This window comes from Actinoallomurus liliacearum, assembly GCF_039542035.1.
In the GTDB taxonomy this organism is placed as follows: domain Bacteria; phylum Actinomycetota; class Actinomycetes; order Streptosporangiales; family Streptosporangiaceae; genus Actinoallomurus; species Actinoallomurus liliacearum.
Window position 1 is genome coordinate 112,754 of record NZ_BAABHJ010000017.1, and the last position, 115,343, is coordinate 228,096.

The following is a 115,343-nucleotide window of genomic DNA, read 5'->3' on the forward strand; positions in this document are numbered from 1 at the left end:
GGATCGTCGTGGTGCAGCACGATGCCGGAGATGGTGCCGTTGATGATGTCGGACGCCTTCGACCCGTCCTTGGTGTACTCCACCGGCGGCACGGTCCTCTCCAGGTCGGCGAACGTCTTGAAGACCGGCCGGCCGCCGTAGTAGTCCTGCGGCGCGCTGACGTACGGGTCGTTCAGCGCGGGCAGGAAGGCCGGGAAGAGCCCTTCGGTCTTCAGCATGGACGCCTGGTTGGCGGCGTCGGCCAGCGCGAACTCGACGAACGCCCACGCGGCCTGCGGGTTCTTGGTCTGGCCGGCGACTGCGAGGGTCGAGCCGCCGTCGTTGGACGTGCGCACGCCACCGGCGTCGAAGGCGGGCAGCGGGACGACGCCGAACTTCCCCTTCAGCTCCTTCATCTCGTCGGTGAGCGTGCCGGACCACCAGACGGCGTACGGGGTGGTGGCGACCTTGCCCGCCTTGGTGGCGGCGACCAGGCCGTCCCAGCCCTTCTCGAAGTCGACCAGTCCCTTGTCGGCGAGCGTCTTCAGCAGCGTCGCGGCACGGACGGCCTGCCGGCCGGCGACGGCGACCTTGCCGTCCTTGAAATACCGCTGGCCCTGCTGCTGGAGCATCATCGGGAACATGCTGTCCTCGGCGGGGTCCATGACGAGCAGCTTCTTGCCGGTCTTGGCCTTGATCTGCTCGCCGGCGCGCACGTAGTCGTCCCACGTGTGGATCGAGGCCGGGTCGACGCCGGCCTGCTGGAACAGGTCCGTGCGGTAGAACAGCGCGCACGGGCCGCTGTCCCACGGCAGCGCGAACACCCGGCCCCGTTCATCGGTGACGTTCGCCCAGGTCGCGGGGGCGAAACTCGACTTGTAGCGACCGGCCAGGGACGTCAGGTCGTACAGCCCGCGCGGGAAGTTGCCGATGTAGCTCGGCAGCTTGCTGCCCTCGACGGTGAGGACGTCGGGCAGGCCCTGCCCGGACCGCATGCCGACGGTGATCTTGTCGTACGCGTTGTCGTAGCCGACGTCGACGACCTTGACCTTCACGCCGGGGTGCTGCTGTTCGAAGGCGGGCGCGAGCCGCTTGAGCGCCTTGGCGGCGACGTCCCACGACCACACGGTGACGTCGCCCTTGAGCGCGACGGCCGAGCCGGACTTCAGCGCGGGGCCGGGCCTGCGGGCCGTCCCTCCGGTGGCGCAGCCGCTCACCGCGAGCAGTACCGACATCACGCCGGCGAACCCGGCGGTCAACGCTGACCGCCGTTTCAGGCTCGTCGCCATCTTGCCTCCCAGGACTGGTATGAAGAATGCTGTATACAGCACACTGCATCATGTGCTTTCGTCAAGAGGGTGCGACGAGAAACTCGAAAGCGAGGACGCGTGTGAGCGTTCATCCGTACATCCCCAACTCCGTACCGGCCATCAAAGAGCAGATGCTGGCGGCCGTCGGGGCGGCGAGCACCGAGGAGTTCTACGCCGACGTGCCGGAGAGCATCCGGCTGCGCCGGCCCCTGGACCTGCCCGCCCCGCTGCGCTCGGAGGCGGAGCTGGTCCGGCACGTCGGCGCCCTGCTGACCCGCAACACCGGGACCCACGAGGCGCTCAGCTTCCTCGGCGCCGGCTGCTACCAGCACCACGTGCCGGCGGTGGTCGACGAGGTGATCAACCGCAGTGAGTTCCTCACCGCCTACGCGGGCGAGCCGTACGAGGACCACGGCCGCTTCCAGGCACTGTGGGAGTACCAGTCGCTGATGGGCGAGCTGCTGGAGATGGACGTCGTCAACGTGCCGACCTACGACGGCTTCCAGGCGTCCGCGACCGCGCTGCGGATGGCCGGCCGGATCACCGGGCGCCGCCGTCTGCTGCTGGTCACCGCCCTCGACCCGGACAAGCTGTCGAAGATCGACGACTACGTGCGTCCCGTCCACGACGTGGTCGTCGTCCCCATCGGCGCGGACGGCCGGGCCGACCTGGACGCCGTACGGGCGGAGCTGACCGCCGGCGACGTCGCGGCCGTCTACGCCGAGGCGCCCTCCTACCTGGGCATCGTCGACCCCGCGCTGCCGGAGCTGGGCCGCCTGGCGCACGAGGCCGGCGCGCTGTACGTCGTCGGCTGCAACCCGATCTCCCTCGGCGTGGTCGCGCCGCCCGCCGCCTACGGCGCGGACATCGTCTGCGGCGAGATCCAGCCGCTCGGGCTCCACCTGGCGTACGGCGGGCTGAACGGCGGGTTCGTCGCGACGCGCGACGAGGAGCGGTTCGTCGCCGAGTTCCCCTTCCGGCTGTTCGGCGTGGCGCCCACCGAGGTCGAGGGCGAGTACGGCTTCGGCGACGTCGCCTACGAGCGGACGTCCTTCGCGCTCCGCGAGGAGGGCAAGGAGTGGGTGGGCACCGCCGCCGCGCTGAACGGCATCACCGCCGGGGTGTACCTCGCGCTGATGGGCCCGCAGGGCATGCGCGAGATCGGTCAGACGATCATGGCGAACACGCGGTACGCGATCCGCCGGCTGGCCGAGGTGCCCGGCGTCGAGGTGCCGTACGCCGACGCGCCGCACTTCGCCGACTTCACCGTGCGCTTCACCGGCGCGCGGACGGCGGCCGAGGTGGGCGACGCGCTGCTGGACCGCGGCATCTTCGGTGGCCGCGTGCTGTCCGAGACCGACGCCCTGTACTGCGTCACCGAGGTCCACGGCAAGGACGACATCGACCGCCTGGCCACCGCCCTGCAGGAGATCGCGAAGTGAACACCGAACACGCCACCGTGACGCCCGCCGACGCGAAGATCGGCCCGAAGCCGCCGCTGCGCCGCTTCCACCAGGCCCGCTGGGACGAACCGCTGCTGTTCGAGCTGAGCAGCCCCGGCGAGCGGGGCGTGCTGGTCCCCGAGCCGGAGGTGCCGCTCGACGACAGCCTGCCCGAGGGGCTGCGGCGCGCGGCCCCGCCCGCCCTGCCGGAGCTGTCCCAGCTGCACGTCCTACGGCACTACCTGCGGCTGTCGCAGGAGAACCTCGGCGTCGACCTGAACGTCGACGTCGGCCAGGGCACGTGCACGATGAAGTACAGCCCGAAGGTCAACGACCGGTTCGTCCGCGACCCGAAGATCGCCGAACTGCACCCGCTGCAGGACGAGCGGACCGTACAGGGCGTGCTGGAGATCGTCTACCGGCTGGAGCGGCTGCTGCGGGAGATCTCCGGCATGGACCGGGTGTCCCTGCAGCCGGGCGCCGGTTCGGCGGCGATCTACACGAACGTGGCGATGATCCGGGCGTACTTCGCCGCGCGCGGCGAGCTGGAGCAGCGGGACGAGGTGATCACCACCATCTTCTCGCACCCGTCCAACGCCGCCTGTGCCAAGACGGCCGGGTTCAAGGTGATCACGCTGTACCCGGACGCCGACGGCTACCCCGACATCGAGGCGCTCAAGGCCGCGGTCGGCCCCCGCACGGCGGCCCTGCTGATCACCAACCCGGAGGACACCGGGATCTTCAACCCGCGGATCGAGGAGTTCGTCAAGATCGTCCACGACGCGGGCGGCCTGTGCTCCTACGACCAGGCGAACGCCAACGGCATCCTCGGCATCACCCGGGCCCGCGACGCCGGCTTCGACCTGTGCCATTTCAACCTGCACAAGACCTTCTCGACGCCGCACGCCTGCGGCGGCCCCGCGGCGGGCGCCTCCGGCGTGACCGAGGCGCTGGCGCCGTTCCTGCCCAGGCCGACCGTGGAGTTCGACGGCACCCGCTACCGCCTCGACGACGACCGGCCCGAATCGGTCGGCAAGATCCGGCCGTTCTACGGCGTGGTCCCGAACCTGGTCCGCGCCTACGCCTGGATCATGGCGCTCGGCGCGGAGGGCCTGCGGGAGGCCGCCGAGGTCGCCGTGCTCAACAACAACTACCTGATGAAGAAGGTCCTGGAGATCCGGGGCACGTCCGCCCCGTACGCGGAGGGGCGGCGGCGGATCGAGCAGGTCCGCTACAGCTGGGCGAAGCTGGCCGAGGAGACCGGCGTGCACACCGAGGACATCGGCTACCGCGCCGCCGACTTCGGCACGCACTACTGGACCAGCCATCACCCGTTCCTGGTGCCGGAGCCGATGACGCTCGAACCCACCGAGTCGTACTCCAGGGCCGACCTGGACGAGTACGCCGCGATCCTGGCCGAGGTCGCGCGCGAGGCGTACGAGGAGCCGGAGACGGTGCGGACCGCGCCGCACCGCTCGACCGTGCACCGCATCCGTCAGGACACCCTGGAGGACCCGCAGACCTGGGCGGTCACCTGGCGCGCCTACCGGCGGAAGATCCTGGGCGAATGAGGTTCGGGCTCGTCGTCAACCCGGTCGCCGGCCTCGGCGGCCGGGTCGGCCTCAAGGGCAGCGACGGCGCGGACGTGCAGCGGCGGGCCCGCGCGCTCGGCGCGGAGCCCAGAGCGGCCGAGCGTGCCGCGCTCGCGCTGGCCGAGCTGCGCTCGCGGCTCGGCGCCGGACTGACCGTGCGGACCGCCGCGGGCGCGATGGGCGCCGACGCGGTCGCCGCCGCCGGGCTGCGGCCCGCCGTCGTCCACGAACCGGGCCGCCCCACCACGCCCGCCGACACCAGGGCCGCGGCCGTCGCACTGGCCGCCGAGGTCGACCTGCTGCTGTTCGCGGGCGGGGACGGCACCGCCCGCGACGTCCTCGACGCGGTCGGCCTGTCGGTGCCGGTGCTCGGCGTGCCGACCGGCGTGAAGATGCACTCGGCGGTGTTCGGCGTCAGCCCGCGCGCCGCCGGGGAGGCGGCCGCGCTGATGGCGGCCGGCGGCACGACGCTCCGCGACGCCGAGGTGATGGACCTCGACGAGGACGCGGTGCGCGAGGGACGGGTCTCGGCCCGGCTGTACGGCCACCTGCGGGTGCCGGACGTCCCGGTCCGGATCCAGCAGCGCAAGGTGGGCGGTTCGGTCACCTCGCCGTCGTCCGTCGGCGGGATCGCCGCCGAACTGCGCCGGCGGCTCGGTCCCGGCGAGGCGCTCGTCCTGGGCCCGGGCGGCACGATGCGCGCCGTCGCCGCCGCGCTCGGCGCCGACGTCCCCGTCATGGGCGTGAACGTGCTGGACCGGGACGGGCGGCTCGTCGCCGCGGACGTCGCCGCGGCGAGACTCGAGGAGACCGTCCGGGAGACGCCCGCGTGGGTGGCCGTCACCCCGATCGGCGGGCAGGGCTTCCTGCTGGGCCGGGGCAACCAGCAGATCTCCCCGGCCGTGCTGCGCGCCGTCGGCGCGGACCGCCTGCTGGTCGTGGCGACCGAGACCAAGCTCGCCGCCCTGGGCGGGCGGCCCCTGCTCGTCGACACCGGCGACGAGGACCTGGACCGCGAGCTCACGGGCCACCGGCCCGTGCTGACGGGGCACGGGCGCACCGCCATGTACCCCATCCGTTGAAGGAAGGACCGGAAGAATGATCTCTCTTGCGGGCAAGCGGGCCGTCGTGACCGGCGCCGCGTCCGGCATCGGCCGGGCCACGGCCGAGCTGCTGGCCGAGCTCGGCGCCGCCGTCGTGCTGGCCGACGTCGACGAGACGGGCGGGGCGGAGGCCGAGAAGGCCGTCATCGCCGCCGGTGGCCGGGCGGTGTTCGTCCGCTGCGACGTGTCCGGCGCCGCCGACTGTGAGCGCGTCATCGCGACCGCCCGGGAGGCCTTCGGCGGCGTCGACGTGCTGTTCAACAACGCCGGGATCATCCGGCGGTCCACCGTGTGCGGGATCGCCGAGGACGACTGGGACCGGGTGATGGCCGTCAACGTCAAGTCGATCATGTTGTTGAGCCGGCACGCGATACCGCTGATGCGGGCCGCCGGCGGCGGAAGCATCATCAACACGGGGTCCGGTTGGGGCATCAAGGGCGGCGCGGACGCCGTATCGTACTGCGCGTCCAAAGGCGCGGTCGTGAACATGACGCGTGCGATGGCCATCGACCACGGGCCTGACGGCATCCGGGTCAACTGCGTCTGCCCGGGCGACACGGCCACCGGCATGCTCGCCGAGGAGGCGCGGCAGCTCGGCGGATCGGTGGAGGCCTTCTACGAGGAGGCCGCCGACCGTCCGCTCGGCCGGATCGGCACGCCTGGGGACATCGCGCGGACCGTGGCCTTCCTGGCGAGTGACGCCGCGTCGTTCGTCAGCGGCGCGGTCATCGCCGTCGACGGCGCCGGCACCGCCTGAACGACCTGATCGCCGCCGGAGAAGGGAAGACTGCCAGATGCCGATCGAGCGCCGCCCGTTGCGTGAGCAGATCAAGGACGAGATCCTCGACCGGCTGGGCCGGGGCGAGTTCGACCCCGACCAGCCGATCAACGAGACCGTCCTGGCGACCGATCTGGGGGTGAGCCGCACTCCCCTGCGGGAGGCGCTGATCGGCCTGGAGCGCGAGGGCATCATCGTCAGCGAGCGCGGCCGGGGTTTCCGGTTCGCGCCGATGAGCGCGCAGGAGTTCCGCGACCTGACCACGATCGTGGCCCACATGGAATCACTGGCGCTGGAGGTGTCCGAACCGGAGTACCTCATCTCGATCGCGCCACGCCTGCTCGAGGAGGCGCGGGCGTTCTCGGCGCCGGAGGCGGAGTACGCCGTGCTCGAACGCTACGACGACGCCTGGCACGACCTGCTCCTGTCCGGCTGCCCCAACGAGCGCCTGATGGACCTGATCACCTCGCTCAAGCTCACCATGCGGCGGTACGAACGCGTCATCATCGGCGACCAGCAGGTACTGGAGCGTTCGGCCGAGGAGCACGAACGGATCGCCGAGTGCGTCCAGGCCGGCGACATCGACGGCGCGGTGGCCGCCTTGAAGGTCAACTGGAACAGCGGCATGGAACGCATCCTCGAACGCCTCGACGACTGACGCGCCCCCAGTCGGCAGGCTCGTTCAACCCGCATTTGAGGGTTCTGTCGCTAGACGCGGTGGTCGCAGTGCCGTCCTGCACAAAAAGTCGCTAATAGCACTTCAATGGAAAACTTGAAGGGAGGAAACAGCACGAGATCGGGACGAAAGGACCTCATGACCGAGGACGAGATCATCCAGTTCGCCGCCGGCCTGCCGGGGACCGTCGCCGTCACGGCGGGCGAGGACACCGGTGCTCCGGAGGCGGCCTGGGGCGACACCTTCATCTCCTACGACCCGCGCGGTGACGCGCCCGCCGATCGATGGCAGCCCTTCGCGACGATCGTCACCAAGGACTACGAGGGATTCGACACGGCGTCCGACCTGAACCGCCCCGGCGTGTTCCGGTTGAACATCGCCGTCGGGCGCAAGCGGTTCGAGGAGTTGCTCGGTCACCCGCCCGCCGCGGCCGCGGAGCACCGCGCCGGGATCGACTTCACGGTGACCGACCGGTTCCTCCCTCACCCCGCGTACGCCGTCCAGGGCTGGGTCTGCGTCCTGAACCCCGGCGAGGCGACCGCCCCGCTCGCGCGGGCCCTGCTGGAGGAGGCCCGCGACCGGGCGGCCGAACGATTCGAGCGGACCCGGCCGAACCCGGCCTGACCCGCCCCGTCCGGCCGCCCACGGCGGCCGGACGGGACCCGGAGCCCCGCCGCTCCGGGCCCCGCGTCCATCAGGCGGCCGCGACGGCCGGTGTGTAGTGATGGGCCTCATCGCCCTCGATGACGTGGCTCTCCGCCCCGTCGACGCCCACCGGAACGTCGCCCGCCACGGTCACCCGGTGCAGCCTGCGCGGCTGGTCCCCGTAGTCGTCCGGGGCGTAGTGCTGGGTGATCCGGTTGTCGAACACCACGAGGTCGCCGGGGTTCCACTGCACCCGCAGGATGTTCTCCGGCCGGATGACGTACTCCTGCAGGATGCGCAGGATGTCGCGCGACTCGGTGCTGTTCAACCCGACGATCCGCTGGGCGAACCCGCCGATGAACAGCCCGCGTTCGCCGGTCCGCGGATGCACCCGCACGACCGGGTGCCCGGTCTGGTAGCGCGTGGAGACGAACGTCTCCCGGTACTTCACCGCGTTCTCCGTGTTCGTACGCGGCAGGACGTAGTCGTAGTCGTTGGTGTGCACGGCCCAGAGCCGGTCGGCGAACTCCCGCAACTGCTCCGGCAGGTCCCGGTAGGCCGCCGCGGCGTTCGCGATCAGCGTGTTGCCCCCGTACGGCGGCACGACCAGGGCGCGCAGCGTACTGACCTTGGGCGGCGTGCGCACGAACGTCACGTCCGTGTGCCAGTGGTTGGACCGGATGCCCTCCTCGCCGTCGACCGGCAGGATGTTGGGGCTTCCGTCCACGGACGGCACGGTGGGATGGGCGGCGGTCAGCTCGCCGAACCGCGCGGCGAAGCGGATCTGGCCCTCGTCGTCGAGGCCGGTGTTGCGGAAGACCAGGGCCTTGTGCTCCAGCAGCGCCGCGTCGACCTCGCGGAACTGCTCGTCGTCGAGCCGGCCGAGGTCGGCGCCGGTGACCTCCGCGCCGATGCGCCCGCCGACCTTGCGGATGTCGATGATGGACATGGGGAACTCCTTCTCTCGCAGAGATGTCACGAGTGGCGGACGGTGGGGTCGGCGGCGCGCAGCAGCAGACGCAGCAGGCCGTCGAACGCGAAGCCGAGGACGGCGATGACGATGATCCCGCTGAAGATCAACGGGGTCTGGAGGTAGTTGCCGGCCTGCAGGATCAGGAAGCCGACTCCCCCGGTGGCCGCGATCATCTCGGCCGCGATGATGCTCGTCCAGGCGCCGCCCATGGCGATCCGCATCCCCGTGATCACGCCCGGGACGGCGGCGCGGAGCCGTACGTGCACCATCGTGTGGAAGTGCGAGGCTCCCAGGCTCCGGCTGGCGTGCACCAGCTCGACCGGTACGGCGTCGAGGGCGCCGAGGGTCGCGATCGTGATGACCGGGACCACGCCGAAGAAGAGCAGCGCCACCTTCGACGTCTCGCCGATGCCGAACCAGACGACGAGCAGCGGGATGAACGCGATCGGCGGCAGCGGCCGTACGACCGCGATGAGGGGGTCGGCCAGCTCGCGGATCACGCGGACGCCCGCCATCGCCGCGCCCAGGACGAGGCCCACGACCGTGCCGAGGCCGAACCCGGCGAGGATCCGGCCCGTGCTGATCAGGGCGTCCTCGACCAGGGTCCTGCCCTGGACCTCCGGATACGGATGGGTGACGTAGTGCAGGAACTCACGGACGGTCTGGACGACCGTCGGCAGCGTCACCGGGTCGTCGATGACGACCGCCGCGACCTGCCAGCCGCCGAGGGCCAGCAGCAGCCCGGCGCCGCCGTACGCCACCCGCCGCCACGAACGCCGCCTCCGCCGTCCCCGCGTGCCGCCCGTCCCGGGCGTCTCCGGGGACGGCTCCTTCCCGTCGGGGACCTCGCATACGGCGGTCGCCGACGGGCGCGGATCGGCGTCGAGGGACTTCTCGGTCATGCGGCCTCCTTCGCCGGAGGAGTGACCAGCGGCACTGTGCTCGTGATTCGCTCGCTCCACTCGGTCATTGCTCCAGCACCTCCCTGATGCGCCGCTTGGCGGTGACGAACTCGAGCGTCTCGTTGTCCTCGTAGACCCGGGGGCGCTTGAGGGGGATGTCGACGACCGCCTTCGTCCGGCCGGGCCGCCCGGACAGCACCGCGACCCGGTCGCCCAGGAGCGTCGCCTCCTCGACGTCATGGGTGACGAACACGATCGTCATGCGGTGCCGCTGCCAGAGCTCCAGCAGGAACCGCTGCATCCCGGCGCGGGTGATGGCGTCGAGCGCCCCGAACGGCTCGTCCATGAGGAGCACGCTCGGGTGGTTGATCAGCACGCGGGCGAACGCCGCCCGGTGGCGCATCCCGCCGGAGAGTTCGTGGGGGTAGGCGTCCCGGAAGTCCGCCAGCCCGACCGTCTCCAGGAGCGCGTCGGCCTCCTCCGCCACCTCCGGGGTGAGCGCGCCTCGGGCCTTCGGCCCGTACAGGACGTTCTGGCGGGTGGTGAGCCAGGGGAACAGCGTCGGCGTCTGGAACAGCACACCCCGGTCGGGGCCCGGCCCGGCCACCGGCCGCCCGCCCACGAGCACCTCGCCGGCGTCGGCGGGGACGAACCCGGCGAGGATGCCGAGCAGCGTGGACTTGCCGCATCCGGAGGGGCCGAGCAGGCAGAGGAACTCCCCCGCCTCGATGTCGAGGCTCACGCCTTCCAGCGCCGGGGTCCGTCTGCGTCGTCCGCGGAACGTCTTGCCGACGTCCCGGAGCCGTACGGCGGACGGCCGTTCGGTGATCGGGCGTTCTTCGACGACCGCGTTCATCGGCGGGCCTCCCGGGGTCGCCGGGACGGGAGGCGTGTCACGGTGGGCCGGCTCACGCGCAGCCTCCCGCCTGTGCCTTGTCCCAGAAGCTCGGGTCGATGTGCGCGGCGGCCTGGGCGACGGACGGAGCCGTCTTCGCCCGGCCCTGCGTCACCAGGAACTCCCCGGTGCGCTGGAAGTTCGCGGCCAGCCTGCCGGAGGACGCCTTGCCGTCCGCGCCCTTGAGCCAGCCGGTCTCCTCGGCGGGCGGGATGTAGGGGTAGCTCTTCGTCGCCTCGACGGCGTCGTCGGGCCGCACGCCGAGGAACCGAGCGGCCGGGCGGACGTACTTGGCGGCCTGGTCGCCGTGGACCAGCGTCTGGGCCTTGGAGATCTGGCAGACCAGTCGCTGGACCACGTCGCGGTTCTTCGCCGCGTACGGCCGGCTGACGGCCAGCATGTTGACCGCGGCGTACCCCAGCTTCGCGACGTCCGCCGCCGTCGTGAGCACCCGTCCGCCGTGCTTCTTCAGCTCGAGCAGGAAGGCCTGGCTGATGTACACCGCGTCGATCTTGTGGGCCTTCCAGGCGGCGGCCTCGGCGGCCTCGCTCGCGAAGCTGGCGATCTGCACCCTGCCGGTGAGCCCCTGGCTCTTCAGCCAGCCCCGGAGCTGGAAGTCGAGTGTGGAGCCGACGAGCACGCCGACCTTTCCCAGGTCGGCGTTCGACCTGACCGCGTTGCTCACCACCAGCCCGGACTCGTCGAGGCTCTCGGCGAAGACCACCTCCACGTCCGTGCCGGAGGTGAAGGCGCCCACGAAGGGCGGGTTGCCGACGCCGGAGATCACCGGGAAGGCGCCGGCGCGCAGTTGGGCCATGCCGGCGACGCCGCTGTCGATCGGGCGGAGCTCGATCTTCGCCTTGACGCGGGAGGCCAGGCCGGGGTCGGCGGCCACGACGGCCTCGGGGCCGGCGACGGCCCCCTGGAAGTATCCGATCTTCAGGGTCGGCGAGTCCGAGCGCGCCTGTGCGGCGCAGCCGGTTCCGGCCAGGGTCAGGGCCAGGACGGCCGAAAGGGATCTGTAGGGCATGAGGGAGTGCGCTCCTGTACGGGGGCGGCGCCGCCTTTGGGCACGGAGCACTCGTCGGAGGAGTGCCGTGGGACCCCGTGACGGGTGAACGGGCTGCGGGGATGTGAGGGGACGCGGTCGGGAGAAGGGCCGCGGGAGACGGTGATCGGCGAGGTCGTCAGCCGCGACAGCGGGCTGCGGCGACACGGACCAGGTCGACGTGCCACCGGCGGGTGAGGGCGGGCCGGACGCGCATGCCCTGAATGAAACACGACGAACCGGATGCGGTCAACCTTTCCTACCTGATAACCATGGAATTGATCGTCTCAACTCTGGGTAAAGATCGGCTGGGAGCGACCGACCGGACTAAGGACCGCACATGGGCATCCCCCTGCTCGGCGACATCCGTGACCAGGCCGGTGGCCTGGATCGAGACCAGCGCAACGCCTTCCTCGCCGCGTTCCTCGGCTGGACGATGGACGCGTTCGACTACTTCCTTCTCGTCTTCGTGATCACCGAGGTCGCCAAGGACTTCGGCACGTCGGCCGAGAAGGTCACCGTCGCGACCACGCTGACGCTGATCGCCCGGCCGCTCGGCGCGTACCTGTTCGGACTCTGGGCGGACAAGGTCGGCCGGCGGATCCCGCTCATGGTCGACGTGCTGTTCTACTCCGTCATCGAGATGATCTCCGGCTTCTCGACCTCGCTGACCATGCTGCTCGCGCTGCGGTTCCTGTACGGCCTCGGCATGGGCGGCGAGTGGGGCCTGGGCGTCTCCCTGGCGATGGAGAAGATCCCGCCGGCCAAGCGCGGGTTCTACTCCGGCATGCTCCAGGTCGGCTATCCGGCGGGCTACCTGGTGGCCGCGCTCGCCTACTTCGCCATCACGCCGATCTTCGGCTGGCGGGGCCTGTTCGTCTTCGGGGCGGTGCCCGCGCTTCTGGCGCTGTACGTGCGGTACCGCGTAGGCGAGTCGGAGGTCTGGGAGCGCACGAACGCGCGGCTGCAGATGACGCGCACCCCGCTGCGCAAGGTCTTCTTCGACCGGAAGGTCCTGGTCCGGTTCTTCTACCTCGTGCTGCTCATGACCGCCTTCAACTTCATGAGCCACGGCACGCAGGACGTTTATCCAACCTTCGTGAAGAAGGGCCTGGGGCACTCCCCCCACTACGCGGTCGGCATCGCCGTGATCTACAACGTCGGCGCGATCCTCGGCGGCGTCCTGGTCGGCACGCTGTCGCAGCGCTTCGGCCGGCGGCGCGCCATCGTCGGCGCGTCCCTGCTGGCCCTACTCGTCGTGCCGCTGTTCGCCTACTCCAAGAGCACGGCCATGCTCGCGATCAGTGCGTTCCTCATGCAGTTCTTCGTCCAAGGCGCCTGGGGCGTCATTCCCGCACACCTGACGGAGATGTCACCCGACGCCATCCGCGGCTTCTACCCCGGCGTGACCTACCAGCTCGGCAACCTCCTCGCCGCGGTCAACCTGCCCTTGCAAGAACGCCTCGCGGACGCGCACGGCTACTCGTTCGCGTTCGCAGTCGTGGTGGCACCGACTCTTCTCGCCGTGATCCTGCTGACCGCGTTCGGCCGCGAGGCCCACAGCGTCGAGTTCGGCGGCGCTCCGACAACCCCGCCCGGCCCGGAGGAGCCGGAGCGGACCACCCCGTCTCAGCCCGGCGAGGCGACCGCATGACCCTCGCGGCGGCATGCTCAGCGGAGCTTCCAGAGCCGGAGAGCGCCGTTGTCGTACCCGACGGCCAGTGTCATGGCGTCGGGGCTGAAGGCCTGGGCCTGAACGGCACCGGGCTGGGGCGCGAGGTCGTTCTCGCGGGTGGCATAACGGTGGGTCGTGTCGCTGATCCATACGTGCAGCGTTCCGCCGCAGCCGTCCCCGGTCACCGGGCACTTCAGGCTGGCGAGGGTGGCGCCATCGGTGCTGAAGGCGATCCATTCGCCGCCGTACCCGGGTGACGGGGTGATGGCCTGGCGGGTCGTGGTGTCCCAGAGGCGCACACCGTTCTTCGTGGCGGTGCCGTCACAGCCGCCGGCCAGGGTCTTGCCGTCCACGCTGAAGGACAGTGAGCGTACGCCCTGGTCGCAGGGGCCGCCGTCGGAGCCGGTGTTGATGACGCCGTTGGCGCGGCCGCTGGTGACGTCCCAGAGGCGGATGACCCGCGTGCCGGGTGCCCCGGAGTTGTTGTCGCTGGTGGCAAGGGTCCTGCCGTCGGGGCTGAAGGCCATGCTGAGGATATGGGCGGGCAGGGAGAAACTCGCCGTGACCCGGCCGCTGGTCGTATCCCACAGCTGAACGATGTCCTGGTAGATGTCCTTGGCGTGGGCGTCGTTGGTGGCGCTGGCCAGGGTGCTCCCATCGGGACTGAACAGCAGGGCCGGGAGGGTGATGTACGCCCCGAGGAGTCCGCTGCGGGGGAGGGTGTCGATCAACTTGTCGTTGAACAGGCTCCACAGTTGGATGCGGGTGGCGTAGCCACCGCGGGCATCGGTGGCAGCGGCCAGGGTCGTGCCGCCGGAGCCGAACGCGAGGGCGAAGACGTTCCCCGGAGCGGTGAGCGTGGTCCTGAGCTCGCCGGTGGGCACATCCCACAGCCGGATGACGCGCTGCCGGCGGCTCGCGCTGGCCAGGACCTTGCCGTCCGGGCTGAACACGGTGAAATCGACGCTCGCCCCTTTCGCCATGAGCGTGGCAGGGGACAGCGTGGGGACCGCGCTGCTGCGTATCGCGGTGCTGGTCCGCGACTGTGCCTTTCCCCGTGCGGGCGACGAGAAGTAGCTGAAGGCCCCGACGGTGCCGAGCGTCAACGCCAGGGCCGCGGCGGAGGCCAGTACGGCGCGGGCGCGTCGCGTCAGTCGAGGGGACGAGCGAGGTGGGGCCCAGCCGGGCGGCGGCGGTGCCTGACTCATGGCGGAACCGGCCGGGCCCGGGGGCTCGCCGCCGGGGATCGTCCTGCGTTCGGCGGTCATCGCCGTGACGGCCGGCGGCAGCCACTGGGCCGGCAGGTCGGGCGCCGTGCCGAGACGGTCGAGGATGGCGGCCAGAGTGGGCCGGTCGGCGGGGTTCTTGGCCAGGCACGCGGTGATCAGATCGGCGAGTCGCGCCGGCAGACCGGCCAGACGCGTGAGGTCGGGCCGGTCGTGGACGACGCGGTAGATGATGGCGTGGGCCGCACCGGTCCCGAAAGGGCTGTCGCCGGTGGCGGCGAAGGCCAGCACCGACCCGAGGGAGAACACGTCGCTCTCCGGCCCGAGCGGGTCGCCTCGTCCCTGTTCGGGTGACATGAAGGCCGGGGTCCCGAGGATCGAGGTCGTGTGATGGGTGGCGTCCAGGGCCCGGGCGATACCGAAGTCGATCACGCGAGGCCCGTCGTCGGCCAGGATCACGTTGGCGGGCTTGAGGTCGCGATGCACCAGGCCGCACCCGTGGATCGCGACCAGCCCCTCGGCCAGACCGGCCCCCAGAACGGCCACCGCCGTCGCGGGCAGCGGCCCGTGTGATCGCACCGCCTCGTGCAGGGACGGGCCCGGGACGTAAGCGGTGACCAGCCACGGCGGATCGGCCCGCACGTCGGCGTCGACGACCTGCGCGGTGTAGAAGCCGCCCACCCGGCGGGCCGCCTCCACCTCGACGGCGAACCGCTCCCGGAACCGCTCGTCACCCGCCAGTTCCGGCCGGACCACCTTCACCGCCACCGGCCGGCCGCCCGGCGAACGCCCCAGGAACACCTGGCCCATCCCGCCGCCGCCCAACCGCCCCTCCAGGCGGTACGGCCCCACCTGCCGTGGATCGGCCGCGTCAAGCGGAACCATCGACACCTATCCTCGATTCAGAGGAACACTTCTGTTCATTCGTGACGAATCCTTCCACGAAGCGACTCTCCCGAGAACCGGCCGGACCGTCCTGGCGCCGACCTTTCCTGACCTCACATAGAGTGCATCCCTGGCGAAACGGGAGAAAGCCCTGGTCACCGGCGTGGCCGGCGCCGTCCGCGCGAGTTCCGGGCGCCGATTCCCGGCCGTTCCCGGCCGCGCCATTCGCGTCTTCGGCGAGGTGCGGCAACAATTCGATGAGGCATGTCCGTGGACACCGAGGAGAGCGATGCAGGAGGTCTGGCCCGGCACCCCGTACCCGTTGGGCGCCACTTGGGACGGGACCGGTACGAACTTCGCGCTGTTCTCGGAGGTGGCGCAGCGGGTCGAGCTGTGCCTGTTCGACGAGGACGGTACCGAGACCCGCTACGCCCTGCCCGAGACGGACGGCTTCGTCTGGCACGGCTACCTGCCCGGCGTGGGCCCCGGGCAGCGGTACGGCTACCGGGTGCACGGGCCGTACGCCCCGGAACGGGGACACCGGTGCAACCCCGCCAAGCTGCTGCTGGACCCGTACGGCAAGGCCGTCGACGGTGACGTGCGCTGGCACGAGTCCCTGTTCTCGTACCGGTTCGCGGCGCCGGCGGAGCTCAACACCGAGGACAGCGCGCCGTACATGCCGAAGAACGTCGTGATCAATCCGTTCTTCGACTGGGGTGACGACCGGTCGCCGCGGACGCCGTACCACGAGACGGTGATCTACGAGGCGCACGTCAAGGGGCTGACGCGGCTGCACCCGGCGATCCCGGAAAGCCAGCGCGGCACCTACGCGGGGCTCGCCCATCCGGCGATGATCGAGCACCTCCAGGAGCTCGGCGTCACGGCGATCGAGCTGATGCCGGTGCACCACTTCGTCTCCGAGCACGCCCCGGTGGCGCGCGGGCTGACCAACTACTGGGGCTACAACACGATCGGGTTCCTCGCGCCGCACAACGCCTATTCCTCGTCCGGGCAGCTCGGCGAGCAGGTCCTGGAGTTCAAGGCGATGGTGCGGACCCTGCACGAGGCGGGCATCGAGGTGATCCTCGACGTGGTCTACAACCACACCGCCGAGGGCGACCACCTGGGCCCGACGCTCAGTTTCCGCGGGATCGACAACGCCGCCTACTACCGGCTCCGGGACACCGACAAGCGGTACAACCTGGACTACACCGGCTGCGGCAACAGCCTCAACGCCCGGCACCCCCACGCGCTGCAGCTGATGATGGACTCGCTGCGGTACTGGGTGACCGAGATGCACGTGGACGGGTTCCGGTTCGACCTCGCCTCGGCACTGGCCCGGGAATTCCACGACGTGGACCGGCTGTCGGCGTTCTTCGACCTGGTCCAGCAGGACCCGATCGTCTCGCAGGTCAAGCTGATCGCCGAGCCCTGGGACGTCGGCGAGGGCGGCTACCAGGTCGGCAACTTCCCCCCGCTGTGGACGGAGTGGAACGGCAAGTACCGCGACTCGGTCCGGGACTTCTGGCGCGGCCAGCCGGCGCTGCAGGAGTTCGCCTCCCGCCTGACCGGCTCCAGCGACCTGTACGCCGACGACGGCCGGCGCCCGCTGGCCTCGATCAACTTCGTCACCTGCCACGACGGGTTCACACTGCACGACCTCGTCTCCTACGACCGCAAGCACAACGAGGCCAACGGCGAGAACAACCGCGACGGTACCGACGACAACCGCTCCTGGAACCACGGCGTCGAGGGCGAGACCGACGACCCGGAGATCAACGCGCTGCGCGCCCGCCAGCAACGCAACCTGATCGCCACGCTGTTCCTGTCCCAGGGCGTGCCGATGCTGTCGCACGGCGACGAGCTGAACCGGACGCAGCACGGCAACAACAACGCCTACTGCCAGGACAACGAGCTGGCCTGGGCGTCCTGGGACGGCGACCAGGACCTCGTCGACTTCGTCCGTACGGTGTCGGAGCTGCGCCGGGACCACCCGGTCTTCCGGCGGCGGCGGTTCTTCCAGGGGCGCACGCACGGCGACGAACTGGACGGCGAGCGCGACATCTGCTGGCTCACGCCGTCGGGCACGGAGATGACCGAGGCGGACTGGAACATCGGCTACGCCAAGGCCGTCGCGGTGTACCTCAACGGTGACGCGATCACCGAGCCGGACCCGCGGGGGCGGCGGGTCCGCGACGACTCGTTCCTGCTGCTGTTCAACGCGCACTCCGACGGCATCGTCTTCCGTATCCCGGACGCGCGGTTCGGCGAGCGGTGGGAGGTCGTCCTCGACACGGCGACGCCGAAACCGGCCGACCGCGAGCCGGTCAAGGCCGACGACGACCTGGCGGTCGCCGACCGGGCCCTGGTCCTGCTGCGCCGCGTCCTTCCCGCCTGATCAGGGCTGGCCACGGCTGACCCTGATCGCGGTGAACAGCACGAGCACGAACGTCAGGATGGCGACCGTGCCGTGGGCGAGCACGCCGAGCAGCGGGAAATGCTGCTCGGCCCCGCGCGCGTGCTTTCCGCCGCGTCCGGTCAGCCACCGCGTCAGCAGGGTGAACCCCAGCAGCGCCACGATCACCAGCACCCCGAATGAGCTCCACGCGTACGCGATCCGCGCCGTCAGCAGGAACGCCACCCAGGCCGCCAGCGCCACCACGGCGAGGGCGGGATGGCCGAGGACGACCGTCGCCGGAAAACGGGTGACCTTCGTGCCCTGCCGTCGCAGGCCGCCGTTGGCCAGCCAGACGATCAGCAGGTAGGCGCCCACGGCCGCGGCCAGGACCCACATCACTAATGCGGCGAAGCCCATTCTTTGCCCCCTCTTACCCGTTGTCTCACCACAAGTGTTACTTAGGCAACCTCGCGACAAGAGCGCAATAAAGTCACGAACCGACTGCTGTGCCACCCTGGGTGTCATGCGACGACTCGAACCAGCCGGCCTCGCGGACCTCGCCGAGGCGTACGCCTATCCGGACACCACCCCCTGGCTCCGGGGCAACATGGTCGCCAGCGCGGACGGCGCCGCGACGTTCGAGGGGAAGGCCGGGGGCCTGGGGAACGAGGCCGACCGGCGGCTGCTGTCCCTCCTGCGCGGGCTGGCCGACGTCGTCGTCGTGGGCGCGGCTACGGTCCGCGTCGAGGGGTACGGACCGGTCCACGCCCGCGAGTGGTGGGGGGACATCCGTACGGGCCGGCCGCCGACGCCGCCGCTGGCCATCGTGTCGCGCTCGCTGGAGCTCGACTTCGACGCCCCCGTCTTCACCGAGGCGGCCGACCGCACGATCGTCATCACCTGCGCGTCGGCTCCGGAGGATCGCCGCAGCGGCGCCGAGAAGCACGCCGACGTGATCGTGGCCGGTGAGGAGGCGGTCGACGTGGCCGTCGCACTGGACGCCCTCGCCGAGCGGGGCCTCACCCGGCAGCTGACCGAGGGCGGCCCGCGGCTGCTCGCCCAGTTCGTCGCGGCGGGACGGCTCGACGAGCTGTGCCTCACCGTCAGCCCGCAGCTCACGGCGGGCGACGCGGCCCGGATCATCAACGGCCCGGGACCGGCGTCGACCCCGCTGCGCCTCGGGCACGTCCTGGAGGAGGAGGACTTCCTGTTCCTCCGCTACACCCGCCGCGTGGACGACGGAAGACCGTCGTAGGCGTGTTCTAGTGTGAGGTCATGGACCTGCCTGTGAGCCCGCCTCTGGCGCCGATGCTGGCCAAGGCCGTCAAGGAGCTGCCCCGGGGGGACGTGCTCTACGAGCCGAAGTGGGACGGGTTCCGGGCGGTCGTGTTCCGGGACCGCGACGAGGTGGCGATCTACGGGCGGAACGGCAAGCCGCTCGACCGCTACTTCCCCGAGCTGGTCGAGGGCTTCCGCCGCGAGCTGCCCGAGCGGTCCGTCCTCGACGGGGAGATCGTCCTGCGGAAGGGCCACGTCCTCGACTTCGACGCGCTGCAGCAGCGCATCCACCCCGCCGCGTCCCGGATCAAGCTGCTCTCCGCGGAGACCCCGGCGGGCTTCGTCGCCTTCGACCTGCTCGCGCTCGGCGACGAGTCGCTGCTGGAGACCCCCTTCGGCGACCGGCGCGCCCGGCTCACCGAGGCGCTCGCCGGCGCGAAGGCGCCCGTCCACGTCACGCCCGCCACCGACGCGTACGACGAGGCCCTGCGCTGGTTCGACGAGTTCGAGGGCGCCGGGCTGGACGGCGTGGTCGTCAAGCCGGTGGCCGGCGCGTACGAGCCGGACAAGCGGGCGATGTTCAAGGTCAAGCACGAGCGCACCGCCGACTGTGTGATCGCCGGGTTCCGCTGGCACAAGTCCGGGCCGGTCGTGGGATCGCTGCTGCTCGGCCTGTACGACGGAGACCGGCTGCAGCACGTGGGAGTCTCGGCGTCCTTCCCGATGAAGCGCCGCGAGGAGCTGGTCGCGGAGCTGGAGCCGTACCGGGTCACGGATCTCACCGGGCACCCGTGGGCCGGGTGGGCCGAGCAGACCGAGGCCACGGTGGACCGCATGCCCGGGGCGATCAGCCGGTGGACCGGCAAGAAGGACCTGTCGTGGGTGCCGCTCCGTCCGGAGCTGGTGTGCGAGGTCGCCTACGACCACATGGAGGGCCGCCGGTTCCGGCACACCGCCCGGTTCCGCCGCTGGCGGCCGGACCGCACGCCGGAGTCGTGCGGGTACGACCAGCTCGAGGTGCCCGTCGCCTACGACCTGGACGACATCCTCGGCGGCTGATCCCCTGACCCGGTCCGCACGGCTCGGTGTGGGGGCTCTTCTCTCGACACCCCAACCAAGCGTACGCTTGGCGGAATGCTGAGCGGACGCGGACGGCTCCGTCACGCGTGGGGAGAAGGGATCGCGATGCGGGAGTTCTCCAACCTGATCGGCGGCGAACTGCGCCCCGCCGATCGCATGCTCGACTCGGTCGACCCGGCGACCGGGAAGGTCTGGGCGAGGATCCCCCGCAGCTCCGCCGATGACGCGGACGCGGCCGTCGCGGCGGCCCGCGCGGCGTTCCCCGCCTGGTCCGCGATGCCGGCGGCCGGCCGGGCGCACCTGCTCCGTAAGGTCGCCGGGGTCTTCGCCGCCAACGCGCGGGAACTGGCCGAGATGGAGACCCGCGACAACGGCCGCGTCATCGCCGAGACCGCCAAGCGCGATCTGCCCGGCATGACGTACCTGTGGCAACTGGCCGCCGCCGAGTGCGGTGCCGCCGTCGAGGGCAAGACCGTCATCCTCGGACCGGGCAGCCTGGGATTCACCCGGCGGGTCCCCTACGGGGTGGTCGTCGGGATCATCCCGTGGAACTCCCCGATCTCCACCTTCTCGGCGAAGGCGGCCTTCGCGCTGGCCGCCGGCAACACCGTCGTCATCAAGCCGGCCGAACAGGCGACCGCGTCGACGTTGCGCCTGGGCGAGCTGCTGCGCGAGGTCCTGCCGCCCGGTGTGCTCAACATCGTCTCCGGGCTGGGCGAGGAGGTCGGCGACGCCCTCGTCCGCCACCCCGGTGTGAACCGGATCAGTCTCACCGGCTCCACCGAGACGGCGCGGATCATCACCCGGGCCAGCACGGACGCGCTGAAACCCCTCGCCTTCGAGCTCGGCGGCAAGTCGCCCAACATCGTCTTCGCCGACGCCGACCTGGACCGCGCGGCCCTCGGCGTGTCGACCCAGAGCGTCTTCACCGCCAACGCGGGCCAGGTGTGCGTGGCCGGTTCGCGGATCCTCATCGAGCGGCCGATCTACGCCGAGATGATCGACCGGATCACCGCGATCGCCCGGGAGATCCGGCTCGGTGACCCCCTGTCGGAGGAGACGACGATGGGGCCGATCGTCTCGCAGGAGCAGTTCCAGCGCGTCACGGGCTACCTGGAGATCGGCGCCAAGGAGGGCGCGGAGCTGGTCTTCGGCGGCCGCTCCGGCGGCGAGATCGTGGATGAGGCGTACGCGGGCGGCTACTGGGTCGAGCCGACGCTGTTCGCCACCGAGGACAACGCGCTGCGCGTCTGCCAGGAGGAGATCTTCGGGCCGGTCGCCGTCGCGCTGCCCTTCGACACCGAGGAGGAGGCGGTCGCGATCGCCAACGACTCGGCGTACGGCCTGGCGGCGGGCGTGTGGACGCGGGACCTCGGCCGCGCGCACCGCATGTGCCGGGACGTCGAGGCCGGCACGGTCTGGGTGAACACCTACCGGAAGATGCCGCCGGGCCTGCCCTTCGAGGGCCTCAAGGACAGCGGCTACGGCCACGACTCCGTGCTGGCCAACACCCGGGAGAAGTCCTGCCTGATCGAGACGTGAGGCGCCGGGGGCTCAGTCGCGGCGGGCCTTGCTCGGCTGGACGCGCTTGGGCTCCCCCGCCATCTTCGGGTAGTTCGGCGGGTAGGGCATGTCGCCCAGGCCGCGGTCGCGCTCGTCGCGGTCGGCCCACTCCAGCAGCGTCTCCAGGGAGAACGCCCGCTCATCGATCGCGGCGTGCGGGTCGCCGACCTTGGCGAAGCGCTCCGGCATCGTCGCGATCGTGAAGTCCGCCGGGTCGGCGTCGGGCACCTCCTCCCAGGTCAGCGGCGCGGACACCGGGGCGTACGGCTTCGGGCGGACGCTGTAGGCGGAGGCGATGGTGCGGTCACGGGCGTTCTGGTTGAAGTCGATGAAGACCTTCTCGCCGCGCTCCTCCTTCCACCAGTTGGTGGTCACCAGGTCGGGCATCCGGCGCTCGATCTCCCGTCCGAAGGCCAGCGCGCAGCGGCGGACCTCGGTGAAGGTCCAGCGGGGCTCGATCCGCACGTAGACGTGGAGGCCGCGTCCGCCGGAGGTCTTCGGGAAGCCGACGAACCCCAGCTCGTCCAGGATGTCGCGGACCGCCTCCAGAGCGACCTTCCTCGCCTCCGCGAAGCCGGTGCCGGGCTGAGGGTCGAGGTCGATGCGCAGCTCGTCGGGATGGTCGACGTCCGTGCAGCGCACCGGCCACGGGTGGAAGGTGACGGTGCCGAGGTTGGCGCACCAGGCGACGGCCGCGAGCTCGGTGGGGCAGATCTCGTCGGCGTGGCGCCCGCTGGGGAAGCCGATCCGGGCCGTCTCGAGCCAGTCCGGGGCGTTCTTCGGCACCCGCTTCTGGTAGAACGCGTCGCCCCGGTTGTCGGCGCGCGTGGCGATCTTCGCGCCCTCGAACACTCCGCCCGGCCAGCGCTCCAGCGTCGTCGGCCGGCGGCCCAGCGCGCGCAGGATGCCGTCACCGACGGCCAGGTAATAGTTGACCAGGTCCAGCTTGGTCTCCCCGCGTGCGGGGAAGTAGACCTTGTCCGGATTGGTGATCTTGACGACACGATCTCCGACCTGGATCTCCACGAACGGCGATGCCATAACCGCACCGTACAACCGCGCACCGACAGATCACCGGAATGGCCGCTCCCGCTCCCGGGTTATGCGGGACATGACAGTCATTCGCAAGAGCGAGGAAGAGTGGAAGGTCCAGCTGTCGCCGGAGGAGTACCGCGTCCTGCGTGAGGCGGGCACCGAGGCGCCGTGGTCCGGGGAGTACGTCTCCACCAAGACCGAAGGGGTCTACCGCTGCCGGGCGTGCGGCGCGGAGCTGTTCCGCTCGGACACCAAGTTCGACTCGCACTGCGGCTGGCCGAGCTTCTACCAGCCGACCGAGTCGGACGCGGTCACGCTGCTGCGGGACACCTCGCACGGCATGGTCCGCACCGAGGTCCGCTGCGCCCGGTGCGACTCGCACCTGGGCCACGTCTTCGAGGGCGAGGGCTACCCCACCCCGACCGACCAGCGCTACTGCATCAACAGTGTCTCACTGAACCTCGAACCCGTCGAGTAGACCGCCGCCGTTCCCGGCGCCCGCCGGGGCGGACTCGCGCCGCGCGCGATCACGAATGCGCCGGCACGTCGCGTGCCGGCGCACCTCAGTGGGCCTCATCGGTAGGCGCTGAAGCATGGGTCTGACCCCCGAGATCAACGATCTTGTGCGTCCATGGCGGCCGTGTGATACTCCGCCGAGTGACGGCGTGCACACCGCGGCCGCACGGACCATCGAGGCGAGGGGAAAGAACCAGCATGACGCCCACCTTCTCCACGTCACCGAGAACCGACGCGTTCTTCGCCGGAGCAGCCACGGCGAAGATTCGCGACTGCGAACAGGACCTCGTCGACCACGCACGGCGGTACCCCGGCCTGTTTCCCGACAAGCCGTTCGCCACGGTCCATGGAGAGGTCGCGAAGACCATGGTGTTCAGCGCTCCGTGGTGCGCGCCCGACGATCTGGCGATCAGCTGCCGGACGATTCTGTGGATCTTCGCGCTCGACTGGCTTGTCGATCACGTGGCGGAGTCACGCCACAAGGTGGCCGACCTCACAACCGATTGTCTGGCCGTTCGCGACGGCCGGTCTCCTGGCTCGTCGTTGTCCCGGATGCTGTTCGACATCCGGCAGGACCTACGCGCCGAGCCCATGTTCGCCCATCTGGGCCGCGCCTGGGACCAAGAGCTGACGAAGATGATCGACGCCATGTCCAGAGAATGGGACTGGAAAAGATCATTCAGGGAAGCGAGCCCTTCTGCGGTCCGGCCGACGCTGGAGGAGTACCTGGCGAACTCCGCCAACTTCGGCTGCACATTCACGAACGTCACGTTCTGGATCAGCTCCGGCGACCCCCAGGCGGCCGCCTGCATCGAGGAGCTGAAGGGCGCCAGTGACACCGCGCAGCGGGCGTTGCGCCTCGTGAACGATCTGGCATCGTCTGACCGGGAGAAGGCGTGGGGGGACATCAACGTCTTCGCGCTGGGTCTCGACAGAACCCAAGTGGTCGAGCGAATCGCGCAGGTACGCCGGACCTTCGAGGAGGCGCTGCTCTCGCTGGAACGCTCCAGCCCGGTCCAGGCGGATTTCCTGCGCAGGCAACTCGAATACAGCGCGACCTACTACAGCGACGGCGCGGACTACTGGTACGCGGACTGACCGTCCCCCCGTTTCCCTGCCCGCCCGCTCTCCAGGCGGCTGGTGATGCGGGTGCAGGGGTCGTCCGCCCGGTCGTCGACCGGGCGAGAACACGAATGCGCCGGCACGTCCCGTGCCGGCGCATTCCAGTGAACCTCAGCGGCCTTTCTTCTGAACCTGCCGAAGGTTCTTCACCGGGACCCAGCCGATCCTGCCGTTGCTCGCCTTCACCTCGACGTAGCCGTGGGACGACCTGCCGGTGCCGGTGGTCGTCGCCCCCGCCTTGAGATGGCCGACGGTCCGCGCCGTCGAGCTCGCCGACGCCCGAACCGCGAGCTCACGCCCCTTCCTCACCCCGACGACCTGGTAGGCGATGGTCTTCGCACTCGGGACGTGCGCGGCGGGCGCGGCGACGGGCCGTATGGCGGCGCCGGCCGCCGTCCCCGTGGCCAGGACACCGCCTCCGGCGATGGTCGCGGCCGCAACGGCGGCGATGACCCGATTGCGCAGCTTCATTACTACCCCCTGGTGTTCGTCGTCTTTCAGGTGTTGAACACCGTAGGCGCGCCGGCTGGGAGCCCGGTGAAACGCCATTAGGAGCACCCTAAGATCGGCTTGAGAGCTGGATTAACCGGATTAAGGCGTTCTGAGTACCAGCGGCGACTCGCCGGATCCCAGGCCGTGCGGAATGCTCGGAAACCGTGCCCCGAAAAGGCGACCGAAGCCCACAGACCATCGCCGCAGGCGGGGCTTTCCCGAGCATTCGGTACGGCGCAGGACCACGGTAGGCACTCAGGGAACCCGGCCCAGCCGACAGCTGTCGTTCGGGTCCATCTTGTTGGCGAGGACGGGGTACCCGTCACGTTCGCGCGCGTGCACGAACACCACCGGCGCCCGACCCCGGACCTGAAGGTACGCGGCGCCCGTCTGGCACAGGGCCAGAGCGGCCGGGGAGTTCGCGTCGCTGCCGGGCAGGTCGGTGTAGACGCGCAGGATCGGCGCCGTCCAGATCACCTCGCGCACGTGGCCGGCGACCTCGGGCACCGCGCTGCGGTAGTACGTCACCGCGGCCGCGTCCCGGGCGTCGTCATGCCACCCCGGCGCGGTCGGCGTCGTGCTCGGCGTCGCGACCGGGGTCGGCCGTTCCACCTCGACCACCGGCCGGCCCGGCCGCCGGTGCGGGGCGGCCGGGATGAGCGCGACGGCCACCAGTACGAGACCGGTCGCCCCGCCGAGCAGCAGGCACACCGGGCGTACGGCCGAGGCCGGCAGCAGCCGGACGATCATGTAGGCCACGTCGGCGCGCGGCCGCACGTGTCTGCCCCTCCGGCGCCCTGATCGAGTCACGCGTGGAATACTCCGCCGCGGCACGCCGACCGACCCGCCCGATGGCCAAGTCTTCGACCGCACTTGACCCGCCGATGAGAGACCGACGCCCTGGCAGCGGCGTGAGCCGCTTCCCGATCCCGAGGCATCGTCTCAGCGACCACCGGACCGAAAGTCCTGAACAGCTCGGCAGCCTTGGATCAGAGCCCCACGACAAGCCGCCCTTAGCAAGCTATTTGTCCAAATCCCCGAAATTTCAGTCGACTACCGCCCATATAGCGGACTCAGAAGCGCGCTCACCACGACCGTCCTCCTGCTCACCCGGGAGGCCCGGCTGTCGACGTCGGCAAGCGGCCAGGAACGCCGATTCCACGAAATCCTCGACGAGGAGTACAAGCGGGCACAGCCGACGATCACCACGCGACTCGCCCCCTCTCCCACCGTCAACCGCACGACGGTGACGAGGGAACACCTGTTGTGGATGGGCCTTGGCGCCGTCGTCGCAATGCTCTATCGGATGTCTCGTCGGCGAGGTGATTCGAATGGCGGCCCACGGCGCAGGTGGCGGACCTGGTCTGGCTTCTGCGCCGACTTTCAGCATCGCGCGCCGGGATCGCGCCTCGTTCTCGCAGGGTGTCCCCTCAGACGGACCGTAGGTGTCTTGGACCGGCTGAGGGGACGCGATGGTGGCCGGCGGACGGCCGGTCTGGGATCAGGGCAGGGCGGCGACGAGTTCGGAGACCGGCTTGCGGGCGCCGGTGTAGAACGGGATCTCCTCGCGGACGTGTCGCCGGGCCGCCGCGCCGCGCAGGTGGCGCATCAGGTCGACGATGCGGTGCAGCTCGTCCGCCTCGAAGGCCAGGATCCACTCGTAGTCGCCGAGCGAGAACGACGAGACCGTGTTGGCGCGCACGTCCGGGTAGCCGCGCGCCATCATCCCGTGCTCGGCGAGCATCGCGCGGCGCTCCTCGTCGGGCAGGAGGTACCACTCGTAGGATCGGACGAACGGGTAGACGGAGACGTAGGCGCGCGGCTCCTCGTCGGCGAGGAACGCCGGGACGTGGCTCTTGTTGAACTCCGCCGGGCGGTGCAGGGCCATCACCGACCACACCGGCTCGGAGGCGCGGCCGAGCGCCGTCCGGCGGAAGCGGTGGTAGATCTCCTGCAGGTCGTCGGAGCTCGGCGCGTGCCACCAGAACATGTAGTCGGCGTCGGCGCGCAGCCCGGCGACGTCGTACAGGCCGCGGGTCGTGACGTCCTTGGCCGCCGCCTGCTCGAGCAGGTCCTCGACCTCACGGGCGACCGCCGCGCGGTCGGCCTCGGCGAGGTCGCGAGCCCGGAACACCGACCACATGGTGTACCGGATGACCTGGTTGAGCTCCCGTGCCTTCGGTCGGCCCGTCTCTGCGGCACTCACGGTCGCACTCCTCATCGTTGTTCGGGGGACGCCTGCGGGGGTCACTCGGGCCGGCCGCCACGGTCGCCGACCGGCTCGGCGCCCCGGTTCGATTCTCCCCGACCCTTCAGGTGGTCGAGCACCCGGGCCGCCGCGACCCGGGCGGACGCGACGCACGCGGGGACGCCTACGCCGTCGTAGGCCGCGCCGCACACCGCCACGCCGGGCAGCCCGGCGACCGCCGCGCGGATTCGCGCCACCCGTTCGAGGTGCCCGACGGTGTACTGCGGCAGCCCGCCGCCCCATCGGGTGACCCGCGAGTCGATCGGCAGCTCGTTGACGTCGGCGGTACGGGCCAGCTCCGTCATCGCCGCGGCCTTCAGCTCCTCGTCGGAACGCTGGAGCGCCTGCTCGTCGCCGTACCGGCCGATGGAACAACGGGCGACCACCAGGTCGGGCGAACCGTCGGTGAGGTGCGGCCACTTGGTCGTGCTGAACGTGACGGCCTTGACGTCCCGCGTCTCGATGGCGGGCACCAGGTAGCCGCTGCGGTGTGGCCGCTCGGGGAAGGCCGTGACCGAGTACGCGAGTGTGATGATCGCCATGCTCGCGTACTCGACGCGGTCGAGTTCGGCGGCCGCGACCGGGGACGCGTCCTTCAGGAGGCGTCCAGTGGGCCGGGCGGGCACCGCCAGGACGACGGCGTCGACGTCGAGGGACTCGGGCGCGCGGGTGGGTCCGATCGTGAGGCGCCAGCCATCGGGCGTACGGGCCAGCTCGCGGACCATCGCCTCGGTGCGCACGGTGCCGCCGAGCTCGGCGACCTTGGCGGCCAGCGCGCCCGGCAGCGCGCCCATGCCGTCGATGAGCGTGGTGAACACCGGCCCGGGGTTGGCGGGCGCCGCCTCGACGACGGCGCGGGCGGCGTTGATCAGGGACCGGCGGCTCCGGGAGGCGGCGGCCAGCCCGCCCATCGTCGCCTCGAAGGAGAGCTCCTCGACCCGTCCGGCGTACACCCCGCCGAGCAGCGGCTCGACCAGGCGGTCCACCACCTCGCGGCCGACGCGCGCGCCGACGTAGTCGGCGACCGACACATCCTCGCCCCGGGGGGTCTCGGGGCGGACGAGGTCGAGCGGTACCCGGGCCAGGCCGGCGGGTGAGAGCACCTGGGAGCGGGCGAGGGCGGTCAGGTCGGCGGGCACGCCCATCACCTGTCCGGCGGGCATCGGGTGCAGGGCGCCCCGGCTCCAGATCGCCGACGACGTGGTGCCGGGGTGGACGAGCCGGTCGCCGAGCCCGAGCTCGCGGACGAGATCCAGGCCCTCGGGGCGCCGGGCGAGCATCGCCTCGGCGCCCTCGTCCACGGCGACACCGGCGATCTCGCTCGCCCTCAGCTTCCCCCCGACGTCCGTCGTCCCCTCCAGGAGGGTGACGCGGGCGCCCTGCTTCGCCAGCTCGTACGCGGCGGTCAGCCCGGCGACTCCCCCGCCGACGACGGCGACGTGGCCACGGTGCGACTGATCGGTCATCGAGCTTCCTCCGTCGGCTCCATGACCAAGGTGCTGTGTCGAATGACTCCCTCGCTTCGCTCGGTCATGGGTCCACGATGGCAGACGTTCCGGGCGGCCGGCGTTCAGGGTCGCGGCGCGTCCGTGATCCCGGAGCGCCGGGAACGTGACGGGATCGCGACCACGCCCCGCGAACCGTGACTCACGTCACGACGTCCTCTTTACATGAGGGCTTTTCTCTGGACGTTAGTGACCGTGCTGCTCATCGGAGGCTGCGCCGGCTCGGGCGGTTCGAGCGGCGCCAACGGTGCGGCCCGCTCGGGCGCGGCGGGGGCCGCGGCGCTGCGGGGACCGGGGGGCGGCGGTGCCGCGAAGACCGCCGAGGCGGCGAACCTGGCGCCCGCCCAGGCCATCGTGTACACCGCCTCCGTGACCGTGCGGGCCGGGGACGTCACCGCCGCGGCGTCGCGGGCGAAACAGATCGTCACCGGCGCGGGCGGCTACGTCGGCAGCGAGGACGCCGAAGAGACGTCCTCCGGCTCCCGGCCGGGGACGACGATCACGTTCAAGGTCCCGGCGGCACGGTACACGGAGGTCCTCGACCGGCTGGGATCCGCGCAGATCGGCCGGCGGACGTCGCTGCAGCAGCACGCCGAGGACGTGACGCAGGAGGTCGCGGACGTCGACAGCCGGGTCGCCTCGGCCAAGGCCACGCTTGCCTCGTTCCGCGCTCTCCTGGCCAAGGCGACGACCGTGAGCGAGGTGATCCGGGTGGAGCAGGAGATCTCCCAGCGGGAGGCGGACCTGGAGTCGCTGCAGGCGCGTCAGCGGACGCTGGCCCGGCAGACCGCGTACGCGACCGTGACCCTGCGCGTCGACGGCGGCGGCGCGCCGGCGAAGCGGCGGACGCACGGCTTCACCGGCGGGCTCGCGGCCGGCTGGCGGGCGTTCACCGCGTTCGTCGGCACGCTCACGCTGGCGCTGGGGTGGGCACTGCCGTTCCTCGTCGTCGCCGCGGTGATCGGCCTGCCGGTCTACGGGCTACGGAGGCGCCGGCGTCTCTCGCGGCCCGGAGCCGAACCGCAGGGTCCGGCCTGACCCGCGACGCCGCTCATCCGGCCCGGCGCCCCCTCGAGCCCGCGACGTCGCTCAGCGGGCCGACTCCTCGTGGACGAGGTCGACGAGGCGGGCGAGCTTGTCGGGGTCGGTCGTGGGCAGCACGCCGTGGCCCAGGTTGAAGACGTGCCCCTCGGCGGTACGGCCGCGGGCGAGCACGTCGCGGGTGCGGTCCGCGATGACGTCCCAGGGGGCGAACAGGATCGCCGGGTCGAGGTTGCCCTGCAGCGCCTTGCCGGGGCCGACGCGCAGGACCGCCTCGTCGAGCGGCACCCGCCAGTCGACGCCGACGACGTCGGCGCCGGCCTCGCCCATCAGGCCGAGGAGCTCGCCGGTCCCGACGCCGAAGTGGATGCGCGGCACGTCGTACGGCGCCAGCGCTTCGAAGATCTTGCGGCTGTGCGGCAGCACCGACGTCCGGTAGTCCTCCGGGCCGACGCCGCCCACCCACGAGTCGAACAGCTGGATCGCGCGCGCCCCGGCCTCGACCTGGATCTTCAGGTAGGCCGCGGCGATGTCGGCCAGCCGGTCGAGCAGGCGGGCCCACAGCTCGGGCTCGCCGTACATCATCGCCTTCGTCCGGTCGTGGGTCTTGGACGGGCCGCCCTCGATGAGGTACGACGCGAGCGTGAACGGACCGCCGGCGAACCCGATCAGCGGGGTGCCGCCGAGTTCGCCGGTGAGCGCCTGGACCGCCTCGGTGGCGAAGGGGACGTCGCCGGGCTCCAGCGGGCGCAGCCGGTCGACCGCGGCGGCGTCGCGGATGGGGTCGGCGATCACCGGGCCGACGCCGGGCTTGATGTCGAGGTCGATGCCGATCGCCTTGAGCGGCACGACGATGTCGCTGAAGAAGATCGCCGCGTCGACGGCGTAGCGCCGGACGGGCTGCATCGTGATCTCGACGACGAGGTCGGGCCGGGCGCAGGCCTCGAGCATGGGGATGCCCGCACGCGCCTCGCGGTACTCCGGCAGCGAGCGGCCCGCCTGGCGCATGAACCACACAGGCGTGTGCGGAACCGGCCTGCGGCGGCAGGCGAGCAGGAAGGCGCTCTCCTCGCCCGGCCCGGAGGCGGCCGTGGCGCTGTCTTGCGGCATGACAGTGCTCTCCTGTCTGGCTTCCCGCGAAACGTTGTGGGCTTGAGGCACGCTCTGGATCGTCCCACGAATCGGCGCGCCGGTACGCACCACCCCGCGGACCGGCCGACGGCGACCCCGCTCCGGGACACGCACGGTCGAACGGCCCCGACGGCGACCCCGCTCCGGGACACCCGCGGTCGAACGGCCCCGACGGTGGGCCCCCGCTCCGGACGCGCGCGTTGGAACGGTCCCGCGACGGTTCCGGGTCCCGTACGATGTGGTCCCGACGCGGGCGGGCGGGAACGTCGCCAGGCGCATGGCCCTACGTCCGTTATGAGAATCTTCAGGACACGCCGAGCGATGTCCTGCGATCACGGCGGGGCACATGCGACCGTGTGAACGCTCCCCTGCCGAATCGAGGGAGGTCACCGAGATGGCCCTCACACGTCATTGTTCCGCCTGTGGCGGCGAACGCCGCTTCGAGCAGCCGCCGTGCGCGGACGGCCACGGCGTGGACTGCCCCGAGTGGGCGTGTGTGGACTGCGGCATGGCGATCCTGATCGGCGACACGCCGGAGATCTTGATCACCGTTCGATCCAAGGCCGCCTGAGGCCTCCTGTACTGATGTGTCCGTCAACGCGTTCCGAGGTGTGCCCGGTGGATCGGCCGTACGCCCGATGACCGCCCGGAGTGACCCCGCTCCGGGACCGTTCCAACGCGCGCTCGAGACGTTGCGCGCCGTGGTCGACGCCGAACCGGCGCGACCGGAGCTCCTGATCGAGGACATGCCGGCCCCGCAGCGGCTGGCGCCGTACGCCGCCGCGATCATGGCGACGGTGTACCGCGAGGACGACACCGAGCTCGCCGTCGGCCGCCTGATCGTGCTGTACGACCCCGAGGGGCAGCGCGGCTGGGACGGGGACTTTCGGCTGGTCGCCTACGTACGGGCCGAGCTGGAGCCGGAGATCGCGGCCGACCCGCTGATCGGCCCGGTCGGGTGGAGCTGGCTGACGGAGTCCCTGGAGGGCCATCGGGCCGGCTACAAGGCCGCGTCGGGCACGATCACCCGCGCGGTCTCGGAGAGCTTCGGGGACAAGGGTGCCGATCCGGCCACGACCGAGTTGGAGCTTCGCGCCTCCTGGTCACCGATAAGTGATGATATTGCTGGGCATATCAGTGCGTGGTGCGATGTTCTATGTCAGGCGGCCGGCTTGCCGCCGGCGGGAGTCACCTCACTGCCAAGTCCAGGAGCTTGAACACATACGGTAGGCGCGTGGAAGTGTCGGAAGCAGAAGTCGTACCCCTACTTGAACCACGGGAGGGCATTCCTCCGGTCATCGAGACTCCGGAGGTGCTCCAAGAGGCCATCGAGCGCCTGGCCGCCGGGGACGGCCCGGTCGCGGTGGACGCCGAACGCGCGTCCGGCTACCGCTATGGCCAGCGGGCCTACCTCGTACAGGTGCGCCGCCGCGGCGCCGGAACGTTCCTGATCGACCCGGTCCCCTGCTCCGACCTGACCGCGCTGGACGCCGCGCTCGCCGACGCCGAGATGGTGCTGCACGCGGCCAGCCAGGACCTGCCGTGCCTGTCCGAGCTCGGGCTGGCGCCACGGAGCCTGTTCGACACCGAACTGGCCGGTCGGCTGCTCGGCTACCCGCGCGTCGGCCTCGGCACGATGGTCGAGACCATCCTCGGCTTCACCCTGGAGAAGGGCCACTCCGCGGCCGACTGGTCCAGCCGTCCATTGCCCGCCGACTGGCTCCGCTACGCCGCGCTCGACGTCGAGCTCCTGGTCGAGCTGCGCGACGCGCTGCAGCTGGAGCTGGAGGAGGCGGGCAAGCTCGACTGGGCCATGGAGGAGTTCGCCGCGATCCTGGCCACGCCGCCGAAGGAGCCCCGGCAGGACCCCTGGCGCCGCACCTCCGGCATCCACCGGCTGCGCAGCCGCCGGAGCCTCGCCGTCGTCCGCGAGCTGTGGACGACCCGCGACCGGATCGCTCGCGACCGCGACCTGTCCCCCGGCCGGGTCCTGCCCGACGCCGCGATCGTCGAGGCCGCGCTCGAACTCCCCCGTACCCCGGACGACCTGGCGGCGCTGTCGACGTTCCGCGGGCGCAACACCCGGCGGCACGCGCCGGCGTGGTTCCGCGCGGTGCAGCGGGGGCGCACGCTCCCGGACACCTCGCTGCCCGAGCACAGCGTTCCCGGCGACGGGCCGCCGCCCGCGCACCGCTGGGCCGAACGCGACCCGGCGGCGGCCGAGCGTCTCAGCACTCTGCGGTCCGTGGTCGCCGCCCTGGCCGACGAGCACACGCTGCCCACGGAGAACCTCCTGCAGCCCGATTCCGTACGCCGGCTCGCCTGGTCCCCGCCCGAGGAGGCCACGCCGGAGGCGGTGGGCGCCGCGCTCAGCGGCCTCGGGGCGCGTACCTGGCAGGTCACGCTGACGGCCAAGCCTCTCGCCAAGGCGCTGTTCCGGCTGGCCGCCAAGCGTGAGTCCTGATCGGCGGGCCTCCGGCGCCGACCGGATCGTCACGCGGCGCCTGGTCCTGGACCGGCTGGAGCCTCGCTCCGCCCACGCACTCTCCCAGGGCGACTGCTCGGGGATGGTCCCCGCGCGCGGGTGGCCGACGGACGCGACCGCGATCGTCGCCCACCGGGCGGCCGCGGACGCCGAGGCGCTCACCTGGCTGATCCACCGGGAGGGCGCCGTGATCGGGGAGTGCGGGATCAAGCACGGCCCGGGCGCCGACGGGATGGTCGAGATCGGCTACGGGCTCGGCGCGCCCTGGCGGTCGCAGGGGTACGGCACGGAGGCGATCCGCGGGCTGCTGGGCCGGCTCGAGGAGCTCCCGGCCTGCCGCCGGGTCACCGCCGAGGTCCACGAGGGGAACCTGCCGTCCCGGCGGCTCCTGGAGCGGCTCGGCTTCTCCGTCGACGCCCTCACACCCCCGTACGTCTGGTACGCCCGCACCCTCGGATGAGCGCGGCCGCCCGCCGGCCCGGCGCCTGGACGGACGCGGTGGGCGCGGCGGCGCGGTTTCCGCGCGCCTCGTCAGAGCTGGACGAATGACAGGCCGCGGGCCTGGAGCTTCGGGAGGACCTGCCGTAGCGCCTTGATCGTCTCGGAGCGGTCGCCGCCACCGTCGTGGCACAGGAGGATGTCGCCGCCCTTGGCGGCCAGCATGCTCCGCTTGATGTGCCCGGTGCCCGGGCGGGACCAGTCCCTCGGGTCGATGTCCCAGTCGATCGGCACCATCCCGTGCCGGGCGGCCGAGCCGAAGACCGCGCGCGACCAGGCCCCGCCGGGCGAGCGGAAGAACTTCGGGGCGACTCCGGTGGCGTCGGCGATCCGGTGGTGCGCCTCGGTGATCTCCTTGTCGACCTTGTGGGAGGACATCTCGGCGATCCACAGCGGATGGTTCATCGTGTGGTTGCAGAGCTGGTGGCCCGCCTCGACGATCCGCCGCGCGAGCTTCGGGTACTGCTTCACCTGGATGCCGATCAGCGAGAACGTCGCCTTCACATCGTGCTCGGCGAGCACGTCGAGCATCTTCGGCGTCCACTCCGGATGCGGGCCGTCGTCGATGGTCAGCGCGATCGCGTTGGGCGGCGCCTCCGGAAGGAGGTCATGGACCCGGTGCACGGCCTCCTTGCGGCGCGGCACGGGCGGCAGCGGAGGAGGAGGCACGGGCTTCGGCGTGGGCGACGGGCTGGTGTTCGCGGGCGGGATGACCGCGCGGCCCCGCGCGAGCGGAGGCCGGGGCCCGGCCGGTGCGCCCTTGACTCTGTCTCCGGCAAGGAGAAGAGCGGCGCTCGCGGCGCCGAGGGTCAGCATCCGACGGCGAGTCATCACGTCCCGAAACTCCACATGTCAAACGCTATGCCCTGACGGCGGGCCCCGTGGACGTATTTGATCGGATCGAAACAGATCGGGAACGTGACCCATCAGACACGGAAACCGGCATCTGGGTGATATTCCGGGCTTGCGATCGCGCAGACCCTCCCCCACACTCGGGTTAGGTTAGGTATGCCTAATGTGACCTGACATCTGATTCGTTCGAAGGAGCGCGTCCCTTGTTGCTCGGCAACTTCCTCATCGGCCTGCGCGAAGGGCTGGAAGCCTCGCTCGTCGTCAGCATCCTCATCGCGTACCTGGTCAAGTCGGGCAACCGCCGGGCACTCACTCCCGTCTGGGCCGGCATCGGCGCCGCGATCGCGATCAGCGTGGCGTTCTGCGTGCTGCTCAGCGTCGCCTCGGGCGAGATGCAGTTCAAGACCCAGGAGACGTTCGGCGGGACGCTGTCGATCATCGCCGTCGGACTGGTGACGTGGATGGTGTTCTGGATGCGCCGGGCCGCGCGGTCGATGAAGTCCGAGCTCGAGGGCAAGCTGGAGGGCGCGCTGTCCCTGGGGACCGGGGCGCTCTTCGCCGTCGCGATCCTGGCGGTCGGCCGGGAGGGCCTGGAGACGGCCCTGTTCCTGTGGACCAACATCAACGCCGCCCAGAGCAACAGCGTCCAGCCGATCGTCGGCGCCGTGCTCGGCCTGCTCACCGCCGCCCTGCTGGGATACCTCCTCTACCGCGGCGGGCTCCGGCTCAACCTCAAGCGCTTCTTCACGATCACCGGCGCCGCGCTGATCGTGGTGGCCGCCGGGGTCTTCGGCTACGGCTTCCACGACCTGCAGGAGGCCGGCATCCTGCCCGGACTCAGGTCCTGGGCGTTCGAGCCGAGCACCTGGTTCGACGGCATGGGAACGCCGGGACAGTGGCTGCAGACCGCCCTCCAGGGCGTCTTCAACCTGACGCCCCAGGTGACCACGGTCCAGGCCGTGATGTGGGTCCTCTACGTGGTGCCGGTCATGGCCCTGTTCCTGCGCCCGGCCAAGCCGTCCGCCCCCAAGCCACAGCGGCAGACCGCCACCGCGCAGAGCTGATCACGCGGCCCGTACGGGCACGGTTCCCACCTCGCCGAGCCGGCGGCGCGGCCCCGGGTTACCCGCCAGTCGTTACTGATGAGTAACCTATGGGTAGGAGTACCAGGAGTGCTCCGCAGGCTCTGTCAGAAGGAGAACCGACCGTGCCCCGTACCGCACGTGACGTGGTCTTCGTCGACGGCGTTCGCACGCCGTTCGGCAAGGCGGGCCCCAAGGGGCTCTACGCCGAGACCCGCGCAGATGATCTGGTCGTCCGCGTGATCCGCGAGTTGCGGAGGCGCAACCCCTCCCTGCCTGCCGACCGCATCGACGAGGTCGCGATCGCCGCGACCACCCAGATCGGCGACCAGGGCCTCACCATCGGCCGCTCGGCCGCCGTACTCGCCGGACTGCCCAAGAGCGTCCCCGGATACGCCATCGACCGCATGTGCGCCGGCGCGATGACGGCCGTCACGACCGTGGCCGGCGGCATCGCGTTCGGCGCCTACGACGTCGCGATCGCCGGCGGCGTCGAGCACATGGGCCGGCACCCGATGGGCGAGGGCGTCGACCCGAACCCGCGGTTCCTCGCCGAGAAGCTCGTCGACCCCTCCGCGCTGGTGATGGGGTCGACGGCGGAGAACCTGCACGACCGGTACCCGCACATCACCCGCGAGCGCGCCGACGCGTACGCCCTGCGCAGCCAGCAGAAGGTCGCCGCGGCGTACGAGGCCGGCAAGATCCAGCCGGACCTGGTGCCGATGGCGATCCGCTCGCAGGAGAAGGGCTACGGCCTGGCCACCCGCGACGAGCCGCCGCGTCCCGACACGACGCTGGAAGGCCTGGCCGGCCTGAAGACGCCGTTCCGGCCGCACGGCCACGTCACCGCGGGCAACGCCGCCGGCCTCAACGACGGCGCCACCGGCTGCATCGTCGCGGCCGAGGACGTCGCCGCCGAGCTGGGCCTGCCGGCCAGGATGCGGCTCGTCGACTACTCCTTCGCGGGCGTCGAGCCCGAGGTCATGGGCGTCGGCCCGGTCCCGGCCACCGAGAAGCTCCTGGCCCGCAACTCGATCACGGCGGACGACATCGGCCTGATCGAGATCAACGAGGCGTTCGCCGTCCAGGTCATCGCCTTCCTCGACCACTTCAAGATCGCCGATGACGACCCGCGGGTGAACCCCTGGGGCGGCGCGATCGCGCTCGGCCACCCGCTCGCGTCCTCCGGAGTGCGGCTGATGATGCAGCTGGCCCGCCAGTTCGCCGAGCGGCCCGACGTCCGCTTCGGCCTGACGACGATGTGCGTCGGGATGGGCATGGGCGGCACGGTTCTGTGGGAGAACCCGAGCTTCGAGGGGGGCAAGTGAGCACGGTGCAGACCTGGCGATCGCTGCTGGACGGCGACGGCCCGAGCCACGACGAGGTCGTGACCCACGTGCGCGTCCGCGACGTCGAGCTGCCGTACGGCGCGGGCACCATGGCGCTGATCACGCTCGACAACGGGTTCGACCACACCAAGCCGAACACCTTCGGCCCGCGCGGCCTGCTCGAGCTGAACGACGTCCTCGACCAGGTGGCCGCGCGCGACGACCTCGCGGCCGTCGGCGTGACCGGCAAGCCGTTCATCTTCGCGGTCGGCGCGGACCTCAAGGGCGTCTCGGCGCTGGAGGGCCGCGAGCAGGCCGAGCTGGTCGCCCGGCTCGGGCACGACGTGTTCCGGCGGCTCGGCGAGCTGACCGTCCCGTCGTTCGCGTTCGTGAACGGCGCGGCCATGGGCGGCGGCGTCGAGGTGGCGCTGCACTGCGCGTACCGGACCATCTCCTCGGGCGTGCCGGCCCTGGCGCTGCCCGAGTGCTTCCTGGGCCTGGTGCCCGGCTGGGGCGGGACGTACCTGCTGCCGCGGCTGATCGGCGCGGCGAACGCCCTCAAGGTCATCATCGAGAACCCGCTGAACCAGAACAAGATGCTCCGCGGGCCGCAGGCGTACGAGCTGGGCATCGCGGACGCCATGTTCGAGCCGGCCGACTTCCTGGAGGAGTCGCTGCGCTGGGCCGCCCGGGTGCTGACCGGCGAGACGACGGTCGAGCGCGCCGAGGTCGACACCGGCAAGGCGTGGGACGACGCCGTCGCGCAGGCCCGGTGGTTCGCCGAGGGCAAGCTGCACGGCGCGGCCCCCGCGCCGCTGCGGGCGCTGGACCTCGTGGCCGCGGCCAAGGACCACAGCCGTGACGAGGGGTTCGCCGCCGAGGACGAGGCCCTCGCCGACCTCATCATGAGCCCGGAGTTCCGGTCCGGTCTGTACTCCTTCGACCTGGTGCAGAAGCGCGCGAAGCGGCCCGCCGGCGCCCCTGACAAGGCCCTCGCGCGGCCGGTGACGAAGGTGGGCGTGGTCGGCGCCGGGCTGATGGCCTCGCAGCTGGCCCTGCTGTTCGCCCGGCGGCTGAACGTCCCGGTCGTGCTCACCGACCTGGACCAGGAGCGCCTGGACAAGGGTGTCGGGTACGTCCACGGCGAGGTCGACAAGCTGCTCGGCAGGGGCCGCGTCTCGGCGGACGAGGCGTCGCGGCTCAAGGGCCTCGTCACCGGCTCGCTGACCAAGGACGCGTTCGCCGACGCCGACTTCGTCATCGAGGCCGTCTTCGAGGAGATGGGCGTCAAGCAGAAGGTCTTCGCCGAGGTCGAGGCGGTCGTCTCGCCCGAGTGCGTGCTGGCCACCAACACCTCCTCGCTGTCGGTGTCCGAGATGGCCGCGAAGCTCAAGCACCCCGAGCGGGTCGTCGGCTTCCACTTCTTCAACCCGGTCGCGGTCCTGCCGCTGCTGGAGATCGTCCGTGGCGAGCGGACCGACGACGCCGCGCTGGCGACGGCGTTCGCCACCGGCAAGGCGCTGAAGAAATCCTGCGTGCTGGTCAAGGACGCCCCCGCGTTCGTGGTCAACCGCATCCTGCTGCGGCTGCAGGCGGAGATCCTCAAGACGGTGGAGGAGGGCACGCCGATCGAGGTCGTCGAGCGCTCCACCAACCCGCTCGGCCTGCCGATGTCGCCCTTCGTGCTCATGGGGCTGGTCGGCCCGGCAATCGCGCTGCACGTCGGCGAGACGCTGCACGCGGCGTTCCCCGAGCGCTTCCCGCTCTCGGACGGCCTGGCCAAGCTGGTCGCGGCGGGCAAGCCCGGCGTCTACCGACCGGACTTCAGCCTCGACCCCGAGGCCGTCGCGCTGTTCGAGGGCGGCACGTCCCCGTCCACGGAGGAGCAGGTCCTCGCCCGGGCACTGAACGGGCTCGCCGAGGAGATCAAGATCATGCTGGACGAGGGCGTCGTCGCCGCCCCCGAGGACATCGACCTGTGCCTGATCCTGGGCGCGGGCTGGCCGTTCCACCTGGGCGGCATCACGCCCTACCTCGACCGCACCGGCATCGCGGAGAAGGTCAACGGAGCGCGCTTCCACTCCTGACGCCTGCTCCGCCACGCCGCTTCACCACGCCGCTTCACCACGCCGCTTCACCCCGGGCGCCCCGGCACGTCGTGCCGGGGCGCCCGGTCCCGCTCAGGCCTTGTACATCTTGATCCAGTCGACCTGCATGGTGGCGCCGCTGCCGGCGCCGTCACCGGGGAACCAGTCGAGCTGGATCGTCGGCGCCAGCGTCCCACGCGGGACCGCGGCGCTCCTGGTGGTGTGGAACCACCGCTTGCCGTCGAGGTACCCGTTCACCCGCGTGGACGTGACCTCGACCGCGAACGTGTGCCATTTGGTCAGGTCGACCTTGACGTTCGACTGCAGCTGACTGTCGTTCCCGTAGTGCAGGAAGAAGTTGGCGTTGTTCCGCTTCGGACTCTTGATGACCTCCATGTAGTCGACCTCGGCGGGCCGGCTCTCCCCCCACAGCAGCAGCACCGGGTGGTAGCAGCCGCAGCCCCGGGTCGAACGTACGCGGGTCTCCCAGCGGCCGTACTTGCGGATGCCCTTGTGCCAGGCCATGCCCTCGGACCAGCCGTTCGCCAGGCCGGTGATCGTCAGCACGCCGTTCTTCACGGTCGCCTGCTTCGGACGCCGCTTGGTCTTCTCTCCGCCCGGCTTGTTCTTGCCCGGGTCCTCGTAGAGCTCCCAGTCCTTCTTGTTGACGGCCTTGCCGGAGAAGTTCTCGACCCGGAGCGGCTCGCCCCACTTGTACCGGGCGGCGGCGGTGCCGTCGGCCGCCTGCCCGGTGACGGTCGTGGCCGGGCGCGCGGCGGTGTCCGCGTAGCCGACCCGGGACGCCTTCGGCGAGGACGAGCCGTCCGAGGCCACGACGCCGGTGAGGACCGCTCCGACGGCGACGGCGGTCCCGGCCGCGCAGGCCAGGAGACGACGAGACGGGTGCATGGGGGACTCCTTCTAAGGGGTTCAGGACATGGCGAGGGCCGTACGGCCGCCTCCCCCCGGCGCCGTCGAAGATCATATGGACGATCTCCGGCGGGTGGCCGGGCTTTCGGGATGGGTCGAACCCCTGGCGCGCCGGATTGAGCCCCCGGTCCCCATGCGGGGAGGTCCCGGAGTCCCGATGCGCAGTGGAGTCAGGGAGTGTGCGGGCGGCAGGCGCGGCGGAGGGCGTCCCAGCCGACCAGCTTGACCCGTTCGCCGCGGGAGAGGGAGCGGGCGAGCTCGATCTCCTCGGCGTCGATGCCCAGCCAGTCGTCGTAGGTCACCGCGCGGACGTTGCGCGCCTCCAGCAGCCCCTCGATCGACGGACGCTCGCGGGGCCTGCCGTCCAGGTCCGCGAGCAGGGCGCGGACCGTCTCGGCGGCGTCGGCCTTGTTCGTGCCGATCACCCCGGTGGGGCCCCGTTTGAGCCAGCCGGCGACGTACTCCCCCGGAGTCGGCGCGCCGTCCTCGCCGAGCACCCGCCCGGCCTCGTTCGGGACGACGTACGCCCGCGGGTCGAACGGCACGCCGGGCAGCGGAACGCTCTGGTAGCCGACCGAGCGCAGCACCATCCCGACCGGCAGGGTCTCGTACTCGCCGGTGCCGACGACCCGGCCCTCGGCGTTCAGCGCGGTGCGTTCCAGGCGCAGGCCCTCGACCCGATCGGTGCCGAGGATCTCCACGGGCCGCAGCCAGAACCGCAGGTCGAGCCGGCGCGGCCGGCCCTCGACCGGGCGTCCGACCCAGTCGCGCATGACCGCGACATTGCCCCGCACGTGCCGGTCGGACTCGACGAGCGCGGCGCTCGCCGGGTCGAGCTCCAGGTCCGCGGGCCGGATGTGGACCTCGGTGTGCGGCAGCGCGCCCAGCTCACGCAGCTCCTTCGTGGTGAACTTGGCCTGCGCGGGCCCGCGCCTGCCGATCATGTGGATGTGCCGCACGCCGCTGCCGCCCAGCAGGTCGAGCACCGGCTCGGGCACGTCCGTGGCGCGCAGCTCGTCCGCGGTCTTGGCGAGGATCCGCGCGACGTCGACGGCGACGTTGCCGACCCCGATGACCGCCACCTCGTCGGCGGACAGGTCGACGTCGAGTCCGGAGGCGTCGGGGTGGCCGCAGTACCAGTTGACGAAGTCGGTGGCCGCGACGCTGCCCGGCAGGTCCTCCCCCGGCACGCCGAGGTGCCGGTCGACCATGGCGCCGGTCGCGTAGATCACCGCGTCGTAGCAGGCGAGCAGGTCGTCCCGCGTGACGTCCGAGCCGAACTCCACGCCGCCGAGGAAGCGCACCCCGGGGTGCTCCAGCACCCGCTGCAGGTAGCGCGCGATGGATTTGATCGACGTGTGGTCCGGCGCGACGCCGTACCGTACGAGGCCGTACGGCGTCGGAAGCCGGTCGAAGACGTCGACGAGTACGTTGCCGTCCGCCTGCTTCACCAGGGCCTCGGCGGCGTAGATGCCCGCCGGCCCGGACCCGATGACCGCCACGCGGAGCGGATGTGTGTCCGCCACCTCGCCATTGTGCGCACAGACCCCGCGGGAACATCAGGACCGGCGTGGCCACATCACCGGGATTCGACCGACGGTTTACCGGCCCTGCTGTGGGCGTACCCGTACGAGAAGTAGATGACGAAGCCGACGAGCATCCAGACGACGAACCGGATCCACGTCTCGACGGGCAGGTTCAGCATGAGGTAGAAGCAGGCCAGGACGGACAGGATCGGCACCACCGGCGACGCCGGGACGCGGAACGACCGCGGCAGGTCCGGCCGGGTCCGGCGCAGCAGCACCACCCCGATCGAGACGACCACGAACGCGAACAGGGTGCCGATGTTGACCAGGTCCGCCAGGGCCGACAGCGGGACCAGGCCGGCGATGAGCGCGACGATCACCCCGATGATGACGGTCATCCGGGCGGGCGTGCCGTACTTGGGGTGGACCTCGGCCAGCCACGCCGGGAGCAGCCCGTCCCGGCTCATCGCGAAGAACACCCGGCTCTGGCCCAGGATGAGGATCAGCACGACGGTGGTCAGGCCGGCGAGCGCGCCGACGCTGACGATCGTGGCGAACCCGGAATGGCCGATCGCCTTGAACGCGTCGGCCAGGGGCGCGTCGACGCTCAGCTGCCGGTAGTTCTGAATGCCGACGACGACGAGGGAGACGGCGACGTACAACGCGGTGCAGATGGCGAGCGAGGCGATGATGCCGACCGGCATGTCGCGCTGCGGCTTCTTGGTCTCCTCGGCGGCGGTGGCGACGATGTCGAAGCCGATGAAGGCGAAGAAGACGATCGCGGCGCCCGCGAAGACGCCGGCCCAGCCGTACGTGGACGGCACGAAGCCGAAGATGACCTGGATCAGCGGCGTCTTCCCGCCGTGCGCCTCCGGCGTGGGAACGGCCTTCGGGACGAAGGGGTGGTAGTTGGCGCCCTTGAGGAAGAACAGGCCCGCGACGATCACGAAGAGGACGATCGCGATCTTGATCGCCACGATGACGGCGTTCACCCGTGAGGAGATCTTCACGCCGAAGACCAGGACGGCCGTCACGACCAGCACGATGAGGGCCGCGGGGATGTTGAAGGTCGCGTGCTCGCCGGCGACGGACGTGGGCAGGTCCCAGCCGAGGTCGCTGAGCAGTGTTCTGGCGTAGCCGGACCAGCCCACCGCCACGGTCGCCGCCGCGAGCGCCAGCTCCAGGACAAGGTCCCAGCCGATGATCCAGGCCGGCAGCTCGCCGAGCGTCGCGAACGAGAACGTGTACGCGGAGCCCGCCACCGGAACGGTCGAGGCGAACTCCGCGTAGCACAGCGCGGCGAGGGCGCAGGCGATGCCCGCGGCGACGAAGGACAGCGCCACCGCGGGCCCGGACTTCTCCTTGGCGACCTCTCCGGTGAGCACGAAGATGCCGGTGCCGATGATGACGCCGACGCCGAAGACGGTCAGATCGAGTGCGCTGAGATCCCGACGTAGTCGGTGACCGGGTTCGTCCGTGTCTTGAATGGACCGCTCAACCGATTTGGTTCGGAATACACGCACCGTCACTCCTTTGTGGCCTTTTGGGCCCTCCTTACCCAGCCTTGGGAAAAGTAACGAACGGAGTAGTGATCAGGACTCGGTCGGTGCGAGCACTTCGTCCCTGGCGGTGGCCGCCGTGATCTCCCGGGCGAGCCCCTGCGGGGTCAGTCCCATGTCGGTGAGGAGCTGCGCGCGCTTCGCGTGGTCGAGGAAGCGATCGGGGATGCCGAACGTGCGGACCGGCACGTCGACGTCGGCGTCGCGCAGCGCCCGCGCCACCGCGTCGCCCACCCCGCCGACCCGGCAGTTGTCCTCGACGACCGCGACGACCCGGTGCTCGGCCGCCAGGCCGGGCAGCGCCGCGTCCAGCGGCTTGACCCAGCGCGGGTCCACGACCGTGACGCCGATGCCGTGCGCGTCGATGGTCCGGGCGGCCTCGACCGCCACGCCCGCCATCGGGCCCGCCGCGACGATCAGCACGTCGCGCTCGCCCGACCGGACGAGGACGTCCATCCCCCCGACCCGGTCGATGGCCGGGACCTCCTCGGCGACCGGTCCCTTCGGGAACCGGAGGGCCGTCGGCCCGTCGGCGACGCCCACCGCCTCGCGCAGCAGCTCCGTCAGCCGCACTCCGTCCCGTGGCGCGGCGACGCGCAGGCCCGGCACGACCTGCAGGATCGACATGTCCCACATGCCATTGTGGCTCGGCCCGTCGTCGCCGGTCACCCCGGCCCGGTCGAGGACGACCGTGACCGGCAGCCGGTGCAGCGCGACGTCCATGAGCAACTGGTCGAACGCGCGGTTGAGGAACGTGGCGTACACCGCGACCACCGGGTGCATGCCGCCGAATGCCAGGCCCGCCGCGGACGTCACCGCGTGCTGCTCGGCGATCCCCACGTCGAACGTGCGCTCGGGGTAGGCCTCGGCGAACGCGGCGAGGCCGGTCGGGTGCAGCATCGCCGCGGTGATGGCCACCACGTCCGGGCGCTCGGCGCCCAGCGCCACGAGCTCCTCGCTGAACGCGTTGGTCCAGGTACGCGAGCTCTTGGCGAGCTTACGCCCGGTGGCCGCGTCGAACAGGCCGGGGGCGTGGAACGCCTCCTCCTCGTCGTTCTCCGCGGGCGCGTAGCCGAAGCCCTTGCGGGTGATGCAGTGCACGATCACCGGCTCGCCGAAGTCCTTGGCCTTGCGCAGCGCGTGCTCGACGGCCTCCTCGTCGTGCCCGTCGATCGGTCCGAGGTACTTCAGGCCGAGGTCCTCGAACATCGCCTGCGGCTGCAGGATGTCCTTGATCCCCTTCTTGATGCCGTGCAGCGCCTCGTACGCCATCGGCCCCACGACCGGGGTGCGCGGCACGGTGCGCTTGATGAGGTCCAGCGCGTGCTCGTACCCCCGCGTCATCCGCAGGTCCGCGAGATGGCTGGCCAGCCCGCCGATCGTCGGGGAGTACGACCGGCCGTTGTCGTTGACGACGATGACGACCTTGCGGTCCTTGCCCGCCGCGATGTTGTTCAGCGCCTCCCAGGCCATGCCGCCGGTCAGCGCGCCGTCGCCGATGAACGGCACGACGAACCGGTCGCCCTCGCCGCGCAGCTGGTAGGCCTTGGCCAGCCCGTCGGCGTACGACAGGGCCGTGGAGGCGTGGGAGTTCTCGATCACGTCGTGCTCGGACTCGGCCTGGCTCGGGTAGCCGGACAGGCCGCCGGCCTGCCGCAGCGTGCCGAAGTCCTGCCGCCCGGTGAGCAGCTTGTGGACGTACGCCTGGTGGCCCGTGTCGAAGAGGATGCGGTCGCGCGGCGAGTCGAAGACGCGGTGCAGGGCGATGGTGAGCTCGACCACTCCGAGGTTGGGGCCGAGGTGACCGCCGTTCTTCGACGTCGACACCGCGGTGACGAGGAGGTCTCGTATCTCGCCGGCGAGCTGCGGAAGCTGCTCCGGAGCCAGGCGCTTGAGGTCCTCGGGCCCTCGGATCGACTCAAGAAGGGTCACGCGGGTCATCTCCTCGTTTTCTCTGCGGATGCTGATTTTAGTGGCCGCTCGACTATGAGACGCGAAGCCCCTGAGCCGAGTTCACGTGGCGCAGCGTAGCGATCGGATATAAAGAGAGTGATGGATGACGAACGAATCGTGCTGCTGGGCGCCGATGGCCATGCCATCGGCACGGCCCCGAAGGCGTCGAGTCACCACGGCGCCACGCCCCTGCATCTGGCGTTCTCGTGCTATCTCGTGGACCCGGCCGGGCGCATCCTGATCACTCAACGAGCGCACGGGAAGCGAACGTTCCCATCGGTGTGGACCAACAGCTGCTGCGGTCATCCCGCGCCCGGCGAGGGCCTGCGCGACGCCGTGCGCCGCCGCGTCCGCCTGGAACTGGGGCTGGAGATCGAGAGCATGACGCTCATTCTCCCCGAGTTCCGGTACCGCGCGACCGCCGCGGACGGCGTCGTGGAGTACGAGCTGTGCCCCGTGGTCCGCGCCGTCGCCGACGGCGACCTTCGTCTCCACTCGGAGGAGACCGCCGCGGCCGACTGGCGCGACTGGGAGTCCTGCGTGGCGCTGGTCGACGACCCTTCGGCGTCCCCGTGGTACCGCGAGCAGATGGCCCAGCTGATCCCGCTGGGCAAGCCGGCCGACTGGCCGGCCGCGCCCACCTCCCTGCTGCCGCCCGCCATCGCCTGGTAGCGGCACACGTTCCAGCACCTTCTTCTCATACGGCCTCGCCCGCTCCTTGACCTTCACATCAATGTGAAGGCCTACCCTCCCGTCATCCAGTGATCCCGAAAAGGAGCCAGTGATGCCGGGTGCAGTGATCATCGGAGCGGGTCCGGGCATCGGGCGCGCCGTGGCCCGCCGGTTCGGCCGCGAAGGCCTGCCGGTCGCCCTGGTGGCCAGGACGGACTCGACGCTGAAGGCGTCGGCCGCCACGGTCGCCGCCACCGGGGTACGAGCCCTTCCCCTCACCGCCGACGCGACCGACGAGAGGTCGCTGCATGCGGCCCTCGAGGAGGCCGCCGCCGAGCTCGGCCCGCCGGACGTCGTCGTGTACAACGCCGCGATCATCCGGCCCGACGGTCCGGGCGACCTGACCGTACGCGAGCACCTGGACGCCTGGGCGGTCAACGTGGTCGGCGCGCTCGTCGCCGCCGCCCACGTCGCCCCCGGGATGGCGGCGCGCGGCGGCGGCTCGTTCCTCATCACCGGCGGGATGCCGGAGCCGAAGCGCGAGTACGTCAGCCTCTCCCTCGGCAAGGCGGGAGTACGCACCCTCGTGGAGTTGCTCGACCAGGAGTACGGCCCCTCGGGCGTCCACGTGGCGAGCGTGACCGTGGCCGGCCCGGTCGCCCCGGGCACCGCCTTCGACCCCGACGACATCGCCGAGCACTACTGGCGGCTGCACACCCAGCCCCGCGACGGATGGGACCGGGAGGTTCTGCACGACGGCTCGTGAAAGGGGCCGCCGTCAGTCCCGCAACCGGCGGAACTCCTCGGCCAGCGCCGCCGGCGTGTAGTGGGCGTTGAGGCCGGAGGGGTTCGGCAGGATCCACAGGACCGCCCCGGCCAGCCGCTCCTCCTGCGGGCCGATCTTGGCCTTCGGCCGCCCGAACGCCGTACGGAACGCGGTCACGCCGAGCACCGCGACGATCCGCGGCCGGTGCCGCTCCACGAACTTCTCCAGGATCGCACCGCCCTCCCGCAGCTCGTCGGCGGTCAACTCGGCCGCCTGGGCGGTGGCGCGGGCGGCCAGGTTGGTGATGCCCGCCCCGTACGACGGCAGCAGGTGCTGTTCGCTCGGGTGCAGCAGCCGGTCGGTGAAGCCGGACCGGTGCAGGGCGGGCCAGAACCGGTTGCCCGGCCGCGCGAAGTGCCACCCGGTCGCGGCGGAGTAGAGGCCGGGATTGATCCCGCAGAACAGCACGCCACCCTCGGGCGGCACGACATCCGGGATCGTCCGCTCCCGCGCGGCCTCCAGGTCCGCGGCGGTCGGTCGGATCGTCACCCTCGGACCATACCGGCCGGTCGGCCCGGTCAGGGCAGGACCTCGGCGAGGAACGACCCGATCCGCCCGGCCAGGTCCTCCGGTGCCTCCTCCGCCATGTGGTGGCCGCAGTCAAGGCCGCGACCGCGCAGGTCGGTCGTCCAGGGGCGCCAGACGGCGAGCGGGTCGCCGTACAGCTCCTCCATGTCGTCCTTGACCCCCCACAGCACCAGCGCCGGGCAGGAGACCCGGCGACCGGCGGCCCGGTCGGCGTCGTCGTGCGCGCGGTCCACGCCGAGCCCGGCGCGGTAGTCCTCCATCATCGCGTGCACGGTCGCCGGATCGTGGATGGCGTTCTGGTAGTCCGCCCACGCCTCGGGCTCCATGTACTCGTCCGTCGCGGTGTACCAGGCGTCCGGGTCGGCGTTGATGACCCGCTCCGCCGGCTTCCCGGTCTGCGCGAAGAAGAACCAGTGCCACCAGCTCGCCGCGAACCGCGCGTCACAGCGCGCCAGCGCCTCCCCGATCGGCACCACGTCCATGGCGATCAGCGCCGTGACCGTGTCGGCGTGGTCGAGGGCCGTGCGCAGGGCGACGTAACCGCCCCGATCGTGGCCCGCGACGGCGAATTCCTCATGCCCGAGCGCCCGCATCAGCGCGACGCAGTCACGCGCCATCACCCGCTTGGAATACGGCGTGTGGTCCGGCGTCGTGGGCGGCTTGGAAGACTGCCCGTACCCCCGCAGGTCGGGGCAGACGACGGTGAACCGGTCGGCGAGCAGGGGCGCGACCTTGTGCCAGGTCGCGTGCGTCCGCGGATGCCCGTGCAGCAGCAGAAGCGCCGGCCCGGACCCGCCGTACCGCACCCGCAGCTCGGCCTCCCCGACGTCCACCCGTTCAAGGGCGAATTCCTCGAAGAACATGCCGGCCGATCTGCCCTATCGGGCACGTCGCAAACTGGCCAACATTGATCACTGGCCGTTACTGTCTTTTGTGCGGGATCTTGTTCGTGCTACATACCGGGATCCGGTGGGAGTTCCTGCCCCAGAAGCTAGGGTTCGGGTCTGGCATGACGTGCTGGCGCCGGCTGCGGGACTGGCACGAGGCGGGCGTATGGGACCGGCTGCACCAGGAACTGCTGGCCGAACTGCACGCGGCCGGCCATCTGGACTGGTCGCGGGCGGTGATCGACGGCTCGCACGTGCGGGCGCTCAAGGGCGGCCCCGGCAGCGGCCCGATGAGCTGCTGGCCGACCGGGGCTATGACCATGACAAGTAGGCCTTCGGGGAGGCTGAGTGCAGCGCTTAGCGGTAGGTCGTAGCGCTGTCAGGTTCGTGATCTTGTCCCTTGCCGCGGCGGGGCGCGCGTCTCGCCACCGCGACGGCGTCGGCGCGGGTTCGAATCGACGCGATCTGGTTCTGCGATCAACACCGCCGACGAGGGCATGGGCCGCATCGCCTTTCTCCTGCTGGCGCTTGCGCTGTTCGCCGAGATGAAAATGCACCTCACGGCCGGACGTGCCGCCCCACGCCCGCGCCGCCGAGGCCAAGGGCCGGCAGATCGGCCGCCCCCTCGCGCACCCGGAAGGCAAGATCAAATACGCTCGGCTGCTCAGAGCGCAGGGCGACTCCCTCGGCGTCATCGTCGCCAAGACCGGCATACCGAAGACTTCGCTGCATCGGCACGCTGGCTGTCGTCGGGGCGGCGAGATGAGCCCGGGCCTGTAGTCCAGCCGTTGGAAGCGGGAGAGGCCGCTCCACCGTGGTGCGCGGTGGCTGTCGTCAGGTGAGAGGTCGAGAAAACGTGGACGTGTATGAGGCCGTGGACACTCGCCGGGCGGTGCGGGCGTTCAGCGATAAGCCGGTCCCCACGGAGGTACTCGAACGAGTGCTGGCCGCAGCGATGCGGGCTCCGTCGAGTGGGAACCTCCAGCCCTGGCATGTGTACGTCGTGACCGGCGAGCCTTTGGCCGAACTGAAAAGGCGAGCGACGGCCAGGGCGCTGGCGGGAGACCCGGGTGATGAGCGGGAGTATCCGATGTACCCGGCCGAACTGACCCCGCCGTATCTGGACCGTTTCTCCGCCGCGGCCGCCCAGCGGTACAAGGCGCTGGGGATCGAGCGCGACGACCCGGACAGGCCTAAGAAGATCGCCGCCTTGAACTCGGAGGGGTTCGGGGCGCCTGTCGTGCTGTTCTGCTACCTCGACCAGATGATGGGCCCCGGGCAGTGGGGCGACGCGGGGATGTACCTGCAGACGGTCATGCTGCTGCTGAGGGCGGAAGGGTTGCATAGCTGCCCCCAGGTGATGTGGACGATGTATCGCAAGACTGTCAGCCAGATAGTGGGGGCCGATGACGGGCTCGTGCTGTTCTGCGGTGTATCGGTGGGATTCGAGAAGGAAGGCGTGCCACCGCTGCGCACCGGGCGGGCGGACATGGCAGAAACAGTGAGCTTCATCGGAGTGTGACCGCTAGGTGTATTGATCACGAGCGTTGTTGACGGTCGTAGGGGTTGATCATGGCGAAGACCTCCGGTGTGGTGGAGCTGTCTAGGACTGCACCAACCGGAGGTCTTCGTGTCCCACCGTAATGCCCGGCTGACCGTTCACGGCAGGCGGTTGCTGGTCGAACGTGTCAGCTCTGGCCGCCCTGTCGCGCACGTCGCGGCCGAGATGGGCATCTCGCGTGCCACGGCCCACAAGTGGTTGCGCCGCTGGCGGACAGAAGGCCAGGCCGGGCTCCACGACCGCTCCAGCCGGCCGTTGAGGACGCCGCACCGCACCCCGGCAGCGGTGGAGGAACGGGTCTGCCGTCTGCGACAAGGCCGCAAGCTGGGCCCCGCCCGCATCGGGCCGATCCTGGGCCTGCCCGCCTCGACGGTGCACCGCATCCTGACCCGTCACGGCCTCAACCGCCTGTCCTTCCTGGACCGGCCCACCGGTCAGGTGATCCGCCGCTACACCCACAGCAGCGTTGCCACGGCCAGGCCGAGGCCGGTCGCGCCGGTGAGCAGCCTGCCGGTGTTGTCGACGCCGGCGCCCGCGCGTGCGGTCCTCGGCCGAAAAGGGTCCTCGGAATGGGAAAGGGCCGCCCCGCCTCCGGGTGGAGGCGGGACGGCCCGTTTCGTTCGGGGTTACTTCTTCAGGAGGGAGCGGAGGACGTACTGCATGATGCCGCCGTGGCGGTAGTAGTCCGCCTCGCCCGGCGTGTCGATGCGGACGATCGCCTGGAACTCCTTGTCGCCGGCCTTGACCGTGACCTCGCGCGGGGTCTCGCCGCCGTTCAGCGCCTCGACACCCACGATGTCGTAGGTCTCCTGGCCGGTCAGGCCGAGCGACTCGGCCGACTCGCCGTCCTTGAACTGCAGCGGCAGGACGCCCATGCCGATGAGGTTCGAGCGGTGGATGCGCTCGAACGACTCGGCGAGCACGGCGCGGACGCCGAGCAGCGCGGTGCCCTTGGCCGCCCAGTCGCGCGAGGAGCCGGAGCCGTACTCCTTGCCGCCCAGCACGATCAGCGGCGTGCTCTCGGCGGCGTACGCCTGCGCGGCGTCGTAGATGGACATCTGCTCGCCGTCCTTGACGGTGACGCCGCCCTCGGTGCCGGGCGCGAGCAGGTTGCGCAGCCGGATGTTGGCGAAGGTGCCGCGGATCATCACCTCGTGGTTGCCACGGCGGGAACCGTACGAGTTGAAGTCACGCCGCTCGACGCCGTGCTCGGTCAGGTACCTCCCGGCCGGGCTGTCGGCCTTGATCGCACCGGCCGGCGAGATGTGGTCGGTGGTGACCGAGTCGCCGAGCAGCGCGAGGACCTTGGCGCCGCGGATGTCCTCCACCGGCTCCGGCTTGTCCGTCATGCCGTCGAAGTACGGGGCCTTGCGGACGTAGGTGGAGTCGGCGGCCCACTCGAAGGTGTTGCCGGTCGGCACCGGCAGGGCCTGCCAGCGCTGCTCGCCGGCGAACACGTCGGCGTAGTCGCGGCTGAACATCTCCTGCGCGATCGCCGAGTCGACGACCTCCTGGACCTCCTGGGGCGACGGCCAGATGTCCTTCAGGTACACCGGCTGCCCGTCGGAGCCCGCGCCGATCGGGTCCTTGGCGATGTCCACGTCCATGGAGCCGGCCAGGGCGTACGCGACGACGAGCGGCGGTGAGGCCAGGTAGTTCATCTTGACGTCGGGGTTGATCCGGCCCTCGAAGTTACGGTTGCCGGACAGCACCGAGGTGACGGCCAGGTCGTTCTCGTTGACGGCCGCGCTGATCTCCTCCGGCAGCGGGCCGGAGTTGCCGATGCAGGTCGTGCAGCCGTAGCCGACCAGGTTGAAGCCGAGCTTCTCGAGGTACGGGGTGAGGCCCGCGCGGTCGTAGTAGTCCATGACGACCTTGGAACCCGGGGCGAGGGAGGTCTTCACCCACGGCTTGCGGGACAGGCCCTTCTCGACGGCCTTCTTGGCGAGCAGCGCCGCGCCGATCATGACCGACGGGTTCGAGGTGTTGGTGCAGGAGGTGATCGCGGCGATCACCACCGCGCCGTGGTCGAGCTCGAACTCGGCGCCGTCCAGGCTGACGGTGATCGGGTTGCTCGGCCGGCCGGCCTTCGGGTCGGCGGCGCCGTCGTGGGGCCGGTCGCCGTTGGAGCCGTGGGAGATCGCCGGGGAGTCCGAGGCCGGGAAGGACTCGGCGGAGGCCTCGTCCGTGGGACCCTCGATGCCGTCCGGGACGTAGTCGCGGACGGCGGTGCGCCACGCGGACTTGGCGTCCGACAGCGCGATGCGGTCCTGCGGGCGCTTCGGGCCGGCGATCGAGGGGACGACGGTGGACAGGTCCAGCTCGAGGTACTCGGAGTACTCGGCCTCGCGGGACGGGTCGTGCCAGAGGCCCTGCTCCTTGGCGTACGCCTCGACGAGGTCGACCTGCTCGGCCGGGCGGCCGGTCAGCCGCATGTAGCCCACGGTCTCCTCGTCGATCGGGAAGATCGCGCAGGTGGAGCCGAACTCCGGGCTCATGTTGCCGATGGTGGCGCGGTTGGCCAGCGGCACCGCCGCGACGCCCTCGCCGTAGAACTCGACGAACTTGCCGACCACGCCGTGCTTGCGCAGCATCTCGGTGATCGTGAGCACGAGGTCGGTGGCGGTGGTGCCGGCCGGCAGCTCGCCGGTCAGCTTGAACCCGACGACGCGCGGGATGAGCATCGAGATCGGCTGGCCCAGCATGGCCGCCTCGGCCTCGATGCCGCCGACGCCCCAGCCGAGGACGCCCAGACCGTTCTGCATGGTGGTGTGGGAGTCGGTGCCGACGCAGGTGTCGGGGTACGCCACGCCCTCATTGTCGAAGACCACGCGGGCCAGGTGCTCGATGTTCACCTGGTGCACGATGCCGGTGCCCGGGGGGACGACCTTGAAGTTGTCGAAGGCCTTCTGGCCCCACTTGAGGAACTGGTAGCGCTCCTTGTTGCGGCCGTACTCGAACTCGACGTTCCGCTCGAAGGCGTCCTCCCGGCCGAAGACGTCGACCTGCACGGAGTGGTCGATGACCATCTCGGCGGGGTTCAACGGGTTGATCTTCGCCGGGTCGCCGCCGAGGTCGCGGACGGCCTCCCGCATCGTCGCCAGGTCCACGACGCACGGAACGCCGGTGAAGTCCTGCATGATGACCCGGGCCGGCGTGAACTGGATCTCCTGGTTCGGCTGGGCGTTCGGGTCCCAGGACGCCAGCGCGCGGATGTGCTCGCCGGTGACGTTGGCGCCGTCCTCGGTGCGCAGCAGGTTCTCCAGCAGGACCTTCAGGCTGTACGGGAGGCGCGCCGAACCCTCGACGGCATCCAGCCGGAAGATCTCATAGGACGCCTCGCCGACGCGCAGCGTCTGGCGGCTGCCGAAGCTGTTCAAGTCTTTTCCTCCTCTACGCGCTCCCCGAGCGCGGCTACCGCTCGTTCAGCGTACGCGGGGATTCATGGGTGGATACGTCAGCGATCCTGCCCCAGTAGCCCGCCGGCGCGCGCACCGGGGCTGGCCTAACTTCGCCGCAATTTCTCTCGACATCAAGGTATCACGAATATCTCGACATCAAGGTATCGACCCCTCCCCCTTGACAGCGAGCGGTTCCGATATATCGTTCGAGTATCGCGAACGCTCTCAGATGCTTCTCGGAAGGAAGTACCGAACATGCACAACGCGACATTCGACGCCCCATGGCAGGCGTGGGCCGGCGGTCGCCGTGGCGGCCGGGGTCGAGGCAGGCGTGGCGGACCGTGGGGTCCGCCGTTCGGCCCGTGGGGCGGCCCTCCGCCCTGGGCCGAGGGCCGGGCGAAGGCCCGGCGCGGCGACGTCCGCGCGGCGATCCTGGCGCTGCTCGCCGAGGAGCCGCGCAACGGCTACCAGCTCATCCAGGCGATCGAGGAGCGCAGCAACGGCGAGTGGCGGCCGAGCCCCGGCGCGGTCTACCCGGCGCTGCAGCAGCTCACCGACGAGGGGCTCATCGAGGGCACCGAGGGTGACGGCCGGAAGACCTTCCGGCTCACCGAGGCCGGCCGCGCGTACGTCGAGGAGCACGCCGACGAGGTCGGCGCGCCGTGGGAGGCGATGACCTCCGACGTCCGCGACGACGTGCGGGACCTGTTCAAGACCGCGGCCGGTGCCGGCGGGGCGGTGATGCAGATCGTCCGGACGGGCTCGGAGAGTCAGGTCGCCCAGGCCAAGGAGATCCTGGCCGAGACCCGCCGCCGCCTCTACCACCTCCTCGCCGAAGACGAGTGACCCGGCGCCGGAGCGACTACGGAAGTGGGTGAGGCGATGAACAGCGAGCTGCGGATCGGGGACGCGGAGCGGGACGCGGTCGCGTCGGCCCTGCACGAGCACTTCGCACAGGGGCGGCTGGACCGGGAGGAGCTCGACGAGCGGCTCTCGGCGACGCTGGCCGCCAAGACCGTCGGCGACCTGCGGCAGGTCACCCGCGACCTGCCCGCGAGCCCGGACACGGTCGCACCGCCGTTCGGCGCCGCGGACGAGGCGGACCGGTTCGGGTGGCCGCGTCCGCAGTGGGGCGGCCCGTACCGGGATGGTCCGTACTGGGGCGGGCCCCGGTGGCATGGGCGGTCCTGGGCCGAGCCGCACCTGGGCGGTCCGCCGTGGGCCCGGCACGCGGCGGCGAGGCGAATGGCGTACGGGGGCCGGCATCCGCGGTTCGCGCCGCGCGCCGGCGTGTTCCTCATCGCGCTCATCGCCATCGCGGCCCTGACCCGCGGGTGGTTCCTCTTCCCGCTGTTCGCCGTCGTCTGGTGCGCGATGGCCTTCGCCGGGATCCGGCACGCGCGCCGGCATCGCCTCAGCAGGTGACCGCGCCGCGAGCGGTAAGACGGGTGGCAGGGCCCTCGGTGAAGGGGCCCTGCCACCCGCGCCGTCAGTGGGCCGTGACGGCGAACCGGTCGAACTGCGCGTTGATGTACGAATCCAGCGCCAGACCCGACTGGCCGTGGTCGAAGGTCGCGTCGGTCACGGCGGCGACCTCCTTCCCGTCGATCAGCGCGCTGACGGCCGCGCCCTGGAAGCGCAGCGCCAGGCGGTGCCAGGTGCCGGTGCCGAGGGCATCGACGGTTCCGGACGCGAGGGTCCGGGTCGTGCCGTCGGCCTGGATGACGTACAGGGACCACTCGCCGGTGTCGGACACCTTGAAGTGGTAGCCCTGCCAGAGGACCAGGTTGGGCTTCTTGCGCGGGTCGTGCTGACCGTTGATCCGGCCGAGCAGCTCGGCGGAGCCGGACTGCTCCAGCAGGACGTCCGTGCTCGCCTCGTAGTCGGTCCAGGAGGCGTCACCGACCAGGGTGAGCGGCGCCGGCACCTTCGTCCACTTGTTGGGCTGCTTGGTGATGACCTGGCGCAGGCACTTGCCGCGGTCGGTCCGGCCGGCGCACTTCGCCACCTCGAACGCGCCCTCCATGTCGGAGAAGTAGCGCGGGGTGGCGGCGTACGGGTAGCTCTGGAAGGACTCCTCGAAGGGCAGCGACAGAGGCCGCGACACCGGTGTCGCCGGTGAGGTCGCCGCTCCCTTACGGTCGACGGCGAGGGACGTCAGCGTGTAGACGCGGCCGGGCTGCACGGTGATCTGGTACGAGCCGTCGGCGGCGGGCCGCAGGTCGTCGCCGCGGGCGAACCAGGTCGCCGGGTCGGTCGACGAGACCTCGGTGGACACCACGCGCAGCGGCCCGCCGGGCAGTCCCGCGCCGGGACGCAGGCTGATCGTCTGCGGTCCCGTGGCCTCCGTCGTCTCGATGACCGTGCTGTAGTCGGGACGGCCGCCCGGCGACCGCAGGCTCACGTACGTGCCGCCGCCGTTCAGGTAGCCGCTCGCCGAGTCGATGTACTGCCAGCCGGGACGGGCGAACTGCCCGGTCTGGGCGACGGTCCACAGCGTCGGGCCGAGCTCGTAGTGGCCCGTCCACGGCTCATTGGCCTTCAGGAACCCGCTGCCCGCGTACTGGATGGTCGGGTACCAGCCGTACGCCGCCGGCCAGTCGATGAACGCCGTCATGCGCCCGTCGACGTACTCGTGGTTGATCTCGGCCGCGAGGCGCGTGCCGCCGGTCATGTAGTCGTTCCAGCCGGACTCGCTGGCGAAGATCGGCTTGCCGAGGCTCAGGGCGTCGGCGGAGCTCGAGCAATGAATCGCGGTGCACGGGTAGTGGATGCCGACGACGTCGACGGCCGCGTTGAAGGCCGGGTCGTTCTTCAGGTCGGTGGCGACCTGCCAGCCCGCGTTATCGGCCGCGATGAGCTTGACCTTGTCGTACCCCTCCCGCCGCAGCGCGGCCTTCAGGTCGACGTACCACTGGGCGTCCCAGCCCTTCTCGTTCCAGCCGCCGAGGTAGTCGATGTCCAGGTGGTGCTTGCGGGCGCAGCCGAGCCAGTCGGTCAGGTAGCCGATGTTGTCCTGGGACCAGAAGCCGCCCTGGAACCAGCCGGGCACACCCCACTCGAGGCCGTACAGCTTGATGGCGGGGTTGCGCTTCTTCGCCTCCTCCATCAGCCACCACTCGTACCCACGGTCGCAGTTCACCTCCCCGCGGGCGCGTTCGTGGCTGGGCTCGGCCCCGTTGCTGGAGTCGGTGTCGCTACCGATCTCGACCTTGAGGATGTTCAGCGAGGCGCCGTAGCCGGGCTTGAACAGGTAGTCGAGGATCTGGCTGCGTTCCGGCTCGGGATAGTCGACGATCAGGCGGGACGTCCCTCCACCGCCGCTGATCGCGCCGACTCCCTCGTACACGCGGCCGGTGCCGTTGGGGTCGACGGTGATCGTCTGCGGCTGGGCCTGTGTGTCGTCCGCGGTCGCGGGCACGGCCAGGCCGGTCAGCAGTGCCGCCGATAGGGCGAACGCCGCCAGCGGCCCTCGCCATATCGATCTCCAGAGTCTCATCGGACTCCTTCCTCATCGTCCCCCGAGCATGGGTTTGGAACGACACGGACGCACCGGCCAAGGTGTTCGATATTTCGAACCACGTCCGAAATGTGCCGGGACAATGGAAGCGGGAGACGACGACCCCGTCAAGATCCTGCACGGAGAGTGAGACGGAGAAGGGTCAGGCGGCGAGGCTGGTGAGGACGCCGATCGGGTCCTCCAGGAGCGGCGCGAAGGCCAGCTCGGCGGCGCCGACCAGCTGGGCGTCCGGGCCCAGCACGGAGGCCGCCATCCGCACCTGCTCGCGCGGCGCGACGAGGGACGACCGGGCGACGGTGTTCCGTACGACGTCCTCGGTCAGGACGAACAGCTCACCGAGCGGCCCGCCGAGCACGACGATGTCCGGGTTGAACGTGTTGATCAGCATGCCGACGCCGATCCCGAGCCAGCGGGCGACCCGCGCGGCCGCCGCCACCGCCTTCGGCTCTCCGGCGGCGACCTGGGCCAGCACCGCGCGGTAGACCTCGAGCCCGCTGTCGGCCGACAGTCCCGCGGCGGTCAGCAGTGACTCCACGCCGGTCTCGGTCTCCAGGCAGCCGACGGACCCGCACCGGCAGAGCCGTCCGTCCGGGTTGACGCGCAGGTGCCCGATCTCGCCCGCGTACCCGCCACGGCCGCGCAGCGGCCGCCCGCCGACGAGGATGCCGCCGCCGAGGCCGATCTCCCCGGAGATCACCACGACATGGTCGTACCCGACGGCGGCGCCGCGCCAGTGCTCGGCGAGCGCGCCGAGGTCGGCGTCGTTGGCGAGGAAGGCCGGCAGGTCGAGCCGCTCCCCCAGCCGCGCTCCGAGGGGCAGGTCGATCCAGCCGAGGTTCGGGGCGAACCGCAGCAGCCCGTCCCCCTGGCCGACCACGCCGGGCACGGACAGGCCGACGCCGACGCAACGGGCGCCCTGCGGCGCTCCGTCACGCAGGCGGCGGCAGTTGTCGACGATCGCGTCGATCGTCGCGTCGAGCTCGCTCCAGTCCCGCCCGGAGTCGACCTCGACCCGGTCCAGCACCCGCCCGCCGAGCCCGACCCTCGCCATCACCAGGTGCCGGACGCCGAGGTCGACCGCGAGCACGTACGCGGCCTGCGGCGACGGCAGCACCTCGAGTGAGGGACGGCCGGCCCGTCCTCGAGCGCTCGCGGAGCGCTCGAGGACGAGACCCGCGTCGACGAGCTCGCTGACCAGATCCCCGATGGTGCTCCGGTTGAGCCCCATCTCCGCGGTCAGCTCGGCCCGGGACCGGCAGCCGTGCCGGTGCACCTCGGTCAGGATCGCGCCCAGGTTGTGCCGACGTACGTCGTCCTGGGTCGATCCGCGGATGCGCCGACGTGTCACCGGTCGCCCCCGTTGTTCAGCGACCGGTCGCGGAGCGCCGGCGCCGGGCCAGGGCGTCGATGCTCGCGGCGAGCAGCAGGAACCCACCTGTGATCAGGTAGTTGGCGTACGCCTTCGCCCCCAGCAGGCCGAGGCCGTTGTCGATGATCGCGATGACCAGACCACCCAGGATCGCGTCCCGGGCCTTGCCCTTGCCGCCGAACAGGCTGGTGCCGCCGATGACGGCCGCGCCGACGGCGTACAGCAGCGTGTTGCCGGCACCGGCGTCCGGGGTCACCGAGTTCAGCCGGGACGCGGCCACGATGCCGCTGACCGCGGCGAGCAGCGAACCGATCATGAACACGGACATCCGGATGCGGTTGACGTTGATGCCGGCCCGTCGCGCCGCCTCGGCGTTGCCGCCGACCGCGTACACGTGGCGGCCGTACGCGGTACGGCTGAGCACGAAGGTGCAGACGATCAGGAGCACCGCGACCAGGGGCACGCCCCAGGGGATGCCGCCGAAGAACGGCGCCAGCGGGGTGCGCGCCCGGTTCAGGTTGAGGATGTACGCGCCGCCCAGCAGGGCGATCGCGACCAGGACGACCTGAACGACGACGAGGACGAGGGGCTGCCGGGACAGGCTCTTGGCGTTCTGCCGCTGCCAGCGCAGCAGCTTGACGGCGGCGAACAGGAGAACGCCGACGGCCGCCACCGTCCAGCCCAGCCAGACCGGCATGTACTTGTTGGCCAGCGCGTAGACGACCTTGTCGTGGACGGGAACGGTCCCGCCCTCGCCGATCAGCTTCAGCGCGATGCCCTGCAGGCCGAGGAACAACGCCAGCGTCACGACGAACGACGGGATGCGCACGATCGCCACCAGCGCGCCGATGGCGGCGCCGATGACCAGGCCGGTCACGGCCGCGGCGAGCACCGCGACGATCCAGTTCTGGCCTCCGTCGACCATGAGCTTGGCCATCACCGCGGCGCACGCGCCGCTGGCGACACCCGCCGACAGGTCGATCTCGCCGAGGAGCAGGACGAAGACCAGGCCCATCGCGAGGATCGTGACGGGCAGCGCCTGCGTGAGCAGGTTGGCGATGTTGCCCTTGCTGAGGAAGGTCTCCGGGCGCAGCCCGTAGAAGAGGATGATCAGGACGACGAGACCGAACACCGCCGGCAGCGCGCCGAGGTCTCCGGAGCGGAGCTTGATGACATAGCCGTTGATCGCCGACGAGACCGTCTGCTCGCGGGTGTCGGCGGAGAAGTCCGAGTCCGCGAGGGTCGCCGTCGCCGCCCGCTTCTCGGGCACCGGGTCGACCACGTTCGGCTCGGGGGTTTCGGTGGACATGTAAAACCTCAGATGCTTTCTGCCGCGGTCGAGGGGGCGAGGCCCAGGTCACCCGAGCGCCCGGTGGTGATCAGCTCGACCACCTGGCTGTGGGTGACGTCGGACCGTTTGACGTCGGCGGCGACGCGGCCGAGGTAGAGGCAGGTGATCCGGTCCGCCACCTCGAAGACGTCGTTCATGTTGTGCGAGATCAGCACGACGCCGTGGCCGGTCTCCGCGAGGCGGCGCACCAGGTCCAGGACCTGCCGGGTCTGCGCGACGCCGAGCGCGGCGGTGGGCTCGTCCAGGATGACGACCTTGGACTCCCACAGCACGGCCTTGGCGATCGCCACGGTCTGCCGCTGGCCGCCGGACAGGCTCGCCACCTGCTGGCGGACCGACTTGACGGTGCGCACCGAGAGCTTGGCCAGCGTCTCGCGGGCGGCCTGCTCCATGGCGCCCTCATCCAGGACGATGCCCTTCTTGCGCTCCCGGCCGAGGAACATGTTCTGGGCGATGTCCAGGTTGTCGGCCAGGGCGAGGTCCTGGTAGACGATCTCGATGCCGAGGTCGGCCGCGTCGCGGGGGCCGTGGATGCTCACCGGCCTGCCCTCGAAGCTCACCTGGCCCGAGTCGGTGGGGTGGATGCCGGCGATGCACTTGATCAGCGTGGACTTACCGGCACCGTTGTCGCCGACGAGCGCGGTCACCTGTCCGGGGTAGACCGCGAAGTCGATGTCGTGGAGCACATGAATGGCTCCGAAGCTCTTGTTGATCCCCGCCAGTTCGAGGGTCGGGGTTCCGTTGTCAGACAACGCTGCGCACTCCCTAAAAGGCGCGATGGGGCGCCCGGTGACCCGGGCGCCCCTCGTTCCTTACTGAATTCCGGCGGTCTTGCACTTGGCGGCGTAGGCGCCCTTGCAGATGTCGGCGGCGGTGATGCCGCTGCCGCCGTCGGTGACGACCTGCTTGACGTTGTCCTTGGTGATCAGGACCGGGTTCAGCAGGATGGACGGCACCTGACGGTGGCCCTGCGGGTCGTTGGAGGTGGCGTTGGTCTGCGGCTTCTGGCCCTTGGCCAGCGCGGTGACGACCGAGACCAGGCTGTCGGCCTCCAGCTTGTTCGGCTTGTAGACCGTCATGCACTGGGTGCCGTCGAGGATGTTCTGCAGGCCCTGGACGGTCGCGTCCTGACCGGTCACGGGGACCTTGCCGGCCTCGTTGTTCTTCTTGAGGATGGAGATCGCGGCGTTGCCGAGGCCGTCGTTGGCGGCGAGCACGCCGTCGACCTTGCCCTTCTGCTGCGTGTAGATCTGCTCGAAGATCGTGGCGGCCTGCTGGTTGTCCCAGTCGGGCACGGCCTGCTCGGCGACCTTGGTGTAGTCGGTCACCTTGTCCAGGACCTCGTGCGCGCCCTGCTTGAAGAGGGTCGCGTTGTTGTCCGTGGGCGAGCCGTCCAGGTAGACGATGTTCGACTTCTTGGCCCCGAGGCACTTCTGCAGGCCCTGGCCCTGGACCCGGCCGACCTGGACGCCGTCGAACGACACGTAGTAGTCGGCGGACCCACCGAGGGTCAGCCGGTCGTAGTCGATCGTCTGGACGCCCTGGGCCTTGGCCTTCTGCTCGATCGCCGCGCCGGAGTTGGAGTCGAGGTTCACGATCGCCAGCATGGTCACGCCGCTGGTGATCATCTGGTCGGCGATGGTCTGCATCCGCTGCTTGTCGCCCTCGGCGTTCTGGATGTCGGCGGGGATGCCGGCCGCCGCGAACGCCTTCTTGAGCACCGGGAGGTCGAAGTTCTCCCAGCGGACGGACGACTTCGTGTCGGGCAGGATGATGCCGACCTTGGCCTTCGCCTTGGCCGAGCCGCCACCCTTCTTGTCGTCACTGCCGCCGCAGCCGGTGAGGGCGGCGGTCGCCATGGCCGCGATCGCGGCGAGACATGCCGTGCGCTTGAAGATCAAGTCGACACCTTCTTCGGGGTCCCCAGGAACGGTTTGTTTGGCCGCACAACGTATTCCGCCGTTACGGGTTCGTATAGAGGGAGAAAGCCGGAGAAATCCGACGGTTACGACATCGAAACAAACCCGTCACATAACGCCCTGCGTCCATGAGGTCACCCTCAGCGGCCGGCCGTCCGGGGGCGCTGCGTGAAAGCGATTTCCCCAGGCGTCGCCCTCCAACGCGAGCCGCGCCGTGCCCCGCGAGGCGCGGAGGTTAGTGTCGGCATCATGGGTAGCCAGATCGGTGTCACCGGGCTCGCCGTCATGGGCCAGAACCTCGCGCGGAACATCGCGCGCCACGGGTTCCCGGTGGCCGTGCACAATCGAAGCGAGAGCCGCACCAAGCAGCTCATCGAGCACCATGGTGACGAGGGCGACTTCACGCCCGCGTACTCCCTCGAGGAGTTCGTCGCCGCGCTGGACCGGCCCCGCCGGATCATCATCATGGTCAAGGCGGGCGCGCCCGTCGACGCCGTGATCAAGGACCTGCTGCCGCTGCTCGACGCCGGCGACATCATCATCGACGGCGGCAACTCCCACTACGAGGACACCCGGCGGCGCGTCGCCGAGCTCGCCGAGCACGACATCCACTTCGTCGGCGCCGGCATCTCCGGCGGCGAGGAGGGCGCGCTGCACGGCCCGAGCATCATGCCGGGCGGCCCGCGCGAGGCGTACGACCCCGTCGAGCCGGTCCTCACCGCCATCGCGGCACAGGTGGACGGCACGCCGTGCTGCGCCTACATCGGCCCGGACGGCGCCGGCCACTACGTCAAGATGGCGCACAACGGCATCGAGTACGCCGACATGCAGCTCATCGCGGAGGCGTACGACCTGCTCACGCACGCCGCCGGGCTGAGCGCCCCGGAGATCGCACGCGTCTTCGAACAGTGGAACGAAGGCGATCTGGAGTCGTTCCTCATCGAGATCACCGCCAAGGTGCTCGCGCACACCGACGACACGACCGGTGAGCCGCTCGTCGACGTGATCCTCGACGAGGCCGAGCAGAAGGGCACCGGCCGCTGGACCGCCCAGTCGGCGCTGGAGCTCGGCGTTCCGGTGACCGCGATCACCGAGGCGGTGTTCGCACGGGCGCTGTCCGCGCGCAAGGACGAGCGGACCAAGGCGTCGAAGATCCTGCCGGGCCCGCCCGCCGGGCAGGCGGGAGGCGACTTCGTCGACGCGGTGCGCGACGCGCTGTACGCCTCGAAGGTCGTCGCCTACGCGCAGGGGTTCGAGCAGATCCGCGCCGCGTCCAACGAGTACGGCTGGGACGTCCAGCCCGGCACGCTCGCGACGATCTGGCGCGGCGGCTGCATCATCCGCGCCCGGTTCCTCAACCGGATCAAGGACGCCTACGACCGCGACCCGGAGCTGTCCAACCTCCTCCTGGACGACTACTTCCGGGACGCCGTCGCGGGCGCCCAGGACGCCTGGCGCAAGGTCGTGCGCACGGCGATCGAGCTGGGCGTGCCCACTCCCGCGTTCTCCTCGGCGCTGGCCTACTACGACGGCTTCCGCCGGGAGCGCGGCCCCGCCTCGCTCATCCAGGGCCTGCGGGACCTCTTCGGCGCGCACACCTACCGTCGCACCGACCGGGAGGGCGTCTTCCACACGCTCTGGTCCGAGGACGGCCGCGAGGTGTCCGCGGACTGAACGGGTCCGACCGGACGGGCGCCACCGGCCGCCGGCGCCCGTCCGCACGAGACGGCGCGCCCACCGCCGGCACCCGTCGGCACGAGGCGGTGCTCCCGGCCGCCCGCGTCCGGACGGACGTCGGCTGCCGGGAGTGCGTCAGCGGCCGGGAGTGCGTCAGCGGCCGGGAGTGCGTCAGCGGGCGAACGGGCCGCCCGCGGCGAAGGCGTACGCGGCGAAGCGCTCCCCCATCCGGCGGTATCCGGCGGCGTTCGGGTGCAGTGCGTCGGGCAGGTCCGCGACGTCCGACTCGCCGAACAGCTCCCGTCCGTCCAGGTAGTGCAGGTTCGGGTCCGTGGCCGACCGCACGCCCACGATCCGGTGCAGGGACTCCCGGATCACCGAGAGGCTCAGGGCGCCCGCGGCGAGCCCCGCCGGGTCGCCGATCGAGCGGAAGCGCACGACCCCGTCCTCGATGTCGTCGAACGTCGGGCCGGGCCGGTCCTCCACGATCGGGCACAGGATCGGCGAGATGACCAGCAGCGGCGTCTCCGGGTGGCCCTCGCGCACGGTGTCGAGGAAGCCGTGCACCGCGGGTTCGAAGGCCCGCACCCGCATCGTGTCGCCGTTGACGACGTTGATGCCGAGCTTGAGGCTGATGAAGTCGGCGGGCAGGTCGCGGATGGTCCGGGCGGTGAACGGATCGAGCATGGCGTTCCCCGCCAGCCCGAGGTTGAGGACGTTCACGTCGGCGGCCCGCGCCGCGACGACGGGCCAGGTGCCGAGCGGGTTGTCGGCCTCCATGCAGTGGCTGATCGAGCTGCCGTGGTGCACCCAGCGCGGCCGGGGGTCGGGCTGCGGCGGACGCACCGGCCCGTCGGCGCGCAACGCGATCAGCTCCACCGGGGCGCTCTGCGGGAGCCAGATCTCGACCTCCTTGCGCCCGGGCGGCAGCGGCCCGAAGCGCACGGTGGCGGGCTCACCCGGCGTGATCTCCGGGGGCTTGACGCCGGACGTGTCCAGGGCGAGCACATTGCCGTCGGGCGTGGCGACCCGCTCGCCCGGTACGCCGTCCACCACCAGCTCGAACACACCGCCGGAATTGGGCTCGCCCGTGGAGTCCAGCGTCTTGGTGGTCAGCACGTCGAGTTCCAGCCCCGTCGCCTCGGTGGCGAACACCATCCGGACACCGGACGGCATGGCCACCACGAGCTCGCAGAACGGGCTCGGGATCTGCGGCCTCGTCCAGCTCGGCAGACGCCGGGGGCGAAGCCCGGCCTCGGTGCGCTCCAGATCCAGCGCGCCTCGGATCACGACCGGGCCGTCGAGCAGGGGGACGTCGGCGAATGCCATTCGATCGACCTTTCGTTCCGGGCCGCGACGGCGGCCACCACCGAACGTACGGCCCCCGGCGCGCCGTGCGGAAGGTCGCGGATGCGTCCTCCGCACGGCGCCCGGAGATCACAGCCCGGAGTTCGAGGCCCGTGAACCACAGCCCGAAGGGCAGGGGCCGGGCTCAGAGGCGGGGGTCGACGGGCTCGGACTCGAGCGCGAGCACGCCGAACACCGCCTGGTGGACCCGCCAGAGCGGCTCTCCGGCCGCCAGCCGGTCCAGGGCCTCCAGGCCCAGGGCGTGCTCCCGCATGGCGAGGGACCGCTTACGGCCCAGCGACCGCTGCCGCAGCCGTTCGAGGTGCTCCGGCTCGGTGTAGTCCGGCCCGTAGATGATCCGCAGGTACTCCCGGCCCCGGCACTTCAGGCCGGGCTGTACGAGGCGGCGCTCACCGTCCGGCCCGGCCGGCGCCGGTCCGCCGCCCTCGGCCGGGGACAGCGGCTTGACGACCATGCCCTCGCCGCCGGCCGCGGTCAGCTCCGTCCACCACGCGACCGCGGCGGACTCGTCGCCGTTCAGGTCCAGGACGTGCGACCGGGTCGGCGCGAACAGCTCCTCGTCGGCGGCGGCCAGCCGGTCGGCGACCGCCAGGTGCCACAGGTGGTCCCGCTCGGCGTACGAGCGGCCCTCCCCGGCGAGCACCTGGAACGGGGCCAGCCGCAGTCCCTTCAGCCCTTCCGTCGGCCAGCAGTAGCGCGCGTAGGCGTCCCGGAACAGCTCCGCGTTGGCCCACCGGCGGGTCACGCGGTCGCGCAGCGCGGCCACGTCGAGGCCGCGGGCGGCGGCGCGGTCGAGGACGTCCGCGGCCATCGGCAGCGCGGCGCGGGCCGCCGCGCCGGTCGCGGCGTACTGGGTGCGCAGCAGCTCGACGGCCTTGGCCGACCACGGCATCAGCTCGCAGTCCAGCGCCAGCCACCCCGTCTCGAGCTCCGCGAACAGCCCGCCCGCGGCCGCCCGGACCCGTGCCAGGAACTCCTCCGTCGTCGCCGGGTCCGGGAAGAACGGCCGGCCGGTCCGCGTGTAGACCGCCCCGGTCGTGCCGTCGTCCACCCCGAACCTGCCGGCGGCGGCGCGCTCGTCGCGGGCGACGACCACGATGGCGCGCGAGCCCATGTGCTTCTCCTCGCACACGACCCGCGCGACGCCCTGCCGCCGGTACTCCTCGAACGCCTCGGCCGGGTGCTCCAGGTACCCCTCCAGCGCGGACGTGGGCGCGGGGGCCATCGTCGGCGGCAGGTACACCAGCCAGCGCGGGTCGACGCCGAACCGGCTCATGACCTCCAGGGCCGGCCAGACGTTCTCGTCGCGGACGCTGACGCGGCCCATCAGCCGCGTCCGGACCGCCTCCCGTACGTCGGCGATGCGCAACACGCCGGACTCCCGGTGCGAGCCGGGCGCGGTCGCGGCCTCCGGGACGAGCGGCCGGACCGGCTCGTACCAGACCTCGTGCGCGGGGACCGAGACGAGCCTCTTCTCCGGGTAGCGCAGCGCGGTCAGCCGGCCGCCGAAGACGCACCCGGTGTCGACGCACAGCGTGTTGTTGACCCACTCCGGCTCGGGCACCGGGGTGTGGCCGTACACGACCATGGCCTCGCCCCGGTAGTCGTTCGCCCAGGGGTACCGCACCGGCAGCCCGTACTCGTCCGTCTCCCCGGTCGTCTCGCCGTACAGCGCGAACGACCGTACGCGGCCCGACGCCCGCCCGTGGTAGGCCTCCTTGAGCCCCGCGTGCGCGACGACGAGACGCCCACCGTCGAGGACCAGGTGACTGACGAGCCCGTCCATGAAGGCCAGCGCCGCCGCGCGGAACTCCTCGGGCTCGTTCTCGAGCTGTTCGAGCGACTGGGCGAGTCCGTGGCCGACCGTGACCCGGCGGCCCCTGAGCGCGCGTCCGAGCTTGTTCTCGTGGTTGCCTGGGACGCACAGCGCGGTCCCGGCGGCGACCATGCCCATGGCGAGACGGAGCACGCCGGGGGTGTCCGGCCCCCGGTCGACCAGGTCGCCCAGGAAGACGGCGGTCCGGCCCTCGGGGTGCGCGGCGCCCACCGGGCGGCCGAGCGGGTCGCGCTCGATCGCGTACCCGAGCTCGGTGAGCAGGTCCTCCAGCTCGGCCCGGCAGCCGTGCACGTCGCCGATCAGGTCGAACGGACCGGTGATGTGCCGTTTGTCCGACCATGCCTTGTCGTACGTGACGACGGCCCGGTCGATCTCCTCGCCGCGCAGCACGTACGCGCGCTTGAACTCCCGGTGCAGGCCGCGCAGCCCGCGCCGCAGCTCGCGGCGCTGCCGGGGAACGACGTGGTCGGGCAGGTCGCGGTCGGTCCGGGCAGCGTTGCGCTCCATCGCGACCGACTCGGGCACGTCGAGGACGATCGCGACGGCGAGCACGTCGTGCTCCTTCGCGATCCGCACCAGCTGCTCGCGCGAGCGCGGCTGCACGTTGGTGGCGTCCACGACCGTGAGCAGACCGCGTCGCAGGCGCGTGCGCACGATGTAGTGCAGCAGGTCGAAGGCGTCGGTGGTGGCCGACTGGTCGTTCTCGTCGTCCGACACGACGCCCCGGCAGTAGTCCGAGGACACCACCTGGGTCGGGGCGAAGTGCCGGCGGGCGAAGTGCGACTTGCCGGAGCCCGACACGCCGACCAGCACGACGAGCGCCATCTCCGGGATCTTGAGCTCCGGGGCTTCGGTCTCCGGGCTCTCCAGCTCCGTCATCGGGTGAACACCCCCATCTGGGTCGGCGCGCCGACCTCGGTGTCGTCGTCGCCGACCGGGACGTACCGGACCTGGTAGCCGTACGCTCCGGCGACCCGCGCGGCCCACTCCCGGAACTCCGCGCGGGTCCACTCGAACCGGTGGTCCGGGTGCCGGAAGCCGGTGAGGCCCTCGTAGCGGACGTTGTACTCGGCGTTCGGCGTCGTGACGACCACGACTCGGTGCCTGGCGTCGCCGAACACGACGCGTTCGACGGCGGGCAGCCGCGGCACGTCCACGTGCTCGATGACCTCCATCAGCACCGCCGCGTCGTACCCGTGGAACCGGTCGTCGGCGTAGGTGAGCGCCGCCGTGAAGAGGTTCAGCCGTTCCTCCTGCGCACGCGTGAGGCGCGCGGGTTTGAGCCGCCGCTGGGCGATCATGATGGCCCGCGGCGAGACGTCGGTGCCCGCGACGGAGCGGAAGTACGGGTCCTGCAGCAGCCGGGTCAGCAGCTTCCCGGAGCCGCAGCCGAGGTCGATGACCCGCTGCGCCTCTTCGGCCCGCAGCACGTCGAGCACCGCCTGGACGCGGCGTTCGGCGAGCGGGACCGGCGGGGCCGCCGCCTCGGTGCCGGTCTCCGCGTCGCCCGGCTCGGCGGCCGTCGGGTCGGACGCGGCCGGCTCCTCGTCGATCGGGTCCCGGTCGAGAGCGTCCTCCGGACGGTCGTCGGCCTCGGCGAGACGGGCCAGCGCCGTACGGACCAGGCCGCGGCGGTTCGCCAGGTAACGGCGGGTGATGCGGCCGCGTTCGGGGTGGGCCGCCAGCCAGCCCGTGCCCGCCCGGATCAGCTTGTCCACCTCGTCCGAGGCGATCCAGTAATGCTTCGAATCATCGAGGACGGGCAGCAGGACGTACACCTGGTTCAGCGCGTCGGCCAGCTTCAGCTCACCCTCGAGCGTGAGCGTGACGTACCGGGAGTCGCCCCACTGCGGGAACTCCGGGTCGAGCGGGACCGGCCGGGCCGTCACCCGCCAGCCGAGCGGCTCGAACAGCCGCCGGGCCGCCTCCGCGCCGCCCCGGCACGGCAGCGCGGGCAGCGTGACCGTCAGCGGGATCGGCGTCGCCGCCAGCTCGGCGCGGTCCCGGCTCGCGCCGCGCATCGCGGTGCGGAAGACGTTCGCCATCGCCGAGGCCAGCAGGGACGACGCGGCGTACGGCCGGTCGTTGACGTACTGCCCGAGGGACAGGTCCGGTGTCTTCCGCGCCTTCGCCAGCTTGATCGGGTCGACGTCGAGGAGCAGCGCCGCGGTGCACCGGTCGGGTGACGCGTCGGGGTAGAAGACGTGCGCGGTGCCGAAGGACTGCTCGAACGTCTGCACCCGCTCGGGGTGCTTGACCAGCAGGTACCCGAGGTCGGTGGCCGGGCGCACGGTCGTGGTGATCGTCAGCAGCACACGGCACAGTGTTCCGGATGCCCGGCTCCTCCCCCACTGGTTTTCGCCAGGCGGAGACCTCGCGATCGAGGTTCAGCGCGTGCGCCGGCACCCGCATTGTGCAGGGAAGCCCGCCGTTCCGGCTAATGCCAATACGCCTTGGAAAGAACATCCGGAAGGTCGGGATTTGAGGTCACATCGACGATGAGGACTTGCCGGTCGGCGATATACCATTCACGCTCGGTGTAACCGGTCGTGGTCCGGTGAGCACCGCCCTGCTCGGCGCAACTGACGGCGTATTCGCTGTACGTGGCGGGACGCCCGCCGATCCGGCGCTGCTCCGTCACCACCGGTTTCTTCGGCGCGACGATGAAGTCCTCCGGAAAATTCGGGCACGGCTCGACGTCGGAGGCCGGATAGTACATCTGCCTCCCCGCCAGGTAAGTGCCGAAGCCGTGCGCCGCGGTGCTGATCTGTTTCGGCCCCATCACCCAGAATCCGATGCACGGCGTCCTGAAGAATTCGGCCTTCGGGTCCGTGCACCGATCGGTCAGCACGTGCTTCCCGGACGCCCCGGTGTCGACGACGGTCCAGCCGGCGCGCAGCGGCAGGCCCAGCGTGTCGAACCACGTGAGGTTCGCCGGGGGTGTGGGCGTCGGCGTGGGCGTCGGCTTCCGTGTACGGCCGGCCCCGGCGTTCCAGGGAACGAGTGTCACGGCGAGGGCCACCAGCGCCGCGACGACCACCGCCCCCGCTCCCACGAGCAACGCCGTCCGTCCTCCGGACCGTGACCGCGGGGCGGTGGGACCGCCGGGTCCGTACGGCTCCCTGGTGGTGTCGTACGGATGCGCCGAGGGCGTGGTGACGGACGGCGCCGCACCGGGAGCCCCGGGGACCGGTCCGGGGTTCCCGCGAAGGGCCGGTCCGGCCGCCCCCTGGCCGGGGGACGGCAGCGGCTCCTCGCCGAGCAGCCAGGCCAGGGCCTGCCGCGCCGACGGTCGCCGGGCCGGATCCTTGTCCAGGCAGGCCGCCGCGATCACCCGCAGGGGGCCCTGGAGGTCGCCGAGGTCCGGCGGCGCGTGCTGGATCCGGCTCACCACCGCGCCGATGTGGTCCTGCCCGAACGGGGGCCGGCCCGTCGCCGCGTACACGATCGTCCCGCCCCAGGCGAACATGTCCGCCGCCCGCCCCGGCGGCTCGTTGCGCAACTGCTCCGGCGCCATGAACGCCGGAGTCCCGGTGATGTGCCCGCTGAGCGTGGCGTCGACGACATGCGCCACCCCGAAGTCGATCACGCGCGCCCCATCGGGGCCCATCATCACGTTGGCCGGTTTGAAATCACGGTGGACGACCTCCGCCTGGTGGATGGCGACCAGGGCGGTGGCCGTGCCGATCGCCAGCCGATGGAGCGCCGGCCCGCGCAACGGCCCGTTCTCCCCCACCACCTGACGCAGCGAGGGTCCGTCGATGAACTCGCTGACGATGTAGGGCACCTCGCCCTCGACGTCGGCCGCGAGGATCCGCGCCGTGCAGAACGGGTCGACCTTCCGCGCGGCGGCCAGTTCCTTGGCGAAGTACCGCCGCTCGCGCGCGTCGCCGGCGGACCGCAGCAGCTTGACGGCCACCCGCTCGCCGGACCGCGACTCACCGAGGCAGACGACTCCCTGACCGCCCTCGCCCAGCCGGCCGAGCAGTCGATAGCCGGCGACCTCCGGCGGGTCCTGAGACGTCAACGGCCGTAGAGAGGGCATGCCGGGATTCTGCCGCAAAGGGGCGATCGCCCGGCGTCTTCCGACACCGGGCGATCAATCTGGCATGGCCGTCACACCTGGGGGAGCACCTCGCTCGCGATGAGCTCGAGGTGGTCCAGATCGTCGAGGTCGAGCACCTGGAGATACATCCGCTCGGCGCCGAGCTCACGGAACCGGCCGATCTTCTCCACCACTTCGGCCGGGGTGCCGGCCAGGCCGTTCTCGCGCAGCTCGTCGACCTTCCGGCCGATCGCTTCGGCCCGGCGTGCGATCTCCGCCTCGTCCCGCCCGCAGCACACGACCTGCGCGGCGGAGAAGGTCATCGACTGGCAGGACCGGCCGCCCTGCTCGCAGGCCGCCCGCACGCGCTCGTACGCCGCCCCGGTCTCCCGCAGCCCGTTGAAGGGCACGTTGTACTCGTCGGCGTACCGCGCCGCCAGCCGGGGCGTCCGCTTCGCGCCGACGCCCCCGATGATCAGGGGTGGCCGCGGCTGCTGCGCGGGCTTCGGCAGCGCGGGCGAGTCCGTCACCCGGTAGTACTCGCCCTCGAAGGAGAACGTCTTACCGGTCGGCGTCTCCCACAGCCCCGTCACGATCTGCAACTGCTCCTGCAGCCGGTCGAAACGCTCGCTCAGGCTCGGGAACGGGATGCCGTACGCGGTGTGCTCCTCCTCGAACCATCCCGTGCCCAGCCCGAGCTCGACGCGTCCTCCGCTCATCTGGTCGACGTTGGCCACGGAGATGGCCAGCGGACCGGGCAACCGGAAGGTCGCGGCGGTCACCAGCGTGCCGAGACGGATCCGCCGGGTCTCCCGGGCCAGTCCGGCCAGGGTGATCCAGGCGTCGGACGGACCCGGCAGGCCGCTGACGTCTCCCATCTTCAGGTAATGGTCGGAGCGGAAGAACGCGTCGAAGCCGCACTCCTCGGTGGCCTTGGCGACGCGGAGCAGGGTGTCGTAGCTCGCCCCCTGCTGGGGCTCTGTGAAGATCCGCAGAAGCATGGCTCCCATCCTGCTACCCCGCCGCCGTCTAATGCACTATTTGGTCTAGACCTCTTCGCCGCGCCGCGCGCGACCGATCCACACCAGGAGGAGGCCGACGGCCGCCAGTCCCATCCCCGACAGCGCCACGGTCGCGTACGGGAAGCCGGTGTGCGGCAGGCGGTGGACGCCCGGGGCCGGCCGCACCGGCATCGGCCGGGCGTTGCGGGTGTGACACGCGACACTGTTGTTGGCCGGGTTCTCGTCCGGCGTTCCGGACGCGACCGTGCTGAGGCAGCGGAGCCTGCCCGGGTGGGCGTGCGGCCGCGCCCGCACGGCCAGCCGGAGCTTACGGGTCCTGCCCGGCGGGATGGCGCCGAGCGGGCAGACGAAGCCCGGCCCCTGCGTCAGGCAGTGGCGGTCCTTACCGATCACGATCGGCGTGTCCTCGTTCGGAGCGGGCCGCTCCGGCCCGATGCCGGGCCCGATCGGCGCCTCGGCCGAACCGCCGCGGTGGATTCCGCTGTCGACTCCGGACGCGGCCGCCTTGCCGGGCTCGGCCGCGACGCGCGCCGGCGACGAGGCGCACGGGGCACCGACCGGGCGATCGGCGACGTTCCCGGCCGGCCCGTTCAGCGCGGAGCCGCACGCGGGGACACCCTGGTGTCCCGCGCAGGCACCGCACGCCGGCACGCTCTGCTGACCCGCGCAGGCACCGCACGCCTGCCCGGCCGCCGGAGCCTCCGCCGCCGGGTGGCGCACTGCGCACGCGCCGCACGCCGGGGCGCCCTGCTGTCCCGCGCAGGCGCCGCACGCCGACCCGGCCGCCGGGACCTCCGCCGCCGGATGACGCACCTCCGGCCGGTCCGCCGCGACTCCCCCGGCCGCCGGCTGCCGCACCGCGCACGCGCCGCACGCCGGCTGCCGTCCCTCAGCTCCGCAGCGGGGAGCGGCCGGCTGTGCCTGAGCCGCCGCGCACGGCGGGACTGCCGGCGCCTGCCCCGCCGAGGTCGCCGGCCTGTCCAGCGGGGCCGCGCAGGGCGGGTCGGCGGGCCCCCGCGGGGTGTTCTGCCCGGCGAGCGGCCGCGCGGGATCCGCCGTGGTGCCGCAGGGCGACGTGCCCGTGTCCTTCGTGAGGGGCCGCGTGCCCGGATCGTTCGCGGCCGGCCACGCGTCCGGGTCGTTCGCCACCGAGCTGCGGACGACGACCGCCTCCGCGGTCACCGGCCCCTCGTTGGTCACGGAGATCTCGTAGGGGACCTCTCCCCCCGGCCGTACGGTCTCCGGCAGCACGTCCCCGGAGACCGCCAGGTCGGTGGGCTGCGACGCCGTGACCGGAGGGAAGGCCATCTCCCGCGTCGTAGAGCCCGGCCGGCCCGCCCAGGAGACCTTGGCCGGGCCGGCGAGCGTCCGCCCGGTCGGGGTCTTCGGGTCCACCGTCGCGGTGAGGGCGCCGTGCCTGGTCTGCCGGGCGGGGAGGACGCCGATCTGGCAGACGAGGTCCCGGCCGCCGCGCCACCTGCACTTCGGCGGCATGGCGACGATCTTGAGGTCGCGGTTCGGTCTGGTGGTGAGGGTGACGTTCCGCACCGGGGCCGCGCCGGTGTTCGTCACCGAGTACGGCCAGGTGTACGTCCTGCCGGGCACGACGGCACCGCGCGGGCCCTGCGTGTCGAGGATGACCCGCGAGCGCGGCGGGACGTGCCCGTCCCGGTGATCCCGGTCCGTGGTCTCGTGGTCGCCTCCCGGCCACGCCGAACGGTCGCCGTACCCCCAGGCGGCCGGACCGCGGTCCCAGCCCGCGAGCCCGTGCTCCGAACCGGCGGGCGCCTGCTCCCGCCCGCCGGGCCGTACGTCGTGATCCCGTCCGGTGGGCCGGTGGTCGTGTGCGCGCCCCGATGAGCCGCCCGGCCCGTCGGCGTGCGCGGATTCATGCGACGCGAGTAGCGGCATGATCGTGAAGCACGAAACGGCCGCCGCCGCCGCGATGCCCCGGGTTCCGGCACGCGTGGCGCGGCCAGAGAAGTCGATCATCGTTGTCCCCCGTGACGTGCTCGGATGCTTTCGACAACGACCCGTTGTAACCGACCCCCGGATGACCTCCTAGCAGCGTGTCGGCGTGTCGTCACAAAGCGTGATGGTAAAAACCTGGGCGATCATGGCGAGATCAGAAACACGGCGATAGTTTCGATCACCCCGACCTAGGAGCCGACCGTGCCCGAGAAGAAGGTCACCGCGGCCGCGATCGCCGGTGCCGTCGTGACCATCGTCGTCTGGATCCTGCGCCTGTCCCACATCTCCGTGCCGGCCGAGGTCGCGGCGGCGGCGACCACTCTGCTGTCCGCCGCGGCCGGTTACCTCGCCCCGCACACTCATCGTCCGGACCTGGAAGGCCCGGCGACCGCCCCCCGGACCCCGCCCGCCGCGCCCTGACGAGCGGGCCCGGCCGGACCGGGGACGTCGGGACGTCGGGACGTCCCCAGCGCCTCCGGTCCGGCCTCACAGCCCCATGCGGTCCTCACAGGCCGGACAGGACGCTTCGAGGTAGCGCACGGGGATCTGCTCCTCGCTCCACTCGATCGACGCCAGGACCCCACAGCCGAAGCACACCGGGCACAGGCCGACGCCCGAGAGGGCCTGCCGCACCGCGATCAGCAGCCGGCTGGGCGGCAGGCCACGGATGACCTCGTCCACCTCGTCGCGCGTGCAACGGATGCGGATGTGCCCCGTCCCCTCGCACTGCGGGCAGTCCCCCATGCGCAGCAGAGGGGGGTCCTTCTGGAGGGTGACCAGCTCGCCGCTGCCGATGCACATCTGGCAGGGCATCACGATCCCCTGGAACGCCCCGTCGCCGATGGTCTCATCGCTCATGCGCCGTCCCCCCTCACGGCCACCCGGATCGACCGGACCGAACCCTCACCTGCCAGCTTCCTCCACCAGGAGCCGCAGCACCGCACTTTTTCCGAGGTCGCCCACAGCCGGAACTGCGCAAACCCCCTCGTATGGGAAAAGCCGGCTAGCCGAGCAGGGCGTAGACGGTAGTGGCGTGGGCCGCGACGGCACCGTCGGCGGCCATCTCGATGTCCGCGAAGGCCAGCGTGCGGCCGATCTTGGTGAGCCGCGCCGTGACGACCACGTCGGCGTCCACCACCGGGCGCTGGAAGGTGCTGGACTGCTGCACGGTCGTCATCGGCACGTACGCGCCGCGAGCCGCGGACACGGCGATCACCGTGGCCGTGTCGGCGGCCGCCATCAGGGCCTGGCCGGACAGCGCCCCGCCCTCCCTGGCCAGCCTCGGCGACCAGGGCAGGCGCAGCACCGCGCTCCGGTCGCCGACCTCCTCGACGACCAGGCCCAGGTCCTGCACCCAGGGCGCGAAGTTCTCCTTCAGGATCGCGTTGCCGTCTGCGGCGCTCAGCGTCATGCCGCCATCATCCCCGAACGTAAGACTCGGCCAAGCCCCTCATCGAGGCGGACATGCCGGGCATATCCGCAGCCCCACCACGGCTTCCCCGAGCCTTCGCGCCCCAGGCGGCGCAACACGCTCAGACCCCAGCGTCTGACCGCAGGTGGCGAGGCCCCTTACCGAGCGTTCGGCGCTCCGCTACGCCCACGAGCCGCTCCGAACCGCACCGCCGCGCCCGGTTCCGGGCGGGGCGGCACGCGATGTCGGGGGGTCCGGTGGGGGGTCAGCCTCTGACCAGGGTGGCGACGCACTCCACGTGCTGGGTCATGGGGAAGGCGTCGAAGGCGCGCAGCCCGGACAGCGTCCAGCCGTACTCGGAGAAGAACGCCAGGTCGCGGGCCAGGGTGGCCGGGTCGCAGGAGACGTAGGCGACGCGGCGGCCGGCGAGTTCGGCGACGCGCTTGACGACGTCCCGGCCGGCGCCGGCCCGCGGCGGGTCGAGGACGACGAGGTCGGCCTGGTGCAGGGTGGACTTGCCACGGCCGAACTGGATCTCGTCGAGGACCTTCTCGACCTCCCCGCGTTCGACCGACACGTGCGGAAGGTCGCGGAGGTTGAAGCGGGCGTCGCGGACGGCCTGCCCCTCCGACTCGATCCCGACCACGAGGCCGTCCGGGCCGACCGCCTCACCGAGCACACCGGCGAACAGGCCCGCGCCGCAGTACAGGTCGACGGCGATGTCGCCCTTCCGGGGCTCCAGCGCGTCCAGGACGGCCGCGGCGAGCGTCTCGGCGGCGCCGGGGTGGACCTGCCAGAACCCGCTGCCGCTGACCTGCCACAGCCGCCCGGCGGCCTCCTCGCGGACGAAGGGCGGCTTCTCCTCCCGTTTGCCGCTGACGAGGCGTACGGGCGCGTCCATGCGGGGGACGCGGGCGCGGCCCCGGCTGGACAGGACGGCCAGGCGGTCGCCGGTGGCCGCCGACGCGATGGCCTCGACGCCGGTCGCGCCGGACCAGCGCTTGCGCTCGATGCCGAGCGCCTCGACCTGCGGATGGGCGATCAGGCACTCGTCGATCGGCTCGATCTGGTGGGAGCGGTGCTTGCGCAGGCCGATCACGCCGTCGCGGCGGACCGCGAACTGCACGCGGGTCCGCCAGCCGAGGCCGTCCGGGGCGCCCGGCACCTCCTCGACGACGACGTCGCGGTCGATGCCGGCCAGCCGGCTGAGCTGCTCCTTGACGACCTCGGCCTTCAGCCGGCGCTGGGCGGGCAGGGACGCGTGCTGCCAGTCGCAGCCGCCGCAGCGGCCGGGACCGGCGAACGGGCAGGGCGCCTGGACCCGGTCGGGTGACGGCTCCAGGATCTCCACGGCGTCCGCGCGCAGGAAGTTCTTGGTCTCCTGGGTGACCTGGGCCCGTACGCGCTCGCCCGGCAGCGTGTGCCGGACGAACACGACACGTCCTTCGTGCCGGGCCACGCACCAGCCGCCGTTGGCGACCGCTCCGATCTGGAGTTCGATCAGCTCAGACGATTCCACCGGCGGCACGGGTTCCCTCCGATTCGACTTCTTGCTCTGGGCCGTACGGGCGGCGCACGGAACCGGGGGCCGGCGGCTCCTGCCGGCCCTTGAGGCGGTCGGACGAGGCGAGCTGCCAGGGCACGCTCACGACCATCACACCGGGCTGGAACAGCAGGCGCGTCTTGAGCCGCAGCGCGCTCTGGTTGTGCAGCAGGTGCTCCCACCAGCGTCCCACGACGTACTCGGGCAGGAACACGGTGACCACGTCGCGGGGGCTGCGCCGCCGGACGCTCTTGACGTACTCCAGGATCGGCCGGGTGATCTCGCGGTACGGCGAGTCGAGGATCTTCAGCGGCACGGGCAGCTCGCGCGCGTCCCACTCCTCCTGGAGCTTCTGCGACTCCTCGGGGTCGACCCCGACGGTGACCGCCTCCAGCGTCGAGGGGCGGGTGGCCCGCGCGTACGCCAGCGCCCGCATCGTCGGACGGTGAAGCTTGGAGACGAGGACGATCGCGTGGTTGCGGGAGGGCAGGGCGACGTCCTCTCCGGTGACCGCCAGCTCGGCGGCGACCCGGTCGTAGTGCCGCCGGATGCCCCGCATCATGAGGAACAGCAACGACATCGCGACGCAGGCGATCCACGCGCCGAGCAGGAACTTCGTGATCAGCACCACGATCAGCACGATCGCGGTGACGATGCCGCCGAAGGTGTTGATGGCCCGCGACATCTTCATCCGCCGGCGGGCGGCCGGGTCGGTCTCGGTCCGCAGCAGGCGGTTCCAGTGCCGGACCATGCCGGTCTGGCTCACCGTGAAGGACACGAACACGCCGACGATGTAGAGCTGGATCAGCGACGTCACCGAGGCGTCGTACGCGTAGATCAGCACACCGGCCAGCGCGCCCAGGATGATGATGCCGTTGCTGAACGCCAGCCGGTCGCCGCGGGTGTGCAGCTGGCGGGGCAGGTAGCGGTTCTGCGCGAGCACCGAGCCGAGCACGGGGAAGCCGTTGAAGGCGGTGTTGGCGGCCAGCACGAGGATCAGCGCCGTCATCGTCGTCAGGTACGCGAAGCCCACCGGGAAGTTGCTGAACACGCTGTGCGCGACCTGCGCGATCACCGGGTCCGGCGACACCTCCTTGCCGGCCCGGTCCAGGATGTGGGTGCCCATCGCCGGGTCGCCGAACTTGGTCTTCGTGATGTACGCCAGCGCGACGATGCCGCCGAACATGGAGGCGGCGATCAGCCCGAGGGCCAGCAGCGTGGCCGCGGCGTTCTTCCCCTTGGGCTTCCGGAAGGCGGGCACCCCGTTGCTGATCGCCTCGACGCCGGTCAGCGCGGCGCAGCCGGAGGAGAAGGCCCGCAGCAGCAGGAAGACGAGCGCGAACCCGCTGACGCCGACCGCCGTGCCGTGGACCGTCATGTCGGCGGTCGCGGCGCGCAGGTGCGCGCCGAACGCCATGCGGGTGAAGCCCCAGACCAGCATCAGGAAGACGCCGAACATGAACAGGTAGGTCGGAATGGCGAACGCGACGCCGGACTCCCGGATCCCCCGGAGGTTCATGATCGTCAAGATGGCGACGATGAGGAGTGCGGCGAGGACCTTGTGCGGCTGCAGGAAGTGCAGGAGGGCGGCGAGGTTCTCGATCCCCGAGGACACCGACACCGCGACCGTCAGGACGTAGTCGACCATGAGGGCGCTGGCCACCACGATGCCGGCGTTGCCGCCCAGGTTGGTGGTGGCGACCTCGAAGTCGCCGCCGCCGCTGGTGTAGGCACGGACGTTCTGCCGATAGGACGCGACCACGGTGAGCATGATCACGACGACCGCCCCGGCCACCCAGGGCGTGAAGTGGTACGTCGCGAGCCCCGCGAGGCCGAGGGCGATCAGGATCTCCTGAGGGGCGTACGCCACCGACGACAGCGCGTCACTGGCGAACACCGGGAGGGCGATCGTCTTGGGAAGTGTCTGCTCGTGCTGCTGGGCGCTGCGAAGCGCCCGGCCGAGCAGAAGCCTCTTGACGAGGTCTGGAGCCTTCGACACGACAGGTAAGGCTAGTCGTTCCGGCGACTGTGAGTTCCACCTCGCCCGGGGGATGAATGCAAGTGCCGTCCTTAAGACGGGTCAGGAAGTGCTCCGCACACCTCCGGCTGTGTAGGTTTCATCAGGTCAAGCGGAGCCAAGCGGACGGCACCGGCGCCGGGAAGGACGACCGTGCATATCGTGATCATGGGTTGCGGGCGAGTGGGATCCACTCTCGCCCACATCCTGGAGGACAAAGGCCATACCGTGGCCATCATCGATCAGAGCCCCGAGGCTTTCCGCCGGCTGCGCGGCGGCTTCAAGGGGCGCCGGATCACCGGGTTCGGTTTCGACCGCGACGTGCTCGTCGAGGCCGGGATCGAGCAGGCCTCCGCTTTCGTCGCCGTCAGCAGCGGTGACAACTCCAACATCATCTCGGCCCGGGTCGCCCGTGAGACCTTCGGCGTGGAGAACGTCGTGGCGCGGATCTACGACCCCCGGCGGGCCGAGGTCTACCAGCGGCTCGGCATCCCGACGGTCGCGACCGTCCGCTGGACCGCCGACCAGATGATCCGGCGGCTGCTGCCCGAGGGCGTGTCGTCGCTGTGGCGCGACCCGACCGGCGAGGTGGTGCTGGCCGAGGTGCAGACGGATCCGAAGTGGATCGGCGCCAAGGTGTCGGCGCTGGAGGAGGCCGCCAAGACCCGCGTCGCGTACCTGTCCCGCATGGGCGAGGCGCTGGTGCCCACGGGCGACACCGTCATCCAGGACGGCGACGTCGTCCACGTGATGGCGGCGTCCTCCGACATCCAACGCATCAACGACGCCGTGTCCCAGCGGCCCGAGGAGAAGGTGGAGTAATGCGGGTCGCCATCGCCGGAGCGGGCGCCGTCGGCCGCTCCATCGCGCAGGAGCTCCTGGAGAACGGCCACGAGGTCCTGCTCATCGACAAGAACCCCCGCTCGATCAAGGTCGAGGCGGTGCCGCGCGCCGAGTGGCTGCTCGCCGACGCCTGCGAGATCGCCTCGCTCGACGACGCCGGCCTGGAGCGCTGCCACGTCGTCGTGGCCGCCAGCGGCGACGACAAGGTCAACCTGGTGGTCTCGCTGCTCGCCAAGACCGAGTACGGCGTCCCCCGCGTCGTCGCGCGGATCAACCATCCCAAGAACGAGTGGCTCTTCAACGAGTCCTGGGGCGTCGACGTCGCGGTCTCCACGCCGCGCCTGCTGTCCGCGCTGGTCGAGGAGGCGGTCAGCGTCGGCGACCTGGTCCGGCTGATGACCTTCCGGCAGGGTGAGGCGAACCTCGTCGAGCTGACCCTGCCCGAGGACGCCCCGCTGGCCGGCCAGCTGGTCGGCTCGGTGACCTGGCCGCGCGACACCGCGCTGGTGGCGATCCTGCGGGAGGGCCGGGTGCTGGTGCCCAGCCCGGACGACACCCTCGAGGCCGGGGACGAGCTGATGTTCGTCGCCAGCCAGGACGTCGAGGACGAGCTCGGCGACCTGCTGTCGGCGCACTGACCCAGGGCCTGTCTCGAAGTCCCCAGGACATCGGGGCTTTGAGACAGGGGCCCCGAGGTCGGAGTCAGGACTTCGAGGCGCCCGTGGCCGTCTCCATCGGTGTACGGCCACGGGCCAGCAGCCAGACCATGGCGGCCAGCGCCGCCACCTGCAGCGGCCAGCCCAGCGCGACCTTGGCCGCGCCGAGCCAGCCGACGTGCCCCGCCAGGTAGAGGGGGTACTGCACGGCGACCCGCACCAGGCACGGGATCAGCAGCAGCCAGGTGAGCCGGGAGCACAGCCGGACGATGTCGCGGTCGCGGTGCCAGGCGGTGGGGTCGCCGGTGACCGATCCGATCAGGAACCCGACGACGGGCCAGCGCACGACGATCGACAGCAGCATCCCCGCGGCGTAGGCCGCGTTGTAGAGGATGCCGGGCAGGAACGCGTCGGCGGCCTTGCCCGAGCGCAGCGCGAAGAACGCCGCGATGGCGATGCCGAAGATGCTGTTGAGCACGAACTGGACGGTCGAGCGCTGCACCAGGCGCACGACCAGCAGGACGACGGCGAGCCCGGCGCCGATGACCAGGGACAGCCGGAGCTGGTGGCCGACGATCCAGGAGACGGTGAAGCCGATCGTGGGGATCGCCGCCTCCACGACGCCGCGCGGGCCGCCGAGCGCCTTGCCCAGCTGCTTGCGGACGGCCTCCTCGACGGTGTCGTACGCGTCCCGCCGCGCCTCGCCGGAACCCGCCGTCTCCCCGTCCGCGTCGCCCAGCGCCTCGGCGGGGACCTCCGCCGCACCATTCGCATCGCGCCGCGCCTCGGCGGGCGTCTCCGCCGTACCGTGCGCGTCGCGCCGCGCTCCGGCAGGGGTCTCCGCCTCGCCGCCCGCGGCCGGCCGGGCCTCGGCGGGGGCCTTCGCGCCCTCGCCGTCCGCGGTCTCCGGTCGGCGCCGATCGCTCATGATCCTCCCCGCAGTTCGTACCGCGGGTTGAACATCACCTTGCGGCCGTCCTGGACGCTCACCAGGCCCTCCGCGCGCACCAGCCGACCGGGCTCGATCCCGGCGATGCGCCGCCGGCCGAGCCACACCAGACTGATCATGTCCGAGCCGTCGTACAGCTCGGCCTCCAGAGAGGGCGCACCGCCGCGCGGTCGGAGAGTCACGGTACGTAGCGTACCCGCCACGCAGGCGCGTCGGCGCACGGCGCACTTCTTGATCGGAGTGGCGCCCTCCTCGCCGGTGGTCTTCTGCAGCTCTTCGGCCTCGAGCTCCGCCTTACTCGACGTCAGACGGCGCAGGAAGCCGCGCAGTCCCCGAGCACCTTGTGCGCTCTCCTGCGCCGTACCGGCCGGCACTTCCTCCATGATTCGCAAGCGTAGGCCATCACCTGACGTAACAGACCACCGCACAAGGTTTGAATCATCCGATATCGGAGCGAACCCTGGTACGTGCGGCGAATTCCGCACCCTCCGTATGCCGTGCGAGGGCCGCCTCCGCCGAGCCGAGCTGCCACGGGACGCTGGTCATCATCACGCCGGGCCGGAACAGCAGGCGCGCCTTGAGGCGCAGGGCACTGTGGTTGTGCAGGAGGTGCTCCCACCAGCGGCCCACGACGTACTCGGGGATGAACACGCAGACGACGTCGCGCGGGCTCCGGACCCGGATCCGGGCGACGTAGTCGAGCACCGGCCCGGTGATGTCGCGATAGGGAGAATCGAGGATCGTCAGGGGTACGGGGATGTCACGCTCGCCCCACTCTCGCTCGAGCCGGTCGGCCTCCTCCGGGCTCGTGGCCACGCTCAGCGCGGTCAGCGTGTGCGGTCGCGTCGCCCGGGCGAACGCCAGCGCCCGCAAGGTCGGGGTGTGCACCTTCGACACCAGCACGACCGCGTGGATGCGGCTGGGCAGCGGCACGCCCTCCTCCCCCGGCTCGAGCTCTTCCGCGACCCGCCGGTAGTGCCGCTGGATCCCCTTCATCATCAGGAAGACCAGCGGCATCGTCACCACGACGATCCACGCGCCGTGCGCGAACTTGGTGAGCAGCACGATGACCAGCACGAGCCCGGTGAGCACGGCTCCGACCAGGTTGATCGCGCGGGACCGGTGGACGGAGCGGCGTCGTGCCGGATCGGCGAGCCGGCGCAGCTCGTCGCCCCAGTGCCTGACCATGCCGATCTGGCTCAGAGTGAAGGAGACGAACACCCCGAGGATGTAGAGCTGGATGAGTCTCGTCGTGCTGGCGTCGAACGCCCAGATCAGCGCGCCGGCCAGCAGGGACAGGATCACGATGCCGTTGCTGAACACCAGCCGGTCGCCGCGCCGCGCGAACTGCCGGGGCAGGTACCCGTCGCCGCCCAGGATCGAGGCCAGGATCGGGAACCCGTTGAACGCGGTGTTGGCCGCCAGCACGAGGACCGCCGCGGTGAACGCCTGCACCAGGAAGAACAGGATCGACCCGTGTCCGAAGACGGCGGCGCCGAGCTGGGCGATGACCGTCCTCTGCTGATAGCCGTGCGGCGCGCCGACGAGCTGGGCCGGATCGTCGGCCAGGTGCACGTGCGCGGCGCTCGCGAGGATCGTGATCCCGCCGAACATCGTGACGGCCAGCAGGCCCATGATCGTCAGCGTGGAGGCGGCGTTCCGGCTCTTTGGCGGCTTGAAGTTCGGCACGCCGTTGCTCACCGCCTCGACACCGGTCAGCGCCGTGCAGCCCTGGGCGAACGCGCGCATGACGAGCAGGACGGCCGCTGCCCCGGCCGTGCCGTGCACGGCCCGCACCCCGACGGCGGCCGACTCGGCGGTCGGCGGGTGCCCGGTCGCCACGTGGAGCAGCCCGACGACCAGCATGAGGAGGATGCTCGCGACGAAGCCGTACGTCGGGATCGCGAACGTCGTGCCCGACTCCTTGACCCCGCGCAGGTTCATCACGGCGAGCACCGCGATCAGCGCCAGTGAGATCGGGACCGCGTACGGGTCCAGCGAAGGGAACGCGGAGATGACGTTGGCCACGCCCGCCGCGACCGACACCGCGACGGTCATGACGTAGTCGATCAGCAGCGCGCTGGCCGCGACGAGGGAGGCGTTCTCCCCGAGGTTGGCCCGGCTGACCGCGTACGCCCCGCCGCCGTTGGGATAGGCGTGACAGGTCTGCCGGTACGAGGTGGTGACCACCAGGAGCAGGAAGACGACGCCCGCCCCCACCCACCAGGAGAGCGCGAGCATCGCCAGGCCGCCGAGGCTGAGCGCGAGCAGGATCTCCTCGGTCGCGTACGCGACGGAGGAGAGGGGGTCACTGCAGAAGACGGGGAGCGCCAGTTTCTTGGGCAGCAGCGTCTCGCCCATCTGCCCGGTACGCAGCGGCCGGCCGACGAGGAAGCGCTTGGGCAGCTGCAGCACGGCTTGCTTCACGATTGCCAGCAAACCGGCCCGAGCCCCCTGAATCCGCGTCCCCTAACACCCTTCTTACGCGCGCGGGCCGCTTCTTAACGCTTCCCTTACACGCCCCGTCCGGGGCGGACGCGCGATAACCGGGCGGGCGGCGGGACGGCCGCGCCCGCCCCGGGCCGCGGCCACCCCGCGCCGCGGCGGCCGCCGGACTCACCCGGCGCCACGCCGCGCCCATCGACGTGTCGTATGACACATTCTGACTACCTTTGTCGGTGTATATACCTCTCAAGGGCACGTCTCCGCGCGGCTCCGCGCCCGACTTCCGCACGGGAGATGAAGCGTGACCGTGAACCTCGGCCCGAGCGTCACGCGATCCGATCGAGAGTGGCCGGCCGGCCTCGACGTCGCCGCCCTGCGCTCCGGAGGATGGCGGCCCACCCCGTTCCGGGAGTTCGTCCTCAAAATCCACAGCCGCTGCAATCTGGCCTGCGACTACTGCTACATGTACGAGATGGCGGACCAGAGCTGGCGGGCACGCCCGCGCCGGATGGAACGCGCCATCCTCGACCGGACGGCCCGGCGCATCGCCGAGCACGTCCACGCCCACGGACTCGACCGGGTCAAGCTCGTCCTCCACGGCGGCGAGCCCCTCCTCGCCGGGGCCGAGCGGCTCGCGTACGCCGTACGGACCGTCCGTACGGCGGTCGGCCCGGACACCCGCGTCGACGTGCGCGTCCAGACCAACGCCGTCCGGCTGAACGCCGGCTTCCTCCGGCTGTTCGACGAACTGGACGTCGCCGTGTCGGTGAGCCTGGACGGGGACGAGGAGGCGCACGACCGGCACCGCCGCCGCGCCGACGGACGCGGCAGCCACGCCGCCGTGAAGGCGGGGCTCGCGCTGCTGACCGACGGGCTCTATCGCCACCTCTTCGCCGGGCTGCTGAGCACCATCGACCTGCGCAACCCGCCGGTACGGACCTACGAGGCGCTCCTGGCCTGGGGTCCACCGCAGATCGACTTCCTGCTGCCGCACGGCAACTGGAGCACGCCGCCACCCGGTCGGGTGCCCGATGGTCCGGACACCCCGTACGCGGACTGGCTCATCGCCGTCTTCGACCGGTGGTACGACGCCCCTCGCCAGGAGACGCGGGTGCGGACCTTCGGCGAGATCATGCAGCTGCTGCTCGGCGGGGCCAGTACGACGGAGAGCATCGGGCTGTCCCCGGTCGCGGTGATCGTCATCGAGACAGACGGCGCGATGGAGCAGATCTCCTCGCTCAAGTCGGCGTTCGCGGGCGCCCCGGCCACCGGCCTGCACGTGGAGCGGGACTCGTTCGACGCGGCCCTCCTCCTGCCCTCGGTCGCGGCCCGGCAGATCGGGCTCGACGCGCTGGCGCCCACCTGCCGCTCCTGCGCGCTACGGCGGGTCTGCGGGGCCGGGCTGTACGCCCACCGGTACCGCGCCGGAACCGGCTTCGCCAATCCGTCGGTGTACTGTCCGGACCTGTTCCGCCTCATCACGCACATCCGCAGTCGCGTCCAGGCCGGGCTGACCGCCCGCTTCCCCGGGCGGTCCTGAGCCGATGGAGTTCGCCCGCCGCCGGCTCTCCCCGCACGATCTGAACGTGCTCGCGCACGGGTCCGGCGGCGCTCCCGTGGCGCGCTGGCTGGCCGACACCCAGCTCGGGAGAGGGCTGCTCCTGGTCTGGGGGGTGATGGACACCGCCCGCCGGGTGGGACACGTCGAGGCCGAGCGGACGCGGCAGGCGTACCGCCTCCTGGCCGAGCTGCAGCGGCGCCATCCGGAAGAGGCCGAGGCCGTCCTGGGCCACCCCGCGACGGGGGCCTGGGCGCTGGGGGCGCTGCGCGCGCTGCAGGGCGCCGAGGCTCCGGGCCGCCCGCGCACCGACCCCGCCGGGCTGAGCGCGCTCGCGGCCGCGGTCATGATCAGGGCGGGCGTACGAGGCGCCGTCCGCGTGCCGGCGGCGGATGGCGCGGTCATGCTTCCGTCGCTGGGTCGCGCGGACGTCCCCGGCGATGAGGTCCTGGTCCGGTCGTCGGGTCGCGGCGCCGAGGTGACCGCGCCCGGTGTCCGGGTGGCGATTCCGGCCGACCCGCGCACGGACGCGCCGGGCTGGCACGGCCTGCGGACGGTGACCGCCTCCGCGCACGGATTCACGATCCGCGCCGTACTCGACGACCTGGACGCCTGGCGCCTGCCGGGCGCCATGGTCGGCGCCCGGCTCGGCGGAGCCGAGGTCGCCGAGTGGCGGTCCCTGCTCGAGGAGGCGTGGGAGGTCCTGACCTGTCACCACTGGACGACCGCGACGGAGTGCCAGACGATCGTCCGGGCCCTCGTGCCCCTCCTCGCGCCGTCGAGCGGTCAGCGCAGCGCGTCGTCCCGGGAGACCTTCGGCGCCGTCGGGACCTCCCGGCCCGTCGACGCCCTGGGCCTGGCGGTCACTTTCGCGCACGAGGTCCAGCACGCGAAGCTCGCGGCCGTCCTGGACACCGTCTCGTTGATCCGGTCGGATTCCGGGCGGCGTTACTACGCGCCGTGGCGGGAGGATCCACGGCCCGTCGAGGGTCTGCTGCAGGGGGCCTACGCCCATCTCGGGGTCAGCGGTTTCTGGCGGCGGCAACGCCACCATGAGCGGGGCATGGCCGCCATGCGGGCCCACGCGCAGTTCGCGCGCTGGCGGACCGCGGCACTGCGGGTGACCAGGACGCTCCTCGCCAGCGGCGAGCTCACCGACGAGGGGATGGCCTTCGCGACCGGTATGCGGCGCACGCTCGAGGCATGGGAGGCCGAACACGTGCCCGCCCCGGCGCTTCTGCGGGCTCGCCGCGAGGCGGAACAGCACCGGACCCGCTGGCGCCTGCGCAACTGCGCCGCCTCCGAGTCCGGCTGAGCGCGGCGCGCGGGCCGGCGGCTCAGATCGGCGGCGCGTCGAAGTCGAAGTCGAGCCGGTTACCGATCGCGGCGACCTGCGTGTCGGGGTGCTCGGGGCCGAGGGTCCGGTTGTACCCGAGGATCGTGGCCGCCGCGAGCGCCTCGGCCTCCTCGTCGGCGCCGGCGGCGCGCAGGTCGACCACGAGGTTCGCCGCGCAGCCCAGGGTCACGGGGTGCTCCTCGCCCAGCACGGTCTTCAGCCGGGCGAGGCTGTCGGCGCCGAGCTCACGGGCACTGTCGAACTCCCCGAGCGCGTGACGGTCGCTGGCGAGGTTGATGGCGACCGTCAGCGGATAGTGATGGTCCTTCCCGAGCTGGGCGTGCAGGCCGGCGAGAGCCCGTTCGTTCAGCGCGCGTGCCTCCTCGGCCCTGCCGCGGACGCGGTACAGCAGCGCGAGGTTGCCGAGGCAGCCCATGTTGTAGGGATGGTCTTCGCCGTAGACCTTCGGATAGCGGTCCACGGTGTCCTGGGCCAGCGTGAGCGCGTCGTCGATCCGCCCGATCGTCCGCAGGATGTTCGACAGGCACATCGCCGCGGCCAGGGTGTCGGGGCGGTCGGCGCCCAGCTGCCGGTTGCACTTGGTGAAGATGTCCTGCGCGAGGTCGAGGGCGTCGTCGTACGCCCCGGCCCGCCGCATGGCGATCGACAGGTCCTTCCCGGTGCGCAGCGTCCAGAGGTTCTCCGCGCTGAGCTCCTGGCGCCCGAAGTCGTAGGCGTCCTCGCCGAGGAAGCGCGCCTCGACGTAGTCGCCGCACAGCCGGACCACGCGGGCGAGGCCGTTCCAGGAGGACAGGACGTTCGACTTGCTGACGCCCGTGCTGGCCTCGCTCTGCGCGTTGAACGCCGCCTCGTGCAGGTCGCGGGCCGTCTTGTAGTCGCTCAACAGGGCGTAGTCGAGCGCCAGGTTGTTCACCGTCGCGAGGGTCCGGCCGTCGCGCTCGCCGTACACCGACCGGTGCAGGTCCCGCGAGGTCTCGTCGTGGCGCAACGCCTCGGCGAACTCACCGCGAGCCCGGAGGTCGGCGCCGAACCCGTTGATGAGGCCGACGGTGGTCTCGTCCTCGGGGCCCAGCACCCGGCGCGCCTGATCCAGGGTGTCCCTGACCAGGTCGTAGGCCAGGCGGTACTCGCCCAGCTCGCGGAGGATCGTGCCGAGCCGGCGCTTGGCCACGATGGTCTCGCGGGCGTCGGGATCGGAGTCGGCCTGCCAGGTCTCGAGGAACTCCTCGACGAAGGCCCGGGCGTTCGCCAGGTCGCCGTAGGTGGTCAGGTAACGCACGATGTTGGTGGCGAACCTGCGGACCCGCGGATCGGCCGACTCCGCGATGCGCGCCGGCCGGACGTGCGGGACGAGTTCGGCGTAGCGCGGCCAGTCGGTCTCGTTGTCCGGGTTGGCCGGCGCGGCACCCGCCAGGAGCCGCTGGACCTCCACCCGGAACTCCTGCTGCTCGTCGGCCGGCAGGGACTCGCGCAGCAGCGCCTGGATCAGCCGGTGCACCTGGATGGTCCGGCTGTCGGAGTCGATCCGGACGAGGGCGAACCGGCCGAGCATCCGGATCGCCTGGGAGCGGCGGATGGCGTTGCCCAGCACCGGGTTCAGCGCGGACTCACCGGTGAAGGTGTTGCGCCGGAAGACGTCGAGCGGAATCGGCTCGGGGCCGAAGAAGGCGCACGCCCGCAGGAGTTGCATGGCCTCGGGAAGCTGTTGTTCGAGCTTGCTCACCGACAGCTGCCAGGCGGCGGTCATCGACGCGGGGTATTCGGACGCGCGGATCTGGTTGAGCAGCTCGGTGGGCTGTTTGCTGAGCAGGTCGAGGTATTCGTCGGGCGCCATTCCGGTGACCGACTGCAGCGCGCCCGCCTGTTCCAGAGCGAGCGGCAGGTCGCCCAGGCTCTCGGCGAGCATCCGGGCGTCGGTCTCGCTGATCGACCGGGGCGCCCGGCGGTTGAGGAACTCGATGCTCTCGCTGCGGGTGAACACGTCGACCGCGACGGTGTCCACGACGCTCTCCCACTCCTGGTTCCGGGAGGTGATGAGCACGTGGCCGGGCCCGTCCGCGGGAACGAGCCGCAGGATGCTCTCCGGGTCGCCGGCGTTGTCGAAGATGAGCAGCCAGCGGTCGTAGGGATCGCCCCGGCGGAGGGCGTCCAGCACCGCGGCCGCGGAGTCCTCGATCCCCGCCGCCTGCGCCGACTCCAGCCCGAGCCGGGGCGCGAGGCCGGCGAGCGAGGAGGGGACCAGGTCGGGCTGGTCGGCGGAGATCCACCAGACCAGGTCGTATTCGGCCTGGAAGCGGTGGGCGTACTCGATGACGACCTGGGTCTTCCCGACGCCGCCCATGCCGTGCAGCGCCTGCGGGATGACGGCGGTGACGCGGTTCGTCAGGCCCTTGTGCAGGTTGTCCAGCATCCCCTGGCGACCGGTGAAGTTCTTGTTGCGCGGCGGGATCTTGCCCCACACCTGGGGCACGCGTCCGGCCGTACGCCGCCTGCCCACGTTCTCGGATTCCACGCGCCGCCTCCGCCGCCACTGTGCACTTCGAATTACGGGGTCATCTAAACACTCATTACCCCGAGACGCACGAGGCCAATGCCGGAAGCTCGGAGATGATGTCCACTTTTGCAGTCAACGTTCCCTAACACCCATTGCGCACGCAGCGCGCAGTTGATCACCATTCCGCCAATATTGGGCATCCTAAAAAAGCGAATGGTCACGGCCCCGTCCCGCGAGAACCGATCGACATCCCCGCGCCCGGGGTGTAAGAGTTAAGCGACAGGAAGAGACATGAACCCCGGGAGCCGGATTGCGGGCGCGCCTTCGGGGAATGCCTCAGTTGCGACTGCCAGGGACGGGCCAGGGAGCGCCGCATGCGCGACGACACGACGACGCCGAGTCATGATCCGGCTCCCGACGAGGGATTGATCGACCTCACCGGCTTCGACCTCGGCGATCTGGACACCGCCGACGGTTCGTGCCTGGCCGAGGCGCTCCGGCACCTGGTCGACGCACAGTCGCGAGGGACCGAGGCCGTCGCCGGATTCCAGGACTGAGGCGTGTCCGCCGCGAACGCCTTTCGGCTGCCCGCCGCCCAGGCGCCGTCGCCGGGCGACGTGTTCCGTGACCATCGGTGACGGCAGGGGGATCACCGTGAGACCGCCCTCGCATCCGATCGGCCGGGCCTCATGATGATCGAGACGATGACGCCCCAGGTGAGCGAGCCTCCCTACGTGGGACCGCGCGCGTTCACCACGGCCGACGCGCCCAGATTCTTCGGCCGTGAGGCGGCGTCCCACCGGCTGGCCGAGCTGTGGCGGGAGCACCGGCTGACCGTCCTGCACGGGCCGTCCGGATCCGGCCGGACCTCGTTGATCGAGGCCGGGGCGCGGCCCCTGCTGCCCTCCGCCGAGGCCGAGATCCTGCCGACCGGGCGGCTGTCCTACGGTTCGGTCTTCCCTGCGGCGGCCCTGCCCGAGCACAACCCCTACACCCTGGCGCTCCTGTCGTCCTGGTCGCCGGCCGAGCCGGCCAGCCGCCTCGCGGGATGGTCGGTCGCCGACTTCCTGACCCGGCGGCCGCAGCGCACCGACGTCCTCGGCCGCCGGATGCCCCTCCTCGCCGTCATCGACCAGGCCGAGGAACTCGTCGCCGGCCCGCCGCACGCGCCCGACCGGGAGCGCGCCCGGCGCTCCTTCGCGGACGAACTGGCGGAGGCGCTGGACGAACACCGCCACCTGCGGCTGCTGCTGTCCGTCCGCGAAGGATCCCTGCCCGACCTGGAACCGTACGAGCGCACCCTCGGCGGCGGCGAGGTCGCCCGGCTCCGGCTGGCACCGTTCGACGCCGGGACCGCGCTGGACGCCGTTCGCGGACCGCTCAGGAGGACGGCGCGGTCGTTCGCCCCCGGCGCCGCCGAGGCGCTCATCGACGATCTGCGTGCGGGAACTCCCGTCGTGGAGCCCGCGTTCGCGCAGATCGTGTGCGAGCGGCTCTGGCGATCGCTGCCGCCGCAGGCCGGGGCCATCACCGCCGAGGCGGTTCAGGCGCACGGCAACGCCGCGCTGACCGGTTACGTCGCGCGGGCCCTCGCCGACGTCGCCGAGCAGTACGACGTGCCGGTCGGCGGCCTCCGATCCTGGATGCAGCGCACCTTCGCCGGCACGGACCGGGATCCCGCCACGAACCCGCCGCAGATGCCCCCGGCGGTGCTGCGCGCGCTCGAGGATCTCCACCTGATCAGGTCGGAGCGCTCGGGCGGAGAGCTCCGTTACGAGCTTCAGCATCCCCGGCTGATCGCACCACTCGGTCAGATGATCGACACTCGCCCGAGCGCCTCCGGACCGGCCGAGCGGCTGCGCGCCGCGACGCGCGCCCTGGCGAGCGGCGAGTTCGCTCGGGCCGAGCGCCAGGCGGTGACCGCCGTACGCCTCGGGGCCAAGTCCGACCTGCGGCTGCGCGCGGAGGCCGAGTCCCTGCTCGGCAACGTCGCGCACGGCAGGGGGCTGCGGAAGGAGGCGGAGACGCACTACCAGACGGCCGCCTCCCTGTTCGAGGCCCGCCAGGACCGCACCGCCGTCGGCCGGCTGCTCGCCGCCATCGGCCAGATCCGGCTGGCGGACGGCCGTGGCGCGGAGGCCCTCGAAGAGCTGCACGCCGCCGCCGAGCGCCTTCCCACGGACCTCACCGTGCAGGCCGAACTCGCCCGGGCGCTGTGGGAGCTCGGGCAGACCCGGGCGGCGATCACCGTCCTGGACGCCGTCCTGTCGGCCGAGGGCGACGCGCCGGAGATCCTCCGGACGCGGGGCGAGTTCCTGGCCGACCTCGGCGACGCCGACGCGGCCCTGCGCGACCTCGACCGCCTGCGGCGCCTTCCGCCGGGCACGCGCGCGGCCCGTGCGCTCGCACTCGCCACGCTGGGACGGTTCGACGCGGCGCGACACGAGATCGACGCCGCCCTGGACGAGGCCCCCGACAGCGGCCCGGTGCTGCTGTACGCCGCGCGGATCGCGGGCCTGCGCGGGGCCGGCGACTCGGCCGCCGACCTCGCCCGGCGCGCGGAGGCCGCACAGGACCCCGCCCTGCCACGGCATCAGCGGCGGGTCGTCCGCCGTATCCTCGCCCACCGGCCGGACGATCCGCGCTCGGCCGGGTGACGATCGCCGAGCTCGGCGTCGATCGCCTGGTACATCTCCGCGAGCCTCGCGTCGAACGCGGCGAAGTCGAACGGCGCCCTGATCTCCCCGATCAGGAACCTCTTCTCGGGCCCGGGGTCGTACTTCAACTCGGCGTGCCTGGCGGCGAACGCCGCGAGGGCGGTCGCGGCGGCGGCGAGCGCGCGGGCGGCCTCGGCCGTTTCGCCCGGAGCGAGCACCGCCACCTGCGCGGCCCGCTGCCCGACCGTGCGCGCGTGCTCATCGATGGCGGCGAGCTTGACGTCGAGGTCGCGCCAGGACCGCTGACCGGCCAGCTCGAGCTGGACGCGGAGCTGTGTCGCCGGCCCGAGGAGCTCGCCGTACGCGGACTGCCGTGCCTCCAGCGCATGCCGCATGCGGTCCCGCTCGGCCTGGACGGACTCCCGCCGGACCGTGCCCCACAGCGTCACCGCGACTCCTCCGACCGTGCCCGCGGTCGTGATCAACGCGGTCAGCAGGGAACCGTCGGGCATGACGGCAGTCTGACACCTCACCGGCCCGCCGTTGACCCCTTATGTCACACAGGAGCCGTTCCTCCCCAGCCGCTCGCGTCGCTCGTCGCCCGCGCCGGGGTCAGTGTTCGAAGCGGTAGCCCATGCCGGGTTCGGTGATCAGGTGGCGGGGGCGGGACGGGTCCGGCTCCAGCTTGCGGCGGAGCTGGGCGAGGTAGACGCGCAGGTAGCCGGTCTCGTTCTCGTACGCCGGACCCCAGACCTCGCGGAGCAGCTGCTGCTGGCTGACCAGGCGTCCCGCGTTGCGCACGAGCACCTCCAGGACATGCCACTCGGTCGGGGTGAGGCGGACGTCCGCGCCGTCGCGGCCGACCTTCTTGGCGGCCAGGTCGACGGTGAAGTCGTCGGTGACGATGACGGCCGCCTCCTCTGCGGGGGCGGCCCGGCGCACGGCGGCGCGCAGCCGGGCCAGCAGCTCGTCCATGCCGAACGGCTTGGTCACATAGTCGTCCGCGCCGACGTCGAGCGTCTCGACCTTCTCCTCGGACGCGTGCCGCGCGGACAGCACGATGATCGGCACGCTCGTCCAGCCGCGCAGGCCCTTGATCACCTCGGCGCCCTCCATGTCGGGCAGGCCGAGGTCGAGGACGACGACGTCGGGATGGCGGCGTGCCGCCATGTCCAGCGCGGTACGCCCATCGGGCGCGGAGTCGACCTCATAGCCCCGGGCCCGCAGGTTGATCCGCAGCGCGCGGACGATCTGCGGCTCGTCGTCCACGACGAGTACTCGTGTCACGTTTCCCCCTTGCCTGCCCCGACCGCGGGGCTCCCCCCGGTCGGCAGTGCGAACACCATGGTCAGCCCACCGCCGGGGGTGTCCTCGGCGTGCAGATCGCCGCCGACGGCCTCGGCGAAGCCGCGCGCGACCGCGAGTCCCAGCCCGACCCCGCTGCCGCGCGGCCGGTCGCCGAGTCGCTGGAAGGGTTCGAACATCCGGCTCTTGGCGGAGTCGGGGACACCCGGCCCCCGGTCGGTCACCCGCAGTTCCACCATCCCGCCGTGCTCGCTCGCCGTCACCCGGACCGGGTCGGGGCCGCCATGCCGTACCGCGTTCTCGATGACGTTGGCCAGGGAACGCTCCAGAAGCCCGGGGTCGGCCACGACGGGCGGCAGGTCGTCCGGCACCTCGATCTTGACCTGGTCGCCCGGAACGTTCGCCAGCGCAGGCTGGATCACCTCGTCCAAAGCGACGGTGCGGGCGAGCGGGTTGACGACGCCGGTCTGCAGGCGGCTCATGTCGAGCAGGTTGGCGACCAGGCCGTCGAGGCGGTCCGCGGACTCCTCGATCGTGGCCAGCAACTCTGCCTCGTCTTCGGGATCCCAGCGCACCTCCGGCGAGCGGAGGCTGCTCACGCCCGCCTTGATCGACGCGAGGGGGGTCCTCAGGTCGTGCGAGACGGCGGCGAGCAGCGCCGTGCGGATCCGGTTGCCCTCCGCGAGCCGCCGAGCCTCCTTCGCCTCCTCGGCCAGGCGCTGGCGGTCCAGGGCCGCCGCCGCCTGGTAGGCGAAGGCGGCGAGCACACGGCGGTCGGCGGCCGGCAGCACCCGGCCGTCGAGCGCCAGTGTCAAAGTGTCGCTGACCTGAACGGTGACGTCCGCGTCCCCGGGTCGCGCGCAGGTCTCCGGACCCGCCGACGCCACGGGCGCCCAACCGTCGCCGGAGCGTTCGAGCAGCGTGACCGAGGACAGCCCGAACGTCTCCCGGACGCGTTCGAGCAGCTCGGGCAGGGCGTCCTCGCCGCGCAGCACACTCGTCGCGAGCATGCTGAGCGTGGTCGCCTCCGAACGCGCCCGCGCCGCCTGGGAACTGCGCCGCGCCGCGAGATCCACGACGGTCGACACGGCGACGGCCACGGTCACGAACACGAGGAGTGCCAAGGCGTTCTCCAGGTGGGCCACGGTGAGGGTGTGCACCGGGGGCGTGAAGAACCAGTTGACGAGCAGGAACCCGGCGACGGCGGCGACGATCGCGGGCCACAGCCCGCCGACCAGCGCCACGCCGACGGCCAACGCGAGGAAGAAGAGCAGCTCGGTCGGAAGCCCGAGGTGACGGACGGCTGCCGACAGCACACCGGTCAGCGCCGGCGGGCCGAACAGCGCGAGCAGCCAGCCGGCCGTCCGTCGTCCGCGCCCCAGCGACGTGGGCGGAACGGCCGCCGGTCCCCTGCCCTTGCCCGCGTAGTCGTGGGTGACGATGTGCACGTCCACGTCATCGGACGCGCGGGCGACGGTCGTGCCGACGCCGGGGCCGAAGGCGTACTGCCAACGGCTCCGCCGGCTCGACCCGAGCACGATCTGCGTGGCGTTCGCGGCGCGGGCGAACTCGAGCAGTGCCTTGGGCACGTCATCACCGGTGACCTGGTGGTAGGAGCCGCCCAGGCTCTCCACCAGGGCGCGCTGCCGGGCGAGCGCCTCCGGAGACCCGTCCCTTAGGCCCTTCCCCCGCGCGACGTGCACCGCCACGAGGCCGGCACGGCCGGCGCGGGCGGCGATCCGGGCGGCGCGGCGGATCAACGCGTCGCCCTCCGGACCGCCGGTCAGCGCGACCACGATCCGCTCCCGGGCCTCCCAGGTGTCGGTGATGCCCTTCTCGTCGCGGTAACGGGCGAGCGCGTCGTCGACCCGGTCGGCCAGCCAGAGCAGCGCGAGTTCCCGCAGCGCGGTGAGGTTGCCGACGCGGAAGTAGCTGGCCAGCGCCGCGTCGATCATGTCCGGCGCGTACAGAGTGCCGTGGGCCAGGCGGCGACGCAGGGACTCCGGCGCCATGTCGACCAGTTCGATCTGGTCGGCGCGCCGGACGACCTCGTCGGGGACCGTCTCTTGGGGCCGTACCTCGGTGATGCGCTCGACGACATCGGTGAGCGACTCCAGGTGCTGGACGTTGACGGTGGAGACCACGTCGATGCCCGCCTCGAGGAGCTCCTCGACGTCCTGCCAGCGCTTCTCGTTGCGGGACCCTGGGACGTTGGTGTGCGCCAGCTCGTCGACCAGCACCCCTTCGGGGCGGCGCGCGAGGATCGCGTCGACATCCATCTCGGTGACCACCCGGTCGCGGTGGGCGGTCTCGCGGCCGGGCACGGTCTCCAGGCCGTCGAGCAGCGCGGCGGTGCGGGCGCGGCCGTACGTCTCGACGTGGCCCACGACGAGGTCGGCGCCGCGTTCCAGCCGCCGGTGCGCCTCGTCGAGCATGGCGTACGTCTTGCCCACCCCGGGCGCCGCCCCGAGATAGATCTTGAGCCTGCCCCGCGTCGCTATCTGCCTCACCCCCTTTCCTGAATTGTGTCCCTAGATGACGGTATTCGAGACGGACAGATCAGTACGCAGGCAGTCAACGCCCGAAGAAGGCGACATCCGCCGCCTTTGACGGATCCTTCGCGGCGGTCGGCACCGCCTTAACGCCGTTCTAACGGGCGAAGCCGGGCGTGCCGATCAGGAGCGGGCGACGCGCAGGAGGTGGAGGGCGGGCTCAGGAAGCGCTCGGCCCCGTGGCCACGCCGCCCGCAGGACCCGGTCGAACCGCAGCTCGCTGGGCACCTCGACGAGCCGTCCCGTCGCGATCTCGTCGGCGACCACAAGGGCACTGAGCACGGCCGGCGCCGTGCCCGCGACGGCGGCGGCGCGCAACGGGGCGGTCGCGCCGAGCTCGAGAGCCGGCTCGGCCGGTCCTCCGTACGGAGCGAGCGCGGCCTCGAACGTCTCGCGGGTCCCCGATCCGGCCTCTCGTAGCAGCAACGGCGTGGCCGCCAGTTCGACCGGGCGCAGCGGCCGGCGTTTGCGGGCCCACGGATGTTCCGGGGCGACGGCGATCACGAGGCGGTCCCGGCCGACGGCTCGGCTGTGCAGGTCGCGCGGCGCGCCACGCCCCTCGATGAACCCAAGATCGGCCTCGTCCGCCCGGAGCCGCTCGATCACGTGGGTGCTGTTGGCGACGTTCAATTCGACGTGGACGCCGGGCGCGGCCTCCCGTAGGGCCACGAGCCAGCCGGGGACGAGGTGCTCGGCGATCGTGAGACTGGCCGAGACCCGGAGGCGGTCTGCCTGCCGGGAGCGCAGCGCGGCGACGCCTTCGACGAGCGCGTTCGCCTGGACGAGGACGGCGCGCGCCCAGTCGGTGACCACCGAACCGGCCGGAGTGAGCCGGGAACCGCTGGTCGACCGCACGAGGAGCCGCACGCCCAGCCGCCGCTCCAGTGTGCGCATCCGGGCGCTCGCCGAGGGCTGGCTGATCCCCTGTCGAGCGGCGGCCTGGCCGAGGCTTCCGGTCTCGGCGACGGCGACCAGCAGTTGCAGTGCCTCCAGGTCGGGCAGCCGAGTGCTCATAGGGCAACCCTATGACCTGCCAGGAGAATGCCTGCTACTGGAAGGGCCACGCGGCACCGATGCTGGAGATCATGTCGATCTCGATCCGCTCCGTCGCTCAGCACGCGGGAGACGGCGCGCTGCCACCCGTGCCGCTCTCCGGCCCGGCCCGGGTCCGGCGCGGACGGGCGCTCGCGCCCGGCGTGGCCGCCGCCGCCCTCGCCGTCGCGGCGTCATACGCCGTGCACCGCGTCGCCGGGACGGTGCCGATGCTCACCGCCGCGCTGATCATCGGCGTACTGGCCGCGAACCTGGGACTGCTGCCCGCGGCGACGCGGCCGGGCCTCCGCTTCGCCGCGACCAGATTCATGCGCGCGGGAGTGGTGCTCCTAGGGCTGCAGGTGTCGTTCGGCGACATCCTCGCGCTGGGGGCGCGCACGATCGTCATGGTGGTCACCGTGCTGGCGGTGACGTTCACCGGAACACGGTGGCTGGGCCGTCGGCTGGGCCTGTCCGAACGTCTCTCCCTGCTCGTGGCGGCCGGATTCTCCATCTGCGGCGCGTCGGCCGTCGCCGCGGTCGACGGCGCGCTCGGCACCCGTCCGGGCGACCCGGACGCGGAGCGCGAAACGGCGACCGCCGTCGGACTCGTCACGCTGTGCGGCAGCTTGGCCATCGTCGTGATGCCACCCGTCGCCCGCCTGCTCGGCCTGCCGGCGTACGACGCGGGCCGCTGGATCGGGGCGAGCGTGCACGACGTGGGCCAGGTCGTCGCCACGGCCACCCTCGCCGGTTCGGCGGCGCTCGTCCCGGCGGTCGCGGTGAAGCTCGTCCGGGTGGTCATGCTCGCGCCGATCGCCGCCGGAGTCGCATTGCGGACCCGCCGGCGTTCCCTGGCGGCCGGGCACCGCCGGCCCGCGCTGCTGCCGGTGTTCGTGCTCGGGTTCCTGGGCATGATGGCGCTCCGCTCGGCGGTGAGCGTCCCGCCGGGCGCCCTGGCCGCCGCGAGCACCGCGCGGGACGTGCTGTTCGCGGCGGCGCTGTTCGGCCTGGGCAGCGCCGTGCGCCTGCGGGAGCTCATGCGGACCGGTCGCCGCGCCCTCCTGCTCGGCCTGACCTCCTGGGCGCTGATCGCCGGGATCTCCTACGCGGGCGTCCTGCTCACCTCTCGCTAGGGGAAGGCGGCTCCCGCTCCGGCACGCGATCACACCGCGCGGCGTCTCGGCGAGGGATCGGCGGGAGTGCCCGTCGACGATCCGGGAGGCGTGGGCGCCGGCGCGGATCCGGGCGGCGGGGCCGGGACCGGACAGACGATGTCCGGCGAGTCAAGCTTCCCGCGGACCTCCCCGAAGACGCTCGACAGCAGCCAGGACACCGTCCCGATGGCCCCCAGGATCTCCGCGGTGACCGTGGCCGTGTGCGTGGACATCGCGGTGATCCCGACGACGATCGACGTCCCGCCGGACTGGAGGGCCGTGGCGACCATGATGGCCAGGATCGCCGCCACGATGAGCGTCAGGATGGCTATCGCCAGGGTGATCCACACGGCCAGGTCCCACATGGTGATCTTTGAGTAGGACTGGCATTGAACGGTGTCCTGGGCGGCCGCCGCCGTCCGGCGAAGTGAGGTGACCGTCTCGGCGTTCCTGCGGTGGAAACGCGAGGCCGCGTCCCCCTGCCATCGAAGGCTTCCGGCGGAGTCCTCGATGTCGTCGGCCAGGCGCGTGAGGTGGTCCCGCAGGCGGGTCAGGTGCCCGGAGGAGACGTCGACGGTCTCCAGCCGGTTCTTCAGCTCCGGGAGGACCGTCAGCGGATTCGGCAGTCCGAACCGCTCGATGATCTGTGGAAGGTCCGGGACGAGGCCGGTGAACTGCTCGCGGTCGCCCGGTATCGTCCCCGGCCCGGCGTACGGGTACGGCGGCTCACGCCCGGGACGATCGACACCCGCAGTGTGGCGATGGAGTTCTCCGCCGCCGACGGGACTCCGCTGTTCACGGTCGCCCGGTCCGCCCGGAACCTGTTGTCCGTGACCGGCTCCGACGGCGTCACCCATGGATCCGTGCACCACACTCGCCGGCCGAGCGCCCGCCGCGGCGGCGTCCTGTACGACCTGTCGGACGCGGACGGCCGGCAGGTCGGGCGCATGGCTCTTCGCCCGTTCGCGGAGTTCGACCCCCGGCTGACCGCGGCTCCCGGTCCGAGCAACAGCGTCATCTTCGACCAGGAGGGTGTCGATGTGGGCCGCGCCTTCCGGTACGCCAACCACCACGCACGGCACCGGGAGCTACGTTTCGCGGCGCCGGTGAGCGCCGGGCTCGTCGGGCTCTGCATCGCCGCCGAAGTGGTGGCCGAGCCAGACCTTTGATCCCTCTCCGGCGAACGGGCGGCGAGCGTTCTCAGCCGACGTCGCGACAGAGCAGATCCGCTTCGGTCTCACGGCGGATCAGCAACCGGCTCTCCCCTCCCCGCACGGCGACGACCGGCGGCCTGGGGACCAGGTTGTAATCGGACGCCATGGAGTGGTGGTACGCGCCGGTGCAGGCGATCGCGAGCAGGTCTCCGGGGCGCAGGTCCGCCGGCAACTGCACGTCCTCGACGAGCACGTCGCCGGCCTCACAGTGCCGTCCCGCGACGGTCACGGACCGGTGTCCGGGGACCGGGCGCCGGCCGACCAGCCGTATCGAGTAGCGGGCGCCGTACAGGCTCGGCCGTGGGTTGTCGCTCATGCCGCCATTGACGGTGACGAAGACGCGGCCGGTCGCCGTGTGCTTGATCCCGAGGACCCGGTAGAGGGTGACGCCGGCGCGGGCGCTGATCGCGCGGCCCGGTTCCAAGGTGACCCGCGGCATCGGGAACCGGTGGGCATCGCAGGCCGACCCGAGCTCGGTGATCAGTGGCACGGCCAGGGCGAGGGGGTCGAGGCCCTGTTGGTCCCGAAGGTAGGGCACGGCGAAGCCGCCGCCCAGATCGAGCCGGGGAAGGGCCAGGCCGTGTTCGTCTCTTACCGCCGCGAGCAGGTCCACCATCCGGCGGGCGGCCTGCTGATAGGCGGCGACGCGGGTGATCTGCGACCCGAGGTGACAGTGCAGGCCGGCCAGGACGAGTCCGGGCTGGGCGAGGACCCGGCGTACGGCCTCGGCAGCCGCGCCGGAGGTCAGCGAGAAGCCGAATTCCTGGTCCTCCCCACCGGTCGCCACGGCAGGGTGGGTACGCCCGTCCACGCCAGGGGTCACGCGGATCAGCACCTGCTGGGCGGGCCCGTCACCACCGACGAGGGCGGCCACCCGGGTGATCTCGGAGGGGCAATCCACGACGATCCGGCTCACACCGTAGGAGAGGGCGGCTCGCAGGTCCTCAGGGGTCTTGCCGTTGCCGTGCATGAGGATCCGCTCGGCCGGGAACCGTACCGACCGCGCCACGGCCAGCTCGCCGGCGGAGCAGACATCGAGGGTGAGCCCTTCTTCGGCGATCAACCGGGCCATGGCGCGGCACAGGAACGCCTTGCCGGCGTAGGCGATCTCGGCGTCCGGGAACGCACGGCGAAAGTCCCTGCAGCGTTGCCTCACGTCGCGTTCGTCCATGGGTGGACGGGGGTGCCGTATCGCTCGGCGAGGTCGGTCAGCCGCACGCCGCCGACCAGGATGTCACCGCCGGGGGTGGTCTGTGCCGTCGCCGGCCAGACCGCGTGGGCCAGTGTGTTCTTCTCCCTGGCCAGAACCATGGGGTCACTCCTTTACAAGATCTCGCGCAGCAGCAGGCAGGTGTTGGTCTGCTCGACGCCGTGGTGGCGCAGGGCGCGGAGTTCCGCCGTGAGTTCGTCGAGGCTCGCGGCGGCCACGCGGATCTCGTAATCGCAGTCGCCGCTGAGCGACCACACGCCGCGTACGACCGGGCGGTCGCGCAGCCACGACTCGAACGGCTCCGGCGGCACCTGGTCCGTCATACGGACCCGGACGAACGCCTCCACCGCGGCCAGGCCATCGGCCTTCACACGGTGCGGCGGCATTCAGCGCACCCCCTCCGTCAGGCGAACCGGAACGAAGAGGGGATCCGGAGGCTCACCTGGCTCTTCCATGAGACCTTGTGCTTCCTTTCACAAGCAGCCGTTGACTCAACGTTATGCCTGATCAGGAAGGGATCCGGAGTTCGCTACGGCATCCGAACGTCATGGCCGTCATTCCTAACAGGGCCTTAATGTCCGAGCGGACGGGTCACGTGAGCGCGAGGATGGAAACGGTCGCTCCGGCGTACAGACCGGTCCAGCAACCGATGAGCGGCCCGGAGAAGCGGCCGGTACGCCGTACGGCGATCACGGCGAGGACCGCGCCGGTGAGCGCGGCGATCACGGCCACTCGTGCGGGTGCGGTCAGGTGCCAGTCGGTGCAGGTCGCGGCTCATCGCGTGCCGATCGAGCCGGAGGCCGGCTCCCTCCCGCCGCACGCGGTAGATCATTGCCGCGATGCCGCACAGCGCCATCGCCAGGGTCCCGAGGAGGAAGGGCGCGCCGACGATCGCCCCGATCGCGATCGGGTCCCCCTGCTCGCCGCGGACGATCGCGACGACGGGAACCAGGGACTCGGGCATCGCCGTCGCCACGGCGGCCAGCACACTGCCGACCGCTCCATGACCGAGGTCGAGACGTATCCCCGCCCATTCCACCGCGTTGGTGAAGACGAGCGCACCGGCCACCAGCATGAAGAACGGCCACGAGCAGCGCACTGTCGAGCATGAAAGATCCTTCCACCGTCGGTACGTGAAGTGAGCCAGAACCCGTCGCCGGTCAGGGCGCGGCGTTGCGGAGGTGGGTGATCGGGCTGAGGCGGAAGCGCAGTCGGCAGACCACGGCGTCGGTGTCGCGGCGCAGCGCGTGCGCGAGGACGGCACCACGCTGGTTCTGCAGGACCCGCTGCCAGGCGTGCGCCGGTTCCACCTCGGGGATCAGGACGAACACGTGCGGCTCGTCGACGCTCCGAACGTAGTCGACGATCGGTTCGACCAGGCGCCGGTGGGCGTCGCTGATCAAGGTCAGGTTGACGTCCGGGGCCCAGCGTTCCCACGCCTCGATGAACTCCTTGACGTCCTCCGGGTCGTCGGGATGGGTGACGCGCAGCGCGACGACGCGCTCGCCGATGGACAGCGCCGCCGACGTCGCCTCCTGGGCGAGCCGGTTGACCGCCCCGATGGGCACGATCACGAGGGCACGCCTCGGGCGCGGACGGTCCGGGACCCGGTTCATCTCCAGGCGGTCCGCGATGCGGCCGTACGCACGGTTGATGGCCGCCATGAGCGCGACCAGCAGCGGCATCGCGACGGCGATCAGCCAGCCGCCCTCGGTGAACTTGGTGGCGGTCACGATGATCGCGGCGAACCCCGTGAGCAGGGCACCGAGGCCGTTCAGCGCGGCACGCGGGCGCCACCCGGCCGGCCGCTCGGTCCACCACCGCCGCACCATGCCCGCCTGGGACAGGGTGAAGCCGACGAAGACGCCGATGGCGAACAGCGGCACGAGCGTGTTCATGTCGCCGTCCGTGCCGATGAGCAGCAGGGCGGCGGTGGCGGTCAGGAAGTAGATGCCGTAGCGGTGGACCTGCCGTTCGGCACGCAGGGCGAACAGGTGCGGCAGGTTGTTGTCGTTGGCCAGGAGCTGCGCCAGGACGGGCATGCCGCCGAAAGAGGTGTTGGCGGCCAGGGCCAGGAGCAGCACCGTGGCGAACTGGACGACGTAGTACCCGATCCCGTGCCCGAAGGAGCCGGCGGTGACCTGGGAGAGGACCGTGACGCCGTGGACCGGGTGGATATGGAACTTCACGATCAGCGTGGCGATGCCGATCAGCATGAGCCCGAGGGTCGCGCCGAGCGCGACCTCGGCGCGCTGGGCCCGCCTGACCCGGGGAGCGCGGAAGCTGGGCACGGCGTTGGCGATCGCCTCGACGCCCGTCAGCGCCGCGCATCCGTTGGAGAAGGCCCGCAGCAGCAGGAGCAGACCGACTGCGCGCAGCGTGTGCGCCTGCGCGGTGGCGTGCTCGACCGACACGGGGTGGTCGCGGAACATCCCGACGACGATCACCGCGGCGATGGAGAAGACGAAGACCGCGGTGGGCGCGACGAAGAGCCGGGCGCTGTGCGCGATGCCCCGCAGGTTGACGGCGGTGACGAGCGCCAGGACCGCCAGGCACAGCCAGACGGTGTACGGCAGCAGGCCGGGCAGCGCGGAGGTGAGGGCCGCCACGCCCGCGGCGATCGACACCGCCACGTTCAGCACGTAGTCGACGACCAGCGAGGCGGCCGCCACCAGCGACGATCTCCGACCGAGATGGGTCTTCGCCACGCCGTACGCCCCGCCTCCCTCCGGGAAGGCCGCGATCACCTGGCGGTACGACAGGGTCAGGACGCCCAGCAGCCCGGCGATGGCCAGAGTGACGGGCAGGGTGTAGCCCAGCCCGCTCGCGCCGGCGGCGGCCAGGACGACGACGATGGCCTCCGGGCCGTACGCCACGGACGCCATGGCGTCGAGCGACAGCGCGGCGAGCCCTCCGATGACCGACAACTTGTGTCGATCGGCCTCGCCGGCCGACCGGGACCGGTGAGTTCTCTCACGTTCGAACAGCAGTGGCATGAGCGCCTTCAGGGCTGGAAGCGGTAGCCCATTCCGGGCTCGGTGAGCAGATGCCGCGGATGCGCCGGATCGGCCTCCAGCTTGCGGCGGAGCTGGGCCATGTACTGGCGCAGGTAGTTCGTCCTGCGCTCGTAGGAGGGCCCCCAGACCTCGGTGAGGAGCCAGCGCTGGCTCACCAGCCTGCCCGGGTTGCGCAGCAGGATCTCGATCAGGCGCCACTGGGTGGGCGTGAGATGGACGTCGGGATGACGGTCTTGGCCGCGAGGTCGACGAGGTGATCACCGATCTGGACGGTGGGCGACAATTTCGACGAACCGGTACGACGACTCACGGCGCGGATGCGGGCCAACAACTCGTCCACGCCGAAGGGCTTGGTGACATAGTCGTCGGCGCCGGCGTCCAGTGCCGTGATCTTGTCTTCGGCGCCGATACGTCCCGACAGCACGATGATCGGCACCTGGCTCCAGCCGCGCAGTCCGTGAATGACGTCGAGACCGTCCAGGTCCGGCAGCCCCAGGTCGAGGATGACGACGTCGGGATGCCAGTCGCCGGCGCGCCGCAGCGCCTCGCTGCCGTCGGCGGCGACGGTCACGTCGTACTGACGGGCCCGCAGGTTGAGGGAGATCGCGCGGGTGATCTGCGGTTCGTCGTCGACGACGAGGACGCGTGTCATCGAGTCCGCCTCTCCCGCAGCGCGTCGACATGTGAGGTCAGCGCCGGATCGGCCATGTCGGACGGAGCGACGGGAAGGGTGATGATCATCGTGAGCCCTCCACCCGGGGTCTCTTCGGGGATCAAGGTGCCGTCCATGGCCTCGACGAGCCCACGTGACAGGGCCAGGCCGAGCCCGACGCCGGTCTCGTTGTCCCGGTCGCCGAGGCGCTGGAAGGGCTGGAAGACACGGTCCCGGTCGGCCGGCGGGATGCCGGGACCGCGGTCGATGACCCGCAGTTCGAGATGGCCGGCGTGGGCGCTGGCCGTGACCAGCACCGGTTCGCCGGGCGGGCTGTGGTGCACCGCGTTGGAGATCAGATTGACCAGGACGCGTTCCAGCAGGATCGGGTCGGCCAGCACATCGGTCAGGTCGTCGGGAATCCGGAGCCGCGCCTCGGGCGCGCCGAGCTCGTCGACGGCGTACGGGACGATCTCCTGGACCGCGACGGGCTGGGCCGAGACGCCGAGGGCCCCTGCCTGCAGACGGCTCATGTCGAGCAGGTTGGCGACGAGACGGTCGAGCCGTACGAGGGACTCGTCGGCGGTGGCGAGCAGTTCGCCGCGCTCCTGCTCGGACCAGTGGACGTCGTCGGTGCGCAGGCTCTCCACCGCCGCCTTGGCGGAGGCCAGTGGGGACCGCAGGTCGTGGCTGACCGCGGTCAGCAACGCGGTGCGGAGCCGGTCGGCCTGGGCCAACGGCCGGGCCTGCTCGGCCTCCTCGGCGAGGCGCTGCTGGCGCAGCGTGACGGCGGCCTGGGCGGCGAACGCCTCCAGCACCCGCCGGTCGGCGGCCGAGGGCGTACGTCCGCGCAGGACCAGCGCCAGATCATCGTCGACGGGGACGTCGGCGTCGCCTTCGTCGGGGGTGCACGCCGGTTCTCCGCCGACGGTGGCGATGATCCGCCAGCAGCCCGGGTCGCGCTGGCGATTCGGGGTCAGCGGCGCCTCCGGGCGGCGTTCCAGCAGCGTCACCGCGCTGAGGGCGAAGGTGACCCGGAGGCGCTCCAGCAGATCGTTCAGCGCGCCCTGGTGCCGTCCGTCCACGTTCCAGCCCCTGAGCACGCTGCCTGCGAGGTCGGACAGCAGTTCGGCGTCCGCGCCCGCGCGGGCCGCCTCACGGGTGCGCCGCGCGGCGATCTCCACCACGGCGCTGACCGCGACCCCCACGAGGACGTAGGCGACGAGCGCGAGGACGTTCTCGTGCTGATTGATCGTGAACTCGTAGAACGGCGGAGTGAAGTAGTAGTTGAGCAACAAGGAGCCGACGACCGCGGCGAACAGCGCCGGGTAGATCCCGCCGGCCAAGGCGACTCCGACCACGGCGACGATGAAGAGCAGGATGTCGCTGGGCATGGACAGCTGCCCGCGCAGGTTGGCCAGCAGCACGGTGAGGAGAGGCAGGCCGACGGCGGCCAGGACGAATCCTGCGGCCTGGCGGCGGCGTGTGATCGCGCCGCCGCGGCGGGTGCGCAGCCGGCTCTTGCTCGCCTCTTCATGGGTGACCATGTGGACGTCGATCGGCCCGGACAGCGCGGTGGTGGTGACGCCGACGCCGCGGGAGAACAGCTGGGCGAACCGGCCGCGCCGGGACGCGCCGAGGACGAGCTGGGTGGCGTTGACCCCCCGGGCGAAGTCCAGTAGCGCCTGCGGGATGTCGTCGCCGACGACCTGATGGTAGGTGCCGCCGAGGCTCTCGACCAGCGCACGCTGGCGGGCCAGGTTCGCCGGGCTGGCGCCGGTCAGCCCGGCGCCGGCGGTGACGTGCACGGCGAACAGGTCCGCGCCCTTCGCCCGGTCGGCGATGCGCGCCGCCCGGCGGATGAGCGTGTCGCCCTCGGGTCCGCCGGTCAGGGCCACGACGACACGTTCGCGTGCCTCCCAGGTGGTGTGGATGTCGTGGTCGGCGCGGTAACGGTCGAGCTGGTCGTCGACCTTGTCCGCCAGCCACAACAGGGCGAGTTCGCGGAGCGCGGTGAGGTTTCCGACGCGGAAGTAGTTCGCCAGCGCAGCGTCGATCTTCTCCGGGGCGTACACGTTGCCGTGCGCCAGCCGGCGGCGCAACGCCTCCGGCGCCATGTCGACCAACTCGACCTGGTCGGCCCGGCGGACGACCTCATCGGGCACGGTCTCCCGCTGCGGGATGCCCGTGATCTGCTCGACCACGTCGTTGACCGAGTCGAGGTGCTGGACGTTGACGGTGGTGATCACGTCGATGCCGGCCTCGAGGATCTCCTCGATGTCCTGCCAGCGCTTCTCGTTACGCGACCCTGGGATGTTCGTGTGCGCGAGCTCGTCGATCAGCGCGACCCTGGGGGCACGGGCGATGACGGCGTCGGCGTCCAGCTCCGTGAACGTCGTCCCCCGGTACGCCATGGTCTTGCGGTGGACGGCCTCCAGCCCGTCCAGCAGGTCGATCGTTCGAGGCCGATCGTGGCATTCGACGTAGCCGATGACCACGTCGGTACCCCGGTCCCGGCGCCGATGGCCCTCGGCCAGCATGGCGTAGGTCTTGCCGACGCCCGGCGCGGCGCCGAGATAGACGCGCAGACGCCCCCGGGTCATGTCACCTCGCCTCCTTCTCATCCGGTGGGGCGGCCCGCCGCGCTCTTCCGAACGCGGCAGGCCGTCCGGTCAGCCGTGGAACGGGTACTTCTTGTCGAGTTCAAGGTTGAGCTGCACGACGTTGACGCGCGGCTCGCCGATGAAGCCGAGCGTCCGGCCGGCCTCGTTGTCCTTCATCACGGCCAGGACCTGCGCCACGGCGACACCACGGGCCCTCGCGACGCGGGGAGCCTGCAGCCGGGCGTACGCCGGGGAGATGTGGGGGTCCAGGCCGCTTCCGCTGGCGGTCACCGCGTCCGCGGGCACCCGCGGCACGGCCGGAGCCGTGCCGCGGATCGGCACGATCTCGCCGGCGGAGTAGTCCTCGCCCGCCTTGGCGCATTCGACGGCGACGCCCCGGTATGTGGCGAGGAACGGCTTGGCGACCACGCCGCACTGCTCGTTGACGCTCACGACGCGGGTGGGCCGGGTCACGTGGCCCGCGCGGTCACGGGGACCGATGACCGACAGGACCGCCCCGACTCCGCCCGGCGTGCAGAACGGTCGCGCGCCGCTGACGCCCTCGAGCGCACCGACCGCATTGCTGCGTGAGCAGACCTGCGTGAGCAGACTGTCCCGGGCGGTCTTGGCGGTGATCTCCGCCGCCTTCTTGGCAGGGTTCTTCGGGAGAGTGTCGACGATGTCCTCCGGGCCGAGGTTGCCCGCGGCCGTGGAGGTCGGGTCGTAGCCGGTGCCCGCGTTGGACGGGCGGCTCTGGACGTACTGCTTGAGCGGATTGCCGTCCTTGTCGGTGAACGCCTGTCCGATGAGGCGGCTACCGACGACCTTGCCGTCCGCGCCCTTGATCAACGAGCCTTCGGCCCGGTCGTGCAGGCCGGGGATCAGCGTGACGCCCCAGACGGCGAGCGGATAGATCACTCCGAGCACCACGGTCAGGACGAGCAGGGCGCGGACCGCGGCGAGATGCTGGCGGATCCAGATGGGCAGACGCATGTCAGGACATCCCCGGAAGGAACTGGATGAACAAATCGATGATCTTGATGCCGATGAACGGCGCGATGATGCCGCCGAGCCCATAGACGTACAGGTTCCGCGACAGCAACTTCGACGCGCTGCTCGGGCGGTACTTCACGCCCCGCAGGGCAAGCGGGATCAGCGCGACGATGACGATCGCGTTGAAGATGACGGCCGACAGAATCGCCGACTGCGGACTGTGCAGCCGCATGATGTTGAGCTTGTCGAGACCGGGGTATACCGCCGCGAACATCGCGGGGATGATCGCGAAGTATTTGGCGATGTCGTTGGCGATCGAGAAGGTCGTCAGCGCACCGCGGGTGATCAGCAACTGCTTGCCGATCTCCACGATCTCGATGAGCTTCGTCGGGTTGGAGTCGAGGTCGACCATGTTGCCGGCCTCCTTGGCGGCCGACGTGCCGGTGTTCATGGCCACGCCGACGTCGGCCTGGGCGAGCGCGGGCGCGTCGTTGGTGCCGTCGCCGGTCATGGCCACGAGCTTGCCGCCCTGCTGCTCCTTCTTGATCAGCGCCATCTTGTCCTCGGGCTTGGCCTCGGCGAGGAAGTCGTCCACGCCGGCCTCGTCCGCGATGGCCTTGGCCGTCAGCGGGTTGTCCCCTGTGATCATCACGGTGCGGATGCCCATCCGGCGCATCTCGTCGAAACGCTCGCGCATGCCGGCCTTGACCACGTCCTTCAGGTGAATGACGCCGAGCACGTGCGCTCTCGTCGTCGCACCGTTCTCGCGGACGACCTCGCCGACCACAAGGGGTGTGCCGCCGCTGGCCGAGATCCCGTCCACGATGTGGCCGATCTCGCCGGTGGGATGGCCGCCGTTGTCGCGGACCCACTTCATCACCGCGGTCGCCGCGCCCTTGCGCAGCATCCGGGTCGTCTCACCCCCGTGGCTACGCCCCACCACCCCTGTCTCACCCCCGTGGCTACGCCCCACCACCCCTGTCTCACCCCCATGGCTGCGCCCCACCGCCCCCCGCTCCGGCACGCCGTCTCCGTCCAGGTCGACGCCGGACATGCGCGTCTGGGCGGTGAACTCGATCCATTCGGCGTGGTTCAGCTCGCCGGGCGTGCGCTCGCGCAGGCCGTACGTGGTCTTGGCGAAGACCACGATCGAACGGCCCTCAGGGGTCTCGTCGGCGAGGCTGGACAACTGCGCCGCGTCGGCGAGCACCTGCTCGCTCACCCCGTACACCGGAGTGAACGCTGCGGCCTGCCGGTTGCCCAGCGTGATGGTGCCGGTCTTGTCCAGCAGCAGCGTGTTGACGTCGCCGGCCGCCTCGACGGCACGGCCGCTCATCGCGAGGACGTTGCGCTGCACGAGCCGATCCATCCCGGCGATGCCGATCGCGCTCAGCAGCGCGCCGATCGTCGTCGGGATGAGGCAGACCAGCAGGGAGACCATGACGATTCCGGTGACGCCGTGCGCGTTCAGCGCGAGCGAGTCCGCCACGCCCGGCTGGTTCGTCTTGGAGAAGATCGCCAGCGGCTGCAGGGTCGCGACCGCCATCACGAAGATGATCGTCAGCGATACCAGCAGGATGTTGAGGGCGATCTCATTCGGGGTCTTCTGCCGGTTCGCGCCCTCGACCAGGGCGATCATCTTGTCGATGAAGCTCTCGCCCGGTCTCTGGGTGATCTTGACGATGATCTGGTCGGACAGCACCCTGGTGCCGCCCGTGACCGCGGACCGGTCACCGCCGGACTCGCGGATGACCGGCGCCGACTCGCCGGTGATCGCCGACTCGTCGACGCTGGCGATGCCCTCGACGACGTCCCCGTCGCCGGGGATGATCTGCCCGGCCTCGACGACCACGTGGTCGCCCTGCTGGAGCTGCGGCGCGGGCACCGGCTCCTCTTGGAGCCGCCGTCCGGGCGCCCAGTCGATCAGGCGACGCGCCATCGTGTCGGTCTTGGCCTTGCGCAGCGTGTCGGCCTGCGCCTTTCCCCGGCCCTCGGCCACCGCCTCGGCGAGGTTCGCGAAGACGACGGTCAGCCAGAGCCAGACCACGATCAGCCAGGCGAACCAGTCGGGCTTCGCGACCGCCAGGATCGTCGACCACACGGCGCCGATCTCGACGATGAACATGACCGGGTTGCGCCACATCGTGCGCGGATCCAGCTTCTTGACGGCGTTCGGCAGCGACGTGAGCAGTTGCTTGGGATCGAGGAGGCCGCCCTGGACACGCCCGCCTGACGGCTTCGACGGCTCCGGCGCCTCGGTGGGAGCTTCAGTGACCTGTGTGGACATCAGTGAATTCCTTCGGCCAACGGCCCGAGCGCGAGCGCCGGGAGGAACGTCAGGGCGACAAGGACGACCGTCACGCCGGCGACCATGCCGACGAACTGCGGACGGTGAGTGGGAAGGGTGCCCTCCGACGCCGGGGTGTGCCCCTGCCGGGCGAGAGACCCGGCCAGACCGAGTACGAAGATCATCGGCAGGAAGCGCCCGAAGACCATCGCCAGGCCAAGCGCGGTGTCGTACCAGGTCGTGTTCACCGTGATCCCGGCGAACGCCGATCCATTGTTGTTCGACGCCGAGGTGAAGGCGTACAGCACCTCCGACAGCCCGTGCGGACCGCTGTTGGCCATACCGGCCCGCTCGCCGGGCAGCGCCATCGCGAACGCGGTACCGACGAGCACGCAGATCGGGGTGATCAGGAAGTAGGTCGCCGCAAACTTGATCTCGCGGCTGCTGATCTTCTTACCGAGGTACTCGGGGGTGCGGCCGACCATCAGCCCGGCCACGAACACCGTGATCACCGCGAGGATCAGCATGCCGTACAGGCCCGAACCCGTGCCGCCCGGCGCGACCTCGCCCAGCATCATGTTGAACATCGTCATCATGCCGCCGAGGCTGGTGTAGGAGTCGTGGAAGGAATCCACCGCGCCGGTCGAGGTCAGCGTGGTGGCGTCCGCGAACGTCGCGGAGTTCGCCACCCCGAACCGCGCCTCCACGCCCTCCATGGATGAGCCGATCGCGGTCGGGACCGTGCCGTGGTGAGAGAGCTGGAAGTACGACAGGAGCGTCATGCTGATGATCGCGAGAGTGGCCATCACCGACACGATCGCGTAACCCTGCTTGTTGCTGCCGACCATGCGCCCGAACGTCCGGGGCAGGCTGAAGCTGATGATCAGCATCAGGAAGATCTCCAGCCAGTTGGTCCACGTCGTCGGGTTCTCGAACGGGTGGGCGGAGTTCGCGTTGTAGAACCCGCCGCCGTTGGTGCCGAGTTCCTTGATGACCTCCTGGCTCGCCACCGGGCCCCCGGTGATCGACTGCTTGGCGCCCGCGAGGGTCTGGATCGTGTGCGGGTCGTGGAAGTTCTGCACCGCGCCGCCGATCACGAGGATGACCGCGCCGATGAACGCGATCGGCAGCAGGATCCGCAGCGTGCCGCGGACCAGGTCGACCCAGAAGTTGCCGAGGCACTCGGTCCTCTTGCGCGCGAAGCCGCGGACCAGGGCGATCGCCACCGCCATGCCGACGGCGGCGGACACGAAGTTCTGCACCGCCAGGCCGGCCATCTGCACGAGGTGGCCCATGGTCGACTCACCGGAGTACGACTGCCAGTTGGTGTTCGTGGTGAAGCTGATGGCGGTGTTCCACGCCTGGTGCGTCATCACCGGCTTGAACCCCAGACTCAGCATCAGATGGTTCTGCAACCGCTGGAGACCATAGAGGAACAGCACCGACACCACCGAGAACGCCAGCACGCTCCGGGCGTAGGTGGCCCAGGTCTGCTCGGCCTCCGGATGCGCCCCGATCAACCGGTAGGTCAACCGCTCGACCCGGGAGTGTCGCGTACCGGTGTAGACCCGGTACATGTAGTCGCCCAGCGGCCGATAGACCAGGGCCAGAGCGAGCACCAGGGATCCCGTGAAGAGGATCCCGGCGACCGTCATGCTCATCAGAAACGCTCCGGGAAAAGTAGGGCGGCCACCAGGAAGACCGACAGGAGCACGGCCAGGATCAGCCCGACCACGTTCTCCACGCTCACAGTCGCTCGACCGCCCTCACGATGAGGCTGAACAGGGCGAAGATCGCCACTGTCAGCAGGATGTAGACCAGGTCAGCCATTTCTCTCGGTTCCTCTATTCGCTTCACGGGGATGACCGCCGTGCCGCCGAGCGCCGTCAAGGGTCGCGGCCTCGATCGGACCGCCGGTCCCCGTGGTCGGATCTGCCCGAAGGGCGGGCTCGTGGAAGTGGAAGTCGACCCACACCGGATCGGCTCGCCGGTAACGGCGTAGGGCATCGATCACCGTGTGCACCGAGGCCGCCAAGGCCCCGCCGAGGACGTACACCGCCGCGCGAACGATGTCGTCACTCCCTGTGATCCGGATGTACCCGAAGCGGTGCACGTCGAAGCCGGTGACGCACATCCACGCGACTCCGCCGAGCGCGGCACCGTCCACGATCCGGCTCTGCCATGCCCAGGCCACGACGGCCGCCGCGACGACCGCGAACGCGGCCTGCCACGGTAGCCCGGCCATTACGACGGCCAGAGCGAAGACGCAGCCGCTACCGCCGGCCAAAGACCATGCGGAGATGTCCAGGCGCGTCATCGCATCCTCCTTGAGCATGCCGACGGCATGCCCCGCCGGCCCCCACGTCGGGGCTACGGCAGGAGTAAACGCCCGATTTCCGGGGTTTCGGTCGCTATTGACGGAGTCTTAGCGCGCGCCCTCCGGGCCTTAACGGACTTCTAACGACCCCACCGGTACACGGCTTACGGCTCCGGCGTGACGAAAGCCGTAGGGCGATCAGTGCGACTCGCGGGCCACCTCGTCGCCCGAGGAACCGACCAGGAAGTCCTGGTCCGCGCCGGTGTCCGCGCCCATGACGGTGTCGACGTACAGCCGCTCCCAGCCGCGGAGCGGGCGGGCCACGCTCTCCAGCATGGCCCGCGAGGGTTCCCGGCGGTCCAGCTCCTCCTGCGGGATGTCCACGTCGATCCTGCGGTTCTCGACGTCCAGGACGATCGGATCGCCGGTCCGGACCCGGCCCAGCGGGCCGCCCGCCGCGGCCTCCGGCGAGACGTGCAGGACGACCGTGCCGTACGCCGTGCCGCTCATGCGGCCGTCGCAGACCCGGACCATGTCGCGGACGCCCTGCTTGAGGAGCTTCTCCGGCAGCGGCATGTTCGAGACCTCCGGCATGCCCGGGTAGCCCTTCGGGCCGCAGCCCCGCAGGACGAGCACGGAGTCCTCGTCGACGTCGAGGTCCGGGTCGTCCAGGCGGGCGTGCAGGTCCTCGATCGAGTCGAACACCACGGCGCGGCCCCGGTGGCGCATCAGGCGTGGGGAGGCCGCCGCGGGCTTGATGATGGCGCCGTCGGGCGCGAGGTTGCCGCGCAGCACGGCGATCCCGGCGGCGGGCCGCAGCGGCGACTCCCGGCCGCGGATGACCTCCGGGTCCCAGATCTCCGCGTCGCCGAGGTGGTCCACGAGCGGCCGCCCCGTGACGGTGAGCGCGGCGGGGTCGAGGAGGTCCTGAACCTGGCGGAGCACCGCGTGCAGGCCGCCCGCCCGGTGGAGGTCCTCCATCAGGAAACGGCCGGCGGGCTGCAGGTTCACGAGCAGCGGGACGTCCGCGCCGATCCGGTCGAAGTCGTCCAGGGTGAGGGGGACGCCGAGCCGGCCGGCGATGGCGAGCAGGTGGACGACCGCGTTGGTCGAGCCGCCGAGCGCCGCCAGCGCGACGATCGCGTTCCGGAACGATCCGATCGACAGCACGTCGCCGGGTCTGCGGCCCTCGTGCACCATCTCGACGGCCAGCCGGCCGGTATCGTGCGCCCGGGCGAGCAGGCGGCTGTCCGGCGCGGGCAGACCCGCGGTGCCGGGGAGCGTGGTGCCGAGCACCTCGGCGAGCAGGCCCATCGTGGAGGCCGTGCCCATCGTGTTGCAGTGGCCACGGCTACGGATCATGCAGGACTCGGACTCCAGGAAGTCGCGCTCGGACAGTTCGCCGGCGCGTACCTCCTCGCTGAGGCGCCAGACGTCGGTGCCACACCCGAGCGGCACGCCGCGGAACGTGCCGGACAGCATCGGCCCGCCGGGCACGACGACCGCGGGCAGGTTCACCGAGGCCGCCGCCATCAGCAGGGACGGGATCGTCTTGTCGCAACCGCCGAGCAGGACGACGCCGTCGACGGGATTGCCGCGCAGCATCTCCTCGGTCGCCATCGCGGCCATGTTGCGCCACAGCATCGCGGTCGGGCGCAACTGCGTCTCGCCCAGGGACACGACGGGCAGGTTCAGCGGGACGCCGCCGGCCTCCCACACGCCCTGCTTGACGCTCTCCGCCACCTCGTCCAGGTGGCTGTTGCAGGGGGTCAGGTCCGAGGCGGTGTTGGCGATGGCGATCTGCGGTCGCCCGTCGAAGGCGTGACCGGGCAGGCCCCGGCGCATCCACGCCCGGTGGATGTACGCGTTACGGTCCTGCCCCGAGTACCACTGTGAGCTGCGCAGAACAGACATGTTCCATCTCCTCGAACGGCAACCCAGTGCATGGAATCACATGGGGCCGCTCGGCGTCACCCACGGTCCGCCGCCCGTACGATCAGGAGCCCTCGCCCCACAGCCGGCGTACGGTCTCAAAGACCTTCTGGTTGTGGGAGATCTCGACGACGTTGCCGTCCGGGTCCTTCAGGGCGCAGATGTAGCCGACCGGGCCGGGCATGTCGCGCGGCTCCCAGTGCAGGCACCCGAGCTCCCGGGCGCGGTCGGCGAGCGCGTCGACGTCCTCCCGCCGCGGCACCTCGATGCCGAGGTGCGCGAACGGGGCGAGCAGCCCCAGCCTGCCGCCCCTGTCCTCGTTGAACGACACGAGGACCAGCACGAACGGCGTCTCGACCTGCTTGTCGTTGGACAACCACGCGCTCTCGCCGGCGGCGTCCGCGAAGCGTTCGACGACCACCAGGGGCGTGAGCGCCGTGTAGAACTCGATCGCCTTGTCGAGGTCCCCGGTCGGCAGCGCGACATGCGTCCAGCGGGCCTGCGTCAGAGCCGTCCCCATGGCGTCCTCCCGAGCACCGTCGCGAACCTGGCCGTCCCCCCAGGCTACGAATCCGCCTGTCGCGGGTCCACGCCCGCGCGCCCTCAGCGCGCCCCGACGAGCTCGGCCGGGTCGAAACTCAGCTCGAACGGTTCCGCCGACTTCAGGATCTCCCCCGCGTGCGCCGCGGCGATCTTCGCGTATCCCCGCCCGCGCAGTTCGTAGACGGTGACCTGTACGACGCCGGACAGCTCCACCTCGACGAAGAAGGGAATGCCGCCTTCCGCGTAGCGCTGAGACTTCCACGCGCGTCCGAACGCGGTGTTACCGGGACTGAGGATTTCGGCCACCATCGTCACGTCCGCGGCGTTCATACACGGGCCCGCGTCGGAGAGCGCGTCGGCCGATCCGACCATGACGTCCGGGATCAGAAGATCGGCCCCGAGTTGGAGGTTGACCTCGCGGTTCGCCTCAAGGCCGAGCGGCGCCGCGTCGTCGAAGAGCCTCTCCAGCCGTTTGGCGGCCCACTGATGCGGTTTCGGAGGCACGGGGGATACCACCAGTCTTCCTTCGAGGAGCTCCTGGCGCATGCCGTTCTCCGGCAGGGCCAGCACCTCCTCGATCGTCCAGCTCGTTCGGTAATGATCGGGCGGCACGGCAAACGCCTTCGTCATCGGTGGATCACCTCCGTACACGTCGCCAGTCTCGCACGCCGGCGAATCACTGTAAGCAACGACTCGGTTACAGACATCGAAAACGCGAAATCCCGCCCCCGGCCGGTGCCGGGGGCGGGATTCGGGGTCGGGTCAGCGGACCTCGGTGATCTCCGGGCCGCGCTCAAAAGGGTTGAACGGGGACCCGCCGTCCTCGCCGCCCTCCTGTTCCTGCTGGCCCATCGCCTGCTGGGCGCCGTCCGGCAGGGACAGCTCCAGCAGCTCACGGGGCGGCATCGGGGCGTCGCCACGGTTGACCACGATGTTGGCGAAGATCTCCTCGACGGCCCGCGCCTGCTCCGGGTCCTGCAGGGCGGCGCCCTGCACCACGCCGCGCAGGAACCAGCGGGGGCCGTCGACGCCGAGGAAGCGGACCGGCTGCCAGCCGAAGCCCTGCTCGGCGATCTCCGGCGGCACCTGATCCTTGAGCTCTTCCGGGATGGCGACCGGGACCATGGCGTGCAGCTCGGTGCCGAACGGCCCCTCGGCCTCCTGGGTCTCCCCCTGCGCCTGCTTGATCTCCTCGGCGATCTCCTGACGGAGCTCGTCCCACAGACCGCTCTTCTTCGGCGCGGCGAAGGCCTGAAGCTGCAGGCCGCTCTCACCGATCACGACGGTGACGGCGACGAAGTGCCCGCCTACGAGGTTGCCCTGCGCGTCCTGCTCGGCGTCCTCGATGTTGAGCTGGTGCTCGATCCCCTCGGCGATGGGCACCTGGAACGCGCCGAAGTCGACGCGCTCCACCTCTGGGATCGAGTCGGCCTCGGCGTCCCAAGGGCCGCCGTGGGACACTGCCGCGCTCTCCTGCTTCCCCTCGGACCCGGGCTCCTCGGCCTCGGATTCCTCGGCCGCGACGGTCTCCTCGTCGGTCGGCTCGAGGTTCTTCTCGGGCTCCTCGTCCCGACGACGGCGTCGAAACACGACTCACGCTCCTTCGTTGTGCTGTACGGCCACGTCCGCGGCGCGGCCCCCCACGGCTCCTGCGTACCCGCCCGTGGATCCGAAACCACCGTCTCCCCGGGCCGAGCCTGGCAGGACCTGGACCTCGTGGAAGACGGCCCGCTCGACGCGCTGGATGACCAGTTGCGCGATACGGTCGCCGCGCGTCAGCCGCACGGTGTGCTCGGTGTCGGTGTTC

At 71.3% G+C, this 115,343-nt stretch carries 97 protein-coding genes and 3 pseudogenes (2 of these 100 running past the window's edge); 38 read left to right on the forward strand and 62 right to left on the reverse strand.

The window, feature by feature from the left end:
• Window positions 1–1,268, reverse strand: the 5' portion of a protein-coding gene (locus ABD978_RS24230; RefSeq protein WP_345358765.1) for an ABC transporter substrate-binding protein. 64 nt of this gene lie to the left of the window's left edge; 1,268 of the gene's 1,332 nt are visible here — the first part of the coding sequence; the start codon lies at window positions 1,266–1,268; its stop codon lies beyond the left edge, outside the window.
• A gap of 101 nt (window positions 1,269–1,369) precedes the next feature.
• Here ABD978_RS24230 and gcvPA point away from each other — a divergent pair, with 101 nt between their 5' ends.
• From gcvPA to ABD978_RS24260, 6 genes are all read left to right on the forward strand, one after another.
• Complete coding sequence (gene gcvPA, locus ABD978_RS24235) at window positions 1,370–2,731, forward strand: aminomethyl-transferring glycine dehydrogenase subunit GcvPA (protein ID WP_345358768.1); 1,362 nt, start codon at window positions 1,370–1,372, stop codon at window positions 2,729–2,731.
• On the forward strand, window positions 2,728–4,302 hold the full coding sequence (gcvPB, locus tag ABD978_RS24240) for an aminomethyl-transferring glycine dehydrogenase subunit GcvPB (protein ID WP_345358770.1): 1,575 nt from the start codon (window positions 2,728–2,730) through the stop codon (window positions 4,300–4,302). Before gcvPA ends, gcvPB begins: the two co-directional genes overlap by 4 nt.
• Complete coding sequence (locus tag ABD978_RS24245; protein ID WP_345358772.1) at window positions 4,299–5,405, forward strand: ATP-NAD kinase family protein; 1,107 nt, start codon at window positions 4,299–4,301, stop codon at window positions 5,403–5,405. The genes gcvPB and ABD978_RS24245 overlap by 4 nt, the downstream gene beginning before the upstream one ends.
• A gap of 16 nt (window positions 5,406–5,421) precedes the next feature.
• Entirely contained in the window at window positions 5,422–6,183 is a 762-nt protein-coding gene (locus ABD978_RS24250) for an SDR family NAD(P)-dependent oxidoreductase (protein WP_345358774.1), read from the forward strand.
• A 37-nt stretch (window positions 6,184–6,220) separates the two neighbouring features.
• A complete protein-coding gene (locus tag ABD978_RS24255; protein ID WP_345358776.1) occupies window positions 6,221–6,862 on the forward strand; it encodes a GntR family transcriptional regulator in 642 nt (213 codons plus the stop codon).
• Window positions 6,863–7,018: 156 nt separating this feature from the next.
• On the forward strand, window positions 7,019–7,504 hold the full coding sequence (locus ABD978_RS24260) for a DUF6194 family protein (protein ID WP_345358778.1): 486 nt from the start codon (window positions 7,019–7,021) through the stop codon (window positions 7,502–7,504).
• Between the two features lie 70 nt (window positions 7,505–7,574).
• Here the strand turns inward: ABD978_RS24260 and ABD978_RS24265 are convergent, their stop codons facing one another.
• The 4 genes from ABD978_RS24265 to ABD978_RS24280 form a co-directional block, all read right to left on the reverse strand.
• On the reverse strand, window positions 7,575–8,474 hold the full coding sequence (locus tag ABD978_RS24265) for a TauD/TfdA dioxygenase family protein (RefSeq protein ID WP_425550752.1): 900 nt from the start codon (window positions 8,472–8,474) through the stop codon (window positions 7,575–7,577).
• 26 nt (window positions 8,475–8,500) lie between these two features.
• Window positions 8,501–9,400, reverse strand: a complete 900-nt coding sequence (locus ABD978_RS24270; protein ID WP_345358780.1) for an ABC transporter permease — start codon at window positions 9,398–9,400, stop codon at window positions 8,501–8,503.
• A 64-nt stretch (window positions 9,401–9,464) separates the two neighbouring features.
• Complete coding sequence (locus tag ABD978_RS24275; RefSeq protein ID WP_345358782.1) at window positions 9,465–10,256, reverse strand: ABC transporter ATP-binding protein; 792 nt, start codon at window positions 10,254–10,256, stop codon at window positions 9,465–9,467.
• Window positions 10,257–10,308: 52 nt separating this feature from the next.
• On the reverse strand, window positions 10,309–11,325 hold the full coding sequence (locus ABD978_RS24280; protein ID WP_345358784.1) for an ABC transporter substrate-binding protein: 1,017 nt from the start codon (window positions 11,323–11,325) through the stop codon (window positions 10,309–10,311).
• 358 nt (window positions 11,326–11,683) lie between these two features.
• On the opposite strand from ABD978_RS24280, the gene ABD978_RS24285 reads away from it, so the two are divergent.
• Complete coding sequence (locus ABD978_RS24285) at window positions 11,684–12,997, forward strand: MFS transporter (protein WP_345358786.1); 1,314 nt, start codon at window positions 11,684–11,686, stop codon at window positions 12,995–12,997.
• A gap of 17 nt (window positions 12,998–13,014) precedes the next feature.
• On the opposite strand, the gene ABD978_RS24290 is transcribed toward ABD978_RS24285, so the two are convergent.
• Window positions 13,015–15,129, reverse strand: coding sequence for a WD40 repeat domain-containing serine/threonine protein kinase (locus ABD978_RS24290; RefSeq protein WP_345358789.1), 2,115 nt, complete (start codon window positions 15,127–15,129; stop codon window positions 13,015–13,017).
• A gap of 289 nt (window positions 15,130–15,418) precedes the next feature.
• Here ABD978_RS24290 and glgX point away from each other — a divergent pair, with 289 nt between their 5' ends.
• Window positions 15,419–17,527, forward strand: a complete 2,109-nt coding sequence (gene glgX, locus ABD978_RS24295; protein WP_345358792.1) for a glycogen debranching protein GlgX — start codon at window positions 15,419–15,421, stop codon at window positions 17,525–17,527.
• On the opposite strand, the gene ABD978_RS24300 is transcribed toward glgX, so the two are convergent.
• On the reverse strand, window positions 17,528–17,944 hold the full coding sequence (locus tag ABD978_RS24300; RefSeq protein WP_345358794.1) for a hypothetical protein: 417 nt from the start codon (window positions 17,942–17,944) through the stop codon (window positions 17,528–17,530).
• Window positions 17,945–18,050: 106 nt separating this feature from the next.
• On the opposite strand from ABD978_RS24300, the gene ABD978_RS24305 reads away from it, so the two are divergent.
• The 3 genes from ABD978_RS24305 to ABD978_RS24315 all read left to right on the forward strand — a co-directional run bounded on the left by ABD978_RS24305 (window position 18,051) and on the right by ABD978_RS24315 (window position 21,427).
• Window positions 18,051–18,782 carry a pyrimidine reductase family protein gene (locus ABD978_RS24305; RefSeq protein ID WP_345358797.1) on the forward strand — a complete coding sequence of 244 codons (732 nt, stop codon included), beginning with the start codon at window positions 18,051–18,053 and terminating at the stop codon, window positions 18,780–18,782.
• A gap of 20 nt (window positions 18,783–18,802) precedes the next feature.
• Window positions 18,803–19,864, forward strand: a complete 1,062-nt coding sequence (locus ABD978_RS24310; RefSeq protein ID WP_345358800.1) for an ATP-dependent DNA ligase — start codon at window positions 18,803–18,805, stop codon at window positions 19,862–19,864.
• A gap of 75 nt (window positions 19,865–19,939) precedes the next feature.
• Complete coding sequence (locus tag ABD978_RS24315; protein ID WP_345358803.1) at window positions 19,940–21,427, forward strand: aldehyde dehydrogenase family protein; 1,488 nt, start codon at window positions 19,940–19,942, stop codon at window positions 21,425–21,427.
• A gap of 12 nt (window positions 21,428–21,439) precedes the next feature.
• Here the strand turns inward: ABD978_RS24315 and ligD are convergent, their stop codons facing one another.
• Window positions 21,440–22,489 carry a non-homologous end-joining DNA ligase gene (ligD, locus tag ABD978_RS24320; protein ID WP_345358806.1) on the reverse strand — a complete coding sequence of 350 codons (1,050 nt, stop codon included), beginning with the start codon at window positions 22,487–22,489 and terminating at the stop codon, window positions 21,440–21,442.
• Between the two features lie 70 nt (window positions 22,490–22,559).
• Between ligD and msrB the strand changes: the two genes are divergently transcribed.
• Both msrB and ABD978_RS24330 read left to right on the forward strand, forming a co-directional pair.
• Window positions 22,560–22,961 carry a peptide-methionine (R)-S-oxide reductase MsrB gene (msrB, locus tag ABD978_RS24325; protein WP_345358809.1) on the forward strand — a complete coding sequence of 134 codons (402 nt, stop codon included), beginning with the start codon at window positions 22,560–22,562 and terminating at the stop codon, window positions 22,959–22,961.
• Window positions 22,962–23,197: 236 nt separating this feature from the next.
• On the forward strand, window positions 23,198–24,097 hold the full coding sequence (locus ABD978_RS24330) for a terpene synthase family protein (protein ID WP_345358812.1): 900 nt from the start codon (window positions 23,198–23,200) through the stop codon (window positions 24,095–24,097).
• Between the two features lie 135 nt (window positions 24,098–24,232).
• Here ABD978_RS24330 and ABD978_RS24335 read toward each other — a convergent pair whose 3' ends face one another.
• The 4 genes from ABD978_RS24335 to hemG all read right to left on the reverse strand — a co-directional run bounded on the left by ABD978_RS24335 (window position 24,233) and on the right by hemG (window position 28,327).
• Window positions 24,233–24,592 (reverse strand): SH3 domain-containing protein, encoded by a 360-nt coding sequence (locus ABD978_RS24335; RefSeq protein WP_345358815.1) that lies wholly within the window; start codon window positions 24,590–24,592, stop codon window positions 24,233–24,235.
• Window positions 24,593–24,868: 276 nt separating this feature from the next.
• Complete coding sequence (locus ABD978_RS24340; protein ID WP_345358818.1) at window positions 24,869–25,390, reverse strand: hypothetical protein; 522 nt, start codon at window positions 25,388–25,390, stop codon at window positions 24,869–24,871.
• Between the two features lie 724 nt (window positions 25,391–26,114).
• Window positions 26,115–26,834, reverse strand: coding sequence for a hydrogen peroxide-dependent heme synthase (gene hemQ, locus ABD978_RS24345; protein ID WP_425550753.1), 720 nt, complete (start codon window positions 26,832–26,834; stop codon window positions 26,115–26,117).
• A 26-nt stretch (window positions 26,835–26,860) separates the two neighbouring features.
• Window positions 26,861–28,327, reverse strand: coding sequence for a protoporphyrinogen oxidase (gene hemG, locus ABD978_RS24350; RefSeq protein ID WP_345358824.1), 1,467 nt, complete (start codon window positions 28,325–28,327; stop codon window positions 26,861–26,863).
• A gap of 234 nt (window positions 28,328–28,561) precedes the next feature.
• On the opposite strand from hemG, the gene ABD978_RS24355 reads away from it, so the two are divergent.
• Window positions 28,562–29,404, forward strand: a complete 843-nt coding sequence (locus tag ABD978_RS24355) for a DUF4349 domain-containing protein (RefSeq protein WP_345358827.1) — start codon at window positions 28,562–28,564, stop codon at window positions 29,402–29,404.
• 51 nt (window positions 29,405–29,455) lie between these two features.
• On the opposite strand, the gene hemE is transcribed toward ABD978_RS24355, so the two are convergent.
• Window positions 29,456–30,517: a uroporphyrinogen decarboxylase gene (gene hemE / locus ABD978_RS24360; protein ID WP_345358830.1), complete on the reverse strand. Its 1,062-nt coding sequence runs from the start codon at window positions 30,515–30,517 to the stop codon at window positions 29,456–29,458.
• Window positions 30,518–30,932: 415 nt separating this feature from the next.
• Here hemE and ABD978_RS24365 point away from each other — a divergent pair, with 415 nt between their 5' ends.
• The 4 genes from ABD978_RS24365 to ABD978_RS24380 all read left to right on the forward strand — a co-directional run bounded on the left by ABD978_RS24365 (window position 30,933) and on the right by ABD978_RS24380 (window position 33,483).
• Entirely contained in the window at window positions 30,933–31,109 is a 177-nt protein-coding gene (locus tag ABD978_RS24365; protein ID WP_345358833.1) for a hypothetical protein, read from the forward strand.
• A 67-nt stretch (window positions 31,110–31,176) separates the two neighbouring features.
• Window positions 31,177–31,755, forward strand: a complete 579-nt coding sequence (locus ABD978_RS24370; protein ID WP_345358836.1) for a DUF3000 domain-containing protein — start codon at window positions 31,177–31,179, stop codon at window positions 31,753–31,755.
• A gap of 17 nt (window positions 31,756–31,772) precedes the next feature.
• Window positions 31,773–33,002 (forward strand): ribonuclease D, encoded by a 1,230-nt coding sequence (locus ABD978_RS24375; RefSeq protein ID WP_425550754.1) that lies wholly within the window; start codon window positions 31,773–31,775, stop codon window positions 33,000–33,002.
• Window positions 32,992–33,483 (forward strand): GNAT family N-acetyltransferase, encoded by a 492-nt coding sequence (locus ABD978_RS24380; RefSeq protein WP_345358839.1) that lies wholly within the window; start codon window positions 32,992–32,994, stop codon window positions 33,481–33,483. Before ABD978_RS24375 ends, ABD978_RS24380 begins: the two co-directional genes overlap by 11 nt.
• Before the next feature lie 71 nt (window positions 33,484–33,554).
• On the opposite strand, the gene ABD978_RS24385 is transcribed toward ABD978_RS24380, so the two are convergent.
• A complete protein-coding gene (locus tag ABD978_RS24385; protein WP_345359110.1) occupies window positions 33,555–34,352 on the reverse strand; it encodes a polysaccharide deacetylase family protein in 798 nt (265 codons plus the stop codon).
• A 224-nt stretch (window positions 34,353–34,576) separates the two neighbouring features.
• Between ABD978_RS24385 and efeU the strand changes: the two genes are divergently transcribed.
• The 3 genes from efeU (at window position 34,577) to ABD978_RS24400 (ending at window position 38,870) form a co-directional block, all read left to right on the forward strand.
• Window positions 34,577–35,437, forward strand: coding sequence for an iron uptake transporter permease EfeU (efeU, locus tag ABD978_RS24390; protein WP_345358842.1), 861 nt, complete (start codon window positions 34,577–34,579; stop codon window positions 35,435–35,437).
• A gap of 143 nt (window positions 35,438–35,580) precedes the next feature.
• Entirely contained in the window at window positions 35,581–36,783 is a 1,203-nt protein-coding gene (locus ABD978_RS24395) for a thiolase family protein (RefSeq protein WP_345358845.1), read from the forward strand.
• Entirely contained in the window at window positions 36,780–38,870 is a 2,091-nt protein-coding gene (locus ABD978_RS24400; protein ID WP_345358848.1) for a 3-hydroxyacyl-CoA dehydrogenase NAD-binding domain-containing protein, read from the forward strand. Before ABD978_RS24395 ends, ABD978_RS24400 begins: the two co-directional genes overlap by 4 nt.
• 93 nt (window positions 38,871–38,963) lie before the next feature.
• On the opposite strand, the gene ABD978_RS24405 is transcribed toward ABD978_RS24400, so the two are convergent.
• From ABD978_RS24405 to dxs, 4 genes are all read right to left on the reverse strand, one after another.
• Window positions 38,964–39,779: a glycoside hydrolase family 16 protein gene (locus tag ABD978_RS24405; protein WP_345358851.1), complete on the reverse strand. Its 816-nt coding sequence runs from the start codon at window positions 39,777–39,779 to the stop codon at window positions 38,964–38,966.
• A 191-nt stretch (window positions 39,780–39,970) separates the two neighbouring features.
• Window positions 39,971–41,326 carry an FAD-dependent oxidoreductase gene (locus ABD978_RS24410; protein ID WP_345358854.1) on the reverse strand — a complete coding sequence of 452 codons (1,356 nt, stop codon included), beginning with the start codon at window positions 41,324–41,326 and terminating at the stop codon, window positions 39,971–39,973.
• Window positions 41,327–41,379: 53 nt separating this feature from the next.
• A complete protein-coding gene (locus ABD978_RS24415; RefSeq protein WP_345358857.1) occupies window positions 41,380–42,849 on the reverse strand; it encodes an amino acid permease in 1,470 nt (489 codons plus the stop codon).
• 69 nt (window positions 42,850–42,918) lie between these two features.
• Window positions 42,919–44,817: a 1-deoxy-D-xylulose-5-phosphate synthase gene (dxs, locus tag ABD978_RS24420; RefSeq protein ID WP_345358860.1), complete on the reverse strand. Its 1,899-nt coding sequence runs from the start codon at window positions 44,815–44,817 to the stop codon at window positions 42,919–42,921.
• Between the two features lie 120 nt (window positions 44,818–44,937).
• Between dxs and idi the strand changes: the two genes are divergently transcribed.
• Window positions 44,938–45,510: an isopentenyl-diphosphate Delta-isomerase gene (gene idi / locus ABD978_RS24425; protein WP_345358863.1), complete on the forward strand. Its 573-nt coding sequence runs from the start codon at window positions 44,938–44,940 to the stop codon at window positions 45,508–45,510.
• 112 nt (window positions 45,511–45,622) lie between these two features.
• Entirely contained in the window at window positions 45,623–46,276 is a 654-nt protein-coding gene (locus tag ABD978_RS24430) for an SDR family NAD(P)-dependent oxidoreductase (protein ID WP_345358866.1), read from the forward strand.
• A 12-nt stretch (window positions 46,277–46,288) separates the two neighbouring features.
• Here the strand turns inward: ABD978_RS24430 and mug are convergent, their stop codons facing one another.
• On the reverse strand, window positions 46,289–46,825 hold the full coding sequence (mug, locus tag ABD978_RS24435; protein ID WP_345358869.1) for a G/U mismatch-specific DNA glycosylase: 537 nt from the start codon (window positions 46,823–46,825) through the stop codon (window positions 46,289–46,291).
• 29 nt (window positions 46,826–46,854) lie between these two features.
• Window positions 46,855–47,727 (reverse strand): alpha/beta fold hydrolase, encoded by an 873-nt coding sequence (locus ABD978_RS24440; RefSeq protein ID WP_345358872.1) that lies wholly within the window; start codon window positions 47,725–47,727, stop codon window positions 46,855–46,857.
• Between the two features lie 68 nt (window positions 47,728–47,795).
• Here ABD978_RS24440 and ABD978_RS24445 point away from each other — a divergent pair.
• From ABD978_RS24445 to ABD978_RS24455, 3 genes and pseudogenes are all read left to right on the forward strand, one after another.
• Window positions 47,796–48,041: pseudogene (locus ABD978_RS24445) on the forward strand (transposase); the annotation flags it as partial.
• A 566-nt stretch (window positions 48,042–48,607) separates the two neighbouring features.
• Window positions 48,608–49,273 carry a nitroreductase gene (locus ABD978_RS24450; protein ID WP_345358875.1) on the forward strand — a complete coding sequence of 222 codons (666 nt, stop codon included), beginning with the start codon at window positions 48,608–48,610 and terminating at the stop codon, window positions 49,271–49,273.
• 108 nt (window positions 49,274–49,381) lie between these two features.
• Window positions 49,382–49,774, forward strand: a pseudogene (locus ABD978_RS24455) (leucine zipper domain-containing protein); the annotation flags it as partial.
• 164 nt (window positions 49,775–49,938) lie between these two features.
• Here the strand turns inward: ABD978_RS24455 and ABD978_RS24460 are convergent.
• Window positions 49,939–52,692, reverse strand: coding sequence for an aconitate hydratase (locus ABD978_RS24460; RefSeq protein WP_345358878.1), 2,754 nt, complete (start codon window positions 52,690–52,692; stop codon window positions 49,939–49,941).
• 276 nt (window positions 52,693–52,968) lie between these two features.
• On the opposite strand from ABD978_RS24460, the gene ABD978_RS24465 reads away from it, so the two are divergent.
• Together ABD978_RS24465 and ABD978_RS24470 are read left to right on the forward strand one after the other, a co-directional pair.
• Entirely contained in the window at window positions 52,969–53,559 is a 591-nt protein-coding gene (locus ABD978_RS24465; RefSeq protein WP_345358881.1) for a PadR family transcriptional regulator, read from the forward strand.
• Between the two features lie 36 nt (window positions 53,560–53,595).
• Window positions 53,596–54,138, forward strand: coding sequence for a DUF1707 SHOCT-like domain-containing protein (locus tag ABD978_RS24470; RefSeq protein WP_345358884.1), 543 nt, complete (start codon window positions 53,596–53,598; stop codon window positions 54,136–54,138).
• A gap of 64 nt (window positions 54,139–54,202) precedes the next feature.
• Here the strand turns inward: ABD978_RS24470 and ABD978_RS24475 are convergent, their stop codons facing one another.
• The 5 genes from ABD978_RS24475 to ABD978_RS24495 all read right to left on the reverse strand — a co-directional run bounded on the left by ABD978_RS24475 (window position 54,203) and on the right by ABD978_RS24495 (window position 60,854).
• Window positions 54,203–56,212 (reverse strand): hypothetical protein, encoded by a 2,010-nt coding sequence (locus tag ABD978_RS24475; RefSeq protein ID WP_345358887.1) that lies wholly within the window; start codon window positions 56,210–56,212, stop codon window positions 54,203–54,205.
• 163 nt (window positions 56,213–56,375) lie between these two features.
• The gene (locus ABD978_RS24480) at window positions 56,376–57,581 is read right to left on the reverse strand and encodes an ROK family protein (protein WP_345358890.1); all 1,206 of its coding nucleotides are present in this window, start codon (window positions 57,579–57,581) and stop codon (window positions 56,376–56,378) included.
• A gap of 16 nt (window positions 57,582–57,597) precedes the next feature.
• On the reverse strand, window positions 57,598–58,911 hold the full coding sequence (locus ABD978_RS24485) for a sugar ABC transporter permease (protein WP_345358892.1): 1,314 nt from the start codon (window positions 58,909–58,911) through the stop codon (window positions 57,598–57,600).
• Between the two features lie 8 nt (window positions 58,912–58,919).
• Window positions 58,920–59,705, reverse strand: a complete 786-nt coding sequence (locus ABD978_RS24490; RefSeq protein WP_345358895.1) for an ATP-binding cassette domain-containing protein — start codon at window positions 59,703–59,705, stop codon at window positions 58,920–58,922.
• Between the two features lie 60 nt (window positions 59,706–59,765).
• Window positions 59,766–60,854, reverse strand: a complete 1,089-nt coding sequence (locus tag ABD978_RS24495; protein ID WP_345358898.1) for a sugar ABC transporter substrate-binding protein — start codon at window positions 60,852–60,854, stop codon at window positions 59,766–59,768.
• A 267-nt stretch (window positions 60,855–61,121) separates the two neighbouring features.
• Between ABD978_RS24495 and gndA the strand changes: the two genes are divergently transcribed.
• Window positions 61,122–62,546: an NADP-dependent phosphogluconate dehydrogenase gene (gene gndA / locus ABD978_RS24500; protein WP_345358901.1), complete on the forward strand. Its 1,425-nt coding sequence runs from the start codon at window positions 61,122–61,124 to the stop codon at window positions 62,544–62,546.
• 174 nt (window positions 62,547–62,720) lie between these two features.
• On the opposite strand, the gene ABD978_RS24505 is transcribed toward gndA, so the two are convergent.
• The 6 genes from ABD978_RS24505 to ABD978_RS24530 form a co-directional block, all read right to left on the reverse strand.
• A complete protein-coding gene (locus tag ABD978_RS24505; protein ID WP_345358904.1) occupies window positions 62,721–63,878 on the reverse strand; it encodes an SGNH/GDSL hydrolase family protein in 1,158 nt (385 codons plus the stop codon).
• A 163-nt stretch (window positions 63,879–64,041) separates the two neighbouring features.
• Window positions 64,042–66,633, reverse strand: a complete 2,592-nt coding sequence (locus ABD978_RS24510) for a polynucleotide kinase-phosphatase (RefSeq protein WP_345358907.1) — start codon at window positions 66,631–66,633, stop codon at window positions 64,042–64,044.
• Window positions 66,630–68,069: a 3' terminal RNA ribose 2'-O-methyltransferase Hen1 gene (locus ABD978_RS24515; RefSeq protein WP_345358910.1), complete on the reverse strand. Its 1,440-nt coding sequence runs from the start codon at window positions 68,067–68,069 to the stop codon at window positions 66,630–66,632. Before ABD978_RS24515 ends, ABD978_RS24510 begins: the two co-directional genes overlap by 4 nt.
• Window positions 68,070–68,191: 122 nt before the next feature.
• The gene (locus tag ABD978_RS24520; protein WP_345358913.1) at window positions 68,192–69,799 is read right to left on the reverse strand and encodes a serine/threonine-protein kinase; all 1,608 of its coding nucleotides are present in this window, start codon (window positions 69,797–69,799) and stop codon (window positions 68,192–68,194) included.
• A gap of 71 nt (window positions 69,800–69,870) precedes the next feature.
• Window positions 69,871–70,800, reverse strand: a complete 930-nt coding sequence (locus tag ABD978_RS24525) for an LLM class F420-dependent oxidoreductase (RefSeq protein ID WP_345358916.1) — start codon at window positions 70,798–70,800, stop codon at window positions 69,871–69,873.
• A 45-nt stretch (window positions 70,801–70,845) separates the two neighbouring features.
• Window positions 70,846–72,813, reverse strand: coding sequence for a hypothetical protein (locus ABD978_RS24530; protein WP_345358919.1), 1,968 nt, complete (start codon window positions 72,811–72,813; stop codon window positions 70,846–70,848).
• A 180-nt stretch (window positions 72,814–72,993) separates the two neighbouring features.
• Between ABD978_RS24530 and ABD978_RS24535 the strand changes: the two genes are divergently transcribed.
• The gene (locus ABD978_RS24535) at window positions 72,994–73,212 is read left to right on the forward strand and encodes a hypothetical protein (RefSeq protein WP_345358922.1); all 219 of its coding nucleotides are present in this window, start codon (window positions 72,994–72,996) and stop codon (window positions 73,210–73,212) included.
• 66 nt (window positions 73,213–73,278) lie between these two features.
• Here the strand turns inward: ABD978_RS24535 and ABD978_RS24540 are convergent, their stop codons facing one another.
• From ABD978_RS24540 to ABD978_RS24555, 4 genes are all read right to left on the reverse strand, one after another.
• Window positions 73,279–73,650 (reverse strand): hypothetical protein, encoded by a 372-nt coding sequence (locus ABD978_RS24540; RefSeq protein WP_345358925.1) that lies wholly within the window; start codon window positions 73,648–73,650, stop codon window positions 73,279–73,281.
• A 145-nt stretch (window positions 73,651–73,795) separates the two neighbouring features.
• Window positions 73,796–74,203, reverse strand: a complete 408-nt coding sequence (locus ABD978_RS24545; RefSeq protein ID WP_345358928.1) for a PaaI family thioesterase — start codon at window positions 74,201–74,203, stop codon at window positions 73,796–73,798.
• Window positions 74,204–74,468: 265 nt separating this feature from the next.
• Entirely contained in the window at window positions 74,469–75,722 is a 1,254-nt protein-coding gene (locus tag ABD978_RS24550; protein WP_345358931.1) for a class I SAM-dependent RNA methyltransferase, read from the reverse strand.
• Window positions 75,709–77,745, reverse strand: coding sequence for an APC family permease (locus ABD978_RS24555; protein WP_345358934.1), 2,037 nt, complete (start codon window positions 77,743–77,745; stop codon window positions 75,709–75,711). Before ABD978_RS24555 ends, ABD978_RS24550 begins: the two co-directional genes overlap by 14 nt.
• A 171-nt stretch (window positions 77,746–77,916) precedes the next feature.
• On the opposite strand from ABD978_RS24555, the gene ABD978_RS24560 reads away from it, so the two are divergent.
• The gene (locus ABD978_RS24560) at window positions 77,917–78,585 is read left to right on the forward strand and encodes a potassium channel family protein (RefSeq protein ID WP_345358937.1); all 669 of its coding nucleotides are present in this window, start codon (window positions 77,917–77,919) and stop codon (window positions 78,583–78,585) included.
• Window positions 78,585–79,244: a potassium channel family protein gene (locus ABD978_RS24565; RefSeq protein ID WP_252778446.1), complete on the forward strand. Its 660-nt coding sequence runs from the start codon at window positions 78,585–78,587 to the stop codon at window positions 79,242–79,244. Before ABD978_RS24560 ends, ABD978_RS24565 begins: the two co-directional genes overlap by 1 nt.
• 64 nt (window positions 79,245–79,308) lie before the next feature.
• Here the strand turns inward: ABD978_RS24565 and ABD978_RS24570 are convergent, their stop codons facing one another.
• From ABD978_RS24570 to ABD978_RS24580, 3 genes are all read right to left on the reverse strand, one after another.
• The gene (locus tag ABD978_RS24570; protein ID WP_345359113.1) at window positions 79,309–80,001 is read right to left on the reverse strand and encodes a DUF3159 domain-containing protein; all 693 of its coding nucleotides are present in this window, start codon (window positions 79,999–80,001) and stop codon (window positions 79,309–79,311) included.
• Between the two features lie 185 nt (window positions 80,002–80,186).
• Window positions 80,187–80,594, reverse strand: a complete 408-nt coding sequence (locus ABD978_RS24575) for an OB-fold nucleic acid binding domain-containing protein (RefSeq protein ID WP_345358940.1) — start codon at window positions 80,592–80,594, stop codon at window positions 80,187–80,189.
• A gap of 55 nt (window positions 80,595–80,649) precedes the next feature.
• Window positions 80,650–82,638: an APC family permease gene (locus tag ABD978_RS24580; protein WP_345358943.1), complete on the reverse strand. Its 1,989-nt coding sequence runs from the start codon at window positions 82,636–82,638 to the stop codon at window positions 80,650–80,652.
• Window positions 82,639–82,957: 319 nt separating this feature from the next.
• Here ABD978_RS24580 and ABD978_RS24585 point away from each other — a divergent pair, with 319 nt between their 5' ends.
• A complete protein-coding gene (locus ABD978_RS24585) occupies window positions 82,958–84,196 on the forward strand; it encodes an FxsB family cyclophane-forming radical SAM/SPASM peptide maturase (RefSeq protein WP_345358945.1) in 1,239 nt (412 codons plus the stop codon).
• A 4-nt stretch (window positions 84,197–84,200) separates the two neighbouring features.
• Entirely contained in the window at window positions 84,201–85,529 is a 1,329-nt protein-coding gene (locus ABD978_RS24590) for an HEXXH motif domain-containing protein (protein ID WP_345358947.1), read from the forward strand.
• Between the two features lie 22 nt (window positions 85,530–85,551).
• Here ABD978_RS24590 and fxsT read toward each other — a convergent pair whose 3' ends face one another.
• Window positions 85,552–88,083: an FxSxx-COOH system tetratricopeptide repeat protein gene (gene fxsT / locus ABD978_RS24595; RefSeq protein WP_345358949.1), complete on the reverse strand. Its 2,532-nt coding sequence runs from the start codon at window positions 88,081–88,083 to the stop codon at window positions 85,552–85,554.
• A 356-nt stretch (window positions 88,084–88,439) separates the two neighbouring features.
• On the opposite strand from fxsT, the gene fxsA reads away from it, so the two are divergent.
• On the forward strand, window positions 88,440–88,622 hold the full coding sequence (gene fxsA, locus ABD978_RS24600) for an FxSxx-COOH cyclophane-containing RiPP peptide (protein ID WP_345358951.1): 183 nt from the start codon (window positions 88,440–88,442) through the stop codon (window positions 88,620–88,622).
• A 147-nt stretch (window positions 88,623–88,769) separates the two neighbouring features.
• Window positions 88,770–90,722 carry a tetratricopeptide repeat protein gene (locus tag ABD978_RS24605; protein WP_345358954.1) on the forward strand — a complete coding sequence of 651 codons (1,953 nt, stop codon included), beginning with the start codon at window positions 88,770–88,772 and terminating at the stop codon, window positions 90,720–90,722.
• Here ABD978_RS24605 and ABD978_RS24610 read toward each other — a convergent pair.
• From ABD978_RS24610 to ABD978_RS24625, 4 genes are all read right to left on the reverse strand, one after another.
• Window positions 90,659–91,234 (reverse strand): hypothetical protein, encoded by a 576-nt coding sequence (locus ABD978_RS24610; RefSeq protein WP_345358957.1) that lies wholly within the window; start codon window positions 91,232–91,234, stop codon window positions 90,659–90,661. The two genes, ABD978_RS24605 and ABD978_RS24610, sit on opposite strands and share 64 nt — an antisense overlap.
• A 100-nt stretch (window positions 91,235–91,334) precedes the next feature.
• Window positions 91,335–92,009 (reverse strand): response regulator, encoded by a 675-nt coding sequence (locus ABD978_RS24615; RefSeq protein WP_345358960.1) that lies wholly within the window; start codon window positions 92,007–92,009, stop codon window positions 91,335–91,337.
• Window positions 92,006–94,537 (reverse strand): DUF4118 domain-containing protein, encoded by a 2,532-nt coding sequence (locus ABD978_RS24620; RefSeq protein ID WP_345358963.1) that lies wholly within the window; start codon window positions 94,535–94,537, stop codon window positions 92,006–92,008. The genes ABD978_RS24615 and ABD978_RS24620 overlap by 4 nt, the downstream gene beginning before the upstream one ends.
• Before the next feature lie 165 nt (window positions 94,538–94,702).
• The gene (locus ABD978_RS24625; protein WP_345358966.1) at window positions 94,703–95,593 is read right to left on the reverse strand and encodes a LysR substrate-binding domain-containing protein; all 891 of its coding nucleotides are present in this window, start codon (window positions 95,591–95,593) and stop codon (window positions 94,703–94,705) included.
• Between the two features lie 11 nt (window positions 95,594–95,604).
• Here ABD978_RS24625 and ABD978_RS24630 point away from each other — a divergent pair, with 11 nt between their 5' ends.
• Window positions 95,605–96,747: a YeiH family protein gene (locus ABD978_RS24630; RefSeq protein WP_345358969.1), complete on the forward strand. Its 1,143-nt coding sequence runs from the start codon at window positions 95,605–95,607 to the stop codon at window positions 96,745–96,747.
• Between the two features lie 29 nt (window positions 96,748–96,776).
• Here the strand turns inward: ABD978_RS24630 and ABD978_RS24635 are convergent, their stop codons facing one another.
• A complete protein-coding gene (locus tag ABD978_RS24635; RefSeq protein WP_345358972.1) occupies window positions 96,777–97,625 on the reverse strand; it encodes a hypothetical protein in 849 nt (282 codons plus the stop codon).
• Between ABD978_RS24635 and ABD978_RS24640 the strand changes: the two genes are divergently transcribed.
• Complete coding sequence (locus ABD978_RS24640; RefSeq protein WP_345358975.1) at window positions 97,599–97,937, forward strand: hypothetical protein; 339 nt, start codon at window positions 97,599–97,601, stop codon at window positions 97,935–97,937. The genes ABD978_RS24635 and ABD978_RS24640 overlap by 27 nt on opposite strands.
• A gap of 31 nt (window positions 97,938–97,968) precedes the next feature.
• Here the strand turns inward: ABD978_RS24640 and lysA are convergent, their stop codons facing one another.
• From lysA to dut, 17 genes and pseudogenes are all read right to left on the reverse strand, one after another.
• Window positions 97,969–99,153: a diaminopimelate decarboxylase gene (lysA, locus tag ABD978_RS24645; protein WP_345358978.1), complete on the reverse strand. Its 1,185-nt coding sequence runs from the start codon at window positions 99,151–99,153 to the stop codon at window positions 97,969–97,971.
• Window positions 99,135–99,293 carry a hypothetical protein gene (locus tag ABD978_RS24650; RefSeq protein ID WP_345358981.1) on the reverse strand — a complete coding sequence of 53 codons (159 nt, stop codon included), beginning with the start codon at window positions 99,291–99,293 and terminating at the stop codon, window positions 99,135–99,137. Before ABD978_RS24650 ends, lysA begins: the two co-directional genes overlap by 19 nt.
• A gap of 12 nt (window positions 99,294–99,305) precedes the next feature.
• The gene (locus tag ABD978_RS24655) at window positions 99,306–99,578 is read right to left on the reverse strand and encodes an Lrp/AsnC ligand binding domain-containing protein (RefSeq protein ID WP_345358984.1); all 273 of its coding nucleotides are present in this window, start codon (window positions 99,576–99,578) and stop codon (window positions 99,306–99,308) included.
• A gap of 185 nt (window positions 99,579–99,763) precedes the next feature.
• On the reverse strand, window positions 99,764–100,291 hold the full coding sequence (locus tag ABD978_RS24660; RefSeq protein ID WP_345358987.1) for a hypothetical protein: 528 nt from the start codon (window positions 100,289–100,291) through the stop codon (window positions 99,764–99,766).
• Window positions 100,292–100,352: 61 nt separating this feature from the next.
• Window positions 100,353–102,119, reverse strand: coding sequence for an APC family permease (locus tag ABD978_RS24665; protein ID WP_345358990.1), 1,767 nt, complete (start codon window positions 102,117–102,119; stop codon window positions 100,353–100,355).
• Window positions 102,120–102,196: 77 nt separating this feature from the next.
• Window positions 102,197–102,861, reverse strand: a pseudogene (locus ABD978_RS24670) (response regulator).
• On the reverse strand, window positions 102,858–105,464 hold the full coding sequence (locus tag ABD978_RS24675; protein ID WP_345358993.1) for an ATP-binding protein: 2,607 nt from the start codon (window positions 105,462–105,464) through the stop codon (window positions 102,858–102,860). Before ABD978_RS24675 ends, ABD978_RS24670 begins: the two are co-directional and overlap by 4 nt.
• A 69-nt stretch (window positions 105,465–105,533) precedes the next feature.
• Window positions 105,534–106,457 carry a potassium-transporting ATPase subunit C gene (locus tag ABD978_RS24680; RefSeq protein WP_345358996.1) on the reverse strand — a complete coding sequence of 308 codons (924 nt, stop codon included), beginning with the start codon at window positions 106,455–106,457 and terminating at the stop codon, window positions 105,534–105,536.
• A gap of 1 nt (window position 106,458) precedes the next feature.
• Complete coding sequence (gene kdpB / locus ABD978_RS24685) at window positions 106,459–108,744, reverse strand: potassium-transporting ATPase subunit KdpB (protein ID WP_345358999.1); 2,286 nt, start codon at window positions 108,742–108,744, stop codon at window positions 106,459–106,461.
• Window positions 108,744–110,405 carry a potassium-transporting ATPase subunit KdpA gene (gene kdpA, locus ABD978_RS24690; protein ID WP_345359002.1) on the reverse strand — a complete coding sequence of 554 codons (1,662 nt, stop codon included), beginning with the start codon at window positions 110,403–110,405 and terminating at the stop codon, window positions 108,744–108,746. Before kdpA ends, kdpB begins: the two co-directional genes overlap by 1 nt.
• Window positions 110,405–110,494 carry a K(+)-transporting ATPase subunit F gene (gene kdpF / locus ABD978_RS24695; protein WP_345359005.1) on the reverse strand — a complete coding sequence of 30 codons (90 nt, stop codon included), beginning with the start codon at window positions 110,492–110,494 and terminating at the stop codon, window positions 110,405–110,407. Before kdpF ends, kdpA begins: the two co-directional genes overlap by 1 nt.
• A gap of 72 nt (window positions 110,495–110,566) precedes the next feature.
• Window positions 110,567–111,061 (reverse strand): hypothetical protein, encoded by a 495-nt coding sequence (locus tag ABD978_RS24700; protein WP_345359008.1) that lies wholly within the window; start codon window positions 111,059–111,061, stop codon window positions 110,567–110,569.
• A gap of 198 nt (window positions 111,062–111,259) precedes the next feature.
• Complete coding sequence (locus tag ABD978_RS24705) at window positions 111,260–112,975, reverse strand: IlvD/Edd family dehydratase (RefSeq protein ID WP_345359011.1); 1,716 nt, start codon at window positions 112,973–112,975, stop codon at window positions 111,260–111,262.
• Window positions 112,976–113,057: 82 nt separating this feature from the next.
• A complete protein-coding gene (locus ABD978_RS24710; RefSeq protein ID WP_345359014.1) occupies window positions 113,058–113,513 on the reverse strand; it encodes a VOC family protein in 456 nt (151 codons plus the stop codon).
• Between the two features lie 83 nt (window positions 113,514–113,596).
• Entirely contained in the window at window positions 113,597–114,166 is a 570-nt protein-coding gene (locus ABD978_RS24715) for a Uma2 family endonuclease (protein ID WP_345359017.1), read from the reverse strand.
• 132 nt (window positions 114,167–114,298) lie between these two features.
• Window positions 114,299–115,126 (reverse strand): DUF3710 domain-containing protein, encoded by an 828-nt coding sequence (locus ABD978_RS24720; protein WP_345359020.1) that lies wholly within the window; start codon window positions 115,124–115,126, stop codon window positions 114,299–114,301.
• A 3-nt stretch (window positions 115,127–115,129) separates the two neighbouring features.
• On the reverse strand, window positions 115,130–115,343 hold the end of the coding sequence (dut, locus tag ABD978_RS24725; protein ID WP_345359023.1) for a dUTP diphosphatase. It continues 284 nt past the right edge of the window; only the last 214 of its 498 coding nucleotides appear in the window; its start codon lies off the right edge, out of view; it ends in the stop codon at window positions 115,130–115,132.

Excerpts from the sequence above, each read along its gene's own strand:
- ABD978_RS24245 (WP_345358772.1), top strand. The coding sequence starts at position 4,299 with ATGAGGTTCGGGCTCGTCGTCAACCCGGTCGCCGGCCTCGGCGGCCGG.
- ABD978_RS24250 (WP_345358774.1), top strand. The coding sequence starts at position 5,422 with ATGATCTCTCTTGCGGGCAAGCGGGCCGTCGTGACCGGCGCCGCGTCC.
- ABD978_RS24255 (WP_345358776.1), top strand. The coding sequence starts at position 6,221 with ATGCCGATCGAGCGCCGCCCGTTGCGTGAGCAGATCAAGGACGAGATC.
- ABD978_RS24260 (WP_345358778.1), top strand. The coding sequence starts at position 7,019 with ATGACCGAGGACGAGATCATCCAGTTCGCCGCCGGCCTGCCGGGGACC.
- ABD978_RS24265 (WP_425550752.1), bottom strand. The coding sequence starts at position 8,474 with ATGTCCATCATCGACATCCGCAAGGTCGGCGGGCGCATCGGCGCGGAG.
- ABD978_RS24270 (WP_345358780.1), bottom strand. The coding sequence starts at position 9,400 with ATGACCGAGAAGTCCCTCGACGCCGATCCGCGCCCGTCGGCGACCGCC.
- ABD978_RS24275 (WP_345358782.1), bottom strand. The coding sequence starts at position 10,256 with ATGAACGCGGTCGTCGAAGAACGCCCGATCACCGAACGGCCGTCCGCC.
- ABD978_RS24280 (WP_345358784.1), bottom strand. The coding sequence starts at position 11,325 with ATGCCCTACAGATCCCTTTCGGCCGTCCTGGCCCTGACCCTGGCCGGA.
- ABD978_RS24285 (WP_345358786.1), top strand. The coding sequence starts at position 11,684 with ATGGGCATCCCCCTGCTCGGCGACATCCGTGACCAGGCCGGTGGCCTG.
- ABD978_RS24290 (WP_345358789.1), bottom strand. The coding sequence starts at position 15,129 with ATGGTTCCGCTTGACGCGGCCGATCCACGGCAGGTGGGGCCGTACCGC.
- glgX (WP_345358792.1), top strand. The coding sequence starts at position 15,419 with ATGCAGGAGGTCTGGCCCGGCACCCCGTACCCGTTGGGCGCCACTTGG.
- ABD978_RS24300 (WP_345358794.1), bottom strand. The coding sequence starts at position 17,944 with ATGGGCTTCGCCGCATTAGTGATGTGGGTCCTGGCCGCGGCCGTGGGC.
- ABD978_RS24305 (WP_345358797.1), top strand. The coding sequence starts at position 18,051 with ATGCGACGACTCGAACCAGCCGGCCTCGCGGACCTCGCCGAGGCGTAC.
- ABD978_RS24310 (WP_345358800.1), top strand. The coding sequence starts at position 18,803 with ATGGACCTGCCTGTGAGCCCGCCTCTGGCGCCGATGCTGGCCAAGGCC.
- ABD978_RS24315 (WP_345358803.1), top strand. The coding sequence starts at position 19,940 with ATGCTGAGCGGACGCGGACGGCTCCGTCACGCGTGGGGAGAAGGGATC.
- ligD (WP_345358806.1), bottom strand. The coding sequence starts at position 22,489 with ATGGCATCGCCGTTCGTGGAGATCCAGGTCGGAGATCGTGTCGTCAAG.
- msrB (WP_345358809.1), top strand. The coding sequence starts at position 22,560 with ATGACAGTCATTCGCAAGAGCGAGGAAGAGTGGAAGGTCCAGCTGTCG.
- ABD978_RS24330 (WP_345358812.1), top strand. The coding sequence starts at position 23,198 with ATGACGCCCACCTTCTCCACGTCACCGAGAACCGACGCGTTCTTCGCC.
- ABD978_RS24335 (WP_345358815.1), bottom strand. The coding sequence starts at position 24,592 with ATGAAGCTGCGCAATCGGGTCATCGCCGCCGTTGCGGCCGCGACCATC.
- hemQ (WP_425550753.1), bottom strand. The coding sequence starts at position 26,834 with ATGAGGAGTGCGACCGTGAGTGCCGCAGAGACGGGCCGACCGAAGGCA.
- hemG (WP_345358824.1), bottom strand. The coding sequence starts at position 28,327 with ATGACCGATCAGTCGCACCGTGGCCACGTCGCCGTCGTCGGCGGGGGA.
- hemE (WP_345358830.1), bottom strand. The coding sequence starts at position 30,517 with ATGCCGCAAGACAGCGCCACGGCCGCCTCCGGGCCGGGCGAGGAGAGC.
- ABD978_RS24365 (WP_345358833.1), top strand. The coding sequence starts at position 30,933 with ATGGCCCTCACACGTCATTGTTCCGCCTGTGGCGGCGAACGCCGCTTC.
- ABD978_RS24370 (WP_345358836.1), top strand. The coding sequence starts at position 31,177 with ATGACCGCCCGGAGTGACCCCGCTCCGGGACCGTTCCAACGCGCGCTC.
- ABD978_RS24385 (WP_345359110.1), bottom strand. The coding sequence starts at position 34,352 with ATGACTCGCCGTCGGATGCTGACCCTCGGCGCCGCGAGCGCCGCTCTT.
- ABD978_RS24405 (WP_345358851.1), bottom strand. The coding sequence starts at position 39,779 with ATGCACCCGTCTCGTCGTCTCCTGGCCTGCGCGGCCGGGACCGCCGTC.
- idi (WP_345358863.1), top strand. The coding sequence starts at position 44,938 with ATGGATGACGAACGAATCGTGCTGCTGGGCGCCGATGGCCATGCCATC.
- ABD978_RS24430 (WP_345358866.1), top strand. The coding sequence starts at position 45,623 with ATGCCGGGTGCAGTGATCATCGGAGCGGGTCCGGGCATCGGGCGCGCC.
- ABD978_RS24440 (WP_345358872.1), bottom strand. The coding sequence starts at position 47,727 with ATGTTCTTCGAGGAATTCGCCCTTGAACGGGTGGACGTCGGGGAGGCC.
- ABD978_RS24465 (WP_345358881.1), top strand. The coding sequence starts at position 52,969 with ATGCACAACGCGACATTCGACGCCCCATGGCAGGCGTGGGCCGGCGGT.
- ABD978_RS24470 (WP_345358884.1), top strand. The coding sequence starts at position 53,596 with ATGAACAGCGAGCTGCGGATCGGGGACGCGGAGCGGGACGCGGTCGCG.
- ABD978_RS24475 (WP_345358887.1), bottom strand. The coding sequence starts at position 56,212 with ATGAGACTCTGGAGATCGATATGGCGAGGGCCGCTGGCGGCGTTCGCC.
- ABD978_RS24485 (WP_345358892.1), bottom strand. The coding sequence starts at position 58,911 with ATGTCCACCGAAACCCCCGAGCCGAACGTGGTCGACCCGGTGCCCGAG.
- gndA (WP_345358901.1), top strand. The coding sequence starts at position 61,122 with ATGGGTAGCCAGATCGGTGTCACCGGGCTCGCCGTCATGGGCCAGAAC.
- ABD978_RS24505 (WP_345358904.1), bottom strand. The coding sequence starts at position 63,878 with ATGGCATTCGCCGACGTCCCCCTGCTCGACGGCCCGGTCGTGATCCGA.
- ABD978_RS24510 (WP_345358907.1), bottom strand. The coding sequence starts at position 66,633 with ATGACGGAGCTGGAGAGCCCGGAGACCGAAGCCCCGGAGCTCAAGATC.
- ABD978_RS24520 (WP_345358913.1), bottom strand. The coding sequence starts at position 69,799 with ATGCCCTCTCTACGGCCGTTGACGTCTCAGGACCCGCCGGAGGTCGCC.
- ABD978_RS24525 (WP_345358916.1), bottom strand. The coding sequence starts at position 70,800 with ATGCTTCTGCGGATCTTCACAGAGCCCCAGCAGGGGGCGAGCTACGAC.
- ABD978_RS24530 (WP_345358919.1), bottom strand. The coding sequence starts at position 72,813 with ATGATCGACTTCTCTGGCCGCGCCACGCGTGCCGGAACCCGGGGCATC.
- ABD978_RS24540 (WP_345358925.1), bottom strand. The coding sequence starts at position 73,650 with ATGAGCGATGAGACCATCGGCGACGGGGCGTTCCAGGGGATCGTGATG.
- ABD978_RS24545 (WP_345358928.1), bottom strand. The coding sequence starts at position 74,203 with ATGACGCTGAGCGCCGCAGACGGCAACGCGATCCTGAAGGAGAACTTC.
- ABD978_RS24565 (WP_252778446.1), top strand. The coding sequence starts at position 78,585 with ATGCGGGTCGCCATCGCCGGAGCGGGCGCCGTCGGCCGCTCCATCGCG.
- ABD978_RS24575 (WP_345358940.1), bottom strand. The coding sequence starts at position 80,594 with ATGGAGGAAGTGCCGGCCGGTACGGCGCAGGAGAGCGCACAAGGTGCT.
- ABD978_RS24590 (WP_345358947.1), top strand. The coding sequence starts at position 84,201 with ATGGAGTTCGCCCGCCGCCGGCTCTCCCCGCACGATCTGAACGTGCTC.
- fxsA (WP_345358951.1), top strand. The coding sequence starts at position 88,440 with ATGCGCGACGACACGACGACGCCGAGTCATGATCCGGCTCCCGACGAG.
- ABD978_RS24605 (WP_345358954.1), top strand. The coding sequence starts at position 88,770 with ATGACGCCCCAGGTGAGCGAGCCTCCCTACGTGGGACCGCGCGCGTTC.
- ABD978_RS24610 (WP_345358957.1), bottom strand. The coding sequence starts at position 91,234 with ATGCCCGACGGTTCCCTGCTGACCGCGTTGATCACGACCGCGGGCACG.
- ABD978_RS24625 (WP_345358966.1), bottom strand. The coding sequence starts at position 95,593 with ATGAGCACTCGGCTGCCCGACCTGGAGGCACTGCAACTGCTGGTCGCC.
- ABD978_RS24630 (WP_345358969.1), top strand. The coding sequence starts at position 95,605 with ATGACCTGCCAGGAGAATGCCTGCTACTGGAAGGGCCACGCGGCACCG.
- ABD978_RS24635 (WP_345358972.1), bottom strand. The coding sequence starts at position 97,625 with ATGGGTGACGCCGTCGGAGCCGGTCACGGACAACAGGTTCCGGGCGGA.
- lysA (WP_345358978.1), bottom strand. The coding sequence starts at position 99,153 with ATGGACGAACGCGACGTGAGGCAACGCTGCAGGGACTTTCGCCGTGCG.
- ABD978_RS24650 (WP_345358981.1), bottom strand. The coding sequence starts at position 99,293 with ATGGTTCTGGCCAGGGAGAAGAACACACTGGCCCACGCGGTCTGGCCG.
- ABD978_RS24655 (WP_345358984.1), bottom strand. The coding sequence starts at position 99,578 with ATGCCGCCGCACCGTGTGAAGGCCGATGGCCTGGCCGCGGTGGAGGCG.
- ABD978_RS24675 (WP_345358993.1), bottom strand. The coding sequence starts at position 105,464 with ATGACCCGGGGGCGTCTGCGCGTCTATCTCGGCGCCGCGCCGGGCGTC.
- ABD978_RS24680 (WP_345358996.1), bottom strand. The coding sequence starts at position 106,457 with ATGCGTCTGCCCATCTGGATCCGCCAGCATCTCGCCGCGGTCCGCGCC.
- kdpB (WP_345358999.1), bottom strand. The coding sequence starts at position 108,744 with ATGTCCACACAGGTCACTGAAGCTCCCACCGAGGCGCCGGAGCCGTCG.
- kdpA (WP_345359002.1), bottom strand. The coding sequence starts at position 110,405 with ATGAGCATGACGGTCGCCGGGATCCTCTTCACGGGATCCCTGGTGCTC.
- ABD978_RS24700 (WP_345359008.1), bottom strand. The coding sequence starts at position 111,061 with ATGACGCGCCTGGACATCTCCGCATGGTCTTTGGCCGGCGGTAGCGGC.
- ABD978_RS24705 (WP_345359011.1), bottom strand. The coding sequence starts at position 112,975 with ATGTCTGTTCTGCGCAGCTCACAGTGGTACTCGGGGCAGGACCGTAAC.
- ABD978_RS24710 (WP_345359014.1), bottom strand. The coding sequence starts at position 113,513 with ATGGGGACGGCTCTGACGCAGGCCCGCTGGACGCATGTCGCGCTGCCG.
- ABD978_RS24715 (WP_345359017.1), bottom strand. The coding sequence starts at position 114,166 with ATGACGAAGGCGTTTGCCGTGCCGCCCGATCATTACCGAACGAGCTGG.